Origin of the sequence: Kitasatospora sp. MAP12-44 (assembly GCF_029892095.1) — a bacterium.
GTDB lineage: Bacteria > Actinomycetota > Actinomycetes > Streptomycetales > Streptomycetaceae > Kitasatospora.
This window is the reverse complement of sequence record NZ_JARZAE010000004.1, coordinates 6,002,049-6,117,391: the sequence shown is the minus strand read 5'-3', so window position 1 is coordinate 6,117,391 and position 115,343 is coordinate 6,002,049. Positions and strand designations below refer to the sequence as shown.

The following is a 115,343-nucleotide window of genomic DNA, read 5'->3' as shown; positions in this document are numbered from 1 at the left end:
CGGCCGAGAACACGTGCACGTAGTCGGGCTTGATGTACTTCAGGATGCGGGTGTAGTGGGTCACCAGCAGGGTGCCGACCTCGCCGGTCGAGGCGACCCGGTTGATGCCCTCGGAGACCTGGCGCAGCGCGTCGACGTCCAGGCCCGAGTCGGTCTCGTCGAGGATCGCGATCTTCGGCTTGAGCAGCTCCAGCTGGAGGATCTCGTGGCGCTTCTTCTCGCCGCCGGAGAAGCCCTCGTTCACGTTGCGCTCGGCGAAGGCCGGGTCCATGTGCAGGGCGGCCATGGCCTCCTTGACCTCCTTGACCCAGAGCCGCAGCTTGGGGGCCTCGCCACGCACGGCCGTGGCCGCGGTGCGCAGGAAGTTGGAGACCGAGACGCCGGGGACCTCGACCGGGTACTGCATGGCCAGGAAGACGCCGGCGCGGGCCCGCTCGTCCACGGTCATCGCGAGCACGTCCTCGCCGTCCAGCAGCACCTGGCCGCCGGTGACGTTGTACTTCGGGTGGCCGGCCAGCGAGTAGGCCAGGGTCGACTTGCCGGAGCCGTTGGGGCCCATGATGGCGTGCGTCTCGCCCTGCTTGACGGTCAGGTCGACGCCGCGCAGGATCTCGCGGGGGCCGCCCTCGGCGTTGACGGAGACGTGCAGGTCACGGATTTCAAGCGTTGCCATGGGGACTCAGGACTCCTGGGTGACGGAGACGAGCACATCGTCCCCTTCGATCTTTACGGGGTAAACGGGGACCGGCCGGGTGGCGGGCAGTCCCGACGGCTTGCCGGTCCGCAGGTCGAAGCTGGAGCCGTGCAGCCAGCACTCGATCATGCAGTCCTCGACCTCGCCCTCGGAGAGCGAAACGTTCGCGTGCGAGCAGATGTCGTTGATCGCGAACACCTCCCCCTCGGTGCGGACGAGTGAGACCGGCACCCCGTCGAGCTCGACGCGCTTGGGGGTGTCCTCGGCAAGGTCGCTCAGCGAGCAGACGCGCAGGAATGCCATCAGACGTTGGCTTCCAGCTCGGCTTCGATCTTCTCCATCAGGTGGTCGACCAGCTCGGGGACACCGATCTGCTGGACCAGCTCGGCGAAGAAGCCGCGCACCACCAGGCGCCGCGCCTCGTCCTGCGGGATGCCGCGGGACTGCAGGTAGAAGAGCTGCTCGTCGTCGAAGCGGCCGGTCGCCGAGGCGTGGCCGGCGCCGACGATCTCGCCGGTCTCGATCTCCAGGTTCGGGATCGAGTCGACCCGGGCGCCGTCGGTGAGCACCAGGTTGCGGTTGTGCTCGTAGGTGTCGGTGCCCTCGGCGGCGGCGCGGATCAGCACGTCGCCGACCCAGACCGCGTGCGCGTCCTTGCCCTGCAGGGCGCCCTTGTAGACCACGTTGGACCGGCAGTGCGGCGTGTCGTGGTCGATCACCAGGCGGTGCTCCAGGTGCTGCCCGGCGTCCGCGAAGTAGAGGCCGAAGAGCTCGGCCTCGCCGCCGGGCGCCGCGTAGGTGACCCGCGGGTGGATCCGGACCAGGTCGCCGCCGAAGGTGACGACCACGGACTTGAGCGAGGCGTCCCGGCCGACCAGCGCGGTCTGCTGGACGGCGTGCACCGCGTCGCGCTCCCAGTCCTGGATCGAGACGAAGGTCAGCTTCGCGCCGTCGCCGACCAGCAGCTCGACGTTGGCGGCGCGGGCGCCGGTGCCGGTGTGGTTGATCACCACGACGGCCTCGGCGAACGGCTTCACGTCGATGACCACGTGCGCGAAGCGGGTGCCGCCCTCGCCGTGCACGTCCACCTTGACCGGCTCGGTGAGCACGGCGTCCTGCGGGACGGTCACGACCAGCGCCTGCTGGAAGGAGCTGTACGCCTGCGCGGCGACCCGGTCGACCGGCTTGCCGGCCTTGCCGAGCCGGGCGTCCTCGCGGCCCACGGTCTCGGCCGTGACGCCGTCGGGCAGGCTGAGCTCGACCTTGTCCTCGCCCGTGGCGTGCTCGGCGGCGCTGCCGTCGTGCAGGCCGGCGAGGCGGTGCAGCGGGGTGAACCGCCAGTCCTCCTCGCGGCCGGTGGGCACCGGGAAGTCGTTCACGTCGTACGAGGGCTTGACCGCGACGCGGGCGTCGATCGGCTGCGTGACGGCGGCGCGGCCGGTGCCGGGACCGGCCAGCTGGGCGCCCGCTCCGGCGGTGCCTACCTCGATCGAACCGGCGGTCGTGGAGCCGGTGGGGGTGTTGACGTCAGCCATGGCTGTCGTAGTGCTCTCTTCCTAAAGTTCTGGACTGGACTACGTGCGGCTGGGTCAGCCGACGGAGCCCTCCATCTGCAGCTCGATCAGCCGGTTGAGCTCCAGCGCGTACTCCATCGGCAGCTCGCGCGCGATCGGCTCGACGAAACCGCGGACGATCATCGCCATGGCCTCGAACTCGGTCATGCCGCGGCTCATCAGGTAGAAGAGCTGGTCCTCGCTGACCTTGGACACCGTCGCCTCGTGGCCCATCGACACGTCGTCCTCGCGGACGTCGACGTACGGGTAGGTGTCCGAGCGGGAGATGGTGTCGACCAGCAGCGCGTCGCAGAGCACGTTGGACTTGGCGCCCTTGGAGCCCTCGCCGATCTCGATCAGACCGCGGTAGGAGGTGCGGCCACCGCCTCGGGCCACCGACTTGGAGACGATGTTGGAGGAGGTGTTCGGCGCCATGTGCACCATCTTGGCGCCGGCGTCCTGGTGCTGGCCCTCGCCCGCGAAGGCGATCGACAGGGTCTCGCCCTTGGCGTGCTCGCCCATCAGGTAGACGGCCGGGTACTTCATGGTGACCTTGGAACCGATGTTGCCGTCGATCCACTCCATGGTCGCGCCCTCGTACGCCACGGCGCGCTTGGTGACCAGGTTGTAGACGTTGTTCGACCAGTTCTGGATCGTCGTGTAGCGGCAGCGGCCGCCCTTCTTGACGATGATCTCGACCACGGCGCTGTGCAGCGAGTCCGAGGAGTAGATCGGCGCGGTGCAGCCCTCGACGTAGTGGACGTAGGCGTCCTCGTCGACGATGATCAGCGTCCGCTCGAACTGGCCCATGTTCTCGGTGTTGATCCGGAAGTAGGCCTGCAGCGGGATCTCGACGTGCACGCCCTTCGGCACGTAGATGAACGACCCGCCCGACCACACGGCCGTGTTCAGCGAGGCGAACTTGTTGTCGCCGACCGGGATCACGGTGCCGAAGTACTCGTGGAAGATCTCCGGGTGCTCCCTTGAGCGCGGTGTCCGTGTCCATGAAGATCACGCCCTGAGCCTCGAGCTCGGCGTTGATCTGGTGGTAGACCACCTCGGACTCGTACTGCGCCGCGACACCGGCGACCAGCCGCTGCTTCTCGGCCTCCGGGATGCCCAGCTTGTCGTACGTCGCCTTGATGTCGGCGGGCAGGTCCTCCCAGGACTCGGCCTGCTTCTCGGTGGAGCGCACGAAGTACTTGATGTTGTCGAAGTCGATGCCGGAGAGGTCGGAACCCCAGGTCGGCATGGGCTTCTTGCCGAACAGCTTCAGGCCCTTGAGGCGCAGGTTGAGCATCCACTCCGACTCGGACTTCTTCGCCGAGATGTCGCGGACGACCTCCTCGCTGAGGCCTCGCTTGGCCACCGAGCCGGCCGCGTCAGGGTCGGACCAGCCGTACTCGTAGGTGCCCAGACCGTCGAGCTCCGGGTGGGAAACGGTGTCAGTCATGCGGGGTTCCTCCGCGCGGACGTAGTCGGTGGATCAATGGACGTCGTACCGGCAGTCGGCGCTGCATCGGAATCCGGCCGCGGGGCGGCGGACGACGATGCGGCACCGGATGCCGGCACATAGGTGGTACAGACCCCGTCGCCGTGGGCGATGGTGGCCAGCCGTTGCACATGGGTGCCCAGGATCTGGGAGAAGACCTCGGTCTCCGCCTCGCAGAGCTGCGGGAACTGCTCGGCGATGTGCGCGACCGGGCAGTGGTGCTGGCAGAGCTGGGCGCCGGCCGGTGCCTTGGCGGCGCCGGCGGACGGGACACGCCGCACAGTTGCAGCGTACCCGTCGGCACTCAGCGCCTCGGCAAGCGCCTCGGTACGCTGACCGGCCGCGGCCTGCTCCAGCGCACTCCGGTACCGCTGGCCCTGCTTGGCGAAACGGGCCCGCGCGAACGCGGCGACCGCCTCGTCACCCGCCTCGCCGCCACCGACCGCCTCGGCGATCCAGTGCAGCGCGTCGGCGGCGAGCTGGTCGTACGCCTGGTAGAAGGCGTCCCGGCCGGACTCGGTCAGGGCGAACACCTTGGCCGGGCGACCCCGGCCCCGGCTGCCGTAGACCCGCTGCTCACGGGAGTCGACCAGGCCGGCGGCCAGCAGGCCGTCCAGATGGCGACGGATCGCCGTGGCCGTCAGCCCGAGGCGGCTGGCCAGGTCGGCGGTGGAGGAGGGACCGTGGTCCAGGATGGAGCGGGCGACCCGGTCACGGGTGGCCCGATGGCCGTCCAGCATCACCTCTGCCGACGTCGCGGGCACCGGAAAGCCGGGGGCCGTCTCGGCCTCCAGCTCCTGCGGCTGCTCGCGCATGTTTTTCACAACACCATTGTTGCTTAATTCCTTCTACGGCGACAAGCCGTGATGCACGCCTCAACGGTGGCCTCAGTCACTCAGGCAAGCCTTACCTGAGCTGCGAAAACGATCAGCGGAGCCACGTCCGGGGCCACTGCGAGCGCCTCTTAGACTCGCCGGTATGCAGAGTGAACCCCCCGCCGTCGAAGTGGCCGGCCTGGTCAAGCGGTACGGCTCCAAGACGGCGGTGGACGGCCTCGACCTGTCCATCGCCCGCGGGACCGTCACCGCCGTGCTCGGCCCCAACGGCGCCGGCAAGACCACCACCATCGAGACCTGCGAGGGCTACCGCCGCCCGGACGCCGGCACGGTGCGGGTGCTCGGCCTCGACCCGGCCGCCGACTCCCGGCAGCTGCGGCCGCGGATCGGCGTGATGCTGCAGGCCGGTGGCGTGTACGCCGGAGCGCGCGCCGTCGAAATGCTCCAGCACACCGCCAAGCTGCACGCCGACCCGCTCGACGTGGACACCCTGGTCGAGCGCCTCGGCCTCGGCTCCTGCGGCCGCACCACCTACCGCCGGCTCTCCGGCGGCCAGCAGCAGCGCCTCGCGCTGGCGATGGCCGTGGTCGGCCGCCCCGAACTGGTCTTCCTGGACGAGCCGACGGCCGGCCTGGACCCGCAGGCCCGGCACGCCACCTGGGAGTTGGTCCGCGACCTGCGCCGGGACGGCGTCACCGTCGTGGTGACCACCCACTACATGGACGAGGCCGAGCAGCTCGCCGACGCCGTCGCCATCGTCAACCGCGGCAAGGTGATCGCCGCCGGCAGCCCCGAGCAGCTCTGCCGGGGCGGCGCCGAGAGCAGCCTGCACTTCGCCGGCCCGCCCGGCCTGGACCTCGGCTCGCTGACCAAGGTGCTCCCCGACGGCGCGGCGGCCGTCGAACTCGCCCCCGGCTCCTACCGGATCGAGGCGCCGATGGACCCGCGACTGGTCGCCACCGTCACCACCTGGTGCGCCGACGCCGGCGTGCTGCCCGAGAAGCTGACGGTGCAACGGCGCAGCCTCGAAGACGTCTTCCTCGAACTGACCGGACGGGAGCTGCGCTCGTGACCACCCCAGGCACCTACACCCCCGCCCCCGGGGGCGCCCCGATCGGGCGGATGCTGCTGGCGCAGACCGCCTTCGAGACGAAGATGCTGCTGCGCAACGGCGAGCAGCTGCTGCTGACCGTGGTCATCCCGACCGTGCTGCTGGTGCTCTTCAGCGCCGTCGACGTGGTGTCGGTGACCGGCCCCGGCAAGCGCGTCGACTTCCTGGCCCCCGGCCTGCTGGCGCTCGCGGTGATGTCCACCGCCTTCACCGGCCAGGCCATCGCCACCGGCTTCGAGCGCCGCTACGGCGTGCTCAAGCGGCTGGGCGCCAGCCCGCTGCCGCGCTGGGCGCTGCTCACCGCGAAGACCGGCTGCGTGCTGGTCACCGAAGCCCTCCAGGTGGCGCTGCTCTCGGTGATCGCGCTGGCGCTCGGCTGGTCGCCGCACGGCAACCCGCTGGCGGTGGCCGCGCTGCTGATCCTCGGCACCGCCGCGTTCTCCGGCCTCGGCCTGCTGATGGCCGGCACGCTGCGCGCCGAGGCCACGCTGGCCGGCGCCAACCTGGTCTTCATCCTGCTGCTGCTGGCCGGCGGCGTGATCGTGCCGTTGGAGAAGTTCCCCTCCGCCGTCCGCGGCGCGCTGGAGCTGCTGCCGATCAGCGCACTCTCCGACGGGCTGCGCTCGGTGCTGCAGAACGGCGCCGGGGTGCCCTGGTCCGACCTCGCCACCCTCGCCGTCTGGGCCGTCCTCGGCCTGGCCGCGGCAGCCCGTTTCTTCCGCTGGGAGTAACCCGCCCCCGCACAACGGCCGGTGGCCCGGTCCGACTGATCAGTGTGATCAGTCGGACCGGGCCACCGGCATTCTGTCGCGGCGTCAGTGGCGGCCGGCGCGGCGACGGCTCATGAAGACCAGCCCACCGCCGAGGACGACGACAGCGCCGCCGACCCCGGCGATCAGCCCGGCGTCGCTACCACCACCGGTGAAGGCGAGCGACGGCCCAGTGGCACTCGGCTTCGGCGCGGGGGTGGTGGGCTTCGGCGCCGGCGTGGTCGGCTTCGCCGACGTGGGCGCGGGGGTGGACGGCGTCGGAGTCGGGGTGGGGGTCGGCGTGGGAGTCGGCGTCGGCGTGGGAGTCGGCGTGACGCAGTTCGTGGGAGGAGTCGCAGGGAAGTGGCCACTCCACCCGTTCGTCCCCTTGGGGTCGTCCGTGGTGAGGACATCCAGAACCGCCGACGGCGGCGTCTGGTTCGCCGCCAGCGGGAAGACCTGGTGGAAGGTCGTCTTGAAGGACTGGTGGTCGACCAGAACCTTCCCGCCGATGGTCACAGTGACCGTATTCGTGGCGTCCGCGCTGTAGTCGGTGAGGTCGACCGTGACCGCGGTGCAGGTCTCATTGATCGTGGGGTGGTGCGCCGACGCGCTACCAGCCAAGGCACCCGTGGCGACCACAGCCAACGCCGCCGCCCCAACAAACGTGCGTGCCGATATCAGCCGCTGTCGCGCCATACTGAAGATCCTTCCGAACGAGACGGTGCAGCACGGCCGTTGGATGATCCGTAAGCGACCGGCTACAGCTGGTGGGGGGACTCTACCGGCAACCGCGCAGGCTTCCCCCCTGAATGAACGGCCTGATTACACCTGGCGGTTCAGCCCCCAGCGTGCTCGCAGCGCCCACCAGCCTCCCCACCTCCCATGACGTGCACTTTGCCCCCACACATCGCCCCCCTCACATCGCGCTGAACACTCGAGCCTCCCGACGATCACCAATGATCATCAGAGCTCCGAAGCGCCTCACTTGACAGGTAGCCAGGCCCCCACCCACGCACCGGCTGGTAGTCGCCCCACGATCGGCTCCCACGGCTCGTTGCAGACCGCTCACGACACACCCACTACAGACTGACCACGGGAGACGGTCCCAGCGGCGGGCGGTCGAAAAGCGGCCCCCACCCGTCCTTGTATGTGACGACGCCATTCTTGAAGCAGAATCGGTAGATCGTTCCATCAATAGTCGCCACATCATCCTCGTAGTAGACGCAACTATCCGACGGCACTGGGGGCACTGGCGGGTTGTTGATCTCAGGATCTGCGAGCGAGGCCCCGAACTGCGCAGTGAGCGCCTGCCGTGAGTCACCCCGCCTGACTGCCAGATACTGATTCTCGGAGATAACTCCCTCGCCTTTGGAATCATCCAAGTAGACGACTGAGCGAAGATCCAGCAGCCCTGCGCAAGACCTGCGCCAGTGTCGATCACCGTCTCCGACAGCGCAAGAGCTGCATCCCTACGGGTTGACCAGCAACCCCTACGGCGGGACGAAGACGCAGCATCCATTCGACTGACGCGACTGGATCCATCCGGCATTGAACAGACCGCCAGGGCAGCGTACGATGCGCCGAAGGCCGTGGAGAGATCGTTCGATATTCATCCAGGCCGGACACAGAAAAGGCGTCCATCGGTGAGCGGACCATCTACGTATTCCATTGTCACTATGCTGACATTCTCGCTCCCGATGACGCTGTTCATCGCCTGGATCGGACTGGTGGCACTCTTCGATTTCCGTGGAGCAAGAAAGCGATTCATCCACCCGGAAAAGACCTACGAAGAATTCGTAGACGAGCGCCCCTCCAGGAAGATCTTTCTGATGCTTTTCGGAACATTCTTCCTGGTGGGCGGGACGCTCGGGGGCTTCGGACTGATCCTTGTCCTCATTGAACAGGCCATCGGCTGGCTGAACTCCTGACGAGGAGCAGGGAGTCAGGGTGTCAGAGGCCCGCCCGGAGTCGGGTGCCGCGCGCCAGGTTGCCCCCGGCGCAAGATCGGGAAGGGGGCAACCTAGGATGAATCCGTGCGTACCCCCTTCTCCCTGCTCGCCGAACGCTGGCACCCATCCGCCGCTCTTGTGCGACGGGCCGCGCTGAGCGCGGTGGTGATGAGCGTCGTCATCGTGGTCACCGGCGGCGCGGTCCGGCTGACCGGCTCCGGGCTCGGCTGCGACACCTGGCCGACCTGTACGCCGCAGAGCCTCACGCCGACGCCGGCGATGGGCTTGCACGGCATCATCGAGTTCACCAACCGGATGCTGACCTACGTGCTGTGCGCGGCGGTCGGCTGGACGATCCTGGCGGCGCGCTGCGCGACGCCTTGGCGCCGGAGCCTGACCCGGATGGGCTGGGCGCAGTTCTGGGTGGTGATGAGCAACGCGGTGCTCGGTGGCATCACCGTGCTGACCGGGCTCAACCCGTACCTCGTGGCCGCGCACCTGATCGCGGCGATGGCCCTGGTCTGGATCGCGGTGGTGACCTGGGAGCGCGCCAAGGAGGGTGACGGACCGGTGCGCCCGGCGGTCGCCCGGCCGCTGACCCAACTCGCGTACGTGCTGGTCGGCGTGACCGGTCTGCTGGTGGCGGCGGGGACGCTGGTGACCGGCGCGGGCCACCACCCGGGCGACTCCAGCGACGTGCCGCGGATCGCGCTCAACTACGACCGACTGGCGCAGCTGCACGCCGACTTCGCGTTCATCACGATCGGCCTGTCGCTGGCGGTGATCTTCGTGCTGGCCGCGGTCAAGGCACCGGCGGCCGCGCGGGCCCGGTCGCACGAGCTGTTCGTCGTCCTGCTCGCGCAGGGCGTGCTCGGCTTCGTGCAGTACTTCACGGACGTCCCGGAGCTGCTGGTCGGCGTGCACATGCTGGGCGCCTCGCTGACCTGGATCGCCGCCGTGCGGATCCCGCTGGCCCTGCGCACCCGCGGCGACGGCCTGGATTCGGACGAGCCGCCGGCCGCCCTGCCCGCTCAGACCCCGCAGCAGGTCGCGGCGGTCTGAGCCACCCGTACCGGCATACCGGCAGACGAGAGCGGCCCTGTTCCGAGGAACAGGGCCGCTCTCGTACGTCCAGGTCCAGGGACGCTGTCAGCCGCCGAGCTGGATGCCCGCCATCCGCTTCCACTCGTACGGGCCGGTGCGCACCTTGAGGCCGAGCTCGCCCTCGAAGGAGTCGTGCAGGGTCAGGCCGGCCAGCTCGGCGGCCCGACGGCCGACGGCGTAGCTGGGCGCCACCTGGTCGCCCCAGGCGCCGTCCGCGCCGACCAGGACGATCCGGGTGGCCACCGCGCCGACGTACTCCACGACGCCGTCGGCGCTGCCGCCGTGCTGCTTGGCGAAGGAGGTCAGGTGCTTGGCGATGCGCTTGGCACGGCGCTCGGCGCGGGCGTCCGGCGCGGTGGGGGCGAGGGTCTCTGCGCTGCTCATGAACGGCATGCTACCCACGAGTAGCGGGGTCGGCGACGCCAGGGGCGTGTGCCCCGGACCACATCGCCGACCCCGCGCGAAAGAACGAAAGGACGAGAGGAGGAAAGGAGGAAAGGACGGGATGCCTACCGCAGGAAGGGATCCACCGCGATGACCACCATCAGCAGCGTCAGATAGGTGATCGACCAGTGGAACAGCCGCATCTCCTTGAGCGCCGCGCCCACCACACCACTCTTGGCGCGGGACAGCAGCCCGTGCGCCTCCCTGAGCCAGACCGCGCCGAGCAGCACCGCCGCGACGGGGTAGAGCCAGCTGGTGTGCGCCAGCGGCCACAGCGTCAGCGAGACCGCGACCATCACCCAGGAGTAGGCGACGATCTGACGGGCCACCGCGAGGTTGCCGGCGGTGACCGGCAGCATCGGGATGCCGGCCTTCGCATAGTCGTCGCGGACCTTCATCGACAGCGGCCAGTAGTGCGCCGGGGTCCAGAAGAAGATCACCAGGAAGAGCACGAACGGCGCCCGGCTCAGCGAGTCGGTGACCGCCGCCCAGCCGACCAGCACCGGCATGCAGCCGGCGATGCCGCCCCAGACGATGTTCTGCGCGGTCCGCCGCTTCAGGCCCAGCGTGTACACGAAGACATAGAAGAGGTAACCCGCCAGCGCCAGCCCGGCGGAGAGCCAGTTGACCAGCAGCCCCAGCCACAGCGTCGAGGCGACGCCCAGCGCGATGCCGAAGACCACCGCCTCGCGCGGCGCGACCATCCCGGTCACCAGCGGCCGGCGCTCGGTGCGCGACATGACGGCGTCGATGTCACGGTCGATGTACATGTTGAGGGCGTTGGCGCCACCCGCGGAGAGGTAGCCGCCGATCACCACGTAGAGCACCAGCAACAGGTTTGGGACGCCGCGCTGTGCCAGGAACATCACCGGAACAGTGCTCATCAGCAGCAGCTCGATGATCCGAGGCTTGGTCAGTGCGACAAATGCCCCGACACGGGCCCCGAACGGCCGGTGCGCGGGGGTCGTCCCGAGGACCCCGGCGGGGCGGGAATCAACGGCGGTCACGAACACCCCAACTGAAGATGAATCTTCGCAGCCGCCAACGGCTCGATTGCTCGTGAATCCGTTCACGCTGCGCGTACCACGCCACCTTAGACGGTGCATATCTCCCGATCCGCCCCGGGGTCCACTGACGGGGCCAGGCCGCACACCCGCGGGTGAACTCGCGGTGTACGCGGGGCAGGACGGAGCGTCAGGGCGCGGGACGGACCGTCACCGCCGGGGCGATCGGAACAACCTGCCGAAACTCCCGGTTGTCGCGGCACGGAAGGCGTGCCCCGGCACGGACGGTAGGCTCGCACAGAGAAGCGGGATCAACCCTCCGTGACCGGAACCGCAGAAGCGTCTGGTCCACAACGACGTGGCCGACCCGGTCCCCTTTCACTGGAGCAGACTCCAATACGGAAGGAGCCCTGAGAAGGGTGAGCACGAAGCCGACGAACGCAATCGAGTGGACCGAGCTGGATGAGCGGACGGTGGACACGGCACGAGTGCTGGCCATGGACGCCGTCCAGAAGGTCGGCAACGGTCACCCGGGGACGGCCATGTCGCTGGCCCCCGCGGCCTACCTGATCTTCCAGCGCTTTCTGCGCCACGACCCGTCCGACCCGACGTGGGTGGGGCGCGACCGCTTCGTCCTCTCCCCCGGGCACACCAGCCTGACGCTGTACACCCAGCTCTTCCTCTCCGGCTACGGCCTGGAGCTCGAGGACCTGAAGGCCTTCCGGGTCGCGGGCAGCCGCACCCCGGGCCACCCGGAGCACGGCCACACCGCGGGTGTGGAGACCACCACCGGACCGCTGGGCCAGGGCATCGGCAACGCGGTGGGCATGGCGATGGCCGCCCGCTACGAGCGCGGTCTCTTCGACCCGCAGGCCGCCCCCGGCGAGTCCCCGTTCGACCACACCATCTGGGCCATCGTCTCGGACGGCGACCTGGAGGAGGGCATCTCGGCCGAGGCGTCCTCGCTGGCGGGCCACCAGCAGCTGGGCAACCTGGTCGCGCTGTACGACGACAACCACATCTCGATCGAGGGCGACACCGCGACCGCCTTCTCCGAGAACGTGCTGGCCCGCTACGAGGCGTACGGCTGGCACGTCCAGCGCGTGGCGCCCAAGAGCAACGGCGACGTCGACGTGCACGCCATCGCCGAGGCACTCACCGCCGCCAAGGCCGAGACCTCGCGCCCGTCCATCATCGCGATGCGCACGATCATCGCCTGGCCGGCCCCGGACGCGCAGAACACCGGCAAGGCGCACGGCTCCGCGCTCGGCGACGCCGAGATCGCCGCGACCAAGAAGGTGCTGGGCTTCGACCCGGAGAAGACCTTCGAGGTCACCGACACGGTGCTGAACCACGCCCGGCTGGTCGCCAAGCGCGGCAAGGCCGCCCGGGCCGTGTGGGAGCAGGAGTTCGCCGCCTGGCGCACCGCTCAGCCGCAGCGCGCGGCCGAGTTCGACCGGATGCAGAACGGCGAGCTCCCGGAGGGCTGGAAGCGGCAGCTGCCCAGCTTCCCGGCCGGCAAGGACATCGCCACCCGCAAGGCCAGCGGCGAGGCGCTGAAGGCGCTCGGCGCGGTCATCCCGGAGCTGTGGGGCGGCTCGGCCGACCTCGCGGAGTCCAACCTGACCACGATCGACGAGGAGAGCTCCTTCCTCCCCGCCGACAACGCGCTGAAGTCGGCCGACCCGTACGGCCGGACGATCCACTTCGGCATCCGCGAGCACGCCATGGGCTCGACCATGAACGGCATCGCGCTGCACGGCAAGACCCGCGTGTACGGCGGCACCTTCCCTGGTCTTCGCCGACTACATGCGCCCGGCCGTGCGCCTGGCCGCGCTGATGAAGCTGCCGGTCACCTACGTGTGGACGCACGACTCGATCGGCCTGGGCGAGGACGGCCCGACCCACCAGCCGGTCGAGCACCTGGCCTCGCTGCGCGCCATCCCGGGCCTGTCGATGGTCCGCCCGGCCGACGCCAACGAGACGGCGGTCGCCTGGCGCACCGTCATCGAGCGCTACACCACCCACCCCGGCCCGGTCGGCCTGGCGCTGACCCGGCAGAACGTGCCGACCTGGGACCGCGAGGTCTTCGGCTCCGCCGACGGCACCGCCAAGGGCGGCTACGTGCTGGCCGAGGCGAGCAACGGCACCCCGCAGCTGATCCTGATCGGCACCGGCTCCGAGGTGCAGCTCGCGGTCAAGGCCCGCGAGGTGCTGGAGGCCGAGGGCATCGCCACCCGGGTGGTCTCGATGCCGTCCATCGAGTGGTTCAACGAGCAGGACCAGGCCTACCGCGACAGCGTGCTGCCGCCGGCCGTCCGGGCCCGGGTGTCGGTCGAGGCCGGCATCGCCCAGGGCTGGCGCGAGCTGGTCGGCGACCACGGCCAGATCGTCAGCCTGGAGCACTTCGGTGCCTCGGCCGACTACCAGGTGCTGTTCCAGGAGTTCGGCATCACCGCCGAGGCCGTGGTGCACGCCGCGCACAAGTCGCTCCGCTCGCTGTCCGACGCCAAGCGCTGACACCCCTCGGGCCGCGTACCCGGCCTTCCCCCGGGTACGCGGCCCGTTCCGACGTGACGAATCACTGAACAAGAGGACTGAGCAGCATGACTGACGCACTGAAGCGCCTCAGCGACGAGGGCGTTGCGATCTGGCTGGACGACCTCAGCCGTACGCGGCTGAACTCCGGCAACCTGGCCGAGCTGGTGCAGAGCAAGCACGTGGTCGGTGTCACCACCAACCCGACGATCTTCCAGAAGGCCATCGGCGGCAAGGACACCTCCTACGACGGCCAGCTGCGCGACCTGGCGGTCCGCAAGGTCACCACGGACGAGGCCGTCCGCATGATCACCACCTCGGACGTCCGCGACGCGGCCGACGTGCTGCGCGCGGTCTACGACGCCAGCAACGGCCGCGACGGCCGGGTCTCCATCGAGGTCGACCCCCGCCTGGCCCACCAGACCGCGCCCACCGTGGCCGAGGCCAAGCAGCTGTGGTGGCTGGTGGACCGCCCGAACGTGTTCATCAAGATCCCGGCGACCAAGGCCGGCCTGCCCGCGATCGCCGAGGTGATCGGCCGCGGGATCAGCGTCAACGTCACGCTGATCTTCTCGCTGGAGCGCTACAAGGCCGTCATCGACGCCTTCCTGACCGGTCTGGAGCACGCCAAGTCCAAGGGCCTGGACCTCTCCTCGATCGAGTCGGTGGCCTCGTTCTTCGTCTCCCGGGTGGACACCGAGATCGACAAGCGCCTGGACGCGATCGGCGGCGACGCCGTCAAGCTGCGCTCCAAGGCCGCGCTGGCCAACGCCCGCCTCGCCTACCAGGCGTACGAGGAGGTCTTCGGCTCGGTCGACGGCAAGCGCCCGGCCGGCGAGCGCTGGAAGGCCCTGGAGGCCGCCGGCGCCAAGCCGCAGCGCCCGCTGTGGGCCTCCACCGGCGTCAAGGACCCGGCCCTGCCGGACACCCTGTACGTGACCGAGCTGGTCGCCCCGGGCACCGTCAACACCATGCCCGAGGCCACCCTGGACGCCACCGGCGACCACGGCACGATCACCGGTGACACCATCACCGGCAACTACGCGGACGCCCAGGCCGTGATGGACGCCATCGCCGCGGCCGGCGTCGACTACGACGACGTGGTCCAGGTCCTGGAGGACGAGGGCGTCTCGAAGTTCGAGGTCTCCTGGGTCGAGCTGCTCGACACGGTGACCGCCTCGCTGGCCGCCTTCGCCGCCGAGAAGTGACCCCTGCTCACACGACGCACTGAGAGCGGAGCCCACCAGTGAGCAATGCACAGGCCTTTCCTGATCTGGAAGGGACGGACGGGCAGCAGGGCGGCACCAGCCCGCTGCCGCCCTCGAACCCGCTGCGCGACCCCGCCGACCGCCGGCTGCCCCGCATCGCGGGCCCGTCCGGTCTGGTGATCTTCGGGGTCACCGGCGACCTGTCCCGCAAGAAGCTGATGCCGGCCATCTACGACCTGGCCAACCGCGGTCTGCTGCCGCCGGGCTTCTCACTGGTGGGCTTCGCCCGCCGCGAGTGGGAGGACGAGGACTTCGCGCAGGAGGTGCACGACGCCGTCAAGGAGCACGCGCGCACGCCCTTCCGCGAGGAGGTCTGGCAGCAGCTCGCCAAGGGCATGCGCTTCGTCCAGGGCACCTTCGACGACGACACCGCCTTCGAGACGCTGCGCGAGACCATCGAGGACCTCGACAAGGCCCAGGGGACGAGCGGCAACTTCGCGTTCTACCTGTCGGTGCCGCCGAAGTTCTTCCCCAACGTGGTCCAGCAGCTGAAGAAGCACGGGCTGGCCGACCCGCCGCCCGGCTCCTGGCGCCGCGCGGTGATCGAGAAGCCGTTCGGCCACAACCTGGAGAGCGCCCAGGAGCTGAACAAGGTCGTCCACGAGGTCTTCCCGCGTGACGAGGTCTTCCGGATCGACCACTACCTCGGCAAGGAGACGGTCCAGAACATCCTGGCGCTGCGCTTCGCCAACTCGATGTTCGAGCCGATCTGGAACCGGTCCTACGTGGACCACGTGCAGATCACCATGGCCGAGGACATCGGCATCGGCGGCCGGGCCGGGTACTACGACGGCATCGGCTCGGCCCGTGACGTGATCCAGAACCACCTGCTCCAGCTGATGGCGCTGACCGCCATCGAGGAGCCGGCCTCGTTCCACCCCAAGGCCCTGGTCGCCGAGAAGCTCAAGGTGCTCAGCGCCGTGCAGCTGCCCAAGGACCTCGGCCTGCACACCGTGCGCGCCCAGTACGCGACCGGCTGGCAGGGCGGCGAGGAGGTGGTCGGGTACCTGGACGAGGACGGCATCGACCCCAACTCCAAGACCGACACCTATGCGGCCATCAAGCTGGAGATCAACAACCGCCGCTGGGCGGGCGTCCCGTTCTACCTGCGCACGGGCAAGCGCCTGGGCCGCCGGGTGACCGAGATCGCGGTGGTCTTCCAGCGCGCGCCGTACCTGCCGTTCGACTCCTACGCGACCGAGGAGCTGGGGCAGAACGCCCTGGTGATCCGGGTGCAGCCGGACGAGGGCGTGACCGTGCGGTTCGGCTCCAAGGTGCCGGGCACCTCGTTCGAGGTCCGGGACGTCACGATGGACTTCGCCTATGGCGAGTCCTTCACCGAGTCCAGCCCGGAGGCGTACGAGCGGCTCATCCTGGACGTGCTGCTGGGTGACGCCAACCTCTTCCCGCGCCACCAGGAGGTCGAGCTCTCCTGGGAGATCCTCGACCCGATCGAGAAGTACTGGGACGCCCACGGCAAGCCCGCGCAGTACCCCGCCGGGACCTGGGGGCCCGCGGAGGCCGACGAGATGCTCGCACGAGACGGCAGGAGCTGGCGCCGGCCATGAAGATCGACCTGACGGACACCACGTCCAGCAAGATCAACAACGCCCTGATGGACGCCCGGCGGGTCAGCGGTTCCACCGCGGCCGGCATGGTGCTCACCCTGGTCATCGTGGTCGACGAGGGCAGCGCCTACGACGCCCTCAAGGCCGCCAACGACGCCTCCCGCGAGCACCCCTCGCGGATACTGGCGGTCATCAAGCGGGCCGGCCGCTCCCCGCGGGCCCGGGCCGGCGCCCGACTGGACGCCGAGATCCTGGTCGGCGCCGACACCGGCTCGGGCGAGACGGCGATTCTGCGGATGCACGGCGAGCTGGTCTCGCACGCGCAGTCCGTCGTGCTGCCGCTGCTGCTCCCCGACGCTCCGGTGGTCGTCTGGTGGCCCGAGAACGCGCCCGCGCACCCCGGGCAGGACCCGCTCGGCGCCATCGCCCAGCGCCGGATCACCGACGCGGTCACGGCGGAGTCCCCGGTCGACCAGCTGGCCCTGCGGGCCGCCAGCTACACCCCGGGCGACACCGACCTCGCCTGGACCAGGATCACCGGCTGGCGCTCCATGCTGGCCGCCGCCCTGGACCAGCGGCCCACCACGGTCACCTCGGCCGTGGTGGAGGGCGAGTCCTACAACCCGAGCGTCGAGCTGCTCGGCCTCTGGCTCACCGACCGGCTTCGGGTGCCGGTCGAGCGGGTGGTCACCGACGGGCCGGGCATCACCGCGGTCCGGCTGCGCAGCACGGCCGGCGAGATCGTCCTCGACCGCCCGGACGGCCTGATGGGCAAGCTCTCCATCCCCGGTGCGCCGGACCGGATGGTGGCGCTCAAGCGGCGGGACACCGCCGAGCTGATCGCCGAGGAGCTGCGCCGGCTCGACCCGGACGACATCTACGCGGCGGCCGTGCGCACCGGCGTCGACCGGCTCAACGAGCCGACCGGCGTCGAGCGGCGGGCGGCCGAGGCGGCCGTCGAGGCGGCCGAGGCCGAGTCCGAGGCGAGCACCGCGGAGGCCGTCGAGGCCGCCGTGGAGGCCGCCGTCGAGGCCTCGGCGGCCCACCCCGGGGTGACCGCCACCGCCCAGCTGCCGACCGCCGAGAAGGCGCCCGCCGCGGCGAAGAAGGACGCCAAGAAGGCGGCCCCTCGCAAGCGGAGCGCCGGATGACCAACATCCCCCAGCTGGTCGTGCACCGCGACAAGGAGCTGATGGCCCAGGCGGCCGCCGCCCGACTGATCACCAAGATCGTCGACGCGCAGGCCGCCCGGGGCGCCGCCTCCGTAGTGCTCACCGGCGGCCGCAACGGCAACGCGCTGCTCGCCGCCATCGCCGCCTCCCCGGCCCGGGACGCGGTCGACTGGTCGCGGCTGGACCTGTGGTGGGGCGACGAGCGCTTCGTGCCCTCCGCGGACCCGGAGCGCAATGCCGTGCAGGCCGCCGACGAGCTGCTCTCCCGGGTCCCGCTGGACCCGGCCCGGGTGCACTGGATGCCCGCCTCGGACGGCGCGGACGGCACCGACGTGGAGGCCGCCGCCGCACGGTATGCCGAGGAGCTGGCCAAGGCCGCCGGTCCCAACGACCGCGGCCGGGTGCCGGCCTTCGACGTGCTGCTGCTCGGCGTCGGCCCGGACACCCACGTGGCCTCGCTCTTCCCCGAGCACCCGGGCGTGCGGGAGACCGCGCGCACGGTGGTCGGGGTGCGCGGCGCGCCCAAGCCCCCGCCGACCCGGATCTCGCTGACCCTGCCGGCCATCCGGACGGCCCGCGAGGTCTGGCTGCTGGCCGCGGGCGAGGACAAGGCCGACGCGGTCGCGCTGGCGCTGTCCGGACCGGGCGAGCTGCTGGCGCCGGCCTCCGGCGCGTACGGGACCGGCCGGACGCTCTGGCTGCTCGACCGGGCCGCGGCGTCGAAGATCCCGCCGCAGCTCTATCCGCCGGCCTCGGCCTGACGGAGTCCCGCGCACGGACGGGTGGGGGCGGCGAGCCTGGCTCGCCGCCCCCACCCGTGTCTCAACACCCGTGTCTCAGCACCCGGGTCTCAGCCCGACCGGCGGTCGGTCCAGCGCAGGGTGAAGACGACCAGGGCCGCCACCAGCACCAGGCAGATCCCCGACTCGACCAGCTGCAGCGGCCAGTAGTCAGCCGCGTGGTGCACGTCGGTGAACTCGCGCAGGCCGGCGCTGCCGCCCGAGGCGCACTCCGGGAAGCCGGTGTTGCCCGGCGAGCACATGTCGTAGGGCAACCGGGTGCCGTCCGCCCGCAGGAAGCCCTGGGCGATCCCCCAGGTGCTGTTGGGCAGCTCCGACATCGAGACCAGCTCGGTGTGCCACCCCCACAGATAGGGCCGCAGCACCGACAGCCCGTACTGCAGCGCCACCACCAGCACCAGCGTGGTGCCCATCGCCGGCACCACCTGGCGCAGCAGCGCGCCCACGGTCATCCCGACCGCCAGCGCCAGCAGCACGGTGGCGACCAGCACCGGGCCGCCGGAGACCACGAAGGTCATGCTGAACCAGGAGATGCCGGAGACCTCGTTGGCCGAGGGCAGCCAGAGCCAGTGGAAGAGCCCCATCAGCACGGCCGAGCCAAGACCGCAGAGCAGCGCGATGGTCAGCATCTTCGCCACCAGCCAGCGCCGCACCGTGACCTGCTGCGCCAGCACCAGCTTCCACGTCCCGCTCTCCCACTCGCGGGACAGCAGTGGAGCCCCCACCAGCACGCCGAGCAGCGCCGGCAGGAGCAGCAGCAGCGCGCCGATGCCCTTGAGCAACTCGCCGTACTGCGCCCGGAAGTACTCGACGGCCTGCTGCGTCGAGGGCTGCTGGCAGCTCGCGACGTCGCTGATCTCGGCGCAGCCCGCGATGTGGTGGCCGTCGATGAAGTCGACCATCGCGCTGCGCAGGAGCAGGAAGCCGACCAGTGCAGCGAGCACCGCGGCCAGCCAGAGCCAGGCCGCCAAGCGGTGCTGACGCCACATCAACCAGCCCAGCCCACGCGGCCGCAGCCCGGAGCGCTCACCCGAACCCAGGGCCTCCCCAGCGGTTTGAGGCCCGGTCATGAGATCCCCACCCATCAGCATCACCATTTCACTAAGCAGTTAGTGGAATGGTGATCCAAAAAAGTCCCGCCGTCAAACTCCGTCGACGGCAGGACCTGTTCGGGCTGGTACTGCTTAGATCTCGCCGCGCAGCTTGGCCAGCGCCTCGGCCAGGATCGCCTCGCCATCGGCGTCGGTGCGGCGCTCACGGACGTACGCGAGGTGCGTCTTGTAGGGCTCGTTGCGCGAGGGAGCCGGCGGGTTCTCCTCGTCCTGCCCGGCCGGGAAGCCACAGCGCGGGCAGTCCCAGGTGTCCGGGATGACGGCCTCGGCGGCGAAGCTGGGGCGCGTCTCGTGCTTGTTGGCGCACCAGAAGGAGATCCGGTTGCGGGGAGCGGACTCGCCGCGCTCCGCCTCACCCATCGGGCCTGCCCCGACCCTGCTGCCACGGATGGCGTTGCCACTTGCCACGGTCTGACTCCCTGCGTGCCGCTATCCGCCTGGGACTGCCCAGGTGTTGTCGGCCGTGCCCCGAGGGCCGGCCCCACATCCGCCCACCGACCGGCCGCCCGCTGCGGACCGTGTTGGCAAGTTGTCCTAGTGTACGGAGCAGATAAGGATCTGTCCGCACCCCCTCCGGCCCTGCGGAAGGCTCAGCTCTTGACCTTGATCAGCAGGCCGAGCACCACGATGCAGGCGAACCAGCACAGGCCCACCAGGATGGTGATGCGGTCGAGGTTGCGCTCCGCCACGGCCGAACCGCCACCGGCAGACATCGAGCCGCCACCGAACATGTCGGACAGGCCGCCGCCCTTCCCCTTGTGCAGCAGCACCAAGAGGATCATCAGCAGGCTGAAGATGATCAGGGCAATCGAGAACCCGAGGATCACGACGGGACCAACTCTCTCGTACATTGGCTCATTGGCGAGGGCCGGACCGCCGAAAGGCGGTCCGGCCCCAAAGACTACGTTGCTGCGGGGGCGTTAGCCTACTGCCTGCTCGCGGTAACGCACGATCTTGACGAACTCGTCGGCGTCAAGCGAGGCCCCGCCGATCAGTGCGCCGTCCACGTCGGGCTTGGCCATCAGGCCGGCCGCGCTCGAGGACTTGACCGAACCGCCGTACAGCACCCGGACCTTGTCGGCCAGCTCGGCGGAGTACAGCTCGGCCAACCGGGCCCGGATCGCCGCGCAGACCTCCTGCGCGTCCTCGGGGGTGGCCACCTCGCCGGTGCCGATCGCCCAGACCGGCTCGTACGCGACGACGATCCGCTCGGCGTCCGCGGCCGGGACACCGGCCAGCGCGCCGTCCAGCTGCGCCAGGGTGTGCGCGACGTGCGTGCCGGCCTTGCGGACCTCCAGCGGCTCGCCGACGCACAGGATCGGCACGATGCCGCTGCGGTAGGCGGCCTGCACCTTGGCGTTGACGAGCGGCTCGTCCTCGCCGTGGTACTGGCGGCGCTCGGAGTGGCCGATCACCGCGTAGCTGCACTTCAGCTTGGCGAGCATCGGGCCCGAGACCTCACCGGTGTAGGCGCCGGAGTCGTGGGCCGAGATGTCCTGCGAGCCGTACTTCACCTTGACCTTGTCGGCGTCGACCAGGGTCTGCACCGAGCGCAGGTCGGTGAACGGGACCAGGACGGCGACCTCGACCGCGTCGAAGTCCTTCTCGTTCAGGCTGAAAGCCAGCTTCTGGGTGTGCTGGATGGCCTCGAGGTGGTTGAGGTTCATCTTCCAGTTGCCCGCCATCAGCGGGGTACGGTCACTCATTGCTCAGCCTTCCAGGGCGGCGAGACCGGGGAGCGTCTTGCCCTCCAGGTACTCGAGGCTCGCGCCACCGCCGGTAGAGATGTGTCCGAACTTCGTCTCGTCGAAGCCCAGGATACGGACGGCCGCGGCGGAGTCGCCGCCACCCACCACGGTGAACGCGTCGCTCTCCAGCAGCCCCTGGGCGACGGCCTTGGTGCCCGCGGCGAAGGCCGGGTGCTCGAAGACACCCATCGGGCCGTTCCAGAACACCGTGGCGGCGTCGGCCAGCTTCGCGGCGAACAGCTCGCACGACTTCGGGCCGATGTCCAGGCCCAGCTTGCCGGCGGGGATGCCGTCCGCGCCGACGATCTCGAGATCCTCGACGGGTGCCTTGGTCTTGAGGTCGGGGAAGCCCGCCGAGACCGCGATGTCCACCGGCAGGACGAACTCCACGCCGTTCTTCTTCGCCCGCTCCAGGTACTCCAGAACGACCGGGATCTGGTCCTTCTGCAGCAGCGAGGTGCCCACCTCGTGGCCGAGCGCCGCGAGGAAGGTGAACACCATGCCGCCGCCGATCAGGATGCGGTCGGCCTTGCCCAGCAGGTTGTCGATCACGCCGACCTTGTCGGAGACCTTGGAGCCGCCGAGCACCACCACGTACGGGCGGGCCACCTCCTCGGTGAGCCGCTTGAGCACGGCCACCTCGGTGGCGATCAGGTCGCCGACGGCGTGCGGCAGGCGGGCCGGCAGGTCGAAGACCGAGGCGTGCTTGCGGTGCACCGCGCCGAAGCCGTCGCCCACGTAGAGGTCGGACAGTGCCGCCAACTCATCGGCGAACGCGCCGCGTTCGGCATCGTCCTTGCTCGTCTCGCCCGCGTTGAAGCGCAGGTTCTCCAGCAGCGTGACCTCGCCGTCGGCCAGAGCGGCGACGGTGGCCTTCGCGCTGTCGCCCACGGTGTCGGTCGCGAAGGCGACCGGCCGGCCGAGCACCTCACCGAGGCGGACGGCCACCGGCGCGAGCGAGAACTGCGGGTCCGGCGCACCCTTGGGACGGCCGAGGTGGGAGGCGACGATCACCTTGGCGCCGCGCTCCAGCAGCTTGGCGATCGTCGGGGCGACGGCGCGGATCCGGCCGTCGTCGGTGATGCTGGCGCCCGAGAGCGGCACGTTCAGGTCGGCGCGGACGAAAACCCGCTTGCCGGCCACGTCGCCGAGTTCATCGATGGTCTTCACGGTTTCGTTCTCCAGGAGTGGGGGTGGCACTGGCAGCGGCACAGCGCCGGGCCGCCGTTGGGAGAGGGTGGCAGGACCAGGGCCCGGCGGCTTGGTGCGCCGTCGGGCCCTGGTCCTCACATCACGTCAGCTCCCGCTGCGTCAGAGCTGGCCACCGACGAGGGTAGTCAGGTTGACGAGACGGTTCGAGTAGCCCCACTCGTTGTCGTACCAGCCGAAGACCTTGACCTGGTCGCCCTGGACCATGGTCATCAGCGAGTCGAAGATGGTGGAGAACGGCGAGTTCACGATGTCGGAGGAGACGATCGGGTCCTCGGTGTACTGCAGGATGCCCTGGAGGTTGCTCTGGGAGGCCTTCAGGAAGGCGGCGTTGACCTCCTCGACGGTGACCTCGCGCTCCAGGGTCACCACCAGGTCGGTGATCGAGCCGGTCGGCACCGGGACGCGCAGCGAGGTGCCGTCCAGCTTGCCCTTGAGCTCCGGCAGCACCAGCGCGGTGGCCTTGGCGGCACCCGTGGACGTCGGGATGATGTTCAGCGACGCGGCACGGGCGCGACGCAGGTCCTTGTGCGGGAAGTCCAGCGTGACCTGGTCGTTGGTGAACGCGTGCACCGTCGTCATGAAGCCCTTGACGATGCCGAAGTTCTCCAGCAGGACCTTGGCCAGCGGCGCGACGCAGTTGGTGGTGCAGGAGGCGTTGGAGATGATGGTGTGCTTCGCGGCGTCGTACTTGTCGTCGTTGACGCCCATCACGATCGTGATGTCCTCGCCGGAAGCGGGGGCCGAGATGATGACCTTCTTGGCGCCGGCCGTCACGTGCTTGCGCGCGGCGTCAGCGCTGGTGAAGATGCCGGTGGACTCGATCACGACGTCCGCGCCGAGCTCGGCCCAGGGGAGGTTGGCCGGGTCACGCTCGGCGATGACCTTGAAGGTCTTGCCGTCGACCGTGATGCTGTCAGCCGTGTGGCTGATCTCGCCCTGGAAGGTGCCCAGGATCGAGTCGTACTTGAGCAGGTGAGCCAGGGTCTTGGTGTCAGTCAGGTCGTTGACACCGACGATCTCGATGTCCGCGCCCTGCGCCTTGACCGCACGGAAGAAGTTGCGGCCGATGCGGCCGAATCCGTTGATGCCTACCCGGATCGTCACGAACCGATCTCCTCTGAGGTACGCCGGCAGAGCCGGCGGAGTGGAAATGGGAAGTCCCCGACCACCCATGACCCTACCTCTCCGGCGCTGACAGGGGCACATCCCGCCAAGCCTCGAGACAGGGCGTGGCGCCGCCGCTCAAGGCCCGCGCGAGCCGCCTGACCGCCCGCGTACGACCGTGCGTACCGGGGGTCGCGAGGGCGCAAAACGACCGCCCCCGGGTCCGTGGAACCGGGGGCGGTCGAGGGCGTCGGGCGACGGCTCAGCTGAGCGCCATCTCCTCGGTCAGATTGGCCTCGGTGCTCGGCAGGCCGAGCTCGGAGGCGCGCTTGTCGGCCATCGCCAGCAGCCGGCGGATCCGGCCGGCCACCGCGTCCTTGGTGAGCGGCGGGTCGGCGAGGGCGCCCAGCTCCTCCAGCGAGGCCTGCTTGTGCTGCATCCGCAGCTGGCCGGCCGCGGCGAGGTGCTCGGGGACCTCGTCGCCGAGGATCTCCAGCGCCCGCTGCACCCGGGCCCCGGCCGCGACGGCCGCGCGGGCCGAGCGCCGCAGGTTGGCGTCGTCGAAGTTGGCCAGCCGGTTGGCGGTGGCCCGCACCTCGCGGCGCAACCGGCGCTCCTCCCAGGCCAGCACCGACTCGTGCGCGCCGAGGCGGGTCAGCAGCGCGCCGATCGCGTCACCGTCCCGGATCACCACGCGGTCGGCTCCGCGCACCTCGCGGGCCTTGGCCGGGATGCCGAGCCGACGGGCCGCGCCGACCAGCGCGAGGGCCGCCTCGGAGCCGGGGCAGGTGATCTCCAGCGAGGAGGACCTGCCCGGCTCGGTGAGCGAGCCGTGCGCCAGGAAGGCACCGCGCCAGGCCGCCTCGGCGTCGCAGGTCGCGCCGGAGACCACCGCCGGGGGCAGCCCCCGGATCGGGCGTCCTCGCCCGTCCACCAGGCCCGTCTGCCGGGCCAGCAGTTCGCCGTCCTTCACCACGCGGACCACATACCGACTGCCGCGCCGAAGCCCGCTGGGGGCCATCACCACCAGATCCGAGGAGTGCCCGAAGATCTCCAGCAGGTCCTTGCGCAACCGCCGCGCCGCAACGCCGGTGTCCAGCTCCGCCTCGATCACGATGCGTCCACTCACAATGTGGAGTCCGCCCGCGAATCGCAGGATCGCCGATACCTCAGCCTTGCGGCAGCAGGCCCGGGTGACAGGGAGCCGGCTGATCTCGTCCTTCACCGCTGCCGTCATCGCCATGGGCCGATCCTTCCATGTGTCCGGAAAATCCGGTCGTACGCGGCCGCCAGAAGCTCAGGGTCGTGTCGCGGCGTGCCGTCGGCCGCCGCCACCCGGTCCAGCACCAGCGCCGCGCCCATCCGGCCGGCCGCCTTCTCCAGGCCGGCCAGGTCGGCCTGGCCGAAGGCGCCGCCGGTCACCGCCCGCTCGTCCACCAGGATCGCATCCACCGCGAGCCCGGGGGCGTGGTCGGCGAGCACCTCCAGGTGGCGCTGCGGGGTGAAGCCCTCGGTCTCGCCGGGCTGCGGCGCCAGGTTGAGGGTCAGCAGGCGCCGGGCCTTGGTCACGGTCAGCGCCTTGGCCAGCTCGGGCACCAGCAGGTGCGGCAGCACGCTGGTGAACCAGGAGCCGGGGCCGAGCACCACCCAGTCCGCGTCCAGCACCGCCTCGACGGCCTCCGGGACGGCCGGCGGCTCCTCGGGCAGCAGCCGCACGGACTGCACGGTGCCGGGGGTGACCGCCACGTCGGCCTGGCCGCGGACGGCGCTGAGCTCGCCCGGGCGGGCCGGGTCGTGGCCGCGTACCACGGCCTCGATGTCCAGCGGGACGGCCGACATCGGAAGCACCCGGCCCTGGACGTTGAGCAGTCGGCCGACCCACTCCAGGGCGGCCACCGGGTCGCCGAGCTTCTCCCAGAGCGCCACGATCAGCAGGTTGCCGACCGCGTGCCCGCCCAGCTCGCCGCTGCCGGTGAAGCGCTGCTGGATCACCTCGGACCAGGTGCGGCCCCAGTCGTCGTCGCCGCACAGGGCGGCCAGCGCCTTGCGCAGGTCGCCCGGGGGCAGCACGCCGAGCTCGGCGCGCAGCCGGCCGCTGGAGCCGCCGTCGTCGGCGACGGTGACCACCGCGGTCAGGTCGCTGGTGAGCCGGCGCAGGGCGGACAGCGAGGCCGAGAGGCCCTGGCCGCCGCCCAGCGCGGTGATCTTCGGCGCGGTACCACGTGACTTCGATGAGCCCGGGGAGCCCCGCTCGGCGGCCTTGTGCTGGAGCTGCCGCCCTGGCGAGTATCCCGTCACACCTACCCCACGTTTCTCTCCTGCCGGCGGTGCAGGGCCGCCGTCACTCCCGTCCCATGTCGCGGTGCACCAGCACCGTTTCCACGCCGTCGGCGATCAGACGCTTGGTCAACCGCTCCGACATGGCCACGCTGCGATGCTTGCCACCGGTGCAGCCTACGGCAAGCGTCATGTACCGCTTGCCCTCCCGCCGGTAACCCTCGGTAACGATCCGCAGCAGCTCCGCGTAACCGTCCAGGAACTCCTTGGCGCCCGGCTGCTCGAACACGTAGTCGGCGACGTCGCTGTCCGTCCCGGTACGGGCCCGCAGCTCGGGGACCCAGTGCGGGTTGGGCAGGAAGCGGCAGTCCACCACGAGGTCGGCGTCGACCGGCAGGCCGTACTTGAAGCCGAAGGACATCACGGTGGCCCGCAGTTCGGGCTCGTCGTGGTCGGCGAACTGGGCGTCCAGCTTGGCCCGCAGCTGGTGGACGTTGAGGTCGGAGGTGTCGATCACCAGGTCGGCCTCACCGCGCAGCTCGCGTAGCAGGTCGCGCTCCTGGGCGATGCCGTCGACGATCCGGCCGTCGCCCTGCAGCGGGTGCGGGCGCCGGACGCTCTCGAAGCGGCGCACCAGGGCGTCCTCGGAGGACTCCAGGTAGACCACCCGCAGCCGGATCCCGCGCTTCTCCAGCTCCTCGAGCGAGGCACGCAGGTCGTCGAAGAACTGCCGGCCCCGGACGTCGACCACCACGCCGATCCTGGCGACCGCCCCCTGCGAGCGGGCGCCCAGGTCGACCATCGTCGGGATGAGGGCCGGCGGCAGATTGTCGACGACGAACCAGCCGAGGTCCTCCAGGCACTTGGCCGCGGTGCTGCGGCCGGCTCCGGACATGCCGGAGATGATCACCAGCTCCGGGGCGGTCTCTCCCCCGGCCTGCGGCCGGGTGATGCCCCCTGCATCGGACACTGTCACTTTCGATTCCCCGCTCTCGGTGCTGAGACTCTGCTGTGGAGAACGCGCGCGGCGGCCAGCCGTCACGGTGTCCCCGGGTTCTGCCGGCCGTCCGTTGACGAGCCGTCGGTCTCTTCCATGATCTCGCCCGTCGCGGTGTTCACCGCGAATGCGGCGGATGGACGGGAGGCCAACGCCGCGACAACAGTCTCCGCAGTGCGCCGCCCGACGCCGGGGACCTCGCAGATCTCCTCGACCGTGGCGGCCCGCAGCTTCTTGACCGAGCCGAAGTGCTTGAGCAGCGCCGTGCGCCGGGTCTCGCCGAGGCCGGGCACCGCGTCCAGGCCGCCGGCGGTGAAGCGCTTGGCCCGCTTGCTGCGCTGGTAACCGATCGCGAAGCGGTGCGCCTCGTCGCGCACCCGCTGGAGCAGGTAGAGGCCCTCGCTGCTGCGCGGCAGCACCACGGGGTCGTCCTGACCGGGGAGCCAGACCTCCTCCAGCCGCTTGGCCAGCCCGCACAGCGCGACATCGTCGATGCCCAGCTCGTCCAGCGCGCGCCGGGCGGCGGCCACCTGCGGCTGGCCGCCGTCGACCACCAGCAGCTGCGGGGGGTAGGCGAAGCGGCGCGGACGGCCCGTCTCGGGATCCACGGGACCGCTCGGGGCTCCCGGGTCGTCCTCCTCGGGGACCGCCCACTCGCCGGTCTGCTCGCGCTCCTGGAGGTAGCGGCGGAACCGGCGGCTGATCACCTCGTGCATCGAGCGGACGTCGTCCTGGCCTTCGAAGCCCTTGATCTGGAAGCGCCGGTACTCGCTCTTGCGGGCCAGCCCGTCCTCGAAGACCACCATCGAGGCGACCACGTCGTCGCCCTGCAGGTGCGAGATGTCGAAGCACTCGATGCGCAGCGGGACGGAGTCCAGCTCCAGCGCGTCGGCGATCTCCTGCAGGGCCCGGCTGCGGGTGGTCAGGTCCGAGGCGCGCTTGGTCTTGTGCAGCGCCAGCGCCTGCTGGGCGTTGCGCTCGACGGTGGCCATCAGGTCCTTCTTGTCGCCGCGCTGGGGCACCCGCAGGTCCACCTGGGCGCCGCGCAGCCCGGTCAGCCACTCGCGGACCGGGGCGGCCGGCTCGGGCAGCGCGGGCACCAGCACCTCGCGCGGGACGGCCTCGGCGGTGCCGCCGCCGTAGAGCTGCTGCAGGGCGTGCTCGACCAGGGCGGCGGTGTCCACGTCCTCGACCTTGTCGGTGACCCAGCCGCGCTGGCCGCGCACCCGGCCGCCGCGGACGTGGAAGATCTGCACGGCGGCTTCCAGCTCGTCCTCGGCGAGCGCCAGCAGATCGGCATCGGTGCCGTCGGCCAGCACCACCGCGTTCTTCTCCATCGCGCGCTTGAGCGCCTCGATGTCGTCGCGCAGCCGGGCGGCCTTCTCGTACTCCAACTCGGCGGCCGCCTCGCGCATCCCGTCCTCCAGGCGGCGCAGGTAGTTGCCGGTGCGCCCGGCCATGAAGTCGCAGAACTCCTCGGCCAGCGCGACATGGTCGTCGGGCGAGATCCGGCCGACGCAGGGCGCGGCGCACTTGCCGATGTAGCCCAGCAGGCAGGGGCGGCCGACCTGTTGGGCGCGCTTGAAGACCCCGTTGGAGCAGGTGCGCACCGGGAAGACCCGCAGCAGCAGGTCGACCGTCTCGCGGATCGCCCAGGCGTGCCCGTACGGGCCGAAGTAGCGCACGCCCTTCTTGTGCGCCCCGCGCATCACCTGGACCCGCGGGAACTCGTCGTTCAGGGTGACCGCGAGCTCCGGGTAGCTCTTGTCGTCGCGGTACTTGACGTTGAAGCGCGGGTCGTACTCCTTGATCCAGGAGTACTCCAGCTGCAGCGCCTCCACCTCGGTGCCGACCACCGTCCACTCCACCGAGGCCGCGGTGGTGACCATGGTCGCGGTGCGCGGGTGCAGGTTGGCGATGTCCTGGAAGTACGAGGAGAGCCGCGGGCGCAGGCTCTTGGCCTTGCCGACGTAGATCACCCGGCCGTGGGCGTCCCGGAACCGGTAGACGCCGGGCGAGGTCGGAATCGCCCCCGGTGCCGGACGGTAGGTGGACGGGTCAGCCATTGGTCGGTCCCCCTCGTGCGGCTGTGACACCGCAAACCCTAGCGCCCCGCAGGGGCGCCCGGCGGGGACTCGATATCTGTCAGGTGGTGGCCACCACGAACGCGCCGTTCTGGACGGTGACCTGGTACTCCGGCAGCGGGCTCGGCGCCGGGCCGTCCGCGACGGAGCCGTCGGTGATGTTGAACCGGCTGCCGTGGCAGGGGCACTGGATCAGGCTGCTGGCGACCTGGTCCACGGTGCAGCCGGCGTGGGTGCAGACGGCACTGAAGCTCTTGTACTGACCGGCGGCCGGCTGGGTGACCACGAGCTTCTGCTCCCGGTAGACCTTGCCGCCGCCGACCGGGACGTCCGCGACCGCGCCGACGGTGACCGGCTCGGCCTTCGCCGTGGACTTGGCGTCGGTGGATCCACCGGACCCGGTGGATCCTGACCCGGAGCAGCCGGCCACCCCGAGCGTGGCACCGCCCGCGGCGAGCACGGCGACGCCGCAGAGAAGGGTGCGGCGGGTGGTGGCGGGACTGTCGGCAGCCTCGGACACGATGCGCTCCTGGAAATGCGAGACGACGGATGGTCGGCCCGAAGTCTAACCAGGCTGCATGAGCTCCGAGGCGGGACAGCGCCCGCCTCGGAGCTCATGGCGCGCTACTTCTTGACGGCCGCCTTGACGGCCGCGCGCTTGCGCGGCGTCCGGGGTGCCGGGACGGGTGCCTCGTCGGTCACCCGGTCGCCCAGGATGTCCCGCAGGAACTTGCCGGTGTGGCTGGCGGTGACCGCCGCGACCTCCTCCGGCGTGCCCTCGGCGACCACCATGCCACCGCCGTTGCCGCCCTCGGGGCCCATGTCCACGACCCAGTCGGCGGTCTTGATCACATCGAGGTTGTGCTCGATGACGATCACCGAGTTGCCCTTCTCGACCAGACCGGTCAGCACCTTGATCAGCTTGCTGATGTCCTCGAAGTGCAGGCCGGTGGTGGGCTCGTCGAGCACATAGACGGTCCGCCCGGTGGAGCGCTTCTGCAGCTCGGAGGCGAGCTTGACGCGCTGCGCCTCGCCGCCGGAGAGCGTCGGCGCGCTCTGGCCGAGCCGGACGTAGCCGAGCCCGACCTCGTTGAGCGTGCGCAGGTGGCGGGCGATGGCGGGGACGGCCTCGAAGAACTCCAGGCCCTCCTCGATCGGCATGTCGAGCACATCGGCGATCGACTTGCCCTTGAAGTGCACCTCCAGCGTCTCCCGGTTGTACCGCGCCCCGTGGCAGACCTCGCACGGGACGTAGACGTCGGGCAGGAAGTTCATCTCGATCTTGATGGTGCCGTCGCCCGCGCAGTTCTCGCAGCGGCCGCCCTTGACGTTGAAGGAGAAGCGGCCCGGCAGGTAGCCGCGCACCTTCGCCTCCACGGTCTCCGCGAAGAGCCGCCGCACATGGTCGAACACCCCGGTGTAGGTGGCCGGGTTGGAGCGCGGGGTGCGGCCGATCGGCGACTGGTCGACGTGCACCACCTTGTCCACCAAGTCCGTACCGGTGACCCGGGTGTGCCGGCCGGGCACGCTGCGCGCGCCGTTCAACTCGCGGGCCAGGTGGGTGTAGAGGATGTCGTTGACCAGGGTGGACTTGCCGGAGCCGGAGACGCCGGTGATCGCCGTGAAGAGGCCGAGCGGGAAGCCGACCGTGACGTCCTGCAGGTTGTGCTCGCGGGCGCCGTGCACCACGATCTGGCGCTTGGCGTCCCGCGGGCGGCGCACCTCGGGGATCGGGATCGAGCGCTTGCCGGAGAGGTACTGGCCGGTCAGCGACTCCTTGTTGGCCAGCAGCTCCTTGAGCGAGCCGGAGTGCACCACCTTGCCGCCGTGCTCGCCGGCGCCCGGGCCGATGTCGACCACCCAGTCGGCCATCTTGATGGTGTCCTCGTCGTGCTCCACGACGATCAGGGTGTTGCCGATGTCGCGCAGCCGGACCAGCGTCTCGATCAGGCGGTGGTTGTCGCGCTGGTGCAGGCCGATCGAGGGCTCGTCCAGCACGTAGAGCACGCCGACCAGGCCGGAGCCGATCTGGGTGGCGAGCCGGATCCGCTGGGCCTCACCGCCGGAGAGGGTGCCGGCCGCGCGGTTGAGCGAGAGGTAGTCAAGGCCGACGTCGACCAGGAAGCGCAGCCGCTCGTTGACCTCCTTGAGCACCCGCTCGGCGATCTGCTTGTCGCGGGCCTTGAGCTTCATCGCGCCCAGGAAGTCGGCGCAGTCGCTGATCGACATGGCCGCGACGTCCGCGATCGACCTGCCCTGCACGGTGACCGCGAGCACCACCGGCTTGAGCCGGGTGCCCTGGCAGGCCGGACACGGCACCTCGCGCATATAGCCCTCGAAGCGCTCGCGGCTGCTGTCCGTCTCCGCCTCGGTGTGCCGGCGCTGGACGAACGGGATCACGCCCTCGAAGCCCGTGACGTACGAACGCTCGCGCCCGTAGCGGTTGTTGTACCGCACCTCGACCTGCGCCTTGTGCCCGTACAGCAGCGCCTTCTTGGCGCGCGCGGGCAGCCCGGCCCACGGGATGTCGGTGCGGAAGCCCAACTCGGCCGAGAGCGCGTCGATCAGCCGGCCGAAGTACTCCTTCATATGGCCGCCGGACCAGGGGTGGATGGCGCCCTCGTCCAGCGACTTCTGGTCGTCGGGGACGACGAGCTCCGGGTCGACCTCCATCCGCGCGCCGAGACCGCTGCACTCGGGGCAGGCGCCGAACGGCGAGTTGAAGGAGAACGAGCGTGGCTCCAACTCCTCGAACGACACGTCGTCGTACGGGCAGTAGAGGTGCTCGGAGAACATCCGCTCGCGCTCGGGGTCGTCCTCGGGGAGGTCGACGAAGTCCAGCACCACCATGCCGCCGGCCAGCTTGAGCGCCGTCTCGACCGAGTCGGTCAGCCGGCGCTTGGCGCTCTCCTTGACGGTGAGGCGGTCGATGACCACCTCGATGGTGTGCTTCTCCTGCTTCTTGAGCTTGGGCGGCTCGGTCAGCTGGATCGTGGCGCCGTCCACCCGGGCGCGGGCGTAGCCCTTGGACTGGAGGTCGGCGAAGAGCTCGACGAACTCGCCCTTGCGCTCGCGCACCACCGGGCTGAGCACCTGGAAGCGGGTGCCCTCGGCGAGTTCGAGCACCCGGTCCACGATGGCCTGCGGCGACTGCCGGGCGATCGGGCGGGCGCAGTGCGGGCAGTGCGGCTCGCCGATCCGGGCGAAGAGCAGCCGGAGGTAGTCGTACACCTCGGTGATCGTGCCGACCGTGGAGCGCGGGTTGCGGTTGGTGGACTTCTGGTCGATCGAGACGGCCGGCGAGAGGCCCTCGATGAAGTCGACGTCGGGCTTGTCCATCTGGCCCAGGAACTGCCGGGCGTAGGAGGACAGCGACTCGACGTAGCGGCGCTGGCCCTCGGCGAAGATCGTGTCGAACGCCAGCGAGGACTTGCCGGACCCCGACAGCCCCGTGAAGACGATGAGGGAGTCCCGGGGCAGATCGAGCGAGACGTTCTTGAGGTTGTGCTCGCGAGCACCGCGGACGATGAGGCGGTCGGCCACTGCTACTGGCGCCTTTCTCCGGGATTGGGCTGCTGGGACGTTTAACGAGCGAGGAGGGCGGTTTTCTTCCGGCCAGCGTATAGCTCAGACGTTCGATTATCGAGCTTGTCCAGCCGGAACCACCTGAACGAGTGAAGCCTCACTCTGCGGCCCCGTCCGGTCTCCCGGGAAACCCCCTGTTCAGCGCCCCGATCAGCGATAGCCTCCCCCTGAAGTGTCCAACGAGCCCGAGCCGCCCAGGCAACGCTCCACTCCCCCGGAGGCCCTCCAGATGTCCGACCAGCGACCCGACCAGGCCGCCGTTGCCGCCATCGCCAGTGGCACGCTGCGCACCGTGGCCGAGAGCACCGAGCACCTGCTGCGCACCGTCGCCCTGCTCGCCCCCGAGGCGCTCGCCGAGCCCTCCGCCCTGCCCGGCTGGACCCGCGGCCACGTGCTGGCGCACATCGCCCGCAACGCCGACTCGCTGATCAACCTGCTGGAGACCGCGCGCACCGGCCGGGACATCCCGCAGTACGCGAGCGACGCCGCCCGCGAGGAGGGCATCCAGCAGGGTGCCGGGCGACCGCTCGCCGAGCAGCTGGCGGACCTGCGCGACTCGGCCGACCGCTTCGCCGCCGCGGCCGCCACGCTGCCCCCCGAGGCCTGGGCGGTCGAGCTCAAGCACCGTCACGGCTACCTCTTCCCCGCCACCGAGCTGCCCTGGAAGCGCCTGGCGGAGGTCGAGTACCACCACGTCGACCTGAACGCCGGCTACACCCCCGCGCACTGGCCCGCCGAGTTCGCCGCCGTCGAGTTCGGCAAGCTGACCGCCCGCTTCGCCGACCTCCCCGGGATCCCGGCCCTCCAGCTGGTCAGCGACGACAGCGCGGACCGGGCGGCCTTCGGCGCGGGCGCCCCCGCGCTGGTCGTCGAGGGCCCGATCCGCGGGCTGACCGCCTGGCTCTCCGGCCGCTCGGACGGCGACGGCCTCCAGGTGCACCGCGACGGCGTCCAGCTCACCGACCCGCGCACCGCCCTGCCGGAGCTCCCGCCGATGGCCTGAGCGAGCCACCATGGGGTGGGGGCAACACGGCACAGCAAGGAGTGAGCACTTGAGTTACCACGGAGCGGTCAAGGTCGGCGGGCCGCCGGACGTCCGCGAACTCGCGCACCTGATCGTCACCAAGGTCGCGGTCGGCCCGTCCGACAACAACGCCTATCTGCTGCGCTGCCGGGCCACCGACGAGCAGCTGCTGATCGACGCCGCCGCCGACGCCCCGGCCCTGCTGGAGACGGTCGGCGACCAGCTCGCCACCGTGGTCACCACGCACCGCCACCACGACCACTGGACCGCGCTGGCCGCGGTGGTGGCCGCCACCGGGGCCCGGACCGCGGCCGGGGTGATCGACGCACCGGCCATCGACGTCCCCACCGACCTGCTGCTCGCCGACGGCGACATCCTGCGGGTCGGCGCCGTCGAGCTGACCGTCCGCCACCTGGTCGGCCACACCCCGGGCGCGATCGTGCTGATCTACGACGACCCCGAGGGCCACCCGCACGTCTTCGCCGGGGACTGCCTCTTCCCCGGCGGCATCGGCGCCACCTTCGGGGTCGCGGAGGATTTCCGCACGCTGTACCGGGACGTCAAGGCGAAGCTCTTCGACGTGCTGCCGGACGAGTCCTGGATCTACCCCGGCCACGGGAACGACACCACGCTGGGCGCCGAGCGCCCGCAGTTGGGCGCGTGGCTGGCGCGCGGCTGGTAGCGGGCCGGCGCTGCGAACACACCAGGGCCCGGCCCCCGTACGGGGAGCCGGGCCCTGGTTCACACCTGGTTCATACCGACCCGAAGGTCAGATGACGGTGATGTTCTCCGCCTGCGGGCCCTTCTGGCCCTGCGTGACGTCGAACTGGACCTTCTGGCCCTCGATGAGCTCGCGGAAGCCCTGGGCGGCGATGTTCGAGTAGTGGGCGAAGACGTCAGCGCCGCCACCATCCTGCTCGATGAAGCCGAAGCCCTTCTCGGCGTTGAACCACTTCACGGTACCGGTAGCCATATTTTTCTCCTTCTCAGGGAAGTGCTCGGGTGTCGCACGGTGCGAAACCCGGAGGTGATCGCCTGGTCCGGAGAGGCGCTAGACAGCAAGAACGCCCGCGGCAATGTCACCGCGGACGAACAGACTTCGGAACCACGACTGCTTGATCACTACGCTACTCCTTGTGCGGCCCCCCGGCTAGGCAATAGCGCAGTCCGGTCGTCAGCGTTGCATCAGGAACAGCCTCCGGGGTCGCCAAATCGGCCGTAATCGGGATTGTTGTTGCGGGTGGCGACCAGGCTGCTGGCCGTGGTGACCGCGAGCACCAGCACGATGAAGCCCAGCGAGAACGGGATGCCGATCTCCGGGACGTGCGCCCCGCTCTCGTGCAGCGCGTGCAGCACCAGCTTGACGCCGATGAAGCCCAGGATCACCGAGAGCCCGTAGGAGAGGTGCACCAGCTTCTTCAGCAGCCCGCCGATCAGGAAGTACAGCTGGCGCAGCCCCATCAGGGCGAAGGCGTTGGCGGTGAAGACGATGTACGGCTCCTGGGTGAGCCCGAAGATCGCCGGGATCGAGTCCAGCGCGAAGAGCACGTCGGTGGTGCCGATGGCCAGCATCACGACCAGCATCGGCGTCATCAGACGCCGACCACCCGTACGGACGAACAGCTTGGTGCCGTGGTAGACGCCGGTCGACGGCACCCGCCGCTCGATGGCCCTGAGCAGCCGGTTCTCCTCGTACTCCTGCTCGTCGTCGTGCTCGGCGCGGGCCTCCTTGATCAGCTTCCAGGCGGTCCACACCAGGAACGCGCCGAAGAGGTAGAAGACCCAGGAGAAGGTGGTGACCAGGGCCGCGCCGCCGGCGATGAAGACCGCGCGCAGCACCAGGGCGATGATCACACCGACCATCAGCACCCGCTGCTGGTAGATCCGCGGCACCGCGAACTTGCCCATGATCAGGATGAAGACGAAGAGGTTGTCGACACTCAGCGACTTCTCGGTGATGTAGCCGGCGATGAACTCACCGGCCGGCTGCGCGCCGTGACTCCACCACAGGAAGCCGCCGAATATCAGCGCCAGCACTACCCAGACCACGGTCCAGGTGCCGGCCTCCTTGATCGAGACCTCGTGCGGCTTGCGGCCTCCGATGAAGAAGTCGGCGGCGATGAGTGCGGTCAGCACTCCGGCGGTGGTGATCCAAAGGGCGAGGGAAACGTCCACTTGCTGCTCCTCCGGCAGGTCGGCGGGACATACGTCGTCTGCCGGAGGTCTCTTCCGCCCTGGCCTGCACGAGGACCGGTGAACCCGGGTGGACCGAACGATCGGTCACCGTGATGACGGGATCACCGTAAAGGGAATACTCCCCTCCGATTCATGAAGAGTACCAGGTAACACCAAGAGAAGGTAAAGAAGTGATCTAGAGGAAGGGCTCGATCGCGGGCAGCAGATCCTGGAAGGTCCGGGCCCGGGCCGGCGCGCCGATCGCCCGCATGCCCCAGCCGCCGGCCTCGTCGCGGAAGACCTTGGCCATGATCTGGCCGGTGTGCGCGCCGCCGCCGGCCAGCTCGTAGCGGGCCAGCTCCTGGTCGGTCAGCTCGTCCACCAGGCGGCAGTGCGCGTTCTCCACCTCGGCGAAGGTCTGCCCGGTGTAGGAGCTGACGGTGAAGACCACCTGGGTGATCTGTGCCGGGATCCGGGAGAGGTCCACCACGATCGACTCGTCGTCCGATCCGGCACCGGCGCCGCCGACCAGGTTGTCCCCGGTGTGCCGGATCGAGCCGTCCTTGCTCACCAGCTGCTGGAAGAAGACCACGTCGGCCGGGGTGCGGTCGGCGTAGAGCAGCGCGGACGCGTCCAGGTCGATCTGCCGGGTGCGGCTGCCGAACAGGCCGCGCTTGGGGGCCGCCCGCCAGCCCAGGCCCATCCGGACCAGGCTCAGCGACTCCCCGGAGTCCTTGCGCAGGCTGACGTGCTGTCCCTTGGCCAGATTCACCGACACGGTGCTGTCCTCTCTCTTGTCCCGGTGCACGCGGATCAGCGCGCACCGGCCACGATTCGGATCACCCCGGTGCCGTCCCCCGGCTGAGGCCCCCTCTTGGTGCTGGTATACCTCGACGCCTGTCTCGTACCCGCAGGGCAACCCTAGGGCCTGCCAGGACCCCCGGGCCAGGCGATCCAGCGCGGGCAGGAGCGCTGCTCGAGCCCGGGCCTAGGCGATTCCGGCCTCGCGCATCTGCCGCAGCTCCTTCTTCAGCTCACTGACCTCGTCACGCAACCTGGCGGCCACCTCGAACTGCAGCGAGGTGGCGGCGGAGTGCATCCGCTCGGTCATCTGCTGGATGAGATCGGCGAGTTCGGCGGCCGGCAGGCTCTTGGCCGGCTTGCGGGAGGCACCCAGCGCGGGCACCGGGGCGCGGCCCTTGCCGCTGTCCCGGTAGCCCGTGGAGAGCAGCTCCTCGGTGTCGATCTCCTCCCGGGAGAGGGTGTCCAGGATGTCGCCGATCTTCTTGCGCAGCGGCTGCGGGTCGATGCCGTGCTTGGTGTTGTAGGCGCGCTGGACCTCGCGGCGGCGGTTGGTCTCCTCGATCGCCTTCTCCATCGCCGGGGTGATCCGGTCCGCGTACATGTGGACCTGGCCGGAGACGTTACGGGCGGCACGGCCGATGGTCTGGATCAGCGAGGTGCCCGAGCGCAGGAAGCCCTCCTTGTCCGCGTCCAGGATGGCCACCAGCGAGACCTCGGGCAGGTCGAGGCCCTCGCGGAGCAGGTTGATGCCGACCAGCACGTCGTACTTGCCGGCCCGCAGCTCGCGCAGCAGCTCCACCCGGCGCAGCGTGTCGACGTCGCTGTGCAGGTAGCGGACCCGGATGTCCAGGCCGAGCATGTAGTCGGTCAGGTCCTCGGCCATCTTCTTGGTGAGCGTGGTGACCAGGACGCGCTCGTCCTTCTCGATCCGGGTGCGCACCTCGTGCACCAGGTCGTCGATCTGGCCCTCGGTCGGCTTGACGATCACCTCGGGGTCGATCAGGCCGGTCGGTCGGATAATCTGCTCCACCGCGCCATCGCCGCGCGAGAGTTCGTACTTGCCGGGGGTCGCGGAGAGGTAGACGGTCTGGCCGATCCGCTCCAGGAACTCCTCCCACTTCAGCGGGCGGTTGTCCATCGCCGAGGGCAGCCGGAAGCCGTGCTCGACCAGGGTGCGCTTGCGCGAGGCGTCACCCTCGTACATCGCGCCGATCTGCGGGACCGTCACATGCGACTCGTCGATGACCAGGAGGAAGTCCTCCGGGAAGTAGTCGATCAGCGTGTTGGGGGCGGTGCCGGGCGCGCGGCCGTCGAAGTGCATCGAGTAGTTCTCGATGCCGGAGCAGGTGCCGATCTGGCGCAGCATCTCGATGTCGTAGGTGGTGCGCATCCGCAGCCGCTGGGCCTCCAGCAGCTTGCCCTGCTTCTCCATCCGGGCCAGCGTCTCGGTCAGCTCCGCCTCGATGTCGGTGATCGCCCGCTCCATCCGCTCGGGGCCGGCGATGTAGTGCGAGGCGGGGAAGACGTAGATCGAGTCGTCCTGGCTGATGATCTCGCCGGTGAGCGGGTGCAGGGTGTAGAGCGCCTCGATCTCGTCGCCGAACATCTCGATCCGGACCGCGAGTTCCTCGTAGACCGGGAAGATCTCGACGGTGTCGCCGCGGACCCGGAAGGTGCCGCGGGTGAAGGCGACGTCGTTGCGGGTGTACTGGATGTCGACGAAGCGGCGCAGCAGCGCGTCCCGGTCGATCTCCTCGCCGACCTTGAGCGGGACCATCCGGTCCACGTACTCCTGCGGGGTGCCGAGGCCGTAGATGCAGGAGACCGAGGCGACCACGATCACGTCGCGGCGGGTGAGCAGCGAGTTGGTGGCGGAGTGGCGCAGCCGCTCGACCTCCTCGTTGATCGAGGAGTCCTTCTCGATGTAGGTGTCCGTCTGCGGGACGTAGGCCTCGGGCTGGTAGTAGTCGTAGTACGAGACGAAGTACTCGACGGCGTTGTTGGGGAGCAGCTCGCGGAACTCGTTGGCCAGCTGGGCGGCCAGCGTCTTGTTCGGCGCCATCACCAGGGTGGGCCGCTGGAGCTTCTCGATCATCCAGGCGGTGGTCGCCGACTTGCCGGTGCCGGTGGCGCCGAGCAGGACGACGTCCTGCTCGCCCGCGCGGATCCGGCGCTCCAGCTCGGCGATGGCCGCGGGCTGGTCGCCGTTGGGCTGGTAGGGGCTGACGACCTCGAAGGGCGCCACGGTCCGCTCAATGCTCGTGATGGGTCGCACGGATCAACCGTACGACCCGGCACTGACAATCAACCGGTCTTCGCGGAGTCCCGGGCCAGCGCGACCAGCCGGGAGATCGCCCGCAGGTACTTCTTGCGGTAGCCGCCGCGCAGCATCTCCTCGGAGAAGACCTGGTCGAAGGGGATCCCGGAGGCGGTGATCGGCAGCTCGCGGTCGTACATCCGGTCCGCCAGCACGACCAGGCGCAGCGCCGTCGACTGGTCGGTGACCGGCTGGACGCCGCGCAGGAAGACCGCGTGCACGTCGTCGAGCAGCGCGCCGTAGCGGCTTGGGTGAACCACCGGGAGGTGCGCCAGCAGGTCGCCGAAGTCGTCGAACGAGGCACCGGGGGTGCGCGCCGCGGCCGTCTCGACGGCCTGGTCGCTGTAGGGCGGCGGGGCATCCGGCAGGCCGCGGTGGCGGTAGTCCTGGCCGTCGATCCGCAGCGGGTGGAAGTGCGCCGAGAGGCCCTGGATCTCGCGCAGGAAGTCGGTGGCGGCGAACCGGCCCTCGCCCAGCTTCTCCGGCAGGGTGTTGGAGGTCGCGGCCAGCTTGACCCCGGCGTCCACCAGGCGGCCGAGCAAGGTGGAGACCAGCACGGTGTCGCCCGGGTCGTCCAGCTCGAACTCGTCGATGCAGAGCAGCCGGTGGCCGGAGAGGGTCTGCACGGCCTGCTGGAAGCCGAGCGCGCCTACCAGGTTGGTCAGCTCGACGAAGGTGCCGAAGGCCTTGGGGCCGGGGGCGGCATGCCAGAGCGAGGCCAGCAGGTGGGTCTTGCCGACGCCGTAGCCGCCGTCCAGGTAGACGCCGGCCGGGCCGGCGGGCGCGGGCGCCCCGCGGCGGAACCAGCCGCGCTTGGCGCCGGCCGGGGCGTTCAGGCCCGCCGCGAACTCCTCCAGCACCCGGACCGCCTCGTACTGGCTCGGCTGCGTGCTGTCCGGCAGGTAGGAGCCGAAGCTGACACCCGCGAAGCGCGGCGGCGGGACCATCTCGGCCACCAGGCGCTCGACCGGCACCACCGGTCGGCGCTCGCTCAGCGCGACCGGCTCCCCGGTGCGGGTGGGCGCTGCGGGGGCTATGGCATCGATGTGGGAGGCTGCGGGCACGGTAATAAAGCCTACGCGCCGTGGAAGACTCATTGGCATGCGCCGCCTGATCCCTACGTCACACTCCGACGCCGCCGACCCGTCCTCGCTGGAGGCGCTGGCCGAGCTCTACGGCTACCCCGAGCAAGTGAACCTGGGCCGCCCGTGGCTGCGCGCCAACATGGTCTCCGGGCTGGACGGCGCGGCCCGTCTGGACGGGCTCTCCGAAGGCCTGTCGAGTGCGGCGGACAAGCGGATCTTCGGCGTCCTGCGGGCGCTCAGCGACGTGGTGCTGGTCGGCGCCGAGACCGTACGCGCCGAGGGCTACCGCCCGGCCCGGGCCCGGGCCGACTTCGCCGCCGCCCGCAGCGCGGCCGGCCAGGCACCCGCACCGGCCATCGCCGTGGTCACCCGCAGCCTGGATCTCGACCTGACCGCCCCGCTCTTCACCGAGCCGCTGGTGCGCACCGTGGTGATCACCACCGAGGACTCCCCCGCCGACGCCCGCCGCGCGGTCGCCGAGCGCGCCGACCTGATCGTGGCCGGCCGCGGCTCGGTCGACCTGCCGCAGGCGCTGGCCGCGCTCACCGCGCGCGGCTGGACCAGGCAGCTCACCGAGGGCGGCCCGCGGCTGCTCGGGCAGCTGACCGCGGACGGCCTGCTGGACGAGCTCTGCCTGTCGCTGGCCCCGCTGCTGACCGGCGGCGACGCGCCGCGCATCCTGCAGGGTGTCCGAATGGCAGACGCGCAGCGGATGGGGCTGGTCTCATTGCTTGAGCAGAAAGGTTTCCTCTTCGCCCGCTACTGCCGTACCCCCGAGTAGGCCGCGAAGGCGCCCCCGGCGTCAGCGGACCGTTCCCGTGATCACTCCCACGTGGCCCGTGTGCCGTGTGCGCCGCGTGAGGAAAGCTTCCTCCGGGCACTATGGGAGGGGACACCGGACCCCGGGGGCCTGCAACACGGAAGGGACTCTTGTGTTCAAGACCGTACTGATGATCGAAAAGGCACTCTCCGAGGCCGACGTGGAGCTGGTCACCACCCTGCACGGCGAGGAGAAGGTCTCCTTCGTCGTGCTGATGCAACCCCGCGGCAAGCAGGACGAGTTGCTGCGCGCCCTGGACGACGTGGCCCTCGGGCACCTCGACAAGGCGGTGCACGAGCACGACGAGGCCAACGGCCCCGCCGTCGCCGAGGAGTCACTCCAGCACAGCCTGCGCCACCTGCGCGAGAGCGGTGCCGAGGCGGTCGGCCAGGTCGTCCAGCGGGACCCGCTCGACACCCTGCGGGCGGTGGTCGAGGAGACCGGTGCCGACGAGGTGCTGGTCCTCACCGCGCCGCACTTCGTCGAGGAGCTCTTCCACCGCGACTGGGCCTCCAAGGCCCGACACAAGGTCGGGGTCCCGGTACTGAAGCTCTTCGCCAGCGAGGCCTGAGCGCGCAGCGTTCCCCCCGCCGAGTGGTGCAGAATCGTCCTTGCGGCCGGACCGGCCATCACCGGCCAGCACCGCCCGCGAGGACGATTCCCTCTTTCTTTACGGAGAGCTCCCTTGAACGACGCCGCCCACGACCTGCACGCCCCGCACTTCATCGGCATCGGCGGGGCCGGCATGTCCGGCCTGGCGAAGATCCTCGCGGTGCGCGGCGCGAAGGTCTCCGGGAGCGACTCCAAGGAGTCCCAGACCGTCCTGGCGCTGCGCGAGCTGGGCGCGGCCGTCCAGGTCGGCCACGCCGCCGAGAACGTGCCGGACGGCGCCAGCAGCATCGTCGTCTCCAGCGCCATCCGCGAGGACAACCCCGAGCTGGCCGCCGCCCGCGAGCGCGGCATCCCGGTGGTGCACCGCTCCGACGCGCTCGCCGCGCTGATGGGCGGCCGCCGCGCGCTGGCGGTGGCCGGCACGCACGGCAAGACCACCACCACCAGCATGCTCGCGGTCAGCCTCGCCGCACTGGGCCTCGACCCCTCGTACGCGATCGGCGGCGACCTCGACGCGCCGGGCAGCAACGCCCACCACGGCGTCGGCGAGATCTTCGTGGCGGAGGCGGACGAGAGCGACCGCAGCTTCCACAAGTACGCGCCCGAGGTCGCGATCATCCTCAATGTGGAGCTGGACCACCACGCGAACTACGCCTCGATGGACGAGATCCACGAGTCCTTCGAGACCTTCGTCGGCCGGATCCAGAGCGGCGGCACGCTGGTCGTCTCCGCCGACCACCCCGGCGCCCGCGAGCTGACCGCCAAGGTCACCGGGCGCCCGGACCTGCGCGTCGTCACCGTCGGCGCCGCCGAGGACGCCACCCTGCGGGTGCTCTCGGTCACCGCGCGCGGGATGACCAGCGAGGTCGTGGTCCTGCTGGACGGCGCCGAGCTGGCCTTCACCGTCTCCGTGCCCGGGCGGCACTACGCGCACAACGCGGTCTCCGCGCTGGCCGCCGGCATCGCCCTGGGCGTGCCGGCCGAGCAGCTGGCGAAGGCGCTGGGCAGCTACACCGGCGTGCGGCGCCGACTGCAGCTCAAGGGCGAGGCGGGCGGCGTCCAGGTGATCGACTCCTACGCCCACCACCCGACCGAGATGGCCGCCGACCTGGAGGCGATCCGGGAGGCGGCCGGCGGCAGCCGGGTGCTGGTGGTCTTCCAGCCGCACCTGTTCAGCCGGACCCAGCAGCTCGCCGAGGAGATGGGCCAGGCCCTGGCGCTGGCCGACGCCTCGGTGGTGCTCGACATCTACCCCGCCCGCGAGGACCCGATCCCCGGTGTGACCAGCGCGCTGATCGTCGACGCCGCGCAGCGCGCCGGGGCCGAGGTGGCCGCCGAGCACGACTTCGCCGCCGCCCCCGCCCGGCTGGCGGCACTGGCCCGGCCCGGCGACCTGGTGCTGACCATGGGCGCGGGGGACGTCACCGACCTCGGCCCGGAAATTCTGGGGCAGCTCGCGGGCGTTGCGGTCTGAGAGAGGGAGGACCGCAATGAGCTACGAGATCGAGAAGACCGACGCCGAGTGGCGCGCCCAGCTGAGCCCGCAGGAGTACAAGGTGCTCCGGCAGGCCGGCACGGAGGCCCCGTTCGTCGGCGAGTACACCGACACCAAGACGGTGGGGGTGTACAGCTGCCGGGCCTGCGGGAGCGAGCTGTTCAGCTCGGAGACCAAGTTCGACAGCCACTGCGGCTGGCCGTCCTACTACGCCCCGCTGGCCGAGGACCGGGTCGAGTACATCGAGGACAGCACGCTCGGCATGCGCCGGGTGGAGGTCCGCTGCGCCAACTGCGGCGGCCACCTGGGCCATGTCTTCGAGGGTGAGGGCTACGGCACCCCGACCGACCAGCGGTACTGCATCAACAGCATCTCACTGACCCTGCGCCCGGCCGAGACCGACTGAGACCGACTGAGCGGCACCCCTGCCGGGGTGCCGCTCCCGGCCATCGCCTGCGAGGCCGCGTCCGCGTCACGGCCATCATGATCTGGGCCCGCAGACGGCCAAGGAGACGGACCAGTCAGACTTGCTGGAGATGGCCGACTTCATGGGCCTCGCGCAGGAGACTGATGGTCTCCGTGCGGACATGCGAACGGAGGCCGTCGCCGGTCACGCGGTCTGACCGCCGGTCGCCAGTGAGCGGGTGGTGACGTACTCCAGCCGTTTGGCGAAGACCTGGCGGGCATCAGGAGTAACGGTCCGCAGCGCGACCGCTGCGGTGAACATGACGTCGCACAGCTCCGCTTGGACGTCCTCCCACGTGTGTGTGATCCCCTTGCGGGGGTTCTGGCCGAGGACACCGGTGAGGGCTTGCGCGGTCTCGCCGACTTCTTCCGAGAGCTTCATGATCCGCATGATCTTCTCGGTCTGCTCGGGTAGCGTGCGGGCGTCGTCGAGCCACGTGACGAGTCGCTCGATGGTGTCCCACAGTTGGTCGGTTTCCAGATCGGTCGTGGGGTCGGTCATGAGGGTTGCTCCGTTCCTCGGGAAGGGTGACTCGGACGCTACCGGTGCGTGGTGGCAACGAAGCCCGCGATCCGGTCAGCGGCATCCGATGGGGTGATCTGTGCGACGTCGAGCGCAAGGACGGGGACGCCCAGCTTGTCGAGCGTGGCGGACGCCTCGCGGTAGAGGGTGAGTTCGCGGGCGGGGATGTCGGGGTCGCGCTCGAAGCGGTGGTGTGCACCGCGCTTCGCGATGCGCGCGGTGATGGTCTCCGGCGGGGCGGTGAGGATCACTGCCAGGTCAGGCAGGTCGACGGCGGCGTGCAGGGCGAGGATGAAGTCGGCGGGGACACCGTCGAGCCGCTGGAGGACCAGCGAGGAGCCGAGGTAGCGGTCACACACCACGGTGGTCCCGGCGGCGAGAAGAGGGCGGATCTCGTGCTGGAGATGGTCGTAGCGGTCGGCGACGACCAGACAGGCGAGGGCGTAGCCGCTCACCTGGTCGGCGACGGACCGAGTGAAGGCCCCCACCGGGCGGCCGGACGGCTCGGCGGTGGCGTGGACCGGGCGGTCATCGGCGCTGAGGCGGTCGGCGAGGGCCTTGACGAGGGTGGACTTGCCGATGCCGCCGGGGCCGTCGATGGTGACGAACAGGCCGCTCATGCTGGCACCCCCGTGCGCTCGTGCTGCTGGCGGGCGAGCGCGGCGAGGTGGCGCCGGACCTCGGGCAGCGGGGTGCCGCCGAACTGGATGCCCACGGAAAAGTTGAACTCGTCGCGCTGGCGCATCGACTCGTTCGCGCCGTGCTCGGTCAGGTCCACGTCGCTGTAGTCCATCATCGCGGCCGGGTCGTGGCCGGCCTTCACGAGCTGGGCCCAGACGGGGCTGCCGGGGTAGGGACGAAACTCGAACACGGAGGCGCGGAAACCGCCGGGCAGGTGATCGTCCAGGTCCCACAGCCGGCGGATGTGCGCGAGGGTGGCTGCCAGATCGTCGGGCTGCTCGTCGGGATAGCCGAGGATGAAGTAGCCCTTCACACCGATCCCGCGCTCCATCAGGCGGCGGGTGACGCTCAGGGTCATGTCGGCGGTGATCCGCTTGTCCATCGCCTTCAGGATCCGGTCCGACCCCGACTCGATACCGAGGGCCACCTCCCGCAGGCCGTTGGCGGCAAGGGTGTCCAGCACGCCATCAGAAGCGTGGTCCAGGACGTTGATGCGGCCGGTGGCGTCCCACACGTAGCGCTCGCCGATCTTCTCGCGGGTGAACGCGGCCATGGCGGGTTGGATGATGCGGGCAGCTCCGAGGAACAGGTCATCCACAAACCGGAACGCGGTCGCGCCGTGGTCGTCGTGGAGTTCGTCCAGCTCACCGATGATGTTGTACGGATCACGGGTGCGGATCGAGATATCCGAGTTCTGTGAGACGGCCGCGCCACAGAAGCCGCAATCGTAGGGGCAGCCGCGGGAGCCTACGATGTTGGCCTCCACCCGGCCGTCGTCGGCATGGTGAGGGTCCTGAGGGAGGAACCGACGGTCCACGTACGGCAGGGCGTTGATGTCGGGGGCAGTCCACAGACCAGCCTGCTCACGGGGGCAGATGCCCACGCCGTGAGTACCCAAGAGGTGGTCTCGCCACATCACGTTCGGCAGCTCGCTGCGCCGCTTGTCGTCCTCCAGGAGCGCGGCGACGCGGGTCTCCCCCTCCCCGATGATCAGGGCGTGCAGCCTCCGGAAGCGCGGATCGTCCAGGACCTGACGGGGCATCGCCTTGGCGTGGTGGCCGCCGACCATCAACTTGACGGCGGGGGCGAGGCCGTCGGCGATCCGCGCGGAAAGCTGGTAGGTCGGGGCGAGGAGGTTCATGCCGACCCACCGCGGCTGGTGCAGGTTGATGGTGCGGATGGTCTCGGCGATTCCGAGCCCGTGCGCTTCGGCGTCCAGCACACCGACGTTGAAGCCCTCCTGGGCGGCGTAGGTGGCGATGTAGCCCATGCCGAGGACCGGCAGGGTGTAGTCGTTGACGCGGGGACGGAGGGTGTAGTCCCGCAGCGGGGCGTTGACGAACAGGGCGTCGAGTCGGCGGTTCGGGTCCGCTCCGACGATCCGATCAGTGCAGCTGTGCTGGTCCTCCGTGGCGCTGAGTGCTGGCATTGCTCCCCCAAGCGAGAGTCAGAAGAGTCAGGGCGTGAAGCTGTCGGCTGTTGTCAGCGCTCGCGGTCCAGGCGGCGGCGAACGCCTTGTCAGTAGCGGGCCACGTAGCACCAGGAGCGGCACGGTCGGCCCAGGTCCGGACGGCGAGGTCGCCGTGCGGGTAGATCGAGAAGTCCCCGGTGAAGTCGCTGGCGGCTGCGGCGGCGGTCCACGGGCCGATGCGCGGAACGGCGTCGAGGGCGTTGGCGAGGGCGGTCGGGTCCAGCGCTGACCAGGCGTCGGCGTGCTCGAGGTAGGCGGTCGCGGTGGCGAGGAGCGCGGTGCGGTGGAACAGCGCGCCGACCGTCTTGAACTCGGCCTCATCCAGGGTGAGTACGGTCTGCGGGTCGGGAGCGACGGTGAGCGTGCCGGCCTCGGTGACGTACGTGCGGCCGTATGTGGCGCACCAGCGGCGGTAGAGGATGCGGGCCTGGCCGGCGCGCACGACCTGTCGCAGGATCGCCGTGGTGACGGCGTCCCACAGGGAGGGGTTCGCCAGCCGCTGGACGATGCCGAGCTCGGCGAGCGCGGCGGTGAGTTCGGGGTTCGCCCGGGGCGGGAGCTGATCGGCGGTCACCTCCGTGACGTGGGGCTTGCTCTCCTCACTGCCGTCGATACACGACACGGCCAGGCCGTTGTCCGTCCACCGGGCGAGCCACACGCCGGACAGCGACGCCATCAGGCGGGTGTGCGAGCCGTCGGGCTGCTGCTGCCACGCCGGGTGGTCGGTGACGAGTGCGGTGGGTGCCATGGGTCTTCTCCTGCGTCTCGGGGTGTCCGGAGCAAGGATCGTACGGACGATGCGAGGTGCTGCAGTGGCGGTTCATGGAGTTCCGGCCAGCTGGTGGGCAGCACGAGCCTGGGTGGCGTGGGTGAGAACCGCGAGCCGGTTGCTGGTGGTCGCCTGGTCGCGTGCGATCTCGAACCAGGTCACTTTGCCGGCGCTGATTGGCCGCCATCCCCAGGCAACGGCCAGCTCCTGGACCAGTTGCAAGCCGCGCCCGGTGGTCATCGTGTCGCTGGGGGCCGTGAGTTCGGGCACCTTGAGACTGTTGTCCGTGACCTCGACGCGCACCCGCTCACCGGTCCACGACACGGCGACCCTGCAGCGCTGGCCGCTGTGCTTGATCGCGTTGCCGATCACCTCGGAGGCGCACAGTTCCAGGTCGTCCACGGCGTCCGCCGACAGCGGCAGCCCCCATTCGGCGACGATGCCCGCGAGGAGGTGACGCGCGGCGCGCACGTGCTCAGGTTCGGGGTCGACAGCCCACTCGTATGGGACCGGGAAGGACGCGGTCATCATGCCTCCCCCATGGCAGCGTCGGCGTACAGGCGGGAGGGCGGGGCGAGGAGGTCGGCATCCGTCAGATCCGAGGTGTCGATGCAGAGGGCGACCGGGATACGGCCGTTGCGGAGACGATGGTCGTTCGACATACAGACAACTGTCACCAATTGATCACGGTTGGTGAATACACGGGGCGTCGTAGTTGCCGAAGTCGCCGAGCCTCGGATACCGCGCACGGTGGTACGCCAGGGATAGCGGCACCCCCGGCTACTACGCTCCGTGATAGCCGCCGACGGCTCCCGCCAGAACCACCATGTCTCGTGGTACCAGCAGCGACTCAGCCGATGACAAGCGGGACACCCGCCAGCGCCGCGACGCTGCGAGCCTTCGAGAGTGAAACGTCCGCCAGCCGGTTGACGATCACCCCCGGCAACGCCTGATGCCGAACCCATGCCGGTGCGATCTCGCAGGCGGCTCTCAACTCGTCGGCGGCGGTGTCCCACTGCCGGGTCTCGGTACGGGTGATCGCGATGTCCAGGCGGAACCGGGCCCGAGTGGACAGCGGAAGCGCCGGGTCGAGGTACGTCGTGTCGATCAGCTTCATGGCCGACCCGGTGTCACCCAGTGCGACTGCAACCGACATGGCCTGCGTGGCGGCGTAGGACGGCCCGAACGGCTGGGCCTGCTGACCGCGAGCGTGCTCTCGCCCTATCCGCGCGGCCACAGCGTGCGCCTGGCTCAGGTAGTCGTGCGCCGTGTCCGCGTCGGCACCGCCCCGGGAGGCGGCGACCGCGGCGTTCGTCACCAGTTGCCCGTAGACGCTGAGGCGGTCCGGGTCGCTGTCCGACATCCGCGGTTCGATCGCGGCCGCAGCCCGCTCGGCGACCTGAACGCCCTTGGCAGTGTGGCCGTCCCGCAGGTAGATCCACGACAGCGACGCAGTGAGGTGCGCGACCCGCAGGTCATCCCCCGCGTGTTCGGCAGTCTGCCGACCGGCGGTGATGGCCGCGTATCCGAGGTCCCGTGCCCCGAGGAGGTTGGCCATGACCGCGGCGGTCTGGAAGGCGTCGGCGAGCACGCCGGCGACGGCCTCGCGCCGGTCGTGCGCGGTGGCGTCGTACAACGCGCGGGCCTCGGGCAGCAGCACGGAAAGCATCGCCCCGAGTTCCACGTACCGCCCTTGCCAGAATGCCCGGTCCGCGCGGCGGACAGCGTCCTGGAGATCCTCGAGCGCCGGAGGCTCTCCGTCCGTGACAATTCCCATGGCGGTGTCATGGACGACCGCAGACACAGCCAGCAGAGCTGACCGCTCGTCAAGTTCCATTCCGCGACGAGGCGACTGCTGACCCAGCAGGACTGACACGTCCGTGCCGAGGGCCGAGGCCAACCGCATGAGGGAAGGGAGCGACAGGTTCCCGCCCTGTTCCGCTTTGCGAATCGTCCCAACCGAAAGGCCCGATGCCGTCGCCAGCTGCTCCTGGGTCACGGCCCTTCCGCGGAGCATCTTGATTCGGTCGGCAGTGGTGCGCTCCGCCTATAGGGTCATGGCTGACTCCGTCCCGGATGAGTGGCCTCGTCCGGGACGGTACCCCCATAAGGGAGCGACAGGCAGCGGAACGGGACGACTTCGTTCGCAAGTTGACGATGCAGCGGTCTCCGTCTCAACGGTCCGTCAGACCGTCACAACGGCGATCCCCAGCAGCGCCGCGATCCGGTCGACGGTCTCCGGCTGCCCGTCGGCGAGCACTGTGGTGATGCCGAGCGCTTCGGCGGGCGGCAGGTTCGCCGGGTGGTCGTCAACGAACACGCATGCTTCCCCCGGCAAGCCCATGCGGTCCAGCACCAACTGGTAGATCGCCGGGTCGGGTTTGGCGATCCCCTCACATTCGGAGACCACCGTGACATCGAACAACGGCCATACCCCACAAGCCTCGTAGGGGTCGTACGGATCCAGGCCGAAGGAGTTGGAGAGCATCGCGACGGCGTACCCGGCAGCGCGGGCGGCCTTCGCCAGCTCCACCATGCCCTCGGCCGGCCGGACCCCGGCCCAGGCACGGCCCATCAGGTTCTCGTGGTCGGCAACACCGAGGATCGGGGCGGTCCGCCGGTTCCACTCGGCTTGGCTCATAACCCCGCGCTCCAGGTCCGCGTACCAGCGTCGCACTACGGGGTGAGTATTGAGGGTCCGCCGCCATGCCTCGGCGTCCAGGCCCTGACTGACACACCACTCGCGGTGCACGGCCAGGGCGTCCGTTGTCAGCACGCCCGCGAAGTCGAGGATCAGTCCGCGGTAGGTGCTCGGAGGAGTGCCGTTGTTGGAAGTGCCGGCCATCATGGGTTCCTTCCCGCTCTCTCGCTGTATCGAGAAGGTACTCGCCCATCGGGGGCGGTTGCGCTCGTCCGACGGGACCGTGCGAGAGGAGGTGTCGCTGGAGTCGCTGACCTCCGCGTTCAGCGCTTGCGGGTGCGGCCGGGGTGGGCGCGGAGCTGGGCGTCGAGGTCCTCGCGCGCGATGCGTTCGGCGTACAGGGTGGGTCGCAGCCCGTCGACGGTGAAGGAGAGGAAGAGCCCGGGGGCCAGGAAGGCCACGCAGAAGAGGTAGAGCGGCAGCGGCAGGCCGAACAGGTTGGCGATCAGCTTGCGCGGGTGGCGCCGCAGGCGGGCGAACGGGAGTCCGCCGCCGAAGAGGGCCATCCGCAGGCCCCCGGCGGTGGCGAGCACGCCGAAGACGGCGACGCCCCACCAGATCGCCCCGAAGTGCGTGGTGTTGGGGTCGTCCACGAGGATCAGCTTGTACATGAGCAGCTGCACCGCGACGATCGCCACCGCCACGGCCAGGTAGAGCGTGCGAGCCGTCCAGTAGCCCCAGCGGCGCTCGTACCAGGTGGTCCCGAAGACGGGGATCGAGAACGCCGTGACTCCGGCGGGGAGTTGGGGCAGCTGGACGCGTGCCCAGTCCGGCGGGTTGTTCCGGTCGCGCTTGAACATGTGGGGTGGTCCTTGCGTGGAGGCGTCAGAAGATGCTGTGCCAGAGCTTCTTGCCCAGGCCCGCGATGTCCGATCCGGTCTTGGTGACACTGTGGCCGATGCCGTCGCCGATGCCGCCCAGGACGCCGTCCTTGTGGATGTCCTCGTCCCAGTGCTCGTGGAAGAGGTTCGAGGTCAGGTCGCCGACGCCGACGCAGATCACGCCGCCGGCCACCGCACCGACCGCCACGCCGGCGACGGTGGCGCCGGCGAAGCTGCCCGCCGCCACCAGGCCGCCGATGGCGGTGCCGGCCACCGCGCCGACCGCGAGGCTGCCGACGTTGGACAGGGCGTTCTCCGGAACGGCCTCGTACCAGGGCATGCCCTTCTGCATGTCGTCCTCGGCCCCCAGGTAGGTGCCGGCGCCGGCGGCCAGCGCGTCCAGGACGGGGATGTCGCCCACGAACTTGACGCTCTTCTGGACGAAGTCGAGTTCGGCCGAGGAGCGGGCCTCGACGCCCAGCAGGGACATCGCCGACGACAGCCGGACGTCCAGCGCCTTCGAGAGCGGGCTGTGGCTCTCCAGCTTCTCGGCCGCCGTCAGGTCGGTCTGCGCACTCGCCAGCTTCAGACGCGCGTCGTGCAGCGCGTCCTTGGCGTCCTGGGGCATCGCGACGTTCGGGTTGGGGCGGGCGTTCTTCGCCTTGGTCCAGGCGTCCTTGGCGGCGGCCGCGTCCTTCTTCAGCTTCTCGGACTGCTCGTTGACCGTCTTGCTGTAGGCGGACGGGACGCCCCACAGGCCGCGCAGGTAGTCGCCGACAGTGACCTTGTCGCCGGTGCCCATCGGGTCGCCGGCCGTGCCGGGCGGCGCGATCTGCTGGTAGATCTGCTGCAGTTGGGTGGCCGCGTCGACCCGGGCGTCCTCGGCGAGCTGCAGGCTCTGGGTCCAGGTGGTCGCGTACTCGGTCGCGACGGCGGAGCCGGCCGAGGCCGGCGGCCTGCCGTCGGCGCCGATGGCCACGCCGGCCTTGCGGGCGAGGCCAGCGGCCTCCTCCAGGGCCGACTCGATCGAGGCGAGGTTGACGGCCAGCGCGTCGATCACGTCGCCGGCCGAGGAGATCACGCCCTCCAGCGCCTTGATCGCCAACGAGTCGGTGCCCCAGGCCGTTTGGAACGCTGACGCCGCGTCGCCCGACCACCCGGCGTCATGGACGATCTTGTTCACGCTGCTGTCCAGGAAGGTGACGGCCTCGTCCATCGCCGGCAGGTAGCCGTAGAGCGTCCCCGCGAGAGCGGAGAGGCCGTGGATGTCGCCCCCCACCCAGGTGTCGGCGAATCCCGCCAGCGCCGACGGCGTCTTGCCAGCCATACCCCGTCCCCGCCTACTTGCTTTTGGTGATCTTGCTCGGGTCGATCAGGTCGTCATAGAGCTCCCGCATCGACACCTCGCACTTCTGGTAGTTGTCGTGCGCCGTCTGGAGCTGGTCACCGTAGTTGCCGACGGCGCCCGCGACGGCGAGGTGCAGACCGCCGAGCGCCTCCAGCACGCAACCCATCATGTCGTTGACGGCCTCGCTCCCCCCGTCGGGGCGGGGCGGACCGTCGGTCGGGACGATCGCGGCGAATGCCTTCGCCTCCCGGTGGAAGGTGTCGGCCGCGCCCTTCAAGTCGTCCAGGATCACGGTGTACTGGCCGCTCATCGCAGCTCCTCCTGATACCGGGCCAGCTCCGCCGCGCTCCAGCGCCAGGCGTCCTCGGCTATCGTCGGGTCGAGCTGCAGCTGGGTCACGCCCGCCGCGCACATCACCGCGCGCGCCGCCCGCAGCGGGACCTGTGCCCACGGCTGGGCAGGCCCGAACGCGTCCACCAGCCGCTCCAGCGTGCTGAAGACCGGCAGCGCCTGGGACCCGTCGGGGTTGCGCCGGATCTCGTAGAGGAGTTCGCGGCGCCCGTCGCGCACGATCGGACGGGCCGGCGCGTACACGAGACCGGGCAGCACCGGACCAAGCACCGGATCGGGATTCATCGTCCAAAGAGTAGTCACGCATCCTGGGAGTCCGGTTTCGAGAGCATCACGGCGATGTCGCCGTCCTGTACCAGGAGCCCCGAACCCCGAACCGCCGCTGAGGAAATCTCGCTCCGAGGTGTCACCGGATCCTTGGGCCGAACCGTCTTGGAGGGCAGAACCCCGCATCACCGCGGGTCCGCCGGCCGGCGCTCGATTCCACACCACCGAGGAATGAGTCAGCAATGAATGACTTCCGCACAGACCTGGGCGACGAGCTGTCGATGCTCAGCGCGCCGCCGCTGGGCGACATCGTCGGGGCTGCCGCTCGCGACGGACGCCGGACCCGTCGGGTCCGCGGGTTCGGCGCGGCCGTCGGGTCGGCGCTCGCGCTGACCGCAGTGGTCGCGCTGGCCGGCGGCGCGCTGGGCAGCACCGGCCAGCACACGGCGGAGCTGAGCGCGGCGGCCGGACCGGCCGCCCCGGTCTCTGCTCCGGGCTCTGCCCCGGTGCCCGCTCCGGCCTCCCCCAGCACGACGCCGGTTACCTCCCCGGCGCCCGCCGCCGGCCTGGTGCCCACCAACGGCAAGGTGGTGCTCGCCGCCGTGCTGAAGGCCCTCCCCGCAGGCGTCAAGACCAGCAACTACGCGGTCGACAACGCCGGCAAGATCGGCCGGACGGTCCACCAGGACATGGCGCAGACCTACGTCACCACCGCTGCCGGCACCGGGATGGTCCGGGTCTTCCTCAGCCCCGCCGTGCCGGGCGAGAAGGCCTCGCCGTGCAAGGCGCCGGACCAGTGCTTCAAGGACGCCAAGGGCGAGCAGGTCTACGTCAGCCACGTCGCGGACAACCCGGTCCAGAACACCCTGGTGACGGTCGCGCACGCCGACGGCAGCAGCGTCATGGTCCAGCTGAGCTCCGTGCTGGCCTGGAACGGCACCACGAACCCCGCGGGCATCGTGGCGCTGACGGTCGACCAGGCCGCTGCGGTGGCCAGTGACCCGGCGCTGAGCACGAACGTGGACCCGGCAGCCGTCGCGGCCGCGGCCGCCCAGTTCCCGTCCGTGCCCTTGCTCGGAAACTGACCCACCAGTAGCACCACGACTGCGGCCCCGATCCCGGGGCCGCAGTTTCAGCCGTTGTCCAACAGCACCACACCGCCGGATCGGGGAGCCACTCGTGCGCCATGAAGCAGAATTCACCGCCTTCGCCGAGGGAGGCGCGACACGCCTGCGGCAGATCGCCTATCTGATGTGCCGGGACTGGCACTTGGCGCAGGACCTCACGCAGACCACGCTCACCAAGATGTACGTCGCCTGGCCGCGGATAACCCGCCGGGACAGCGACCCGTTCGTCTACGCCCGCAAGGTGCTGCTCAACACCCTGCTCGACCACAAGCGTCTGCGCAGCACCGGCGAGGTGGCGACGGACCAGCTGCCGGAGCGCCCCGACACCCCGGACGCCACCGCGGTCCGGCTGACCCTGCTGGAGGCGCTGGCCACCCTCCCGAACCGGGACCGGGCGATCCTGCTGCTGCGCCACTGGGAGGACCACAGCGTGGAGACCACCGCTGAGATCCTCGGGATCAGCACCTCGGTGGTGAAGACCCAGAGCATGCGGGCGCTCGCCGTGCTCCGCGCCCACCTGGGCGAGGACCGCGCGCTGCTGTTCAGCTGACGGTCACGATTCGGTATCGCGGCACCGGTTTACGCTCCGAGCCCGGCCCGGCGGTCTACAACAAGCCCATGTGGCTCGTCTTTCTCGTCCCGGCCTGTGTCGTCGCCGTCTTCTCCTGCCTCCGCCTGATCCGTGCCGCCGCAACGGCCGACGCGCTGGCCGGGCTGGAGCCGGAGGAACCCGCCGAGGCCGTCGGGATCGGGCTCTACGAGACGGCGTACCTGGCCGGCGGACCCGAGCGGGTGGTGGACCTGGCGCTGGTCCTGATGAGCGGCCGCGGCAGGCTGCACCTGGCGCACACCGGCTGGACGACCGTGGTGGACCCGCAGGGCCGCAGCCGGCTGGAGCGGGCGCTGATCAGCGAGGTCGGCCCCGAGGGGCAGTGCCTGACGGCCGAGCTGCGGGCGAACCTGGCCGAGCACCGCACGGTGCAGGAGATCGGCAACCGGCTGGCTCTGGCAGGACTGGCCACCCCGGCCGCGATCCGCGAGAACACCGTGCTGGCACTGCGCCAGGTCCGCCAGGCGCTGCTGCTCTCGCTGGTGCTGATGGCCGCGGCGATGTCGCTGGCCACGCCCGTCGGTGGCGACGCGACGGCGTCCGCGCTGGCCTGGTTCTCGCTGCCGCTGGTGCTCACCACGGGGACGCTGCTGATGGCCCGGGTGGACATCCAGCCGTACACCCGCTGGGCGGCGCCGGCCGGGCAGGAGGTGCTGGAGGCGGTCCGGCTCCCGCACCGCCTGAGCGGCCCGGGGGCCACCGCGCAGGACGAGAAGCGGCTGCTCACGGCGGTGGCGATGGGCGGCCCCGACGCCGTGCCGGACGCCCGGCTGCGGGCGGCACTGCGCCCGCTGCGGCGCTGAGGACGCAGCGGGCGCGGTGGGTCAGACCAGGCCGTTCAGCAGCTCGGCGACCGGCTTGCGGCGCCCGGTGAAGAAGGGCACCTCCTCGCGCACGTGCAGGCGCGCCCGGGAGGGCCGCAGGTCGCGCATCAGGTCGACGATCCGGTGCAGCTCGTCCGCCTCGAAGGCGAGCAGCCACTCGTAGTCGCCCAGCGCGAAGGAGGCGACGGTGTTGGCCCGGACGTCCGGGTAGCCGCGCGCCATCTTGCCGTGCTCGGCGAGCATGCCCCGGCGCTCCTCGTCGGGCAGCAGGTACCACTCGTAGGACCGGACGAACGGGTACACGCAGACGTACTCGCGGGCCTGCTCGTCGGCCAGGAAGGCCGGGATGTGCGACTTGTTGAACTCGGCCGGGCGGTGCAGCGCCATGTTCGACCAGACCGGCTCCAGCAGGCGGCCGAGGCCGGTGCGGCGGAAGCGGTTGTACGCCTCCTGCAGGTCGTCGGAGCTCTCGGCGTGCCACCAGACCATCAGGTCCGCGTCGGCCCGCAGCGCCGAGACGTCGTAGGTGCCGCGCACCGTGACGTCCTTGGCGTCCAGCTGCGCGAACAGCTCGTCGACCTCGGCGGCGAGCGCGGTGCGGTCCTCGGGCAGCTCGCCCTTGAGCTTGAACACCGACCACATGGTGTAGCGGATGACCTGGTTGAGGTCCCGGGCCTTCTTCTTCGTCGCCTGCTCAGCGGTCTCAGTCATGCGCTCATTCTTCCTTCCGGGTCGGCTGCCCCGGCCAGCGGGGTCAACAGGTCGTTGACAGCGCGGCGGGCACTGGCGACGCAGGCCGCGATGCCCACGCCGTCGTAGGCGGCGCCGGCCAGTGCGAGGCCGCCGACCCGGGCCGCCTGCGCGCGGATCCGGGCCACCTTGGCCGGGTGGCCCACCGGGTACTGCGGCAGGCCGTCGGTCCAGCGGGTGACGGCGCTGTCGTACGGCGTGGCGCGCAGCCCGACGGCCTCCCGCAGGTCGGCCAGCGAGCGGGCCACCAGCTCCTCGTCCGGCAGTTGCAGGGCCTGCTCCTCGCGGAAGCGGCCGAGCGAGGTGCGCAGCAGGAAGCTGTCCGGTGCCGAACGCTCCAGCCAGCCCCATTTGTTGGAGGAGAAGGTGGCGGCCTTGATCGCCCGGCCGTCCACCGGCGGGACCAGGAAGCCGCTGCCGCTGGGCGGCTCGGGCAGGTCGGCGCGGCGGAAGGCGAGCGTGACCAGGGCCATGCTCGCGTAGTCGACGCCGGCCAGTTCGGCGGCGGCGCCCGGCGCGCTGTCGGCCAGCAGCCGGGCCGCGACGGGCGCGGGGACGGCGAGCAGCACCGCGTCGGGGGTGAGGGTCCCGGTCGCGGTGACGACCTGCCAGCCCTCGGGGGTGCGGCGCAGCTCCTGGACGGCCGCGCGGGTGCGCAGCTCGGCGCCGGCCCGCGCGCAGGCGGCGGCGAGCGCGGGCGGCAGGGTGCCGATGCCGCCGCGCAGGCCCTGGAAGACCGGCCCGGTCGCGGTGGAGCGGCTGACCAGCTCGCGCACCCCGTCGACCAGCGAACCGCCGCGCTGGGCGATCGGCAGCAGGGCCGGGATGGCGGCGCGCAGCGAGAGCTGGTCCGCGTGGCCGGCGTAGACGCCGCCGAGCAGCGGCTCGACCAGGCGGTCCAGCACCTCGCGGCCGAGCCGGGCCTCGATGTAGGCGCCGATCGCGATGTCCTCGCCGACCTCGATCGGCTCCTCGTGACCGGCCCGCCGCAGGCCCGCCGCGGAGATCACCCCGGAGGCGGCGAGCGCCTCCAGGTCCCCGGGCACGCCCATCAGCTGTCCGGCGGGCAGCGGACGCAGCGCGTCGCGGCTCCAGACGGCGGCCTTGGCGGTGGTCGGCGGCTCCAGGACGTCGGCCAGGCCGACGTCCCGCGCGAGGTCGACGGCCTCGGGGCGGCGGGCCAGCACCGACTCGGCGCCGAGGTCCACCCGCACCCCGCCCACCTCGCCGGACAGCAGCTTGCCGCCGAGGCGGTCCCCCGCCTCCAGCAGGGTGACGGCGGCCCGGGCCGGGCCGCCGGCCGCGCCACTGAGGAAGGCGGCGGCGGCCAGGCCCGCGATGCCGCCGCCGATCACGACGATCTGCGGTAGTGGCTGCGTCATGTCAGCGGGCGCTGGCCTCGTGCACGAAGGCGACCAGGCGGCTGAGCGCGTCCGGGTCCATGCTCGGCAGCACGCCGTGGCCGAGGTTGAAGATATGGCCGCTGGGACCGATCGCGGAGGCCGCGTGCAGCACCTCGCGGGCCTTGGTCTCCACCACCGAGGTCGGCGCGAAGAGCACGGCGGGGTCGAGGTTGCCCTGCAGGGCCTTGTCCGGGCCGACCCGGCGGGCGGCCTCGTTCAGCGGCACCCGCCAGTCGACGCCGACCACGTCGGCCCCGGCCTGGCCCATCAGCCCGAGCAACTCGCCCGTCCCGACGCCGAAGTGGATGCGCGGCACGCCGTAGCCGGCGACCGCGTCGAAGACCTTGGTGCTGGCCGGCATCACCGAGCGGCGGTAGTCGTCGGGCGCCAGCGAGCCGACCCAGGAGTCGAAGAGCTGGACGGCCGAGACGCCGGCCTCGATCTGCACCTTGAGGAACCCGGCGGTGATGTCCGCGAGCCGGTCGACCAGCTCGGCCCACAGCTCGGGCTCGCCGTACATCATGGCCTTGGTGCGCTCGTGGTTCTTGGACGGGCCGCCCTCGACCAGGTAGCTGGCCAGCGTGTACGGCGCACCGGCGAAGCCGATCAGCGGGGTGCTGCCGAGCTCCGCCACCAGCAGGCCGATCGCCTCGGTGACATAGGGGACGTCGTCGGGCTCCAGCGGGCGCAGCCGCTGCAGGTCGGCGCGGGTGCGGATCGGGTCGGCGATCACCGGGCCGATGCCCGGCTTGATGTCGACGTCGATGCCGACGGCCTTGAGCGGCACGACGATGTCGCTGAAGAAGATCGCGGCGTCCACCTTGTGCCGGCGCACCGGCTGCAGGGTGATCTCCTTGACCAGCTCGGGCCGCATGCACGACTCGAGCATCGGGATGCCCTCACGGATCTTCAGGTACTCGGGCAGCGAGCGGCCGGCCTGGCGCATGAACCACACAGGGGTGTGCGGCACCGGCTCGCGCCGGCAGGCGCGCAGGAAGGCGGAGTCGTACGCGGCACCGCGCCGCGCGGGGGGCTGCTGACCGGTCTGGGCTGCGGTTGTCTCACTCACGCCGCCATCCTCCCACGGGAGTCGGGCCGCACCCGCCCCGGCCGGTCGTCGAATCCTCCAAGCCCGGTCGAGCCGCGAGAGGGGGCCGTATCGGCACAGAACGGCACAGGTCGCCGTGGGCGGGCCAAGACACAGCGCCACGCGGGCAGCAGTTCCGCGCATCGGGGCCGCCCGCCGCCTAGTCTTCGGGTCATGGCAGCGGTCGGCGGGAACCCCGCACAGAGTGGCGGGACGAGCAAGGAGTCGGCGCCGCTCGAGTTCCGCAGCGCGGTCGAGGCGCTGGCGGGAGCGCGAGTGCGCCCCGAGGTGCAGCTCTCCCCTGCCCCGGCACCGCGCCGGTTGGCCCCGTACAGCTGGGCGGTGACCGCCTCGGTGGAGATCGACGGCGAGGAGCTGGCCGACGGCCGGCTCGTCCTGCTGCACGACCCGGCCGGGCAGGAGGCCTGGAACGGCGAGTTCCGGCTGGTCACCATGGTCCGGGCCGAGCTGGAGCCGGAGATCGCCGACGACCCGATGCTCTCCGAGGTCGGCTGGGCCTGGCTGATGGACTCGCTGCAGACGCACGGCGCGGTCGCCGGGGAGCCGAGCGGCACGGTGTCGCGGTCCTCCTCGCAGTACTTCGGCGGGCTGGCCGACCGGGCCTCCTCCACCGAAATCGAACTCCGCGCCTCCTGGACGCCCTCCGACGGCCGGTTCGAGCGGCACCTGGCCGCCTGGGCGGACCTGCTCTGCCTCTGCGGCGGGCTGCCTCCGTCCGCACCCGCACCCCTGTCGCTGCCTGACGCGCCGTCACTCGGCGGAGTGGTCCCGATGCCGGCCCGCCGCCGGCCGCGCTCACACTGAAGGCTGACGGACCCGCACCTCCCGCCACCCCGGCCCGACCGGGCCGCCCCATGCGTCGCAGGCACCACACGGCGTCAACTCGCCGCCCACCGGCGATCGTTTATGCCCATTCCATGACCGACTTTGCGCGAATCGCAGGGATGTCGCATCAGTCACCTGCTCGATTTGTCCGTATTGTGACTCACTAGATAGTGATCTTTCGCTAAAGCCGGGCACGGATGTTGCCGAAGCAGTCTGTGACCCTTTCCACACGCGGAACACTCCGGCTCCTTCCCCCATCGGGGGTTCCGTCCGCCACTCCCCACAGGAGACCTGGTGTCGGTCCTTCTCGAACACCCCGCAAGCGTGGTCGCCTACCGTCCGACGAAGCCCACCGCGATGGTGGTGATCGCTGACCCGCGGGTCCGCAACACCGTCACGCGGCACCTGTGGGCCCTCGGCGTGCGCGACGTCATCGAGGTGTCCTCCATCGCCGAGGCCCGTCCTCGGGTCAGCACGCCACGCGACATCTGCGTGGCCGACGTCCACCTCCCGGACGGTTCCGGGCTCACCATCCTCGCCGAGACCCGGGCGGCGGGCTGGCCCAACGGGCTGGCGCTGTCGGCCGCCGACGACATCGGCGCGGTGCGCAGCGCGCTGGCCGGCGGCGTCAAGGGCTACGTGGTCACCGGCACCCGCACCAATGTCGCGATGCCCGGCCGCCCCGGCCTGCCGATCGGCGCGGGCGGGCTGGCCGGCCGGATGCGCCGCCCGGGGATGCCCGGCACCCCCGGCCACAGCGGCGCCCCCGGGGCCCCGGGCGCGCCCGGCACCCAGCCGACCACCTACCGGGAGCTCTCCGGGCGCGAGGTCGAGGTCCTGCGGCTGGTCGCGGAGGGCCAGTCGAACAAGGCCATCGGCGTCGCGATGGGGCTGTCCGCCCTGACCGTCAAGAGCCACCTGGCCCGGATCGCCCGCAAGCTGGGCACCGGCGACCGGGCGGGCATGGTCGCCGTCGCGCTCCGGACGGGCATCATCCACTGAGCGGCCGCGCGGCGGTCCGGAGGAACGTTTCCTCCGGACCGCCGTTGGCATTCAGGCAGGTCCACGGCTGACGATCAGGCTCCCGCCCACGAGGCTCGTCGTACCCTTGGTGAGTGACCGAAGCCATCGATGCCATCGCCGTAGAGACACAGCCGGTCCCGCTCCTCGAACCCCGGGAGGGCCTCCCTCCCGTGGTGGCGGACGAAGCGGCGCTCGCCGCCGTCGTCGCAGCCTTCGCGGCAGGCACCGGACCGGTGGCCGTCGACGCCGAGCGGGCCTCCGGGTACCGCTACGGCCAGCGCGCCTATCTGATCCAGCTGCGCCGCGCGGGGGCCGGCACCGCGCTGATCGACCCGGCCGCCTGCCCCGACCTCAGCGCGCTCGGCGAGGCCCTCGCGGACGCCGAGTGGGTGGTGCACGCCGCGTCCCAGGACCTGCCGTGCCTGGCCGAGGTCGGCATGAAGCCGCGTCAGCTCTTCGATACCGAGCTGGCCGGCCGGATCGCCGGCTTCCCCCGGGTGGGCCTGGGCCCGATGACCGAGAGCGTGCTGGGCTACACCCTGGCCAAGGAGCACTCGGCGGTGGACTGGTCCACCCGCCCGCTGCCCGAGCCCTGGCTGCGCTACGCCGCCCTGGACGTCGAGGTGCTGGTCGAGCTGCGTGACGCACTCGAACAGGAGCTGGACGGCCAGGGCAAGCTCGGCTGGGCGCTGGAGGAGTTCGCGGCGATCGCGGCCGCACCCCGACCGGCTCCCCGGGTGGACCCGTGGCGTCGCACCTCCGGCCTGCACAAGGTGCGCCGGCGCCGCCAGCTGGCCGCCGTCCGGGACCTCTGGCAGACCCGCGACAAGATCGCCCAGGAACGTGACGTCTCGCCGGGCCGGGTGCTCTCGGACGCCGCGATCGTCAGCGCCGCCCTGGCGATGCCGCTGAACGTGCCGGCCCTGCAGGCCGTCCAGGGCTTCGGCCCGCGGGTGCACCGCCGCCAGTTGGAGCAGTGGATGGCCTCGCTGGAGCGCGCCCGGGCGATCCCGGAGGCGCAGCTGCCGCCGGCCACCGCGCCGCACGAGGGCCCGCCGCCGCCGCGCGCCTGGGCCGAGAAGGACCCGGTGGCCGCCGCCCGGCTGTCCGCGGCGCGTGCCGCGGTCTCCGAGCTGGCCGAGCAGCACCACCTGCCGGCCGAGAACCTGATCACGCCCGAGCTGGTCCGCCGGGTCTCCTGGGAGCCGCCGGCCGAGGCCACCGCCGCCACCGTCGCCGGTGCGCTGCGGGCGCTGGGCGCGCGGCGCTGGCAGGTCGAGCTGGTCGCCCCCGCGATGGCCGCGGCCTTCGAGAACGCCGCGGTCGCACCGCCCGCGGCGCCGTAGCCGCCCCAGGGCCGGGACGTGGCGCGGGACACAACGCCGCGCGACCCCCGGCCCTGGGCAAGTTGGTTACCGACCAGTAGCATGGCGGTGAAGCAGTGCTGCTCGGGCTTTTCGTCGACCCGGTCGCGGCCTGCGTACCCCGTTCTGTTGGTCCCTGGGAGGAGAGCCCCCGTGCCTCGTACCGCGAGGGACGTCGTCTTCGTCGATGGCGTCCGCACCCCGTTCGGCAAGGCCGGCCCGAAGGGCATCTACCACGAGACCCGGGCGGACGACATGGTCGTCAAGTGCATCCGGGAACTCGTGCGCCGCAACCCGAACCTGCCCGTCGAGCGGATCGACGAGATCGCCATCGCGGCCACCACCCAGATCGGCGACCAGGGCCTGACCATCGGCCGTAGCGTCGGCCTGCTGGCCGGGCTGCCGAAGTCCGTTCCGGGCTACGCGATCGACCGCATGTGTGCCGGCGCGATGACCGCCGTCACCGCCACCGCCGGTGGTATCGCCTTCGGCGCGTACGACATCGTCCTCGCCGGTGGCGTCGAGCACATGGGCCGCCACCCCATGGGTGAGGGCGTCGACCCGAACCCGCGCTTCATCTCCGAGAAGATCGTCGACGAGTCGGCGCTGTTCATGGGCATGACCGCGGAGAACCTGCACGACCGGCTCCCGCACATCACCAAGGAGCGTTGCGACGCTTACGCGGTGCGCTCGCAGGAGAAGGCCGCCAAGGCGTACGCCAACGGCGACATCCAGCCCGACCTGGTGCCGATCTCGGTGCGGAACACCAACCCCGACGCCGGCGAGACCGGCTGGGGCCTGGCCACCACCGACGAGCCGATGCGCCCGGGCACCACGATGGAGAACCTGGCGGGTCTCAAGACCCCGTTCCGCGTGCACGGCAACATCACCGCCGGTAACGCGGCCGGTCTGAACGACGGCGCCACCGCCTCACTGCTCGCGGCCGAGGACGTGGCCCTGGAGCTCGGCCTGCCGATCAAGATGCGCATGGTCTCGTTCGCCTACGCGGGCGTCGAGCCCGAGGTCATGGGCATCGGCCCGGTGCCGGCGACCGAGAAGGCCCTGGCCAAGGCCGGTCTGACGATCGACGACATCCAGGCCTTCGAGATCAACGAGGCCTTCGCCGTCCAGGTGCTCTCGCTCCTGGACCACTACGGCATCGCCGACGACGACGAGCGCGTCAACCCGTACGGCGGCGCGATCGCCTACGGCCACCCGCTGGCGTCGACGGGCGTGCGCCTGATGAACCAGCTGGCCCGCCGCTTCGAGCAGCGCCCGGACATCCGGTACGGCCTGACCACCATGTGCATCGGCATGGGCATGGGCGGGACCGTCATCTGGGAGAACCCCCACTTCGAGGGTGGTAAGTGAAGATGAGCACCACTGAGCTGCTGAAGCGCGCCGCCGAGCTGTTCCCCGGCGAGGTCGTCACCACGGCCCACGTCCGCCACCTGGACCTGCCGCTGCAGGCCGGCAAGCTGGCGCTGATCACCCTGGACAACGGCTTCGACCACACCAAGCCGACCACCTTCGGCCCGGGTTCGCTGGCCAAGCTGTCCGAGGCGCTGGACCAGGTCGAGGCCGAGGCCGCCGACGGCAAGGTGGTCGCCGTGGCGATCACCGGCAAGCCGTTCATCTTCGCGGTCGGCGCCGACCTCAAGGGTGTCGAGGTGCTCAAGGAGCACAGCGACGCGCTGGCCATCGGCAAGGGCGGGCACGACGTCTTCAAGCGGATCGCCGCGCTGCCGGTGCCGACCTTCACCTTCTACAACGGCGCCGCGATGGGCGGCGGTGTCGAGGTCGGTCTGCACTGCACCTACCGCACCGTCAGCTCGGGCGTCCCGGCCTTCTCGCTGCCCGAGGTCTTCCTCGGCCTGGTTCCCGGCTGGGGCGGCTGCACCATCCTGCCGAACCTGGTCGGCCCGGCCAACGCGGTCAAGGTCATCATCGAGAACTCGATGAGCCAGAACAAGCAGCTCAAGGGCAAGGAGGTCTTCGAGCTCGGCATCGCCGACGCGATCTTCGAGCCGGCCGACTTCCTGGAGCAGTCGATCCTGTGGGCTGCCAAGGTCCTCAAGGGCGAGACCGTGGTCGAGCGCCCCGAGATCGACCGCGGCGAGAACTGGGACCAGTGCATCGCCTGGGGTCGCGCGGTCGCCGACTCCAAGGTGCACGGCGCCGCCCCGGCCGCCTACCGGGCGCTGGACATCATGGCCGCGGCGAAGGATGGAGACCTGCAGAAGGGCTTCGACGCCGAGGACGTGGCGCTGGCCGACCTGATCATGGGTGGCGAGCTGCGCGCCGGTCTGTACGCGTTCAACCTGGTGCAGCGTCGGGCCAAGAAGCCCTTCGGCGCGCCGGACAAGTCGCTGGCCCGTCCGGTCACCAAGGTCGGCGTCGTCGGCGCCGGTCTGATGGCCTCCCAGCTGGCGCTGCTCTTCGCCCGCCGTCTGGAGGTGCCGGTGGTGCTCACCGACATCGACCAGGAGCGGATCGACAAGGGCGTGGGCTACGTGCACGCCGAGATCGACAAGCTGCTCGGCAAGGGCCGGATCAACCAGGACAAGGCGAACCGCCTCAAGGGCCTGGTCAGCGGCTCGCTGGACAAGGCCGCCGGCTTCGGCGACGCGGACTTCGTGATCGAGGCCGTCTTCGAGGAGATGGGCGTCAAGCAGCAGGTCTTCGCGGACCTGGAGGCGGTCGTCTCGCCCACCTGCGTGCTCGCCACCAACACCTCCTCGCTGTCGGTCACCGAGATGGCCTCCAAGCTGGAGCACCCGGAGCGGGTCGTCGGCTTCCACTTCTTCAACCCGGTGGCGATCCTGCCGCTGCTGGAGATCGTCCGCGGCGAGCAGACCGACGACGCGTCGCTGGCCACCGCCTTCGGCGTCTCGAAGAAGCTGAAGAAGACGGCCGTGCTGGTCAAGGACGCCCCGGCGTTCGTGGTGAACCGGATCCTGACCCGCTTCATGGGTGAGATCCAGGCCATCATCGACGAGGGCACCCCGATCGAGACGGTCGAGAAGGGCGTCCTGCCGCTCGGCCTGCCGATGTCCCCGATCGTGCTGCTCGAGCTGGTCGGCCCGGCCATCGCGCAGCACGTCTCGGAGACCCTGCACCGCGCCTTCCCCGAGCGCTTCTCGGTCTCCGAGAACCTCGGCCGGGTGGTCAAGGCCGGCAAGCGCGGCTTCTACATCTGGGTCGACGGCCAGCAGGTGCTCGACCCCGAGGTGCTGGCGCTGCTGACCTTCGGCGACAGCGTGCTGACCGAGGAGCAGGTGCTGACCCGCGCGCTGGAGGCGGTGGCGCAGGAGATCGGTCTGATGCTCGACGAGGGCGTCGTCGGCGAGGCGCAGGACATCGACCTGTGCATGATCACCGGCGCCGGCTGGCCCTTCCACCTGGGCGGGATCACCCCGTACCTGGACCGGTCGGGCGTTGCCGAGCGGGTGAACGGCAAGAAGTTCCTCGCCCCCGGCCTGGCCAGCATCCCGGCCTAGTCGCGGCACTGCCGAAGGGCGGTCCTGCTCCCACCGGTGCGGGGCCGCCCTTCGGCATTTCTGGTCATCTCCTGCTATGTACAGCAAATTGGGACAAAGCGCATAATTACCGTTAGGCCAAGCACATCGGACTTGTACACCGAAGGAGGCGAGTCGTATGGCCGACGTCTCACAACATCCCGGTGACCTCTCGACGCATCCGGACATCTCCGAGATGCGGACCCGGTACGCACGCGTGATGGACGGACCGCAGGGCGTCGCAGTCGACGGGCTGGTCGTCCTCGCGGGTCTGTACCTGGCCATCTCGCCCTACGTGGTGCACTTCAGCGCCGCCAGCCATGAGCTGACGATCGTCAACCTCATCATGGGGCTCTCGATCGCCGCGCTGGGGCTCGGCCTCACCCTCGCCCCGGCCCGGATGTTCGGGCTGACCTGGGCGATGACGGCCGCAGGCGTGTTCCTGATCATCTCGCCCTGGGTCGTGACGCTGGGACACACCGCCACGCGGGGCATGATCTGGAACCAGGTCATCATCGGAGGCCTCACCTGCCTCCTCGGATTCACCGCCGCCGGAATGGTGATGGGCAACCGTCGCAAGGCCTGACCGGCAGCTTGGCCGTGGTCTACCGGCTCATTTGCGGAGCCGGTAGACCATGGTGTCTCCGTAGGCGCCGACCACCTCGTAGTGGGAGTCCAGCAGGTTCTCGATCTTCGGTACCAGGGTCGGCTGGTAGGGCGCGTTGCCGGAGTCGTCGACGACGATCTCCGGCAGTCCCTTGTCGAGCTCCTGGTCGAAGATCTGCCAGGCGTCCGTCACGCTGTACTGCTCGCCGACGTCCGCGCTGCCCTTGCCGCCGCTGAAGTTGGTCAGGAAGCCGGCCGTCAGGTAGCGGCTGGCCGGGCGGCGGTCGGAGAGCCAGTACAGCTCCGGGTGCATGCCCCAGACCAGCACGGTGTCCTTGGGGGTGCTGCGCGCGGCGACCGCGGTGGCGACCTGGGTGGTCTGGCTCATCTGCTCGCCGGGCCAGGCCACCGCCAGCACCCAGAAGGCGGCGGAGGCGACGGCGCTGTAGGCCAGCACCGGCCGCCAGCTGATCGCCGAGACCGAGACGGCGCCGACCCCGAGCAGCACCAGCGGCGGCATCAGCTGCAGGTAGTAGTGGCCGAAGAAGTGGAAGCCGACGGCGACCGCGACCACCGAGGAGAACAGCCAGATCCACAGGTCGCTGGTGGAGCCGCGGGCCTTGCCGGCCTTCGGCAGCTCACGGCCGACCCGGTAGCGCAGCCAGATCCGGCGGCCCAGCGGCAGCAGGAAGCCCAGCCCCGCGGCGGCCAGGATCGCCGAGTTGCCGAGCGCCCGGCCGATCATCTGCCACCAGGCGCCGCCGCCCAGCGAGGCGTAGTCGCCGCTGCCGGTGACCACCCAGAACAGGAAGCCCTTGGGCTTGGTGAGGATCACCGCGACGAGGGCTATCGGCACCGCGAAGCCGAACCAGATCTTGAGCAGCGCGGGACCCCAGCGCACACCGCGCAGGCGGGCGTCCTGGAACAGCATCCAGAGCACCGGCAGCATCACCGCGCCGCCGGTCTGCTTGGTCAGCGAGCAGATCGCGACCGCGATCCCGGCGGCCAGCCAGCGCCGCCGCTCGGCGTAGCGGAAGGCGGCCACCATGGCGGGCAGCATGAAGACCTCGAAGGTCGCCGCCTGGGTGTCCTCCGGGGAGAGCCCGATCGAGAGCAGCAGGTAGAGGCCGCCCGCTGCGGCGCCGGCCCGGTTGCCCCAGCGGCCGCGGGCGATCGAGGCCAGCAGGATCGCGGTCACCAGGTGGGCGACGATGGCCAGTGTGCGCAGCGGCCAGAGCGAGAGCGAGCCGAAGACCGAGAAGCAGGCCTCGTAGAGCCAGGGCAGCAGCGGCGGCTTGCGGTCCACGACGGTGTCGTAGAGCACCCCGCCGTCGGCCAGCATCCGGGCCTCACTGGCCAGGTAGCCCTCGTCCGGGCTCCAGACCGGGCGCAGGAACGAGGGGATGTGGGTGGCGACGGCCAGCATGGCCAGCACCGGGACGACTCGGGTCCAGTACCCCGTTCGGACGGCTTCGGGCAGCCTCGCGTAGAGGGCGGCCAGGCGCGTGGGGGTCGTGGAGTCGGTCGGCACGAGGGACAACCTACCCGGCGGAACCGACGCGAGTGTCGCCGGTCCCGCCTTTGGTAAGGAGTCTCACGATGAAATGTTTATTTCATCAAGCCTGGACGGTGGCCATGTCAAGGCGGGAGACCAGGGCGGTCACCTGACGGGCGATGTCCGGGGCGGTCAGACCGATCTCGGCCAGGATCTCCTCGCGCTTGGCGTGGTCGAGGAACTCCTGCGGGATGCCGAAGTCGCGCAGCGGCAGGTCGACCTCGGCGTCGCGCAGTGCCTGGGCGACCGCGGAGCCGACGCCGCCGGCCCGGCCGTTGTCCTCGACGGTGACGACCACCCGGTGCTCGGCGGCCAGGCCCGGCAGGGCGGCGTCCACCGGCTTGACCCAGCGCGGGTCGACGACGGTGGCGCTGATGCCCTGGGCGTCCAGCAGCGCGGCCAGCTCCAGGCAGAGCGGCGCCAGCGCGCCCACCGAGACCACCAGGACGTCCGCCCGGCGCTCGCCCTCGGGCGCCGGCTCGACGGAGCCGTGCAGCACGTCCATACCGCCGATCCGGCCGAGCGAGGGCACCGCGGGGCCCACCGTGCCCTTGGAGTAGCGGACCACGGTCGGGGCGTCGTCCACCTCGACGGCCTCGCGCAGCTGGGCGCGCAGCTGGTCGGCGTCGCGCGGGGCAGCGAGGCGCAGCCCCGGGACGACCTGGAGGATCGACATGTCCCACATGCCGTTGTGCGAGGCGCCGTCGGTGCCGGTGACGCCCGCGCGGTCCAGCACGAAGGTGACGCCGAGCTTGTGCAGCGCCACGTCCATCAGGACCTGGTCGAAGGCCCGGTTGAGGAAGGTCGCGTAGACCGCGACCACCGGGTGCAGCCCGGCGGTGGCCAGGCCCGCCGCCGAGACGGCCGCGTGCTGCTCGGCGATGCCGACGTCGAAGGTGCGCTGCGGGAAGGCCTTGGCGAACGGCGCCAGGCCCACCGGGTGCAGCATCGCGGCGGTGATCGCCACGATGTCCTTGCGCTCGCCGCCGAGGGCGACCATCTCGTCGCCGAAGACCGAGGTCCAGTCCTTGCCCGAGCTTTTCACCGGCAGGCCGGTGTCGGGGTGGATGACGCCGACCGCGTGGAAGCGGTCCTCCTCGTTCTGCAGGGCGGCCTGGTAGCCGCGGCCCTTCTCGGTGATGCAGTGCACGATGACCGGGCCGCCGAAGCCGCGGGCCTTGCGCAGCGCGGACTCCAGCGCGGTGATGTCGTGGCCGTCGATCGGGCCGAGGTACTTCAGGCCGAGGTCCTCGAACATGCCCTGCGGGGCGATGAAGTCCTTGAGGCCCTTCTTGGCGCCGTGCAGCGCGCCGGCCAGCGGCTGGCCGACCACCGGGGTGCGCTGCAGGGTGTCCCGGCCCCAGGTGAGGAAGCGCTCGTAGCCCTGGGTGGTGCGCAGCGTGGTCAGGTGGTTGGCCAGACCGCCGATGGTCGGCGAGTAGGAGCGCTCGTTGTCGTTGACCACGATGATCACCGGACGGTCCCGGCCGTCGGCGATGTTGTTCAGCGCCTCCCAGGCCATGCCGCCGGTCAGCGCGCCGTCACCGGTCACCGCGACCACCGGGCAGTCCTTGAGGCCCTGCAGCTGGGTGGCCTTGGCGATGCCGTCGGCGTAGCCGAGCACGGTGGAGGCGTGCGAGTTCTCGATCACGTCGTGCTCGGACTCGGCCCGGGAGGGGTAGCCGGACAGGCCGCCCTTCATCTTCAACCGGGTGAAGTCCTGGCGGCCGGTGAGCAGCTTGTGCACATAGCTCTGGTGGCCGGTGTCGAAGAGGATCCGCTCGCGCGGGGAGTCGAAGACCCGGTGCAGCGCGATGGTGAGCTCCACCACGCCGAGGTTGGGGCCGAGGTGCCCGCCGGTCTTGGCGACCTCCTCGATCAGGAAGTCCCGGATCTCCTGTGCCAGGTCAGCCAGCTGTCCCGGGGTGAGCCGGTCGAGATCGCGCGGTCCCCGAATGCGGGTCAGCAGGGCCACCCGTTCCTCCTCTGTCAGTACGTGTCCGGGGCACACCCGGTCCCGGGAGCCCCTTCGGACCCGTCCGGCTGGTCGAGTCTAATGTCCACCCGTCGGACACCGTGCGGCGAGGGGCGGCTGGTGCAGGGGCGCGCAGGGGGCGCGCCGAGGCCCGGGACGCGCCCCCGCACGGAGGCGTCCCGGGCCTGGTGCCTGCCGGATCAGCCGCGACCGGCGGACTTCTGGGTGCGGCGGGAGACCGAGTCGAGCACGACGGCGGCCAGCAGCACGCCACCGGTGATCATGTACTGGAGGGACTGGCTGATGCCCTCCAGGTTGAGTCCGGTGATGATCGACTGGATCACCAGCGCGCCGAGCAGCGCCGACCAGGTCTTGCCGCGGCCGCCGAAGAGGCTGGTGCCGCCGATCACGGCGGCGGCGATCGCGTTCATCAGCGTGAAGCCGCCACCGAGCTGCTTGTCGGCGAAGCCGGACTGCGAGGCGATGAAGAGACCGCCGACGGCGGCCAGGCCGGCCGAGATCATGTAGACCGAGATCCGCACCCAGGCCACGTTGATACCGGCCCGGCGGGCCGCCTCGATGCCGCCGCCGACCGCGAAGACCTTGCGGCCGTAGGAGGTGCGGCGCAGCACGAAGTCGCTGATCACGACCACGCCGAGGAAGAACACCAGGGCCAGCGGCAGGCCGCGGTCCTGGTTGAGCTCGTACGCGGCGCCGAAGGCGAGCACGGCGAGCAAGCCGGCGCGCAGCACGATCTCGCTGACCGGGCGGAACGGCAGCCCGCCCTCGCGGCGGCTCTTGGCGCCGAGCAGGGCGGCGATCAGGTAAGCGGCCACGCTGACCGCGGCCAGGCCGTAGGCGGCGGCCACCGAGTCGAAGAAGTAGTTGTCCAGGTTGGCGATGACGCCGTTCGGGATGTTGTTGAGCGTGCCGGTGTTGCCCATCACCGCGCCCTGCAGACCGGACCAGGTGAGCATGCCGGCCAGCGTCACGACGAAGGCGGGCACGCCGATCTTCGCGAAGAAGAAGCCGTGCAGCGCGCCGATCGCCAGCGCCGCCACGATCGCGATGACGATCGCCAGGTACTCGTTGACACCGTGCTGGATCGAGAGCACGGCGGAGATCGCGGCCGAGACGCCGGCCACCGAGCCGAGCGAGAGATCGATCTCACCCAGCAGCAGCACGAAGACGACGCCCACCGATATCAGGCCGGGGCCCGCGATGTAGAGGGTGATGTCGGAGAGGTTGCCGGCCTCCAGGAAGTGGCCGTTGAGGCTCTGGAAGATGACCGCGATCAGGATCAGGCCGAGCACCACCGGGACCGAACCGAGGTCGCCGCTGCGCAGCTTGCTCTTGAACTCGGCCAGGTAGCCGGCCAGGCCGCGCTCGCGCACCAGCAGCCGGGGGTCCACGGCAGGGACGGTCGTCGCTGAGTTCTCGGTCACTGTGCTGCCGTTCGTCCGGGAGGCGTTCTGGGTACTGGAGTGCTTGCTCACTGGGCTGCTCCCGCCACGCGGGCCTGGCGGCGGGTCACCGCGTTGTCGGTGGCGCCGGTGATCGCGGAGATGATCGTCTCGTGGGTGGTGGTGGCCACCGGGAAGACGCCGTTGTTGCGGCCCAGGCGCAGCACCGCGACCTCGTCCGCGACGGCCCGGACGTCCGCCATGTTGTGGCTGATCAGGATCACGCCGAGGCCGCGCTCGCGCAGCCGCTCGACCAGGTCGAGGACCTGGGCGGTCTGCTCGACGCCGAGCGCCGCGGTCGGCTCGTCCAGGATGACGATCTTCGGGTCGCCGACCAGGGCGCGGGCGATCGCCACCACCTGGCGCTGACCGCCGGAGAGCGCGGCGACCGGGATGCGGACGCTGGGGATGCGGATGGAGAGGGTGTCAAGGAGCTCCTTGGCCCGCTTCTCCATCGCGACCTCGTCCAGCCGGCCGCCGCGGATCAGCTCGCGGCCGAGGAAGAGGTTGGCGACCACGTCGAGGTTGTCGCAGAGGGCGAGGTCCTGGTAGACCGTCGCGACGCCGAGCGCCTGGGCGTCCTGAGGGCGGGTCAGGTGGACCGGGCGGCCCTCCCACTCGATGGTGCCCTCGTCGATCGGGTGGACCCCGGCGATCGTCTTGACCAGGGTGGACTTGCCGGCGCCGTTGTCGCCGACCAGCGCGACCACCTGTCCGGCGCGCACCTCCAGGTCGACGCCGGTCAGGACCTGGACGGCACCGAATCGCTTGGAGACCGAGCGCAACGCCAGGATGGGTGCGTCTGTGTGAACCATGGTGTCTGGGCTCCTTCGTGCCCGGGTCCTGGGGGATTGCCACCGGACCGGGTCAGCCACGCGCCGCCCCGGGCGCGAAGAGGTAGTGCGAGGGACGAGGGGGGCGCGGCCGAGGCACGCGCGGAACAGCGAGGGCCGGCCGGACCCGTCAGGGGGGTCCGGCCGGCCGGGCCGCTTACTGGATGCCGGCCGCCTTGCAGGCGTCGGCGTACTGGGCGGTGCAGATGTCGCTGGCCTTGTAGAGGCCGTCGGCGATCACGGTGGCCTCGACGTTGGCCTTGGTCACCACGACCGGGGCCAGCAGCAGCGACGGGACGTTGGTGCCACCGCTGTTGGTCTCCGAGGAGGCGATGGCGGTGACGTCCAGGCCGTGCAGCAGGTTGACCGCGATGTCGGCGGCACCCTCGGCCTCCGGCTTGTACGCCTTGTAGATGGTGTACGCCTGGTCGCCCGTCAGGATGCGCTGGATGGCGTCCGGGGCGGCGTCCTGGCCGCCGACCGGGACGTTGATGCCGGCCGTCTTGAGGGCGGTGATGATGGCGGCGGCCATGCCGTCGTTGGCCGAGTAGACGCCCTGGAAGCCGTTCTTGCCCAGCGCGGTGATCGCGGCGCCGATCTTCTGGCTGGCCACGGTGGGCTGCCACATACCGGACTGCTCGTAGGCGATCTTGCCCACGCCGGTGTCGAGCACCTTGTGCGCGCCGGCCTTGAACTGACCGGCGTTCGGGTCGGCGTCGTCACCGTTGATCATGACGATGCTGTCGCTCTTGGCGTTCGGGCCGAGCGCGCTGATCAGCGCCTGGCCCTGCAGCTCGCCGACCTTCTCGTTGTCGAAGGAGATGTAGGCGGCGACCGGGCCGGCGGCCAGGCGGTCGTACGCGATGACCTTGACGCCCTTCTTGGCCGCGTCGGTGACCCAGGACTCGGTGCCCTTGGCGTTGACGGCGTCCAGCAGGATCACCTTGACGCCCTGTGAGACCAGGGTGTCGAACTGCTGCTTCTGCGTCGCCGCGTCGTTGTTGGCGTTGTTGTACTTGACGGTGCAGTCCGGGCAGAGCGCCTTGACCTTGGCCTCGATCAGCGGCTTGTCGAAGGACTCGTAGCGGATCGAGGAGGAGTTCTCCGGCAGGAGGAGGCCAACGGTCTTGGTGTCCCCGCTGCTTGCGCTGGAGCCACCGCCCGCCTTGCCACAGGCGGCCATGGTGAGGGCCATCGAGACCGCGGCGGTGCCGATGACGACGCGACGCATCATTGCGTTCATGGTGGGGGGTGCCTCCCTGACGGAGCCGCAACGTCGCGGCAAGGTGGAAGGGAGTCAACCCGTCCCCCCACCTTGTCGTCAACAAGTAAACCCAGTGCTCCGGGGATCCAAATGGTTTCGTTATCTTCTCGAAGGCTGAGTTGAGACAAACGGCGCAGATCCTGCGTCAGCCGCGGCTGGCTGAAGCATGGGTGGAATGCCCGAGTGTGCCCGTTTCGCCCATCTCGCTCATCACCAGCGCGAGCGCGCCCAACACCTCCGCGCGGCCGCCCAGCGTGCCCGGGACGATGGAGAGCTGACGGGCCGCGGAGGGGATGGCGTAGCGCGCCACGGAGTCCCTAATCGGAGAAAGTACCAGCTCACCGGCCTCGGCGAGGTCGCCACCGAGGATCACCCGGCGGGGATTGAGCAGGTTGCAGAGCATCGCGACACCACTGCCGATCTGCCGGCCGGCGTCGGCGATCACCCGACGGCACCCCAGATCGCCGTCCCTGGCCAGCTGGACGACCGTGGACAGGGTCAGCTCGCGCTCATGGCTAGCGTTCAAGAGGTTGAGCAGGTAGCGGGAGCCGACGAAGGTCTCCAGGCACCCGCGGTTGCCGCAGCGGCAGACCGGCCCGGCCTCGTCCAGGGTGATGTGCCCGATCTCGCCGGCCGTGCCGCCCGGGCCGCGGTAGATCTGACCGTTGATCACCAGACCCGAGCCGACGCCGCTGGCCACCTTGATATAGGCCAGGTCGCTCAGGCCGCGCCCGGCGCCCCAGACCAGCTCGCCCAGCGCGCCGAGGTTGGCGTCGTTGTCGACGTACACCTGCATGCCGAGCCGGGAGGAGAGCTCGCGGCCGGGCGCGATGCCCGTCCAGCCGGGCAGGATCGCGGTGGAGCCGAGCGCCCCGGTCTCCACGTCGATCGGCCCCGGCACGCCGAGCCCGACCCCGATCACCTTGTCCGGGCGGAAGCCGGCCTGCTCGAGCAGGCGTTCCACCAGGGCCTCGGCCCGGTCGAAACCCTGAGCCGCCGAGACGTCCACGTTCATCGGCTCGCTCTCCTCGGCGAGCACCCGGTGCGCCAGGTTGCCGACCGCCACCCGCAGGTGGGAGTGGCCGAAGTCGACGCCGACCACGATTCCGGCGTCCCCGCTGAGCGAGACCGAGCGCGCCCGGCGCCCGCCCGAGGAGGTGTCGGCGACCACGACGGTGCCGCTCTCCTTCAGCTCCCGGACGATGTTGGAGACCGTCGCCGCCGACAGCCCGGTCCCCCGCGCGATCTCGGCCTGGGTCAGCGACCCCGCCATCCGCACGGCACGCAGCACCCGCTCCAGGTTGGCCCGGTGCAGCGACGACTGCGAACCCGGCGTGTCCATCGACATGATTTACCCTCCCAGGGGCCCGGGGACCCGACCGTCCCCGCCCCAGGCCGCGCCATTGCGGCGGAGCTAGCGAATGAGGGGCTGCGGCGCCGCGTGCCGCCGGAGTCGCAACCAGTGTTCACCTTCAACTTGTGAACTCTATGCTGCGCCGGGCCGACAATGCCGCGTCAAGGCCGACCGACACCTGCTCCAGCCCCCTCGGCGGGCCCGTCGGGAGGCCTCGCGACATCGAGCCGGACCTGCCAGGGCGGCCGAATGGAGCACCCTTACGATGTCCTTATCTCAGCCGCCCCACCGGCACCAGAACCGGTCGCCGCGGCGGCACACAAACCGAAAATGACGGGGCAACATATGTCAGGGGATCAATCGAACCCGGGCGCCGGTGGCGTGCCGGGCGTCGAGCCGCAGGACTCCGCACCGGCAGGTCAGCAGGGCACGGGGGCCGCACGGCGGCCGGCCGTCGACCCGGCGGCGGTCGCGGACCAGTTGACGCAGCTCGACGGAGCACCGATCCCCGCCCAGGCCGCAGGCCCGGCGCCGGCGCAGCCGTCCGCGGCGCCCGCCGCGCCCGCGGACATCAGCTACCAGCCGACCGCGCCCGCCTTCCCGGCGCAGGCGCAGGCCCCGGCAGCGCAGGCCCCGGCCGCCCCCGCACCGGCTCCGGCTGCGCCGAGCGGACCGCCGCCGTCGTCGTACGGCGCCCCGATCGGCCCGTACGACCCGCAGGCCGCGCCCTCCTACGGCTACCCGCAGGCCCCGCCGCCGGTCTACGCCCCGCAGCAGGGCTTCGGCCAGGGCGGCCCGACGCCCGACCAGGGTGGTTACGGCGCCCCGCAGTACAACCAGCAGGCCGGCTACGGCTACCCCGGCCCGGTGATGGCGCCCCCGCCGGTGGCCAAGCAGCGCAACCCGGTGCTGATCTTCGGCGCCGTCGCCGGCAGCGTGCTGGCGATCGCCATCGTGATCGGCCTGATCGTCCTGATGTCCCCGAACACGCCGGCCAAGCCGAGCGCCAGCGGCGGCGTCACGGGCGGCGCCACCAGCGGCGGCAGCACCGGCGGCGGCGGCACCACGGCCGGCCAGCTCAACGCCGCCTGGACCGTGCCGAAGTCCACCGCCAGCGGCTCCGACTCGCACACCCTGGGCGAGTGGACCACCGACAAGCTGTTCGTGCGTGGCGACGCCACCGGCCTGACCGGCTACAACATGAGCAACGGCCAGGTCGCCTGGACGCTGACGCCGCCGGCCGGCACCAAGGCGATCTGCTCGATGTCCGAGAACGCCAACTCCAAGTACATCGGCGGCATCAGCTTCAACCTGGGCGACGACGACTGCTCCGCCGTCGGCGCGGTCGACGCCACCACCGGCAAGCTGCTGTTCAAGGTCGGCGGCACGCTGCCGCAGAAGAGCTTCGACACCCAGCTCACCGTCACCGACACCACGGTGGCCGCCGCCAGCAGCGGGGTGCTGGGGGGCTTCAGCCTGACCGACGGCCACGCGCTGTGGACGTACAAGGACCGCGGCGAGTTCTGCAACGACAGCTCGGACACCGCCGACAGCGTCGTCGTGGTCAGCGACTTCTGCCCGGACGCCACCCCCAAGCAGCAGGTCAGCGTGCTCAACGCGGACACCGGCCAGATCACCTCGTCGTTCCCGCTGACCACCGACAACGACCGGCTGACCAACATCGTGTCGACCAAGCCGCTGGTGCTGCAGATCTCCTCGGGCTACGACAACGACTACCTGCTGGGCTTCGACGCCACCGGCAAGCCGATGGCGAAGATCCCGCTGAAGGTCGCCGGTGAGGACCGGCTGCAGCTCAGCTCCGCCTCCGCCGCGCTGAGCAAGGACATGGTGCTGGGCAACACCCTGTACGTCGAGGTCAGTCAGAGCGACAAGACCGCGATCCGGGCCATCGACCTGGTCTCCGGCACCACGCTGTGGACCGTCGACGGCGGCGCCGAGCAGGGTCTGCGGCTGGCCAGCGGCAGCAAGGACGGCAAGCCGCTGGTGATCGCCATGGACGGCTTCGGCAAGGGCGCACGCCTGGTCACGCTGGCGCCGGCCGACGGCTCGCTCACCAATGTCTACGGCATCGCCCTCAAGAGCGACAGCTTCATGCCGTTCCAGGACGCGCAGGTGCTGGTGTCGACGGACGACACCGAGGTGCTGACCGTCCCGCAGCTGCCGATCGAGGCCAGCGCGACGCTCTACAGCAAGAGCTGACCGGGCGTCCGGGTGCGGCGGCGCGATCAGCCGCCGCACCCGGACCCCGAGCGGGGCCGCGTGGGAGGATGCCAGGGATAAGGCCGGTCGGTCTAAGCCTGACGAAGGAGTCCTGCGAGTGCCTGGCACCAACTTGACCCGTGAGGAGGCCCGTACCAGGGCCCAGCTCCTCCATGTGGACGCTTACGACATCGAGCTCGATCTGAGCTCGGCCCGTGACGGCGGCACCTTCCGCTCCACCACCGTGGTCCGCTTCACCGCCGCCCAGCCCGGCGCCGCCAGCTTCATCGACCTGGTCGCCCCGACCGTGCACGAGATCGTGCTGAACGGCACGCAGGTCGACACCTCGGCCTTCGCCGACAGCCGGATCGCGCTGACCGGCCTGGCCGCCGAGAACGAGCTGCGCGTGGTCGCCGACTGCGCGTACACCAACACCGGCGAAGGCCTGCACCGCTTCGTCGACCCGGTGGACGGCGAGACCTACCTGTACAGCCAGTTCGAGGTGCCGGACGCCCGCCGGGTGTTCGCCTCCTTCGAGCAGCCCGACCTCAAGGCGGCCTTCACCTTCACGGTGACCGCCCCGCGCGGCTGGGTCGTGGTCTCCAACTCGCCCACCCCGCAGCCGGTCGGCGAGGGTGACACGCAGGTCTGGAACTTCACCCCGACCGGTCGGATCTCCACGTACATCACCGCGCTGATCGCGGGCCCGTACGTCGGCGTCTTCGACGAGTACACCGAGGGCACCCAGACCGTCCCGCTGGGCGTCTACTGCCGCCCGTCGCTCAAGGAGTTCCTGGACGCGGAGGCGATCTTCGACGTCACCAAGCAGGGCTTCAAGTACTTCCAGAACGTGTTCGACTGCCCGTACCCGTTCGAGAAGTACGACCAGCTCTTCGTCCCGGAGTTCAACGCGGGCGCGATGGAGAACGCCGGCGCGGTGACCCTGCGCGACCAGTACGTGTTCCGGTCCAAGGTGACCGACGCCGCGTACGAGGGCCGCGCGACCACCATCCTGCACGAGCTGGCCCACATGTGGTTCGGCGACCTGGTCACCATGGAGTGGTGGAACGACCTCTGGCTGAACGAGTCGTTCGCCACCTACGCCGAGATGGTCGCCCTGGTCGAGCCCGAGGGCACCCGCTGGCCCAACGGCTGGACCACCTTCGCCAACCAGATGAAGACCTGGGCCTACCGGCAGGACCAACTGCCGTCCACCCACCCGATCATGGCCGAGATCAACGATCTCGACGACGTCATGGTCAACTTCGACGGCATCACCTACGCCAAGGGCGCCTCGGTGCTCAAGCAGCTGGTCGCCTACGTCGGCCAGGACGCCTTCTTCAAGGGCCTGCAGGCGTACTTCAAGCAGCACGCCTGGGGCAACACCACGCTGGCCGACCTGCTCGGCGCGCTGGAGAAGACCAGCGGGCGCGACCTCAGGTCCTGGTCGAAGGCGTGGCTGGAGACGGCCGGCATCAACGTGCTGCGCCCGGAGATCGAGGTGGACGCCGACGGCGTCATCACCTCCTTCACCGTGGTCCAGGAGGCCCCCGCACTGCCCGCCGGCGCCAAGGGCGAGGCCGCCCTGCGCCCGCACCGGATCGCCATCGGCAGCTACCAGCTGACGGACGGCAAGCTGGTGCGCGCCGACCGGATCGAGCTGGACGTGGACGGCGAGCGCACCGCCGTCCCCGAGCTGGTCGGCCGTCAGCGCCCGTCCGTGGTGCTGCTCAACGACGACGACCTGTCGTACGCCAAGCTGCGGCTGGACGCGGACTCACTCGCCGTGGTCACCGAGCACCTGGGCGCCTTCGCCGACACGCTGCCGCGCGCCCTGGTCTGGGCCGCCGCCTGGGACATGACCCGGGACGGCGAGATGGCCGCCCGCGACTACCTGGCGCTGGCCACCTCCGGCCTGCCCCGCGAGTCGGACATCGGCGTGGTCCAGTCGGTGCAGCGCCAGGTCAAGAGCGCGCTCGACATCTACGCCGACCCGGCCTGGCGCGAGCAGGGCCTGGAGCAGTGGGCCGCCACCGCCGAGGAGCGGCTGCACGCCGCCGCCCCCGGCAGCGACCACCAGCTCGCCTGGGCCCGGGCGCTGGCCTCCGCCGCCCACTCGGAGCAGCAACTCACCCTGCTGGCCGGGCTGCTGGATGGCACGGTGGAGATCGAGGGCCTGGCCGTCGACACCGAGCTGCGCTGGGAGCTGCTGCTCAGCCTGGTCGCCACCGGTCGCGCCGACGACCAGGCGATCGAGGCGGAGCTGGCCCGCGACAGCACCGCCGCCGGCAACGAGCACGCGGCCAGCTGCCGCGCGGCCCGGCCGACGGCCGCCGCCAAGGCCGAGGCCTGGGCATCCGTGGTGGAGTCGGACGAGCTGACCAACTACGTGCAGGACGCGATCATCAAGGGCTTCGTCCAGGCGGACCAGCGCGAGCTGCTGGCCCCGTTCACGGCGAAGTACTTCGCGGCGCTGCAGTCCGTCTGGGACTCGCGCAGCCACGAGATCGCGCAGCAGATCATCGGTGGGCTCTACCCGGTCTACCAGGTCGAGCAGGCCACCCTGGACGCCACCGACGCCTGGCTGGCCGAGGCGGAGCCCGTCCCGGCCCTGCGCCGTATGGTCATCGAGTCCCGCGCCGGCATCGAGCGCGCCCTGAAGGCACAGGCCGCCGACCGCGCGGCCGGCTCGCGCTAGCCGCTGATTCGAGACCGCTGACAGGCCGTCGGCCACGCAGCTCCCGCTGCGTGGCCGACGGCCTGTCGCGTACCGGAGCCGAAGCGGCACTACGCTGGGCTCGGGCCAGTCCGGACCGACCCTTGGTGGAGGCACCAGATGGATTACGCAAGGATGCGCGCCGTCGCGGACGAGCTCGCCGCCCTCGCACCGGAGGACGTCTGGGCCACCGAGATCAGCGGGGACGAGATCATCATGATGATGAGCCCGGCCAACCTCCATGAACTCATCGTCTACCGCCTCGCCAAACAGCTGGACCGCCAACTGGAGAAGTCGGCCCTGGAGCTGATCGCGCACGGTGGAGCCGATGTCGAGGACTCCGCGTCGGGCATCAAACGCCGACCGGACATCATGGTCTTCCCCGAGAGTGCTCTGGAGTCGGGCGACGCCGTCCACCCGCGTGACGTGGTGGCCGTGGTGGAGGTCGTGTCCAAGTCCAACCCGGAGAACGACTACCAGGGGAAGATGCGCGACTACCCCGTCATGGGCATCCCGTACTACCTGATCGTGGACCCCCGCAACGGCACCGGCATCGTCCTCTCCGCGCCGCACACCACCCCCGAGGGCCCCCGCTACAGCACCCGCCGGGAGTTCCGGTTCGGCGAGAGCGTCCTGCTCGGCGCATTGGAAGTCGACACGGCCGACTTCTCGACCTACTAAGAGGCCGCGCCGGCATCGAGCGCGCCCTGAAGGCGCAGGCCGCCGACCGCGCGGCCGGCTCGCGCTAGCCGCTGATTCGAGACCGCTGACAGGCCGTCGGCATGTCCGGGTCGCAGGGGAGAGCGACAGGTGTTGCTGGTGGGGTGGGTGGGGAGACTGGGGGCGTGGACGAAGAGATGGCGCAGGCGGATGCGGGGGCCGGGGGGCTCGGGGTTCGGTTGAACTGGCTGCGGGCGGGGGTGCTGGGGGCCAACGACGGGGTGGTGTCCACCGCGGGGCTGGTGGTCGGGGTGGCGGGGGCGACCGCCTCCTCGACGGTGCTGCTGGCCTCGGGGCTGGCCGGGCTGCTGGCGGGGGCGCTGTCGATGGCGTCCGGCGAGTATGTGTCCGTCAGCACCCAGCGGGACGCCGAGCAGGCGGCGCTGGAGCTGGAGCGCCGCGAGCTGGCCGAGCAACCGGTCGCTGAACTCGCCGAGCTGACGGGCCTGTTGGAGGACCGGGGGCTGACGCCTGAGCTGGCGCGGGAGGTGGCCGAGCAGCTGACCGAGCGGGACGCGCTCAGCGCGCACGCCCGGGTGGAGCTGGGGATCGATCCCGAGCAGATCGTCAATCCGTGGCACGCGGCGGCCGCCAGCTGCGCGTCCTTCACGGTCGGGGCGCTGCTGCCGCTGCTGGCCATCGTGCTGCCACCGACCGGGCTGCGGGTGCCGGTGACGGTGTGCGCGGTGCTCTGCGCGCTCGTCCTGACGGGCTGGCTGGGCGCCCGTCTCGGCGAGGCGCCGGTGCGGCGCTCGATCGCGCGCAACCTCGTCGGCGGCGGGCTGGCGATGGGCGTGACCTACGCGGCGGGGTACCTGATCGGGTCCTGAACCGGCAGCGCGCGGGGACACGGGCGAACCCCGCCGCCCGGACGGGCGGCGGGGTGGGTGCCCGCGGTGGCTACTTCTTCTTGTTCTTGGTGACCGTCGACTTGGAGCCGACCATGACCAGGCCCGCGATGACCGCGAAGGCCACCAGCGGGATCGCGACGTACAGACCGAGGGTCTGCGCGACCGACAGGCCCTTGTAGGAGCCGTCGGCGACCTCCTGGGCGAAGGCGGGCGACGACATCAGCATCATCAGCGTGGCCGCTGCGGTGACCGCACCAGCGCGCAAAGCGTTCCTCTTGTCCACGTTTCCTAAGGTAGCGGCCCCTTATCGGGCCCCGCGCGCCGGGGTCCGCCTTCCGGGCAGCAGCGCCGCCAGGGCCAGCGCGCCCGGGGCCGCGGCCAGCTGCTCCAGGGTGACCGGGGTGCCGGCGGCGTCGGCGACCGGCAGGCGCCAGTTGGGGTACTGGTCCCAGGTGCCGGGGAGGTTCTGCGGCCTGGGGTCGCCGACGGTGTCGGGCAGCCAGACGCCGAGCAGCTGGGCGGGGGTGGCGAGCAGGAAGCCGTAGAGGGCGGCCGGGTCGATCGGGGCGTCCGGGTCCAGCAGGCCGAGCCGGGTCAGCTCCGCGTGCCAGTCGGCCAGTTCGGCGGCGGCCTCGGCCTCCTCGGTGGCCAGCGGCCGGGCCAGCAGGCCGAGTTGGTGGCGCAGCTCGACGTGCTCGCCGGACAGCCGGGCCGCGGTGCTGGGCAGGTCGTGGGTGGTGAGGGTGGCCAGGCAGGCGGCGCGCCAGCGCTCGGGGGGCAGCGGGCTGCCCTTGTCGCCGGTGTCGCCGGCCCAGTCGCGTTCGAACCAGAGCACCGAGGTGCCCAGGATGCCGCGCGCCGTCAGTTCCTCGCGCACGCCGGGCTCGACCGTGCCGAGATCCTCGCCGATCACGGCGGTGCCGGCCCGGTACGCCTCCAGGGCGAGCACGCCGAGCATCGCCTCGGCGTCGTAGCGGACATAGGTGCCCTCGGTGGGCGGGTGGCCGGCCGGGACCCACCAGAGCCGGAAGAGGCCCATCACATGGTCGATCCGGATCGCGCCCGCGTGCCGGGCGGCGGAGCGCAGCAGCTCCGCGTACGGGGCGTAGCCGGCCGCGGCGAGGGCGTCGGGGCGCCAGGGCGGCAGTCCCCAGTCCTGGCCGTGGGCGTTGAAGGCGTCGGGCGGGGCGCCGACCGAGATGCCGGCCGCCAGGACGTCCTGGAGCACCCAGGCGTCGGCGCCGTCCGGGTGCGCGCCGACCGCGAGGTCGTGGATCAGGCCGATCGGCATGCCGGCCTGCTCGGCGGCGCGCTGGGCGGCGCCGAGCTGCTCGTCCAGCTGCCAGGCGAGCCAGCGGTGGAACTCGACGGCGTCGGCCGACTCGGCGCGGGCGGCGGCGACCTGCGGGGAGTCGGGGCGGCGCAGGCCCTTGGGCCACTGGTGCCAGTCGCCGCCGTGCTGCTCGGCGAGGGCGCACCAGGTGGCGTACTGCTCCAGCCAGTCGCCCTCGCGCCGCACGTACGCCTGGTAGGCAGCCTCGCGCCCGGGGCCGCGCGGGACGGCGTGCAGCAGCTGCAGGGCCTCGCGCTTGAGGGCCCAGACGGCGTCCCGGTCGATCAGGCCGTCGTGCTGCAGCACCTCCTGGCGCAGCCGGTCGGCCTGCCGGCCGAGTACGGCCAGCCGCTCGGCGGCCTCGGGGCCGGCGTAGGCGTACTCGGGGACGGCCTCGACCCGCAGGTGCACCGGGTCGGCGAAGCGGCGCGAGGACGGGCGGTAAGGCGAGGGGTCGGACGGGGTGCCGGGCAGCGCCGCGTGCAGCGGGTTGAGTTGGAGGAAGCCCGCGCCGAGCGCTCCCGCCGACCACTGGGCCAGTTCCGCGAGGTCCGCCAAATCGCCCATGCCCCAGGAGCGTTCGGAGAGCACGGAGTAGAGCTGGGCCAGGAAGCCCCAGCTGCGGCCCGGCAGGGCGGGCAGCCGGTCGGGGGCGACGATCAGCGGCGTGGACTCGGCGCGGTCGGCGAGGCGCAGCCGCAGGGTGTGCCGGCCGAGCGGGAGGTCGGCGGGCAGCCAGTGCGAACGGCCGGGCGGCAGCTGCCAGTCGGCGCCGTCCTCCAGGGTGATGGTCAGCCTGGCCTCGGCGGGGACGTCCAGGGCGGTGCGCCGGCCGGAGCGGGCCACCAGGCAGGGCGGCAGCAGCCGGGCGGCGGCGCCGGCGCGGTGCTCGGCCAGCGCGTGCTCGACGGCCTGCGGGGTGCTCGCGTCCACGCCGAGTGCGGCGAGCACGGCGATCAGGGTGTGCGCGGAGACCGGGACGGGACCGGCGCCGGGGTCGTAACTGGTGTCCACGCCATGGGCATGCGCGAGGGCGGCCAGTGGGGCGGGCGGCGGCGGGGCGTCCTCGGCGGGGGGCGCGGCGAGGGGCGCGGCGGCGGACTCGGCTGCGGCGGGGTCGGATCCGGACGTGGCGGCGTCGTCGGGGCGGTTGAGGTATGCGGCCAACACGGGCTCCTGCAAGGCTCGGCGGGGCGGGGCAACGGCACGGCAACGCGGCACGGCAACGCGGCACGGTGACACGGTTGGTGACGCTGTGGGCGACGCTGTGGGCGACACGCTTGGTGACAGCCCAACTCCTACCCGTGCGCACCCGCCGCGACCCGCACCGGCACGCCGGGAGGGCGTGGCGGTGACCCAATCCAGGGCGGCTCGACAGCGGGTCGAGTCTCACTGGGTGATCGTCCGGCGAACGCGGATCGTGACCGAACTGCCAGGCAAGCCGGGGCAAATGGGACAGATGAGTGCACCGCGTTGACACTGCGGCGCCCACCTGGTGGGCTGGTGCGGCGGCTACCTGTCCCGCTCGGCGGAGTTCGTGGACCGGGTTCGTCGCGCGCCCGTCGATCACCCCGTTCGGCCGAACTGCCCCTCGGCCGCGAGGAGGCCCCTGTGCAGACCCGTGTGTCCGCAGCCGCCGGAAGGCGGTTGCGGCAGCAGCTCGAAGACAGCCCGGCTCTGCGCGAAGTCCTCCACCACCCAGCCGTCCTGGTCACCCGGCGCGCCACCGCCAGGACCGCCCGCCTGGTCGCCCCGCGCACCGCCGACCTGCTGATCGCCGACCTCAAGGGCACCGAGCCGCTGCTGCCGGAGGTCCGCGTCCTGATGGGCCGGACCACCTCGGGCACCGGCGTCCTGACCCAGCGTCGGACTACCCTGCGGATCGCCGCCACGCTCTCCGTCGCCGCCGTGATCGGCACCCTGCTGGCCACCGCACCGGCCTCGGCCGCGCCCGGCCAGGGCTCAGCGATCTCGGTCAGCGCCCCGGCACCGGTCCGCACCCCGCTGGGCAACCTGGCGAACCCGCAGGTCTTCCCGCAGCCGCAGGAGCAGCACCTGGCCGGCAAGCCGGTGGCGGTGCCGGCCTCGGTCGTCCTGGCGCTCGCCCCGCAGGCGGACCCGGGCGCGCTGGACGCCGTCCGCGAGGTGCTGGGCGACGCGGGCGCGACCGGCTTCACCACCCCCGCCCCGACCCCCGCGCCCGGCTCGCTGGTGGTGTACGTCGGCGGCCCGGGCGAGGAGTCGGACGGCGGCGCGCAGCAGGCGCTGCACGCCCTCGGCGCACCCTCCCCGGCCGGCCTCGCGCCCGGCGGCTATGTGCTGGCGGCCGGTCAGCTGCCCGTCCCCGGCGCCGCCGGGACGTACGGCGTCGTGGTGCTCGCCGGGGTGGACGCCGAGGGCACGTTCCACGCGGCGCAGAGCCTGCGCCAGTTGCTCACCGGCATCCCGGCGGGCCAGGGGCAGAGCGCCGGTGCCTTCGGGTTCCCCGGCATCGTGCTGCGCGACTGGCCGACCGGCGCGCCGGTGCGCGGCATCGCCGAGTCCTTCTTCGGCACCCCGTGGACCACCGCCCAACGGCTGGACCAGATCGACTTCCTGGGCCGCACCAAGCAGAACTTCTACCTCTACGCCCCCGGCGACGACCCCTACCGCCAGGCGCAGTGGCGCGACCCGTACCCGGCCGACCAGCAGGCCGACCTGCGCGCGCTGGCCGACCGCGCGCGGCTGAACCACGTCACGCTCGGCTACGCCGTCGCCCCCAACCAGAGCTTCTGCTACAGCTCCGGCAAGGACGTCGACGCGCTGATCGCCAAGCTGGCGGCGATGCGCGAGCTCGGCTTCGAGGCCTTCCAACTGCAGTTCCAGGACGTCGCCTACAACTACAACGAGTGGCACTGCTCGCAGGACAGTCGGACGTACGGCACCGGGGCGGCCGCCGCCGCCAAGGCGCAGTCCGAGCTGGCCGCCAAGGTGCAGAGCCGGCTGATCGCCGCCAACCCCGACCTGGCGCCGCTCTCCATCGTCCCCACCGAGTACTACCAGGCGGGCCCGAGCATCTACCGCACCGCGCTGGCGGCCGGCCTGCCCTCGGCGGTCCAGATCGCCTGGACCGGCGTCGGGGTGATCCCGGGGACGATCACCACCGGTCAGACCACCGACACCGCGGCGCTGCTGCAGCACCCGCTGGTCACCATGGACAACTACCCGGTCAACGACTCCACGCCGGACCGGCTCTACCTGGGCCCCTACGTCGGCCGCGACCCGGGGGTGGCCACCGACTCGGCGATGCTGCTGACCTCGGGCATGCAGCAGCCGACCGCCTCCCGGATCGCGTTCTCCACCGCCGCCGACTTCGGCTGGAACCCGACCGGCTACCAGTCGGACGCGTCCTGGCAGTACGCGCTGCGCGCGGTGGCCGCCGGCGCCGTCCCCGGCTCCCCCACCGACGCGGGCAGCGGCCCGGCGCTCGCCGCACTGACCGCGCTGGCCGGCAACAGCGCCTCCTCGCCGCTGGCCGGCCAGGAGTCCGGCTACCTGACCCCGCTGCTGGCCGCCTTCTGGGCCGCGCTGCAGCCCGCCGGCGGCGGCACGGTGGACCTCGGCAAGCTCCAGCAGGCCGCCGACCCGCTGCGAGCCGCCTTCAGCACGATGGCGGGCGCCCCGGCGGCGCTCGGCGCGGGCCCCGACGCCGCCGACGGCAGCCTGGCCGCCGAGACCGCGCCGTGGCTCAGCCGGCTGGGCACGTACGGGCAGGCCGGGCAGGCCGCCGTGGACATGCTGCTCGCCCAGCACCACGGCGACGGTGCCGGCGCCTGGCAGGCCCGGGTCACCCTGCGGCAGCTGCGCACCCAGCTCGCGCAGGGCGCGGTGACGGTCGGCGCCGGCGTGCTCGACCCGTTCCTCGACCAGGCGCTGCAGGCCTCCGACAGCTGGTCGGGGGTGAGCGCCGGATCGCTCAGCCCGACCACCACCATGGGCGCCGCCAACGACCACGGCCCGGAGCTGATGACCGACTCCTCGCCGGACACCTTCTACTGGACCTCGGACCCGCCGCAGCACGGCGACGCCTTCGGGATCGACCTCGGGGACGGCCGCCCGGTGGACACCGTCACCGTGCGGATGGGCTCCACCGACGGCCAGGCCGACCCGGGCAGCGACGCGGCCGCCGCGGCCGACGACTACCTGCACGACGGCGTGCTGGAGTACACCACCGGCGACGGCGGCTGGAAGCAGCTGGTGAAGGTGCACAACCAGAAGACGGTGGCCGCCAAGCTGCCGGACGGCGTGCTGGTCAAGGCGATCCGGCTGCGGGCCACCGCCACCCAGCAGACCGCCGTGGCCGTACGGGACTTCAGCGTCAGCGCGCCCGGCGCCGACCAGGTCACCGTCTCCGGCGGCCCGGCCCCGGCGGCCGGCTCCTCGATCAGCTCGGTGCTGGACGGCGACCCGGACACCGCCTACCGGGCGGCCGCCCCGCCGACCGCCGCCGACACCCCGCTCACCGTCGACCTGGGCCAGACCCGTCCGCTGGACCGGATCACCGTGCTGACCGATCCGACGGTGAAGGCCACCGCGACCGTCGACGTCCGCAAGGCGGACGGCAGCTGGGCGCGGGTCGGCACCCTGCAGCCCGGCTACAACGAGATCCCGACGGGCGGCCAGCCCGCCGACGCGCTGCGGCTGACCTGGGCGCCGGGCGGCGACGCGCCGGTGGTCAACCAGATCGTCCCTTGGTACGCCGATCTGCCGATCGCCCGGCTGACGCTGGCCGATCCGGAGCTGGACGTGATCGCCGGCGCGGCCACGCCCGCCGGCACCCAGGCCGCGGTGGACGCCGTCCGTCCGGAGGGCGCGAGCGGCGAGGTCCACGCCGAGCCGCCGGCCGGCGTGCCGGGGCTGACCGTCACCCCGGCGCCCGCCCCGGGCACGCCCGGCGCCCCGGTCAGCGTGCCGCGCGGCGGTCGGGCCGACACAGCGGTGCAGGTCAGCGCCGCCGCCGGGACGCCGTCGGGGACGTACGCCGTGCCGGTCGACTTCACCAGCAACGGGGTGACCATCCGCCAGACGCTCCAGGTGCACGTGGTGCCGCCGACCGCCGGGCCCGACCTGGCGCTGACCGCCACGGCAAGCTCCTCGGGCGACCTGTCCGCCAAGTACCCGGCCTCCGCGGTGACCGACGGCAACGCCGCCACCCGGTGGGCCTCGCCCCCGGTGGACAACGCCTGGGTGCAGCTCCAGCTGGCGCAGCCCACCCGGCTGGGCTCGGTGGTACTGCACTGGCAGGGCGCGTACGCCTCGTCGTACCTGGTGCAGACCTCGCCGGACGGCGTGACCTGGACGACGGTGGCGACGGTGGCGACGGTGGCCAACGGCCACGGGGGCACCGAGACGGTGCGCTTCGACGCGCCGGGGACGCAGTTCGTGCGGATGCAGGGTGTCAACCGGGCCACCAGGTACGGCTACTCGCTCTTCGGCATCGAGGCGTACGCGGTGGCCGGAGCCCCGACGGCGCCCAGCACGCCGGTCACCCCGCCGACGGCCCCCACCGGCCCGGGTGCACCCACCACGGCGCCCACCACGACGCCCAGCGGGGTACCGTCGGCGCCCGCCGGCTCGCCGCCGCCGACCGCTCCGCCGACGCCCGTGCCGTCGCCCACGTCAGCGGTGCCGGCCGGCGGGGTGCCGATGCCCCCCATGCCGTCGCCGTCCATGCCCGCGATGCCGGTCCAGCACTGAGCCCGGCCCCCGAAACGCCGGCGGGCCGGCCGCGCGCTCACCGGGAGCGCGCCGCCGGCCCATGAGGCGTACCGTACGGCCAGGCCTTGGGGTCAGGCGGTGAGCGATTCGGGCTGCTCACCGCGGTGGACGGGACGGGACCGGCCCAGCGGGACCGGTGTGACTCCCCCGTGGTCGGTATGGTCGTGGTGCTCGAAGTCGCGGAACTGGTCCGTGGCTCCGTAGGGCTCCAGGTAGGGCCGCCAGCGCGGGTCCTTGATCCCGGTTCCGATGATGCGCCAGGCGAGGCCGCTGGGCGGGGCCGGTGGTCGTTTCATCCGCCAGCCCAGTTCGGTCAGGTGGCGGTCGGCCTTGACGTGGTTGCAGCGGCGGCAGGCCGCCACCACGTTGTCCCAGCGGTGCTGGCCGCCGCGACTGCGCGGGATGACGTGGTCGACGCTGGTCGCGGCGGCCCCGCAGTAGACGCAGCGCCCGTGGTCACGGGCGAAGAGTGCGCGGCGGGTGAGCGGTACAGGCCCGCAGAAAGGGACCCGGACGAACCGGGTCAGTCGGACGACGGACGGCGCCGTAACGGCGCTGGTGGCGCTGTGCATGGTGAATTCCGAGTCCTCCAGGCTGATCGCCTTGTGATTGAGGACGAGGATGAGTGCGCGGCGCATCGATACGACGCCGAGTGGCTCGTAGGACGCGTTGAGGACCAGGACATGCGGCACGGATGCCTCCTTGGACGCCTGCGGCGCGTGGCTCGCGCCGGGACGAGCGGATGACCGCACATCGCTGCGCGATCACCCCCAGTGTCGCCTTACGACTTTGTACGGCGCCACCATTACCGGATAACGGACCGGAGTGGCTTCTGTCATAGCCCGCCGTGCTAGCTCTATGCCCAGAGCCGGACTCCGCTGCACTCGAACGGCCGGCGGACGCTGCGGGCCGGGTCGGCCGGATCACCTGTTCGTACGACCCGCCGACCGGTCGACGGCTCGGGGAGACCGCCGCCGGGCGATAGGCTCAGGCGATCGGCCCGCGCGAGCGGCGGTGTTCTGCACGACGGGGCGATTGCTACCCCGTCCCCTGCAGGAAGGTCCCCCGACGTGAGCCGGACCGGATTCCCGGCCCTCCTCCCGCTGGCCGCCGACGGTCACCCCGCGAGCGGGCTGGATCTGCCCACCAGTGCCGAACAGGTCTCCACCAGTACCCGGCAGGCGGCCAGCTGGCTCGACACCAACTGGCAGACCTGGGTCGAGGTGGCGGTGCGGATCGTCTTCATCCTCGTGCTGGCCCTGGTGCTGCGGGCCGTGGTGCGCAAGCTGATCACGCAGTTGATAGCGCGGATGTCCAAGGAGAGCGAGCACGAGTCGCCCGAGAGCAGCCGGCTGGGCGGGCTGCTGGTCAACTCCGAGCGCCGCCATCAGCGCTCGGCGGCGATCGGCTCGGTGCTGCTGAGCGTGGCCTCGTTCAGCATCATGGGCACCGCGGCGCTGATGGTGCTGGCCGACCTCGGGGTGGACCTGGCTCCGCTGCTGGCCAGCGCCGGGGTCGCGGGGGTGGCGATCGGCTTCGGCGCGCGCAACCTGGTGACCGACTTCCTCTCCGGGGTCTTCATGATCATGGAGGACCAGTACGGCGTGGGCGACGAGATCGACACCGGCGTCGCCAGCGGCACGGTGCTGGAGGTCGGGCTGCGGGTGACCAAGCTGCGCGGCGCGACCGGCGAGATCTGGTACATCCGCAACGGCGAGGTCAAGCGGATCGCCAACATGAGCCAGGGCTGGTCGACCGCGACGGTGGACGTCCAGGTCGGCTACCGGGAGGACCTGGCGATGGTCGAGGAGCTGATCCTGGACAGCGCCGAGGCGATGGCCAAGGAAGCGCCGTGGGACGAGCTGCTCTGGGACCCGGTGCGGGTGCTCGGGGTGGAGTCGGTGGCCGCCGAGACGGTGGTGCTGCGAGTGGAGGCCAGGACCATGCCGGGCAAGGCCTCGCTGGTCACCCGCGGGCTGCGCCAGCGGCTGAAGCACGCGTTCGACCAGGCCGGGATCAAGCTCAAGGAGGAGCCGAGCCCGGCCGCGCCCGGGCCGGCGCCGGTGGACACCCTGCCGCCCTCGGCGCTCTCCGACCCGGCCTCGGCACGCTCGCTGGCGACCCGGCCGATACCGATGCCGGTGCAGCACACCGCCGAGGACCCGACGAGCCCGCCCAAGGTGCCGTAGCCACGCCGCTCCCGAAGCCCCGTCCCCGCTGTTCAGGGACGGGGCTTCGGCGTGTCCGGCCCGGCTGCGGCGGTAACGGATCGGCAACCAGTCGTGAAGCGGTCATTGACACCCTCCCGAGCCGCGCCCTACCTTCCTCTCAGCGATTGGAAACTTTACTAACAATTACCTGCGTGGCAACCGCCCCGGTCGACGGAGGAGGATCAGCTTGTGACCGACACCACCCGCCCCACCGCCTCCGCCACTCCCACCCCGCGCCCCGGCACCCCCAGCCGGCTGCGGGCGATCAACGACCGGGCCGCGCTCGATCTGCTGCTCGAGCACGGCCCGCTCTCCCGGACCAGGATCGGCACCCTGACCGGGCTCTCCAAGCCCACCGCCTCCCAGCTGCTGGCCCGGCTCTCGGCGGCCGGTCTGGTGGTCCCGGTCGGCACCACGGCCGGCGGCCCCGGGCCCAACGCGCAGCTGTACCAGGTGAATCCGGCGGCCGGCTATGTGGCCGGGCTGGACGTGAAGCCCACCCACACGCTGTTCGCGGTGGCCGACATCACCGGCCGCACGCTCGCCGAGCACCTGCTGGCGACCCCGCCCCGGCAGGCCGCCGGCACCGTCCAGCGGCTCGCCGACGGGCTGGCCGAGACGGTTCGGCTGGCCGGGCTGGAGGCGGGGAGCATCGGCGAGATCGTGATCGGCACCCCCGGCGCGCTCGACCCGGCCACCGGCAAGCTGCGCTACGCCGCGCACCTGCCCGGCTGGCACTCACCCCGGCTGCCCGCCGAGTTGCAGGCCGCCCTGGGCGCCCCCGTCTCGATCGAGAACGACGTCAACCTCGCCGCCGTCGCCGAGCGGGTGCTCGGCTGCGCGCAGGGCTACGACGACTTCGTGCTGCTCTGGGCGGAGGAGGGCATCGGCGCGGCGATCATGATCGCCGGGCAGCTGCACCGGGGCTTCACCGGCGGCGCCGGTGAGGTCGGCTACATGCCGGTGCCCGGCGCCCCGCTGATCCGCAACGTCCGCCGGGAGAACTCCGGCGGGTTCCAGAAGCTCGCCGGGGCCGACGCCGTGCTGGCGCTCGCCAAGGAGCACCGGCTGGCCGGCGGGACGGCCGAGGAGGCGATCGCGACCGCGCTGGCGACCCCGGGCGCGGGCGACGAGTTCCTCGCCGTGCTGGCGAACCGGCTGGCCACCGGGCTGGCCGCGATCGTCGCGGTGATCGACCCCGAGCTGGTGGTGCTCTCCGGCGGCATCCCGACCGCCGGGGGCGAGCGGCTGCGCGACCTCGTCCACGAGGAGCTGACGGGGCTGGCCGTGCCGCGCCCCGAGCTGCGCAGCAGCACCGTCCCGGGCTCCCCCGTACTGCACGGCGCCCTGCAGCGCGCCCTGACCGCCGCCCGGGAGACGGCCTTCACCACCGCCTGACCCAACCGCTTGATCCGATCTTCCTTCCCCCATCCACACCCGGGCCGGCAGGCGATGACGCCTGCCCCGGTGTACCCCCAGGAGGACCATCCGTGCCCAGCAACCGCACCCCCGGAAGATCCCGCCGACTGGCCGCCGCCCTGAGCCTGAGCGCCACCGTCGCCCTGCTCGCCGGCGCCTGCACCGGAACCAACTCGACCGGCGGCGCCGACGACTCGGCCAGCGGCAAGGACGTCACCATCACCTTCTGGCACGGCTGGAGCCAGGACAACGAGACCGGCGCGATCAACGCCAACATCGCCGACTTCGAGAAGCTGCACCCGAACATCCACGTCAAGGTCGTCGCCAACATCTCCGACGACAAGAGCGAGCAGGCGCTGCGGGCCGGCGGCCCCGACGCGCCGGACGTGGTCTCCTCCTTCACCACCGACAACGTCGGCAAGTTCTGCTCCTCCAAGGTCTGGGCCGACCTCACGCCCTTCCTCAAGAAGGACAACATCGACCCGGCCGCCACCTTCCCCGCCCCGATGCTCCAGTACAGCCAGTTCCAGGGCGACCAGTGCTCGCTGCCGCTGGAGGCCGACGCGTACGGGCTGTACTACAACAAGACGGAGTTCGCGGCGGCCGGCATCACCGCGCCGCCCAAGACGCTCAGCGAGTTCGACGCCGACGCCGTCAAGCTGACCATCGCCAAGGGCGACGGCTACCAGCAGCTCGGCTTCATGCCGGACTACCACGGCTACGAGTCCTCCCCCGCGCACTACCTCGGCCAGTGGGGCGCCACCTACTTCGGCCCGGACGGCACGTCGAACCTCGCCACCGACCCGTCGGTGACGGCCATGCTGACCTGGCAGAAGAACCTGATCGGCCAACTGGGCGGCTTCGACAAGCTGGAGAAGTTCCGCACCACCTTCGGCGACGAGTTCAGCGCCAAGAACCCCTTCGAGACCGGCCAGGTGGCGATGGCCATCGACGGCGAGTGGCGGACCGCCTCGATCGCCGACGACAAGGCCTCGATCGACTGGGCCACCGCGCCGTTCCCGGTGCCGGACGCACTCGCCTCCACGTACGGCCGCGGCTACCAGACCGGCACCATCGTCGGGATCGCCCAGGGCAGCAAGAAGCAGGCCGCCGCCTGGGAGTTGGTGAAGTACCTGACCACCGACACGGACGCGGTGGTGAGCTTCGCCAACGCCATCCACAATGTGCCGAGCACCGTCGCGGCGCTCAACTCGCCGAAGCTGGTGGACGATCCGAACTTCAAGACCTTCCTGGACATCGCCCGCAACCCCAACTCCAGCACCACGCCCGCCAGTATCAACGGCGGCGCGTACCAGGTGAGCCTGCAGAACCTCGGCTACGACGTCGAGAGCGGCAAGCAGACCGATCTGGCGGCCGGCCTCGCGGCCACCGCCAAGGAGATCGACGCCGCCGTGAACCAGGCCAAGTGACGGCGGGTGACACGCACTCATGGCACTGACACTCGGCTCCCGCAGGGCAGTTGACCGCAAGGCGGTTGACCGCCCGCCCGTCCCGCCGGCGCTTCGCCGCAAGTACCGGCGGGAGGCGGCCCGCACGCTGGCCTTCCTGTCGCCCTGGCTGATCGGCTTCGGCGTCTTCTTCCTCTACCCGCTGGTCTCCACCGTCTACTTCTCCTTCATGAAGTACGACGGGTTCGCGGCGCCGGTCTTCACCGGGCTGAAGAACTGGAGCTATGTCTTCACCGACTACCCGTTCTTCTGGGTGGGTCTGCGCAACACGCTCTGGCTGGTCGTGGTGATGGTCGCGCTGCGGGTCGTCTTCGGGCTGGGGATCGGGCTGCTGGTCACCAAGATCAAGAGCGGCCTGGGCTTCTTCCGCACCGCGTTCTACCTGCCCTACCTGGCGCCGCCGGTGGCCGCCACGATCGCCTTCGCCTTCCTGCTCAACCCCGGCACCGGACCGGTGGACCACTACCTCGGCAAGCTGGGTCTGCCGCAGCCGGGTTGGTTCAACGACCCGACCTGGTCGAAGCCGGCCCTGACGATGCTCGCGGTCTGGGGCGTCGGCGACCTGATGGTGATCTTCATGGCCGCGCTGCTCGACGTGCCCACCGAGCAGTACGAGGCGGCCGAGCTGGACGGCGCGGGACCCTGGCAGCGGTTCCGCTACGTCACCTTCCCCAACATCACCCCGATCGTGATGTTCGCGGTGGTCACCGGCGTGATCCAGACCATGCAGTACTACACCCAGGCCATCGTGGCCGGCCAGGTCGCCAGCGGCATCATCGGCGGCTCGGGCGAGCAGTTCGAGCCCGGCTATCCGCACGGCTCCACCTGGACCCTGCCGCAGATGGTCTACAACCTGGGCTTCCAGCGCTTCGACACCGGCTCCGCCTGCGTGGTCGCGCTGATCCTCTTCGCCATCTCGATGGCCTTCACCTCGATCCTGCTCCGGCGCAAGTCGGGCTTCATGACGGCTGAGGACTGACCCATGACCGATGCCCTCAGCTCACCCGTCCGCCTCCCCGCGCCGGCCGGCGCCCGTACGGCCGCCGCGCGGGTGGCCCGGCGCCGCGCGGCGCTGCAGTGGGTCGCCGTGCACTCGGTGGCCCTGGTCGCCGCGCTGTTCTTCCTGCTGCCGTTCGTCTTCGTCTTCCTCACCTCGGTGATGACCGACCAGCAGGCGCTCACCTCGAACTTCTGGCCGCAGCACTGGGAGTGGGGAAACTACGCCAAGGCCTGGGAGACCCCTGGCTTCCTCACCTGGTGGCGCAACACCCTGGTCTACGCGGGCGCGGGCACCGTGCTGACCGTCGTCTCCAGCGTTCCGGTCGCCTACGCACTCGCCCGGTTCCGCTTTCGCGGGCGCAATCTGGCACTGATGGCGGTCATTTCGATGATGATGCTGCCGCCGCAGGTGACGGTCATTCCGATGTACCTCTTCTGGGCGAAGCAACTGCATCTCACCGGCACGCTCTGGCCGTTGATCATCCCGATGGCCTTCGGAGACGCTTTCACCATCTTCCTGCTGCGGCAGTTCCTGCTGACGATTCCGAAGGAGTATGTGGAGGCGGCCAGGATCGACGGCTGCGGGGAAGTGCGGACCTTGCTGCGCGTGATCCTGCCGATGGCCAAGCCGGCCGTCGCGGCGGTCGCGCTCTTCCAGTTCTTCTACTGCTGGAACGACTACTTCGGGCCGCAGATCTACTCCAGTGAGAACCCCGGCGCCTGGACCCTCTCCTACGGTCTGGAATCCTTCAAAAGCGCCCACCACACCAACTGGAACCTCACCATGGCAGCAACCCTCCTCGTCATGGCACCCGTCATCGTTCTGTTCTTCTTCGCACAAAAGGCCTTCATCGAAGGCGTGACACTGACAGGGGTCAAGGGCTGATGTCTCTCAAACTCTCGATTGTGGGCGGCGGTTCGACGTACACGCCCGAACTCATCGACGGATTCGCGCGGTTGCGCGACACCCTGCCGATCGGCGAGCTGGTGCTGATCGACCCGGCAGCCGAACGGCTGGAGCTGATCGGCGCGTTGGCCCGGCGGATCTTCGCCAAGCAGGGGCACCCGGCGAAGGTGACCACCACCACCGACCTGGACGCCGGCATCCAGGGCGCGCACGCCGTGCTGCTGCAGCTGCGGGTCGGCGGGCAAGCGGCACGAGGCGAGGACGAGAGCTGGCCGCTGGAGTGCGGCTGCGTGGGCCAGGAGACCACCGGGGCAGGCGGGTTGGCCAAGGCGCTGCGTACCGTCCCGGTGGTGCTCGACATCGCCGAGCGGGTCCGCCGGGCCAACCCCGACGCCTGGATCGTGGACTTCACCAACCCGGTCGGCATCGTCACCCGGGCCCTGCAGAGTGCCGGCCACCAGGCCGTCGGGCTGTGCAACGTGGCCATCGGATTCCAGCGGAAGTTCGCCCAGCACCTGGGCGTCGCACCGGAGTTGATCCGCCTGGAGCACGTCGGCCTGAACCACCTGAGCTGGGAGCGCGGGGTCACCCTGCTGGACGCCCCCGGCGCGAGCGGCGGCCGCGAGGTGCTGCCGGAGCTGCTGAGCGGCTTCGGGCCGCAGATCGCCGAGGACCTGCTGCTGCCGCTGCCGGTGATCCGCCGGCTCGGCGTGGTGCCGTCCTACTACCTGCGCTACTTCTACCAGCACGACCTGGTGGTCGAGGAGTTGAAGGTCAAGGGCTCGCGCGCGGCCGCGGTCAGCGCGATCGAGAAGGAGCTCCTGGAGCTGTACGCGGACCCGACTCTGGACACCAAGCCGGAGCTGCTCGCCAAGCGCGGCGGCGCCTTCTACTCGGAGGCCGCGGTCAACCTGATCGCCTCGCTGCTGGGCACCGACGGCGGCACCAGCGTGCAGGTGGTCAACACCCGCAACGACGGCGTCCTGCCGTTCCTCCCCGACGACGCGGTGATCGAGGTGCCGGCCGAGGTGGACCCGCAGGGTGTGCGGCCGCTGCCGCAGCGCCCGGTCGAACCGCTGTACGCGGGCCTGATCGCAAGCGTCACGGCGTACGAGCAACTCGCCCTGGAGGCAGCCCTCAAGGGCGGCCGCGACCGGGTCTTCGACGCCCTGCTGGCCCACCCGCTGGTCGGCCAGTTCGACCTCGCCGACCAGTTGACGGACCGTCTGCTCGCCCACAACCGGCAGCACCTGAGCTGGGCCTGAGCGGCACGCTCTCCCGGACAGGCCCTAGAAGAGGACTGATGGACCACCAGCCCGAACCACTCCTGCCCGGCGTCCTCGCCATCGACGCCGGCAACAGCAAGACGGACGTCGCCCTGGTCGGCGCCGACGGCAGCCTGCTCGGCACCGCGCGCGGCGGCGGCTTCGCACCGCAGCTGCTCGGGCCGCAGGCCGCCGTCGCCCTGCTGGCCCCGCTGGTCGAGGCGGCGGCCGCGGCGGCGCAGGCGCGGCTGCCGGTCGGCGGCGTGCTGGTCAGCCACGTCAGCGCATGCCTGGCCAACGCCGATCTCCCGGTGGAGGAGCGGCTGCTGCAGGACGCCATCGCGGCCCAGCGCTGGGGGCGCAGCACCGCGGTGGCCAACGACACCTTCGGCCTGCTGCGGGCCGGTACCGACACGCCGCGCGGGGTGGCGGTGGTCTGCGGAGCCGGGATCAACTGCGCCGGGCTGCTGCCGGACGGGCGGACCGCCCGGTTCCCGGCGCTCGGCCAGCTGACCGGTGACTGGGGTGGCGGCGGCGGGCTGGCCGCCGAGGCGATGTTCCACGCGGTCCGCGCGGAGGACGGGCGGGGGTCCGGCACGACGCTGGCCCCCGCCATCGCCGCGCACTTCGAGCTGCCCTCGGCCGGCGCGGTCGCCGAGGCCGTCCATCTCGGGCAGCTCCCGGCGGGCCGGCTGCACGAGATCGTGCCGGTGCTCTTCCGCTGCGCGCAGGACGGCGACCCGGCGGCGCTGGAGCTGATCGACCGGCAGGCGGACGAGATCGCCCGGCTGGCGCGGGTCGCGCTGACCCGCCTGGGGCTGCTGGCGGAGCCTGCGCCGCTGGTGCTCGGCGGCGGGGTGCTGGCCGCCCGGCACCCGCTGCTGCTGGACAACCTGACGGCCCGGCTGCGGGCGGTCGCCCCGCACGCCGAGCCGCGGATCGTCACCGCGCCGCCGGTGCTGGGCGCCGCCCTGCTGGGTCTGGACCGGCTGGCCAGGACCGGGCAGGGCGGCGGGCCCGACGCGCAGCGGCGGCTGCGCGAGGCGTACGCGGCGCCGGCGGCGGCAGCGTTCGCGGCCTGAGCGATCGCCGGCCGGCCGCCGGCCGTCAGCCGTCTGCCGCGATCAGGTCAACGGGGATCAGCGGCGCCGGGCCGGCCTCGGCCGCTCGTGCTCGCGATGCCGGCCGTTCACCGGGCGGCGGGAGCCGACCTGCTGGGAGCCGCCCTGCTGGCGGTGGCGTCCGGGCGCCGGGTGACGCTTGGCGACCACCACCAGGCGCGGCTGCCCGGTCGTCTCGTCGCCCGTCTCGTCGGCCTGCGTGCCGCCCGGCCCGGACGGACCGACCGGCCAGGCGGCCACCGGATTGCCCGCCCACCGCGAGTCGGCCGGCATCTGCTCGCCGCGCATGACCAGCGAGGACGCGCCCACCGAGGTGCCCGCCCCGAGCTCGGAACCCGGCAGCACGATCGAGTGCGGGCCCAGCGTGGACCCCGCGCCGAGCCGGACCTCGTCCAGGCGCATCAGCCGGTCGTGGAAGAGGTGGGTCTGCAGCACGCAGCCGCGGTTGACGCTCGCACCGTCCTCGATCCGCACCAGGTCGGTCTCCGGCAGCCAGTGCGTCTCGCACCACACACCGCGCCCGATCCGGGCGCCCAGCGAGCGCAGCCAGAGGTTGAGGAACGGCGTGCCGATCAGCGTGCGGCCCATCCACGGCATGGCGAGCTCCTCGACGAAGGTGTCGTGCAGCTCGTTGCGCCAGACGAAGCCGGACCAGAGCGGGTGCTCCCCGGCCCGGAACCGTCCGACCAGCACCCACTTCGCCAGCGTCGAGACCAGGCAGGCGGCGATACCCGCGCCGATCAGGATCAGCCCGCTGACCGCGGCGCCGGCGGCCAGCCCGTCCGAGTCGATCACCTGCTGCAGCGCGACCGCGACCAGGTCACCGAGGATCACGGCGAGGACCACCGGCAGCAGCCGGCACAGCTCCACCGCGGCCCGGGCCACCATCAGCCGGCGCGGCGGAGCGTAGGTGCGGCTGAGGTCGCCGGCCTCGGCGACCCGGGGCAGCGACAGGCCCGGTCGGCCCAGCCAGGACGAGCCCGGCTCGGCGTGCGCGGGAGCGTCCGAGAGCACCCCGACCAGTGCGTCGTCCGGCAGCTCACGGCCAGGACCGACGATGCCGGAGTTGCCCACGAAGGCCCGCTTGCCCACCCGCGAGGCGCCCAGCCGCAGCCAGCCGCCGCGCATCTCGAACGGTGCGATCAGCGTGTCGTCGGCGAGGAAGGCGCCGTCGTCCACGGTCATCAGCCCGGGCAGGGCGAGCACCGTGGAGGACTCCACCCGGCGGCCCACCCTGGCCCCCAGCAGGCGCAGCCAGACCGGCGTGAAGAGGCTCGCGTAGAGCGGGAAGAACGAGCCGCGCGCCGTGTTCATCAGCCGGCTGACCACCCAGGTGCACCAGGCCGTCCGGCCGTGCGCGGGGTGGAAGCCGGGCCGGATCGGGCCGCTCAGAGCCCGGACCAGCAGCACCGTCAGCCCGGCGTAGCAGGCCAGCGTCAGCACGGCGAGCAGCGGGGAGACCACCAGCAGCTGGGTCAGCACGGCGCCCAGCGTCCGGTCCTGGTCCACCAGCGAGAAGACGATCGCGAACGAGGGCAGCGCGGCGACCACCGGCAGCAGGCTCAGCAGCGGCAGCGACACCGCGTACGCGAGGCTCCAGCGCTTGGAGCGGTGCTGCGCGGGCGCCGGCCAGTCGTCGACGGCGCCGGCGGCCCGGCGGGCCGGGGAGCCGTGCCAGTGCTCGCCGGCCGGCACCGGCACCTCGCCGAGCACGCAGCTGCCGGCCGCCACATCGGCACGATCGCCGACCCGGGCGCCGGGCATCAGCATCGCGCGGGTGCCGATCCGCGCGCCCGCGCCGACCTTGACGCTGCCCAGGTGCAGCACGTCGCCGTCCAGCCACCAGCCCGCCAGGTCCGCCTCGGGCTCGATCGAGCAGCCCGCGCCGAAGCTGCCGAGGCCGGTGACCGGGGGCATCGCGTGCAGCTCGGCGTCGCGGCCGACCCGGCAGCCGAGCGCCCGTGCGTAGTGCCGGGCCCAGGGGGTGCCGACCAGCGCCGCGACGTTTGAAGAGGGCGACGGCGCGCTCGGCCGACCAGAGCCGCAGATGCACCGCGCCACCGCGCGGATAGGCGCCGGGTTTCAGGCCCAGGGTCAGCAGCCGGGCGGCGGCGGAGCCGAGGACGAGCCGGCCGGCCGCGCTGGAGAGCAGCAGCCAGCCGGTGATGATGATCCACCACGGAGCGTGCGGGGCCCAGGAGAGCCGGCCGGTGAGGTTGTCCAGCGCGGCCAGCGCGAGCACCCAGCGCAGGCCGCTGATGGCGAAGCTCGCGGTGATCACCAGCAGTTGGACCAGCCCGGCGCGGCGGGGCGTCGGGCGCACGGCGCGGACGGCCGCCACGGGCGACGCCGCGGCTGCGGGCTTCGCCGGGTTCAACTCGTCCAGGCGGGCGGCGAGTTGCAGCAGGCCGGGGCGGCCGTAGATATCGGTGACCGAGACCCCGGGGTGGCGCTCGCGCAGGACGGAGACCAGCTTGGCGGCGGCCAGGCTGGTGCCGCCGAGTGCGAAGAAGTCGCTGTGCGCCGTCACCGGCATGCCGAGCAGCTCGCGCCAGCGCGCGGCCAGCCAGCCGGCCGTGCCGGTCAGGGTGCTGTCGTCCTCGTCGGAGTCCCCCGGGTTCGCGCCCAGGTTCGCGAGCGGCCAGGGCAGGGCGCCGCGGTCGACCTTGCCGGAGGTCTTGGTCGCCAGCGCATCGACCAGTGCCAGCACCGGGACCAGCGACTGCGGCAGCCGGTCGAGCAGCAGCGCCCGGGCGGCGGCGGTGTCGAACTGCCGGTCGGCGACCAGGTAGCCGACCAGCAGCTCGCCGCCGGCGGCGGTCCTGCGGACGGCCGCGGCGGCCGCCCGGACCCCGGGCAGCGCCTGCAGCGCGGCGTCGATCTCGCCCAGCTCGACCCGGCGGCCGGCCAGCTTGACCTGCTCGTCGGCGCGGCCGACGAAGACCAGGCCGGCCGGATCGGCCTGCACCAGGTCGCCACTGCGGTAGACCCGGGGGCCGCGCAGCCAGGGGTGCGGGCTGAACTTCTCGGCGTCCTTGGCCGGGTCCAGGTAGCGCGCGGCGCCGACGCCGCCGATCAACAGCTCGCCGGTCTCGTACCAGGCGACCGGCTTGCCCTCGCCGTCGACGACGGCGATCTCCCAGCCGGCCAGCGGCGCGCCGATCCGCACCGGCTGCCCGGGCGTCAGCAGGGACGCGCAGGCCACCACGGTGGTCTCGGTGGGGCCGTAGGTGTTCCAGAACTCGCGGTGCGGTGCGGCCAGCCGGTCGACCAGCTCGGGCGGGCAGGCCTCGCCGCCGACGATCAGCAGCCGGACCCGCTCCAGGCACTCGATCGGCCAGAGCGCCAGCAGGGTCGGCACGGTGGAGACCACGGTGATCCCGCGCTCCACCAGCCAGGGCCCGAGGTCGGTGCCGGCCTTGACCAGCGAGCGCGGCGCCGGGACCAGGCAGGCGGCGTGCCGCCAGGCGAGCCAGATCTCCTCGCAGGAGGCGTCGAAGGCCACCGAGAGGCCGGCCAGCACCCGGTCGCCGGGGCCGAGCGGGTTCGCCCGCAGGAAGAGCCCGGCTTCGGCGTCGACGAAGGCGGCCGCCGAGCGGTGGCTGACCGCGACGCCCTTGGGGCGGCCGGTGGTGCCGGAGGTGAAGATGATCCAGGCGTCGTCGTCGGGCGTCGGACGGGCCGGGTGGCCGCCGGGGCGCACGGCGGCGCTGGGCGCAACCGCCTGGTCGGCGCCGATCACGGCGCAGACGCGCGCGTCGGACCAGATCAGCTCGGCCCGCTCGTCGGGGTCGTCCGCGTCCACCGGGACGTACGCGGCGCCGGTGCGCAGCACGGCGAGGATGGCGATATAGAGGTCGGCGGTCCCGGACGGGACCCGGACGCCGACCCGGTCGCCCCGGCCGATCCCGGCGGCGGCCAGCCGGCCGGCCAGCCGGTCGGCGGCGGCCAGCAGCGAGCGGTAGTCCAGGACGACCCCGCCGGCGTCGAGCGCCGGGGCCAGCGGGCAGGCACCGGCGGCCGCCTCCAGGACGTCGACCAGGGTTCTGACCGGCGGTGCGTGCTCGACCGGCCATACCGCACCGGCCCTCGATCCGACGCTCTCCCCGGTCGCTACGCCCTGCAGGGTCGCCTGGTTCTCCACTGCTTCGCTGCACCTTTGCTCTCGACGGATGGGTCGAGGCACGGCGGCAAAGCGCCCGTAACAGGCCGGCTCCACCCTTGTGCCCCAAACGGAGCGTAGGGCGCAAGGGGATGGAACCACGACGAAACGGACATTTGCTTAGGAAAGACTCATACATTACTCATGTTCTGTTCGAGACAGCTGAGCAGCGGGCGTGCTGTTCGGATCAGCTGTTCTCACCGGTCCGTCAACTCCGCCGCGAAGACCGTCCCCAACGGCTCCGGCCCGATGTACTGCTGACAGTTGCACGGGCGCGGCTCGTACTGCAGCGGCTTGCGCTCGGCATCCCAGGCCGTCGGGGCCTCCACCACCTCGTGGCACTTCCCCTGCCGGTCGTGCTTGGCCAGGTGGTGCGTACAGCCGCACACCGGCTCCGGCGGGCGACTCGCCGCCTCCACCGCGAGCCGCTGCTGCTCATCGGCCTGCCGCAGCTCCAACTTCCGTTCATGGCGTGTCTTCAGGGCCCGCCGCCCGGTCCCGACGACCCAGTTCCCCGCGACGATCAGCGGAATCACCACCGACCAGACCCAGTCCGCCACGCCGAACCCCTCCCCCATAGCCACTCGACGACAGCCACTTGACGCTCCCAGGGTACTGACGGCAAATGCCCCGGTGCCCCGCCTTCGGCCGTGCTGCGGCCGAGCTGACGGGACACCGGGGCAACTTCCCTCACCCTGTGGTCAGTTGACGCAGGGGATGCCACCCATCTTGACCGGCGGGCCCTGCATCGGAAGGGCGGCAGCCGGGTCGGCGGTGCTGCTGGAACCGGCGGCGGCCGGTGCGGGTGCGGCGGCGCCGGGGGCGGTGTAGCCGGTGCCGAGGGTCACCTCGATATGGCCGGCGGGGACCCGCGAGGACGCCTCGGCGGTGACCCCGTACCTGGCGGCGACGCCCTGGGCGCCGTCCTTCGCGCCGACGCCGTAGGTGACCGTCGTCGAGGTCGGGTGGGTGCTCGCCGGTCCGGTGCGGCCTGCCTTGTAGCCCATGTCCACCAGGGCTTGCGACTCATTGGCGGCGGCGTGCGAGACCGTCGAGGCGTTGTACACGTCCACCGTGCCCGAGCCGGTCTTGGCGGCAGGGGCGGCGGGCGCGGGGGCGGCCGGGGCCGGGGCGGCCGGGGCCGGGGCGGACGGGGCCGGGGCGGACGAGGCGGGGGCGGCCGAGGCGGGCGCCGGGGCCGGGTCGTGCCCGAAGAGCTGCTGGACCTCCCGCTTGATCAGCGCGGGGTCGACCGTGTTGACGTCCTCGCCGCCGATGGTCTTGAAGCCCGAGATCGGCAGCGTGTTGAACTCGACGTTCCCGCCGGTGAGGTTGGTCGCCTGCTGGGCGAAGTCCAGGATGTTCAACTGGTCGTCGATCACCACGTCCTTCTTCACCACGTTGAACAGGTCCTGCATCTTGCCGAGGTCGTTGAAGATGCCCTCGTTCTTGAGCTTGTACTCGACCGAGGAGATGAAGGCCTGCTGGCGGTGGGTGCGGTCGAGGTCGCCGTTCGGCAGGTTGTGGCGCTGGCGGACGAAGGCGAGCGACTGGGTGGCGTTGAGCGTGTTGATGCCGGCGGTGCCCTTGAAGCCGGAGCCCTGGCCGGTCTCGTTCGGGTCGCTGGTGGCGTGGTTCAGGCAGACCTGGACCGGGCCGACGGCCTGCGCGATGTCGTAGAAGCCGAGCAGGTTGACCTCGGCGAAGTGGTCGATCGGGATGCCGAGGAAGTTCTGCACGGTCGCCAGCGTCGCCGCACGGCCCACGTCGCGGCTCTGCTGCTCCAGCTGGGCCTTGGACAGGCCCTTCCCCGCGAGCTTGCTCTCGGCGGCGGACTTGGCGATGCCGTACGCCTCCTTGATCTTGTGCATCTTGCCGTCGGCGCCGGCGGTCTGGACGTAGTCGTCGCGCGGGATGGACAGCGCGGTGACCTTCCCGCCGTTGGCCGGTATGTGCAGCACGATCAGGGTGTTGGTGTTGTAACCGCCGATGTCGCTGCTGCCGCCGGCCTGCAGATCGTCCTGGACGAACTGCGGCGGGAGGTCGTTGCCGTTCATGTCCTTGCGGCTGTCCAGGCCGATCAGCAGCAGGTTGACCGAGTTGTCCAGGTGCGGCGGTGCGCCCTTCTGGACCTGGGCCAGGGCGTTGGACGTGGTCAGGCCCGTGGTCAGCGACTTGTACGTGTACCAGGTGACACCGCTGGTGCCGATCACCGCGAGGGAGACCCCGACGGCGATGGTGCGCCCGGCGATCAGCAGCGGCGAGGTGCGGCGCTTCTGCGGCGCGCTGCCGCGCTGCCGCGGGACGGCGCCCTGCCGACGGGCGGCCCGCCCGGTGTTGCTCGGGTTGTGCTCACCCACGGCGGTTCCTCTTGTCTCGTGCGATCCGTACCAGGACGACGACCAGGGCGGCCCCCACCGCCGCCGCCATCACCGGGAAGCCGCTGATGGCCCAGCGGGCGGCTCCGGTGGCCAGCGCCTTGGATCCCTGGTACTTGGCGGAGTTCCCGAACAGCTCGGCGACGGCCGTCGAGGCCAGCACCACCGGGCCGGGCGCCGTCAGCACCCACCACCAGCCGGCCCGGCTGCTCAGCGCCGCGGCGGCGACCGGACCGAGCACGGCACAGGCGGCGAAGACCACCCCAAGACCCGGGCTGATCGCCTCGTCGACGAAGGCGCCCACCAGCGGCAGCCCGAGCGACAGCAGGGCGACGGTGCCGCCGTGCCGCCCGCGAGTGCTGGACGAGCGGCGCGCGCGAGCGCCGGCGCCGGCGCCGGGATGCCCGCCGCCCTGCTGCCGTCTCGGCTCCCCCTCCCGCTGCCGCGGAGGAGACGCGTTCGCGCGCCGCCCCCGATCCGCGTCATGCTCGGGTATGTCCACCCACTGGTCTGTCATGCACTCCGCCCTTGTCCGGTCGGCCGGCGGTCCCCTTCGGCCTCGGTCCGCCCGAGGATTCCGGGCATGTCGTTCCGGTCATTGGACGCCGGATGAGGCACTGATGGTTGCTCGCTTGCGCAATTGATTGCTCGCTTGCGCAATGTAGCAAGTGTTTGTGGGGCACCGGCAGGGGGCCACCGCCTGCGGCGGCGCCAGGGGGGTCAGGGGGGCATCAGGGGGCTGAGTCGGGGATCTGCGGGTTGAGCGCGTAGGCGGCGATGGGCGAACCGAACGGGGTGGTGTCCTGGGTGCCCACCGCCACGCAGCCGGGGGCCGCCGCCGCGTTGAGCGTCCGCGCGGGCGGTGTCTGCGCCGCCAGCGCCATCGGAGCCGCCGGAGCTGCCGGAGCCATCAGCCGCATCAGCAGCTGAGCGCCGCTCGGCGGGGCACCACCGGCGTCCGCGGTGGGCGACATCGCCGCCGCCTGCGGGGTGGCGGACGCGGTGTCGTCCGGCAAGGCCTGGTCGGCGGCGATGGCCCGGAACACGGCCTGCGCGGCGGGCGTGGGCACCAGCCAGTCGGCGTTGCCCGGATCGACGAGCGTGGGCATCGTGGTGAAGGTGATCCCGGCGGTCAGCACATCGTTGAGCTGCGACGCCAGGGCCACCAGGTTGGTGATGCCGCCCAGCCCGTCGTCGACCGTCAGCGCCTTGGTGGCAGCGTCCGCGAGGTCGTACAGGTCGATCGGGTTGGTCAGGGTGTTCGCGCTCTTCAGCTTCTGGACGAGCGAGGAGAGGAACACATGCTGCGCCGCCTCCCGACCGAGGTCCCCGCCGTCACCGAAACCGTGCCGGGTGCGCAGGAACTCCAGCGCCGCGAGGCCCTTGAGGGAGTGCGTGCCCTTGGCCAACTTCAGCTGGGAGTAAGGGTCGTAGATGTTGTTGTCGACACAGACGCTGACCCCGCCGATGGTGTCCGACATGCTCACCACCCCGGAGAAGTCGACCAGCGCGAAGTGGTCGACGGGGATGCCGGTGAGGGCGTGGACCGCCGCGACCGTGCAGCCGGGGCCGCCGTTCTGCAGGCTGCTGGTGATCAGCGCCCGGCTCACCGCGGGGTAGACATGGCCGGTCTTCGGGTCGGTGCACTGGGGGATGTCGACGACGGTGTCGCGCGGGATGCTCATGACCGTCGCACTGGTGCGGCCCGCCGACAGGTGGACCAGCATCTCCACGTCCGCGTTGGCGCCCGGCCCGCAGTCGCCGCCGATCGCGCAGTCGGCCGCCGTCGCCCGGGTGTCCGAGCCGATCACCAGGATGTTCAGCGGGCTCTGGCCCGCGCCGTTCTTCGTCTCGGTGCCCGGCGAGCCACTGCCGAGGTACAGCGGCGAATGGCGGACATTGCCGTCGAGGTGGAGGTAGACCCACCCGCCCCCGGCCGCCAGCAGGACCAGCAGCAGACCCAGTGAGAGCACCAGCCATCTGAGCGCACGGTGGCGCCGCTTCCCGCCCCCGGCCGCAGGCGGCTCCGGCCGTTCGTCCGTCATCCCAACCAGCCCCATCCCGAAATCCAGCGAGGCGCACGGAAGCGCGGAAGGTCACGCATCGGGGAAACGCTACGACGACCGGCCAGGATGCGCCTGTCCAGCAGCGGCAGGCGGGCCGCACCGGGTCCGGGCGGCCGTCACTCGGCGTCGGTGGGGTCCTCGGCCCGGCGGGCCCGGGCGGCGGCTTCGGCCTCCGCCTCCACTTCGGCGCGGGACTGGCGGCGGTTGACCAGCCAGACGACGAGGGCGGCCAGGGCGAAGAGGCCGACCAGGATGGTGGCCACGGTGCCGATCACGTTCTCCACCCGGCTGTAGGCCGAGCCGAGGCCGTAGCCGAGGAGGCAGTAGGCGGTGCCCCAGAGGGTGGCGCCGGCGATGTTGTAGACCGAGAAGCGGCCGTACGGCATGCGGGAGATACCGGCGAGGGTGGGCACCAGGGCGCGGAACACCGTGAAGAAGCGGCCGAAGAAGACCGCCGCCGCGCCCTTGTCGCGGATGAGCCTGCGGGCCCGATCGACCTGCGTCCGGTGCCGGACGGCGCTGCGGGTGCGCAGCACCCAGGGGCCGAAGTGCCGGCCCAGCCAGTAGCCGACCGCGTCGCCCAGGATCGCGGTGAGGACGACGACCGTGACCAGCACCGCCAGGTCCACGCCGCGGTGCGCGGCGGCGATGGTCCCGGCGACCAGCAGCAGGGTCTCGCCCGGCAGCAGGAAGCCGAGGAAGAGCGCGTCCTCGGCGAAGATCAGCAGGCCCACCACGGCGTACACCACGGCTCCGGAGAGGCCGAGGATCCAGTCGGTGACCGACGACACGAGCAGTCACCCCCTTCCGAAGCCGGAGACGCACAGACGAGCCCGTCCACACCAACCTAGACGAGCGTGCCCGTTATGCCCGGTTCAGCCGGTGATGGGTACGGCGACTCCTGCGGGAGCAGCGCCGCCGCGCCCGCCCGGTCCCCCGCGCGGACCAGGTCACGGATCCGGTGGGCCAGCGGGGTGACGTCGCGGACGCCGAGCAGCCAGCGATCGGCGTAGTTCCTGGTGGCGTCCCCACTGAGGCCGAGCTGGAGGGAGCGGTAGGGCAGCTGCTGGAGGTCGAGGTCGCGCTCCGGGTCCCACTGCACCCGCACCACCGAGGCGCGCAGCTCGGCCTTCCACTGCTCGCGGTCGGCGTGCACCGCGCGGTCGTAGTGCGAGAGGCAGGCCTGCGCGAGCGCCTCGTCGAAGCCGGCGCGGCTGATCTCCAGGGCGAGCACGCGCTCCTGGCCCGGCTTGGTGCCCCAGCCGCTGCGGTACATCATCCAGCAGAAGCTGGGCTTGATCCAGGTCATCCGGGAGCGGCTCCAGCTCTCCGGGAAGCCTCCGTGCTGGGCGGCGTAGTCCCCGATCTCGGGCCGGTAGGCCTGGTAGACGGTGACGCTGGTCGCGGTGTGGGCCGCGCGGATCTGCCGTAGCGGCACCGCCTGCGGGTTGATCATCTGCATGGCGGCCAGTGTGCGCGACGGACACCGACTGCGCCCGCGAATTACGCCCGGGTCAGCCCCCGATGGAGACGCCGCGTTCTCCTTGAAGTGCTATCCCGGCCGAAGCCGGGAGATTCCTGCCTACCTTGCGGCAGCGGGCTTGACGCGCTTCGCGCGCCTGCCGACTGTCGATCCCGGACGGGCCCGCGCCGGCTGACCTACTTCGGGTAGACCATAGATTCGGAGTACGGCACGGTCATCACGGTTGAGTGAGCTACGCCGTGCCCGCTGTACCCGTCTTCTCCGAACGCTTCGCCGTGGTCGGCGCACAGCACGACCAGCCAGCGGCCGTAGTGGGGCAAGGCTTCGAAGAGCGGGCCGAGCTGGGTGTCGGCGTAGGCAAGTGCTGCCCCTTGGGATTCCCAGGTGTCCGCTTCTGCCGCGCCCTCAAGGTAGAACGCGGTCGGTGTGTGGGTGGCCGTGACGTTCATGAACAGAAACGCCTTCTGCCCCATCTCCAGCCGTTCGAGCGACGACAGCGCGGAGACCACCTGATTCCGCGTCGAATGAGGCTCTTCTGACGCCATGTCGGGGGACCAGTGGCTTTCTTGGAACATCGCCGGGAACACACGGCCCAGCGGAGTCTGCTGCGAGAAGAACCCGACTCCGCCCACGCACACCGTGCGGTAGCCCAGCCCGGCGAAGCCTTCCACGATGTTCGGGGCGTCGAACACGTAGGTTCGATCCGCGACGGTCTTGCCCTGAATGGCGCGGCAGGCCAGCAGGCGGGGTGGGCGAGCTGGGCCGGACGGCACGGGGAGGAACCCGGCGAAGAATGCCGCGTGCGCGGGGTAGGTGAAGGTCCCCGGTGTACGGCGCTCCTCCCAGAGCCCCCCGGCGACGACGTTCTCCAGGTTGGGCGTGCGGCCCGCGTGCATCATCGCGCGGGCCACGTCGTAACGGAGCGAGTCGAACGTCATGAAGAGGACGTTTGTGGAACCGATCAGTTCACGCGCGTTGATCATCCTTGGCCAACTCCTGAGATGCGGTCATCACGTCCTTCACGGTGATCGGCGAGCTTGCGCCCTTCATCTTCCCCGTGCACCTGCTGACGCTCCCCGACCGGTCCCTCGTCGGCTACAGCGAGACCCACGCGCGCGGGTACCTGGAGCGGAGCGCGACCGTCTGTGCCGCTTGGGAGAGAGACTACGATCAGCTCCAAGTGGAGGCGCTGTCTACGGTGGCTTCACTTGCCATGATCAGCACCCTTCGAAAGGGACTTGAAGAATGAGCATCGACCTTACCGGCGACGGGTGGGTGAAGTCGTCTTACAGCCAGAGCGGCGGCGCTTGCATCGAGTGGGCGCCGAGCAAGATCGGCCGCCTGGGCGCCGTCCCCGTGCGTGACTCCAAGGACCCGTCCGGCCCGGCCCTGGCCTTCCCTACCAGCGCGTTCGCTGCGTTCATCGCGGGCGTCAAGGCGGGCGACTTCGGCACCGTCTGACCGCTCCCCCCACTGATACCCCTGTGAAGCCCTGTCGGCCGCGCGGGGGTATCAGTGCATGCAACTCCGGACGGTCGTGGGGCTCAGAGGTGGTCGTGGACCCAGGTGGCGAGGAGTTTGGCGCAGTCGTCGACCGACTCGCGCCAGGCGCGGGCGGCGCCCTCGCCGGCCTCGTCGCTGACGTGCTTGACCAGGCGGACGGGCAGGCCGGCGCGCTGGGCGACGGTGGCCAGCGCGTAGCCCTCCATGTCGACCAGGTGGGCCAGCTCGGCGAGCCGGTCGCGGGCGGCGGGGTCGGTGACGAAGAGGTCGCCGGTGGCCAGGATGACGCCGGCCGAGTCGTCGAGGGTGATCGGGTCGCCGTAGCTGTGGCCGGTGAGGCTGCGCAGCACGGCGGTGTCCAGGTCGTGCTGCAGTACGGCGGCGATCTCGTGGGTGCGCCCCTCCAGGCCCGGGCGCAGCGCGCCGGCCGTGCCGAGGTTGACCACCGCGGACGGACGCGGGCCCTGCGCGAGGACGGTCGCCAGTGCCGCGGTCGCGTTGACCTTGCCCATGCCCGTGAGCAGCACCGGGAGGTCGGTGCGCAGGTGGGCGGCCTCCTCGACGACGGCCAGGACGAGGAGCGGGCGGTCAGGGGCGACGGTTCCGATCAGCTGCATGGCCGCCATCGTAGAGCGGTCAGCTCTCGGCGCCGTAGCGGTGGCGCAGGTTGGGGTCGTCCAGCCACCACGGCCGCATGCCCTGCTCGTCCTCCGGCGCCGCGCCGCCGACCGCTGCGGCCTCGGCGGCGGCCTCGAAGCGGGCGTCGAGTTCGGCGTCCACCGCGGCGGTCTCCTCCTTGCCCTGCGCGATCATGCGCCGGACCAGCGCCCAGATGAACGGCAGCCCGACCAGGTCGCCGAGCACCCAGAGCGCGTTGCCGCCCCAGGTCTGGTCCTGGGCGATGCTCGGGCCCCAGGGGCGGGCCAGCTCGGCGTAGTAGTGTCCGCCGACCAGGTGGCCGCCGTAGATCAGCACGATGCCCAGGCCGGCGTCGAAGATCACCTCGGCGAAGGTGATGAAGAGGCCCAGCAGGTGCGGGTACTCGTGGCCGACCGGGTCGATCTGCAGGCGCGGCCAGAAGTACGCCAGCCCGAGCGCGACCAGCGACAGGTGCAGGCCGATGTTCCACAGGCCGCTGGTGAGGGTCTTCTCGTACCAGGGGGTGAAGTAGAGCAGCCACGGCGGTGCCATCAGCAGCGCGGTCGAGACGGCGGGGAACATCAGCAGCTTGGACGGGCCGCTGCGCAGCGCCCGCAGGATGCGCTCGCGGCGGGCCGGCGGCGCGGTCTGCACCAGCAGGGAGACGGGTGCGCCGAGCGCGAGCAGCAGCGGGACGACCATCAGCAGCAGCACGACCTGCACGGCGCGGTCGGTGAACAGGATCCGCTCGTACACGCCGAGCCCGGAGCAGGTGACCCAGATCCAGAGCAGCAGCCCGCCGAGGAAGGCAGCGGTACGGGTGGGCAGCCAGCGCTCGCCGGCCCGGGCCAGCGTCCGGACGCCGAGCAGGTAGCCGCCGCCGAGCAGCACGGCGAGGGCGAGCACGACCGGTTCGGCCGTCCAGGAGGTGGCCAGGTCGGCCCACTGCCAGGGCGGCGGCCCGTGGTAGCCGGTGGCCAGGGCTTCGGCGGCCAGGACTGAGGTCTGCATTGTTCGCGCTCCATGCTCCGCCCGGGCGCGGCGGTCTCCCGGGCACAAGCCATGATGGCCGATCCGGGGACGATCACGGTGAGCGGGGCACCCGCGCGGCGGGCCAGGACCGGCACGGCATAGGGTGCCCCTCGCGCGAGCGAGGGAAGCGCCGGACGCGTCGAAGCTCAAGTCCGGCACAAGTGACGTGTGACCGTCGGATCCGATGGCCATACTGCTGGCAGTGGGCCGGTACCCGATCGTCGGGCGGCCCAGGGGGAGGGTGGGGCTGGTGGCAACACCACAGTTGACGGAGGCGCGACCTCCGGCGCGGACAGCAGTGACGGCCGCCGTGGCCCGGCGCGGCGGACAACTGACCGATCGGCTGCGCCAGGCGTCCGCGACCGCCCCGGGGCGGCTGCGGCTCAGCGCGGTGGCGCTGGTCGTCCTGGTGCTGGCCTTCGGTGCGCTGACGGGCTGGCAGGTGACCTCCCGTACGCAGGCGGCGGACCGGGTGGTGTCCAGCAGCCAGCCGCTCAGCGAGAACGCCGCCGAGATCTACCGCTCGCTGGCCGATGCGGACACCACCGCGGCAGCCGGCTTCCTGCTGGCGGGCAATGAGCCGCCCACGGTGCGCCAGCGCTACCAGGCGGACCTGGCCACCGCCTCCCAGCTGCTCACCCAGGCCGCCACGCACAGCGCCGGGTCCGCCGCCGCGGTGTCCTGGATCAGCCAGCTCAACCAGCAACTCCCGGTCTACTCGGGGCTGGTGGAGACGGCCCGGGCCATCGACCGGCAGGGCCTGCCGCTCGGCGCGGCCTATCTGCGGTACGCCTCCGGCCAGATGCAGAACCAGCTGCTGCCCACCGCGCAGAAACTCTCCGACTACGAGCGGGGCCGGGTCGACCAGGACTACGCCGACGCGCAGGCGACGCCGTGGGCGGTCTACGTCCTCGGCCTGCTGGTGGCGGTGGCGCTGGTCTGGTTCCAGCTCGTCCTGTTCCGGCGCACCAACCGGGTGTTCAACCTCGGCGTGCTGAGCGCCACCGCTGCCGTGCTGGCGACGCTGGTGTGGCTGACGGCCGGGGTGGCGGCGGCCGACGCCGGGCTCTCGCGCAGCCGCAGCACCGGCGCCGGCCCGTTGCAGGCGCTGAACAGCGCGCGGATCGACGCGCTGCAGGCCCGCACCGCGGAGAATCTCAACCTGGTCGCGCGCGGCTCGACCACCACCTACGCCGACCAGTGGACCAAGTCCACCGACCTGCTGGCCACCACGACCTCCGGCGGCCAGTTGGGCAGCGCGCAGCAGCTGGCCCCCGCGGGCGCCGGCCAGGACGTCGCCGACGCCCGCAGCGAGTTCTTCACCTGGAAGCAGCGCCACGACGCGGCCTCGGCGAAGAACGACGGCGGCGACTACCAGGCCGCCCTGGACGCCACCGTGGGCTCCGGCGCGGACGGTGCGCAGCAGGCGTACCAGGCGCTGGACGCCAAGTTGGCGCAGGCGGCGGACGTCGAGAAGGCCGACTTCCTGAGCGCGGCGAAGGACGGGCGCGACGCGACCGGCACGGTCGTCTTCGCCGCGGGCGTGCTGGCGCTGCTGGCGGCGGCCGGGGTGCTGCTCGGGATCGGCCGCCGCCTGGCGGAGTACCGGTGAGGCCGATGAGGGGAGTTGGAGCAGTGCGAAGCAAGAGCTGGCTGGTCCTGGTGGCGGCCCTGGTGGTGCCGTTCAGCCTGGGCGTGAACGCCGACGCGGCCCCGCGCGAAGCCGCGGCGCCGCTGCTCGCGCCCGCGCTCGCCCCGGCGGCGACGGCGGCGACGGCGGCGACGGCGAGTTGCGACCCGACCAAGAGCGTGCGGCCGAGCCTGGACGAGAGCGGCCCGGCGGTCAGCGCCATCAAGCGGCGCGGCGTGCTGATCGCGGGCGTCGACCAGAACAGCTACCGCTGGGGCTTCCGCGACCCGCAGACCGGTGAGTTGCAGGGCTTCGACATCGACCTGGTGCACGCCGTGGCCAAGGCGATCCTGGGCGATCCCAACAAGGTCGAGTTCAAGACCGTGCCGACGGATCAGCGTATTAATGCCATTAAGAGCGGCGAGGTCGATCTGATCGCGCGTACGATGTCGATCACTTGTGATCGCCTCAATGACGTCGCCTTCTCGTCGGCGTACTTCGAGGCGGGGCAGCAGGTGGTGGTTCCGCGGTCGGCCAAGGCGACCACCATCGACCAGGCGTTGAAGGGGAAGACCGTCTGCGTGGCGGACTCCTCCACCGCCCAGACCGAACTGAAGAGCAATCAGCACGGCGCCGCGACCGTCAAGGTGGTGGGCAACCAGCTGGACTGCCTGGTGCTGATGCAGCTGGGTCAGGTGGACGCGACCATGACCGACAACGCGCTCGCCGTCGGCCAGGCGGCGCAGGACCCGACCGTCCAGGTGATCGGCCCCTCGCTGACCGCGGAGCCGTACGGCATCGCCATGGCGAAGGGCGCCACCGACCTGGTGGCCCGGGTCAACCAGGTGCTGGAGGACTACCGCGGCAACGGGTGGCAGGCCAGCTACGACAAGTGGCTCGGCCCGTACCTCGGGCCGTCCAACGGTCCGCCGCCGGCCGACTACCTGCCGTAGGACACACCACGTTATGAGCAAAGGAAGGGCGTCGCGTTGACAGGATCCGCAGGCCCGGTGATGAGCCGGGAGGAGGTGGACCGCGAGCTGGCCAGGCTGAGCGCCGAGCGCGAGGCCGTCGAGGCCGCACTGCTCGCCCTCCAGGACCACCCCGGCCGGCGGCTGCTGGAGGGCGCGGCCCTGTCCGGACGCACCGAGGAGGGCTGGGCCGTCGCCGCGCAGGGCCTGACGCTGCTCTGGACGCTCTTCGACCGCTATGTCGAAGCACTCGCCTCGGCGCGCGCCGTCCGTTCCCGCCGGGTGCGCCCCAGCGCGCCCGAGCTGGCCGAGCTCAGCGAGCTGCTGCGCGGCCGGGCGGTCACCGTCTCGGGCGGCCAGCTGCCCGACCCGGTCCGCCAACTGGCAGGCCCCACACGGTTGGTGGAGCAGGTCAGCCTGGCCGAGCTGATGGACCGGATGAACACCTGGTACGCGACCGTACTGGACCTGGTGAGCGCCGCCGACGCGGTCTGGTCGGCGCTGCCCGCCAGGATCGATCTGCTGCTCGCCGAGCTGCGCCGGGTCCGCACGCTGGCCGGATCGGTCGGCGTGCAGAGCGGCTCGCACCCGCTGGCCGACGATCTCGACGCGCTGGAGCGCGAGCTGGCGGCGCTTCGCACCGAGGTGCTGACCGACCCGCTGGCCCTGTGGCGGCCCACCCGGGTGCCCGCGCAGCGCGGCAGCGGCCCGAGCGGCGCGCAGGCCGGCGGCGGCCAGGGCGTGGTGGACACCGAACGCTTCGACAAGGCCGGGCGCGCGCTGGACGGCGTCCGGGTCGAGCTCGAGCAGCTGATGCGGCTGCGCGACGAGGCCGACGAGCGGCTGCAGCAGGTCGCCGACCTGCTGCAGCGCGCCGACGCCACCCTCGTCGAGGCCCGCCGGGCGCGCGGCGAGGTGCTGGCGAAGATCGCCGCCACCGAGGTGCCGGCCGTGCCGGGCCCGCTCTCCGCGCTGCGCGAGCGGATCCACCAGGCGGCCGAGCTGCAGCTGAGCGGGCAGTGGCACCGCTTGGCGCCGCTGCTCGACACCCTGGAGGAGCAGGCCGCCAAGGAGCTCACCCGGGCCCGGCAGTCGCTGACCGAGGTGACCCAGCCGCTGGCCGTCCGGGCGGAACTGCGCGGCCGGCTGGACGCGTACAAAGCGATGGCGGCACGGCTCGGGGTGGTCGAGGACCCCGAGGTGATCGAGCGCTACGAGAAGGCCCGCTGGCTGCTGTGGAGCGCTCCGTGCGACCTGCGGGCGGCAGCGGCGGCGGTCGCCCGGTTCCAGCAGGCGCTGCGCCCCGCGAGCGGGGCGGGCGGATCGGCCGGGACCGGCGGATCACCGGGCGGCCCGGGGCCGCAGGACGGTCAGCCGGGCTATGGGCAGCAGTACTACGGACAGCAGAACGGTCAGGGGGTCTGAGAGTCATGGGCGAAGCGTGTGTGCAGCCGGGTTGCTCCGGCGGGGTCATCGACGCGGACGGATACTGCGGCGAGTGCGGGCTCACACCCGCGGTGGCGACCGGCCCGAGCAGGCCGGCGGTCGCCACCGGCGGCCCGGTGGCCGGCTCCGGCTGCGGACAGCCCGGTTGCAGCGGCAGCATCGACGCGGACGGCTACTGCGACGAGTGCGGGATCTCCCGCGAGCGCGACGACCGGCACCCCGGCCCCGTCCGCCGCCGTGTCCCTGCCCTCGGCCCGCTCCGCCGCCCCCGACTCCGCCGTCTCGGCCGCCTCGGCCGGCTCCTCGCGGACCGGCTCGGCCCGCTCGATGTCGGGCCGCTCCCGCTCGCACCGCTCCTCGCGAACCGGCACCCGTGGCTCGGTCTCGGTGAAGAGCAGCAAGGGCACCGCCGGCAGCACCACCCGCTCCCGGCTCGGCGCAGGACTGGTGACGGTCCCGCCGGTGCCCAAGCTCGACCCCGCCTCGGCCGTGCTGGCCAACCCCGAGGTGCCCGAGCGCAAGCGCTTCTGCAGCAAGTGCGAGGCGCCGGTGGGCCGGGAGAAGAACGGCGTGCCCGGCCGCCCCGACGGCTTCTGCACCAAGTGCGGCACCGCGTACTCCTTCACCCCCAAGCTGCGCCACGGCGACCTGGTCGGCGGCCAGTACGACGTGCTCGGCTGCCTGGCCTACGGCGGCCTCGGCTGGATCTACCTCGCGGTGGACCGCCGGGTCAGCGACCGCTGGGTGGTGCTGAAGGGCCTGCTGGACACCGGCGACGAGGACGCGCTGGCGGTGGCGATCGCCGAGCGCCGGTTCCTGGCCGAGGTCGACCACCCGAACATCGTGCGCATCATCAACTTCGTCGAGCACCCCGACCCGGCCAACGGCTCGGTCGACGGCTACATCGTGATGGAGTACGTCGGCGGCAAGTCCCTCAAGGACATCGCCAACGAGCGCCGCACGCCGGACGGCCGGCGCGAGCCGCTGCCCGTCGAGCAGGCCATCGCGTACGCGCTGGAGGCCCTGCCGGCGCTCGGCTACCTGCACAGCCGGGGTCTGATCTACTGCGACTTCAAGATCGACAACGTGATCCAGAGCGAGGACTCGCTCAAGGTCATCGACATGGGCGCGGTGCGCGGCTTCAACGACGACGGCCCGATCTACGGCACGGTCGGCTACCAGGCGCCGGAGATCGCGACGGACGGCCCGTCGCCGGCCTCCGACCTCTACACGGTCGCCCGCACGCTGGCCGTGCTCACCTTCGACTTCCAGGGCTACAGCACCCAGTACCGCGACGAGCTGCCCGGCCCC

At 71.4% G+C, this 115,343-nt stretch carries 99 protein-coding genes and 3 pseudogenes (2 of these 102 cut by a window edge); 42 read left to right on the top strand and 60 right to left on the bottom strand.

Translation table 11 applies throughout. From position 1 onward, the window contains the following. The 5 genes and pseudogenes from sufC to P3T34_RS28005 form a co-directional block, all read right to left on the bottom strand. Window positions 1–673, bottom strand: the 5' portion of a protein-coding gene (gene sufC / locus P3T34_RS28025; RefSeq protein ID WP_280668803.1) for a Fe-S cluster assembly ATPase SufC. 92 nt of this gene lie to the left of the window's left edge; the window shows 673 of its 765 coding nt (coding positions 1–673); it begins with the start codon at window positions 671–673; its stop codon lies off the left edge, out of view. Between the two features lie 6 nt (window positions 674–679). Next, window positions 680–997, bottom strand: a complete 318-nt coding sequence (locus P3T34_RS28020) for a bifunctional 3-phenylpropionate/cinnamic acid dioxygenase ferredoxin subunit (RefSeq protein ID WP_280668802.1) — start codon at window positions 995–997, stop codon at window positions 680–682. Beyond that, window positions 997–2,229: a Fe-S cluster assembly protein SufD gene (gene sufD, locus P3T34_RS28015; protein WP_280668801.1), complete on the bottom strand. Its 1,233-nt coding sequence runs from the start codon at window positions 2,227–2,229 to the stop codon at window positions 997–999. Before sufD ends, P3T34_RS28020 begins: the two co-directional genes overlap by 1 nt. Window positions 2,230–2,283: 54 nt before the next feature. Further along, window positions 2,284–3,700, bottom strand: a pseudogene (gene sufB, locus P3T34_RS28010) (Fe-S cluster assembly protein SufB). Continuing rightward, window positions 3,697–4,479: an ArsR family transcriptional regulator gene (locus P3T34_RS28005; RefSeq protein WP_280672450.1), complete on the bottom strand. Its 783-nt coding sequence runs from the start codon at window positions 4,477–4,479 to the stop codon at window positions 3,697–3,699. The pseudogene sufB and the gene P3T34_RS28005 overlap by 4 nt, the downstream one beginning before the upstream one ends. A 238-nt stretch (window positions 4,480–4,717) precedes the next feature. On the opposite strand from P3T34_RS28005, the gene P3T34_RS28000 reads away from it, so the two are divergent. Both P3T34_RS28000 and P3T34_RS27995 read left to right on the top strand, forming a co-directional pair. Beyond that, the gene (locus tag P3T34_RS28000; RefSeq protein ID WP_280668800.1) at window positions 4,718–5,647 is read left to right on the top strand and encodes an ABC transporter ATP-binding protein; all 930 of its coding nucleotides are present in this window, start codon (window positions 4,718–4,720) and stop codon (window positions 5,645–5,647) included. Further along, the gene (locus P3T34_RS27995; protein WP_280668799.1) at window positions 5,644–6,417 is read left to right on the top strand and encodes an ABC transporter permease; all 774 of its coding nucleotides are present in this window, start codon (window positions 5,644–5,646) and stop codon (window positions 6,415–6,417) included. Before P3T34_RS28000 ends, P3T34_RS27995 begins: the two co-directional genes overlap by 4 nt. An 84-nt stretch (window positions 6,418–6,501) precedes the next feature. On the opposite strand, the gene P3T34_RS27990 is transcribed toward P3T34_RS27995, so the two are convergent. Then, on the bottom strand, window positions 6,502–7,059 hold the full coding sequence (locus P3T34_RS27990; protein ID WP_280668798.1) for a sortase-dependent protein: 558 nt from the start codon (window positions 7,057–7,059) through the stop codon (window positions 6,502–6,504). Window positions 7,060–8,135: 1,076 nt separating this feature from the next. Here P3T34_RS27990 and P3T34_RS27985 point away from each other — a divergent pair. Together P3T34_RS27985 and P3T34_RS27980 are read left to right on the top strand one after the other, a co-directional pair. Continuing rightward, window positions 8,136–8,366 carry a hypothetical protein gene (locus P3T34_RS27985; protein WP_280668797.1) on the top strand — a complete coding sequence of 77 codons (231 nt, stop codon included), beginning with the start codon at window positions 8,136–8,138 and terminating at the stop codon, window positions 8,364–8,366. A gap of 105 nt (window positions 8,367–8,471) precedes the next feature. Further along, on the top strand, window positions 8,472–9,449 hold the full coding sequence (locus P3T34_RS27980; RefSeq protein WP_280668796.1) for a COX15/CtaA family protein: 978 nt from the start codon (window positions 8,472–8,474) through the stop codon (window positions 9,447–9,449). A gap of 87 nt (window positions 9,450–9,536) precedes the next feature. On the opposite strand, the gene P3T34_RS27975 is transcribed toward P3T34_RS27980, so the two are convergent. Both P3T34_RS27975 and P3T34_RS27970 read right to left on the bottom strand, forming a co-directional pair. After that, window positions 9,537–9,875, bottom strand: coding sequence for a hypothetical protein (locus P3T34_RS27975; protein WP_280668795.1), 339 nt, complete (start codon window positions 9,873–9,875; stop codon window positions 9,537–9,539). 125 nt (window positions 9,876–10,000) lie between these two features. Beyond that, the gene (locus P3T34_RS27970) at window positions 10,001–10,942 is read right to left on the bottom strand and encodes a heme o synthase (RefSeq protein WP_280668794.1); all 942 of its coding nucleotides are present in this window, start codon (window positions 10,940–10,942) and stop codon (window positions 10,001–10,003) included. Window positions 10,943–11,358: 416 nt separating this feature from the next. On the opposite strand from P3T34_RS27970, the pseudogene tkt reads away from it, so the two are divergent. From tkt to pgl, 5 genes and pseudogenes are all read left to right on the top strand, one after another. Continuing rightward, window positions 11,359–13,459, top strand: a pseudogene (tkt, locus tag P3T34_RS27965) (transketolase). Between the two features lie 86 nt (window positions 13,460–13,545). Further along, window positions 13,546–14,685, top strand: coding sequence for a transaldolase (gene tal / locus P3T34_RS27960; protein ID WP_280668793.1), 1,140 nt, complete (start codon window positions 13,546–13,548; stop codon window positions 14,683–14,685). Window positions 14,686–14,789: 104 nt separating this feature from the next. Continuing rightward, complete coding sequence (zwf, locus tag P3T34_RS27955; protein ID WP_280672448.1) at window positions 14,790–16,313, top strand: glucose-6-phosphate dehydrogenase; 1,524 nt, start codon at window positions 14,790–14,792, stop codon at window positions 16,311–16,313. Further along, on the top strand, window positions 16,310–17,464 hold the full coding sequence (opcA, locus tag P3T34_RS27950; protein WP_280668792.1) for a glucose-6-phosphate dehydrogenase assembly protein OpcA: 1,155 nt from the start codon (window positions 16,310–16,312) through the stop codon (window positions 17,462–17,464). Before zwf ends, opcA begins: the two co-directional genes overlap by 4 nt. Continuing rightward, entirely contained in the window at window positions 17,461–18,246 is a 786-nt protein-coding gene (gene pgl, locus P3T34_RS27945; RefSeq protein ID WP_280668791.1) for a 6-phosphogluconolactonase, read from the top strand. The genes opcA and pgl overlap by 4 nt, the downstream gene beginning before the upstream one ends. Before the next feature lie 89 nt (window positions 18,247–18,335). Here pgl and P3T34_RS27940 read toward each other — a convergent pair whose 3' ends face one another. From P3T34_RS27940 to uvrA, 12 genes are all read right to left on the bottom strand, one after another. Continuing rightward, the gene (locus P3T34_RS27940; protein WP_280668790.1) at window positions 18,336–19,355 is read right to left on the bottom strand and encodes an ABC transporter permease subunit; all 1,020 of its coding nucleotides are present in this window, start codon (window positions 19,353–19,355) and stop codon (window positions 18,336–18,338) included. Between the two features lie 114 nt (window positions 19,356–19,469). Next, complete coding sequence (locus P3T34_RS27935; RefSeq protein WP_280668789.1) at window positions 19,470–19,805, bottom strand: RNA polymerase-binding protein RbpA; 336 nt, start codon at window positions 19,803–19,805, stop codon at window positions 19,470–19,472. Window positions 19,806–19,987: 182 nt separating this feature from the next. Then, window positions 19,988–20,224, bottom strand: coding sequence for a preprotein translocase subunit SecG (gene secG / locus P3T34_RS27930; protein WP_280668788.1), 237 nt, complete (start codon window positions 20,222–20,224; stop codon window positions 19,988–19,990). A 93-nt stretch (window positions 20,225–20,317) separates the two neighbouring features. After that, window positions 20,318–21,103, bottom strand: coding sequence for a triose-phosphate isomerase (gene tpiA, locus P3T34_RS27925; protein WP_280668787.1), 786 nt, complete (start codon window positions 21,101–21,103; stop codon window positions 20,318–20,320). 3 nt (window positions 21,104–21,106) lie between these two features. Next, the gene (locus tag P3T34_RS27920; RefSeq protein WP_280668786.1) at window positions 21,107–22,315 is read right to left on the bottom strand and encodes a phosphoglycerate kinase; all 1,209 of its coding nucleotides are present in this window, start codon (window positions 22,313–22,315) and stop codon (window positions 21,107–21,109) included. A 141-nt stretch (window positions 22,316–22,456) separates the two neighbouring features. Then, entirely contained in the window at window positions 22,457–23,461 is a 1,005-nt protein-coding gene (gap, locus tag P3T34_RS27915; protein WP_280668785.1) for a type I glyceraldehyde-3-phosphate dehydrogenase, read from the bottom strand. A gap of 262 nt (window positions 23,462–23,723) precedes the next feature. Beyond that, window positions 23,724–24,704, bottom strand: a complete 981-nt coding sequence (gene whiA, locus P3T34_RS27910; protein WP_280668784.1) for a DNA-binding protein WhiA — start codon at window positions 24,702–24,704, stop codon at window positions 23,724–23,726. After that, a complete protein-coding gene (gene yvcK, locus P3T34_RS27905; protein WP_280672446.1) occupies window positions 24,695–25,666 on the bottom strand; it encodes a uridine diphosphate-N-acetylglucosamine-binding protein YvcK in 972 nt (323 codons plus the stop codon). Before yvcK ends, whiA begins: the two co-directional genes overlap by 10 nt. A gap of 136 nt (window positions 25,667–25,802) precedes the next feature. Next, window positions 25,803–26,708 carry an RNase adapter RapZ gene (rapZ, locus tag P3T34_RS27900; protein ID WP_280668783.1) on the bottom strand — a complete coding sequence of 302 codons (906 nt, stop codon included), beginning with the start codon at window positions 26,706–26,708 and terminating at the stop codon, window positions 25,803–25,805. A gap of 68 nt (window positions 26,709–26,776) precedes the next feature. Next, on the bottom strand, window positions 26,777–28,801 hold the full coding sequence (gene uvrC, locus P3T34_RS27895; RefSeq protein WP_280668782.1) for an excinuclease ABC subunit UvrC: 2,025 nt from the start codon (window positions 28,799–28,801) through the stop codon (window positions 26,777–26,779). A gap of 79 nt (window positions 28,802–28,880) precedes the next feature. Beyond that, window positions 28,881–29,339 (bottom strand): Rieske (2Fe-2S) protein, encoded by a 459-nt coding sequence (locus tag P3T34_RS27890; protein ID WP_280668781.1) that lies wholly within the window; start codon window positions 29,337–29,339, stop codon window positions 28,881–28,883. Between the two features lie 104 nt (window positions 29,340–29,443). Then, the gene (gene uvrA / locus P3T34_RS27885; protein ID WP_280668780.1) at window positions 29,444–32,362 is read right to left on the bottom strand and encodes an excinuclease ABC subunit UvrA; all 2,919 of its coding nucleotides are present in this window, start codon (window positions 32,360–32,362) and stop codon (window positions 29,444–29,446) included. 271 nt (window positions 32,363–32,633) lie between these two features. Between uvrA and P3T34_RS27880 the strand changes: the two genes are divergently transcribed. Continuing rightward, the gene (locus P3T34_RS27880) at window positions 32,634–33,407 is read left to right on the top strand and encodes a maleylpyruvate isomerase family mycothiol-dependent enzyme (protein ID WP_280668779.1); all 774 of its coding nucleotides are present in this window, start codon (window positions 32,634–32,636) and stop codon (window positions 33,405–33,407) included. Window positions 33,408–33,456: 49 nt separating this feature from the next. Next, on the top strand, window positions 33,457–34,110 hold the full coding sequence (locus P3T34_RS27875) for an MBL fold metallo-hydrolase (RefSeq protein WP_280668778.1): 654 nt from the start codon (window positions 33,457–33,459) through the stop codon (window positions 34,108–34,110). Between the two features lie 87 nt (window positions 34,111–34,197). Here the strand turns inward: P3T34_RS27875 and P3T34_RS27870 are convergent, their stop codons facing one another. The 5 genes from P3T34_RS27870 to zapE all read right to left on the bottom strand — a co-directional run bounded on the left by P3T34_RS27870 (window position 34,198) and on the right by zapE (window position 39,827). After that, window positions 34,198–34,401 carry a cold-shock protein gene (locus tag P3T34_RS27870; RefSeq protein ID WP_280668777.1) on the bottom strand — a complete coding sequence of 68 codons (204 nt, stop codon included), beginning with the start codon at window positions 34,399–34,401 and terminating at the stop codon, window positions 34,198–34,200. A gap of 212 nt (window positions 34,402–34,613) precedes the next feature. Further along, complete coding sequence (locus P3T34_RS27865) at window positions 34,614–35,603, bottom strand: TerC family protein (RefSeq protein WP_280668776.1); 990 nt, start codon at window positions 35,601–35,603, stop codon at window positions 34,614–34,616. A gap of 196 nt (window positions 35,604–35,799) precedes the next feature. Then, complete coding sequence (locus P3T34_RS27860; RefSeq protein ID WP_280668775.1) at window positions 35,800–36,381, bottom strand: TerD family protein; 582 nt, start codon at window positions 36,379–36,381, stop codon at window positions 35,800–35,802. Window positions 36,382–36,591: 210 nt separating this feature from the next. Continuing rightward, window positions 36,592–38,682: an excinuclease ABC subunit UvrB gene (uvrB, locus tag P3T34_RS27855; protein ID WP_280668774.1), complete on the bottom strand. Its 2,091-nt coding sequence runs from the start codon at window positions 38,680–38,682 to the stop codon at window positions 36,592–36,594. Window positions 38,683–38,711: 29 nt separating this feature from the next. Further along, window positions 38,712–39,827: a cell division protein ZapE gene (gene zapE, locus P3T34_RS27850; protein WP_280668773.1), complete on the bottom strand. Its 1,116-nt coding sequence runs from the start codon at window positions 39,825–39,827 to the stop codon at window positions 38,712–38,714. Here zapE and P3T34_RS27845 point away from each other — a divergent pair. The 4 genes from P3T34_RS27845 to msrB all read left to right on the top strand — a co-directional run bounded on the left by P3T34_RS27845 (window position 39,826) and on the right by msrB (window position 43,142). After that, a complete protein-coding gene (locus tag P3T34_RS27845; RefSeq protein WP_280668772.1) occupies window positions 39,826–40,590 on the top strand; it encodes a pyrimidine reductase family protein in 765 nt (254 codons plus the stop codon). The genes zapE and P3T34_RS27845 overlap by 2 nt on opposite strands. Before the next feature lie 151 nt (window positions 40,591–40,741). After that, on the top strand, window positions 40,742–41,200 hold the full coding sequence (locus tag P3T34_RS27840; RefSeq protein ID WP_280668771.1) for an indole-3-glycerol phosphate synthase: 459 nt from the start codon (window positions 40,742–40,744) through the stop codon (window positions 41,198–41,200). Between the two features lie 114 nt (window positions 41,201–41,314). Next, window positions 41,315–42,715, top strand: coding sequence for a UDP-N-acetylmuramate--L-alanine ligase (gene murC / locus P3T34_RS27835; RefSeq protein WP_280668770.1), 1,401 nt, complete (start codon window positions 41,315–41,317; stop codon window positions 42,713–42,715). Window positions 42,716–42,731: 16 nt separating this feature from the next. Then, window positions 42,732–43,142, top strand: a complete 411-nt coding sequence (gene msrB, locus P3T34_RS27830) for a peptide-methionine (R)-S-oxide reductase MsrB (RefSeq protein ID WP_280668769.1) — start codon at window positions 42,732–42,734, stop codon at window positions 43,140–43,142. A 204-nt stretch (window positions 43,143–43,346) separates the two neighbouring features. Here msrB and P3T34_RS27825 read toward each other — a convergent pair whose 3' ends face one another. The 12 genes from P3T34_RS27825 to P3T34_RS27770 form a co-directional block, all read right to left on the bottom strand. After that, window positions 43,347–43,703: a MazG-like family protein gene (locus tag P3T34_RS27825; RefSeq protein ID WP_280668768.1), complete on the bottom strand. Its 357-nt coding sequence runs from the start codon at window positions 43,701–43,703 to the stop codon at window positions 43,347–43,349. 38 nt (window positions 43,704–43,741) lie between these two features. Next, a complete protein-coding gene (gene tmk / locus P3T34_RS27820) occupies window positions 43,742–44,344 on the bottom strand; it encodes a dTMP kinase (RefSeq protein WP_280668767.1) in 603 nt (200 codons plus the stop codon). Continuing rightward, a complete protein-coding gene (locus tag P3T34_RS27815; RefSeq protein WP_280668766.1) occupies window positions 44,341–45,834 on the bottom strand; it encodes a radical SAM protein in 1,494 nt (497 codons plus the stop codon). Before P3T34_RS27815 ends, tmk begins: the two co-directional genes overlap by 4 nt. Next, a complete protein-coding gene (locus tag P3T34_RS27810) occupies window positions 45,791–46,624 on the bottom strand; it encodes a hypothetical protein (RefSeq protein WP_280668765.1) in 834 nt (277 codons plus the stop codon). Before P3T34_RS27810 ends, P3T34_RS27815 begins: the two co-directional genes overlap by 44 nt. A 72-nt stretch (window positions 46,625–46,696) precedes the next feature. Beyond that, on the bottom strand, window positions 46,697–47,173 hold the full coding sequence (locus P3T34_RS27805; RefSeq protein ID WP_280668764.1) for an ATP-binding protein: 477 nt from the start codon (window positions 47,171–47,173) through the stop codon (window positions 46,697–46,699). Then, complete coding sequence (locus P3T34_RS27800; protein WP_280668763.1) at window positions 47,173–47,307, bottom strand: hypothetical protein; 135 nt, start codon at window positions 47,305–47,307, stop codon at window positions 47,173–47,175. Before P3T34_RS27800 ends, P3T34_RS27805 begins: the two co-directional genes overlap by 1 nt. A 188-nt stretch (window positions 47,308–47,495) precedes the next feature. Continuing rightward, window positions 47,496–48,662, bottom strand: a complete 1,167-nt coding sequence (locus P3T34_RS27795) for a helix-turn-helix transcriptional regulator (protein ID WP_348534701.1) — start codon at window positions 48,660–48,662, stop codon at window positions 47,496–47,498. 168 nt (window positions 48,663–48,830) lie between these two features. After that, window positions 48,831–49,490: an HAD-IA family hydrolase gene (locus tag P3T34_RS27790; protein ID WP_280668762.1), complete on the bottom strand. Its 660-nt coding sequence runs from the start codon at window positions 49,488–49,490 to the stop codon at window positions 48,831–48,833. 119 nt (window positions 49,491–49,609) lie between these two features. Then, window positions 49,610–50,146 carry a hypothetical protein gene (locus P3T34_RS27785; protein WP_280668761.1) on the bottom strand — a complete coding sequence of 179 codons (537 nt, stop codon included), beginning with the start codon at window positions 50,144–50,146 and terminating at the stop codon, window positions 49,610–49,612. A gap of 25 nt (window positions 50,147–50,171) precedes the next feature. Then, on the bottom strand, window positions 50,172–51,494 hold the full coding sequence (locus P3T34_RS27780) for a hypothetical protein (protein WP_280668760.1): 1,323 nt from the start codon (window positions 51,492–51,494) through the stop codon (window positions 50,172–50,174). A 13-nt stretch (window positions 51,495–51,507) separates the two neighbouring features. Beyond that, window positions 51,508–51,825 (bottom strand): DUF6317 family protein, encoded by a 318-nt coding sequence (locus P3T34_RS27775; protein ID WP_280668759.1) that lies wholly within the window; start codon window positions 51,823–51,825, stop codon window positions 51,508–51,510. After that, on the bottom strand, window positions 51,822–52,151 hold the full coding sequence (locus P3T34_RS27770; protein WP_280668758.1) for an SAV_915 family protein: 330 nt from the start codon (window positions 52,149–52,151) through the stop codon (window positions 51,822–51,824). Before P3T34_RS27770 ends, P3T34_RS27775 begins: the two co-directional genes overlap by 4 nt. 224 nt (window positions 52,152–52,375) lie before the next feature. Here P3T34_RS27770 and P3T34_RS27765 point away from each other — a divergent pair, with 224 nt between their 5' ends. The 3 genes from P3T34_RS27765 to P3T34_RS27755 all read left to right on the top strand — a co-directional run bounded on the left by P3T34_RS27765 (window position 52,376) and on the right by P3T34_RS27755 (window position 54,673). After that, window positions 52,376–53,218, top strand: coding sequence for a hypothetical protein (locus P3T34_RS27765; protein WP_280668757.1), 843 nt, complete (start codon window positions 52,376–52,378; stop codon window positions 53,216–53,218). Window positions 53,219–53,312: 94 nt separating this feature from the next. Continuing rightward, on the top strand, window positions 53,313–53,810 hold the full coding sequence (locus P3T34_RS27760; protein WP_280668756.1) for a SigE family RNA polymerase sigma factor: 498 nt from the start codon (window positions 53,313–53,315) through the stop codon (window positions 53,808–53,810). Between the two features lie 68 nt (window positions 53,811–53,878). Then, complete coding sequence (locus tag P3T34_RS27755) at window positions 53,879–54,673, top strand: TIGR04222 domain-containing membrane protein (RefSeq protein WP_280668755.1); 795 nt, start codon at window positions 53,879–53,881, stop codon at window positions 54,671–54,673. Between the two features lie 21 nt (window positions 54,674–54,694). Here the strand turns inward: P3T34_RS27755 and hemQ are convergent, their stop codons facing one another. The 3 genes from hemQ to hemE are packed head-to-tail and all read right to left on the bottom strand — an operon-like array spanning window position 54,695 to window position 57,916. Then, a complete protein-coding gene (hemQ, locus tag P3T34_RS27750) occupies window positions 54,695–55,405 on the bottom strand; it encodes a hydrogen peroxide-dependent heme synthase (RefSeq protein ID WP_280668754.1) in 711 nt (236 codons plus the stop codon). Next, window positions 55,402–56,826: a protoporphyrinogen oxidase gene (gene hemG, locus P3T34_RS27745; RefSeq protein ID WP_280668753.1), complete on the bottom strand. Its 1,425-nt coding sequence runs from the start codon at window positions 56,824–56,826 to the stop codon at window positions 55,402–55,404. Before hemG ends, hemQ begins: the two co-directional genes overlap by 4 nt. Window position 56,827: 1 nt before the next feature. Next, a complete protein-coding gene (gene hemE, locus P3T34_RS27740) occupies window positions 56,828–57,916 on the bottom strand; it encodes a uroporphyrinogen decarboxylase (protein WP_280668752.1) in 1,089 nt (362 codons plus the stop codon). A gap of 192 nt (window positions 57,917–58,108) precedes the next feature. On the opposite strand from hemE, the gene P3T34_RS27735 reads away from it, so the two are divergent. From P3T34_RS27735 to P3T34_RS27710, 6 genes are all read left to right on the top strand, one after another. Continuing rightward, window positions 58,109–58,759, top strand: a complete 651-nt coding sequence (locus P3T34_RS27735) for a DUF3000 domain-containing protein (RefSeq protein ID WP_280668751.1) — start codon at window positions 58,109–58,111, stop codon at window positions 58,757–58,759. Between the two features lie 315 nt (window positions 58,760–59,074). Continuing rightward, on the top strand, window positions 59,075–59,782 hold the full coding sequence (locus P3T34_RS27730) for a response regulator transcription factor (protein ID WP_280668750.1): 708 nt from the start codon (window positions 59,075–59,077) through the stop codon (window positions 59,780–59,782). Between the two features lie 113 nt (window positions 59,783–59,895). Continuing rightward, a complete protein-coding gene (locus tag P3T34_RS27725) occupies window positions 59,896–61,149 on the top strand; it encodes an HRDC domain-containing protein (RefSeq protein ID WP_280668749.1) in 1,254 nt (417 codons plus the stop codon). 171 nt (window positions 61,150–61,320) lie between these two features. Beyond that, entirely contained in the window at window positions 61,321–62,538 is a 1,218-nt protein-coding gene (locus P3T34_RS27720) for an acetyl-CoA C-acyltransferase (protein WP_280668748.1), read from the top strand. Between the two features lie 2 nt (window positions 62,539–62,540). After that, window positions 62,541–64,667: a 3-hydroxyacyl-CoA dehydrogenase NAD-binding domain-containing protein gene (locus tag P3T34_RS27715; protein WP_280668747.1), complete on the top strand. Its 2,127-nt coding sequence runs from the start codon at window positions 62,541–62,543 to the stop codon at window positions 64,665–64,667. Between the two features lie 157 nt (window positions 64,668–64,824). Further along, window positions 64,825–65,271 (top strand): SPW repeat protein, encoded by a 447-nt coding sequence (locus P3T34_RS27710; protein WP_280668746.1) that lies wholly within the window; start codon window positions 64,825–64,827, stop codon window positions 65,269–65,271. A 27-nt stretch (window positions 65,272–65,298) separates the two neighbouring features. Here P3T34_RS27710 and P3T34_RS27705 read toward each other — a convergent pair whose 3' ends face one another. The 6 genes from P3T34_RS27705 to P3T34_RS27680 all read right to left on the bottom strand — a co-directional run bounded on the left by P3T34_RS27705 (window position 65,299) and on the right by P3T34_RS27680 (window position 73,723). After that, window positions 65,299–66,822: a glycosyltransferase family 39 protein gene (locus tag P3T34_RS27705; RefSeq protein WP_280668745.1), complete on the bottom strand. Its 1,524-nt coding sequence runs from the start codon at window positions 66,820–66,822 to the stop codon at window positions 65,299–65,301. 85 nt (window positions 66,823–66,907) lie between these two features. Next, on the bottom strand, window positions 66,908–68,821 hold the full coding sequence (gene dxs / locus P3T34_RS27700) for a 1-deoxy-D-xylulose-5-phosphate synthase (RefSeq protein WP_280668744.1): 1,914 nt from the start codon (window positions 68,819–68,821) through the stop codon (window positions 66,908–66,910). Between the two features lie 200 nt (window positions 68,822–69,021). Next, window positions 69,022–70,266, bottom strand: a complete 1,245-nt coding sequence (locus tag P3T34_RS27695) for a sugar ABC transporter permease (RefSeq protein ID WP_280672442.1) — start codon at window positions 70,264–70,266, stop codon at window positions 69,022–69,024. 47 nt (window positions 70,267–70,313) lie between these two features. After that, complete coding sequence (locus tag P3T34_RS27690) at window positions 70,314–71,099, bottom strand: ATP-binding cassette domain-containing protein (RefSeq protein ID WP_280668743.1); 786 nt, start codon at window positions 71,097–71,099, stop codon at window positions 70,314–70,316. Between the two features lie 175 nt (window positions 71,100–71,274). Beyond that, on the bottom strand, window positions 71,275–72,360 hold the full coding sequence (locus P3T34_RS27685) for a substrate-binding domain-containing protein (RefSeq protein WP_280668742.1): 1,086 nt from the start codon (window positions 72,358–72,360) through the stop codon (window positions 71,275–71,277). Window positions 72,361–72,526: 166 nt separating this feature from the next. Then, window positions 72,527–73,723 carry an ROK family transcriptional regulator gene (locus tag P3T34_RS27680; RefSeq protein WP_280672440.1) on the bottom strand — a complete coding sequence of 399 codons (1,197 nt, stop codon included), beginning with the start codon at window positions 73,721–73,723 and terminating at the stop codon, window positions 72,527–72,529. A gap of 357 nt (window positions 73,724–74,080) precedes the next feature. Here P3T34_RS27680 and P3T34_RS27675 point away from each other — a divergent pair, with 357 nt between their 5' ends. From P3T34_RS27675 to P3T34_RS27660, 4 genes are all read left to right on the top strand, one after another. After that, entirely contained in the window at window positions 74,081–75,955 is a 1,875-nt protein-coding gene (locus tag P3T34_RS27675; protein WP_280668741.1) for a PQQ-binding-like beta-propeller repeat protein, read from the top strand. A gap of 118 nt (window positions 75,956–76,073) precedes the next feature. Beyond that, window positions 76,074–78,653, top strand: coding sequence for an aminopeptidase N (pepN, locus tag P3T34_RS27670; RefSeq protein WP_280668740.1), 2,580 nt, complete (start codon window positions 76,074–76,076; stop codon window positions 78,651–78,653). 138 nt (window positions 78,654–78,791) lie between these two features. Further along, window positions 78,792–79,352 carry a Uma2 family endonuclease gene (locus tag P3T34_RS27665; RefSeq protein ID WP_280668739.1) on the top strand — a complete coding sequence of 187 codons (561 nt, stop codon included), beginning with the start codon at window positions 78,792–78,794 and terminating at the stop codon, window positions 79,350–79,352. A gap of 176 nt (window positions 79,353–79,528) precedes the next feature. Next, window positions 79,529–80,221, top strand: a complete 693-nt coding sequence (locus P3T34_RS27660) for a VIT family protein (RefSeq protein ID WP_280672438.1) — start codon at window positions 79,529–79,531, stop codon at window positions 80,219–80,221. 70 nt (window positions 80,222–80,291) lie between these two features. Here the strand turns inward: P3T34_RS27660 and P3T34_RS27655 are convergent, their stop codons facing one another. Further along, the gene (locus tag P3T34_RS27655) at window positions 80,292–80,525 is read right to left on the bottom strand and encodes a hypothetical protein (RefSeq protein WP_280668738.1); all 234 of its coding nucleotides are present in this window, start codon (window positions 80,523–80,525) and stop codon (window positions 80,292–80,294) included. A gap of 21 nt (window positions 80,526–80,546) precedes the next feature. Continuing rightward, on the bottom strand, window positions 80,547–82,616 hold the full coding sequence (gene malQ, locus P3T34_RS27650) for a 4-alpha-glucanotransferase (protein WP_280672436.1): 2,070 nt from the start codon (window positions 82,614–82,616) through the stop codon (window positions 80,547–80,549). Window positions 82,617–83,186: 570 nt separating this feature from the next. Here malQ and P3T34_RS27645 point away from each other — a divergent pair. Beyond that, the gene (locus tag P3T34_RS27645) at window positions 83,187–87,311 is read left to right on the top strand and encodes a beta-N-acetylglucosaminidase domain-containing protein (protein ID WP_280668737.1); all 4,125 of its coding nucleotides are present in this window, start codon (window positions 83,187–83,189) and stop codon (window positions 87,309–87,311) included. A gap of 92 nt (window positions 87,312–87,403) precedes the next feature. Here P3T34_RS27645 and P3T34_RS27640 read toward each other — a convergent pair whose 3' ends face one another. Beyond that, the gene (locus P3T34_RS27640; protein ID WP_280668736.1) at window positions 87,404–88,024 is read right to left on the bottom strand and encodes an HNH endonuclease; all 621 of its coding nucleotides are present in this window, start codon (window positions 88,022–88,024) and stop codon (window positions 87,404–87,406) included. Between the two features lie 441 nt (window positions 88,025–88,465). Between P3T34_RS27640 and P3T34_RS27635 the strand changes: the two genes are divergently transcribed. From P3T34_RS27635 to P3T34_RS27605, 7 genes are all read left to right on the top strand, one after another. Further along, the gene (locus P3T34_RS27635; RefSeq protein ID WP_280672435.1) at window positions 88,466–89,521 is read left to right on the top strand and encodes a mechanosensitive ion channel family protein; all 1,056 of its coding nucleotides are present in this window, start codon (window positions 88,466–88,468) and stop codon (window positions 89,519–89,521) included. A gap of 210 nt (window positions 89,522–89,731) precedes the next feature. Beyond that, window positions 89,732–90,940, top strand: coding sequence for an ROK family transcriptional regulator (locus P3T34_RS27630; RefSeq protein WP_280668734.1), 1,209 nt, complete (start codon window positions 89,732–89,734; stop codon window positions 90,938–90,940). A gap of 92 nt (window positions 90,941–91,032) precedes the next feature. Continuing rightward, a complete protein-coding gene (locus tag P3T34_RS27625; RefSeq protein WP_280668733.1) occupies window positions 91,033–92,391 on the top strand; it encodes an ABC transporter substrate-binding protein in 1,359 nt (452 codons plus the stop codon). 19 nt (window positions 92,392–92,410) lie between these two features. Next, window positions 92,411–93,409, top strand: a complete 999-nt coding sequence (locus P3T34_RS27620; protein ID WP_280668732.1) for a sugar ABC transporter permease — start codon at window positions 92,411–92,413, stop codon at window positions 93,407–93,409. 3 nt (window positions 93,410–93,412) lie between these two features. Next, window positions 93,413–94,315, top strand: coding sequence for a carbohydrate ABC transporter permease (locus P3T34_RS27615; RefSeq protein ID WP_280668731.1), 903 nt, complete (start codon window positions 93,413–93,415; stop codon window positions 94,313–94,315). After that, entirely contained in the window at window positions 94,315–95,601 is a 1,287-nt protein-coding gene (locus P3T34_RS27610; protein ID WP_280668730.1) for a 6-phospho-beta-glucosidase, read from the top strand. The genes P3T34_RS27615 and P3T34_RS27610 overlap by 1 nt, the downstream gene beginning before the upstream one ends. Window positions 95,602–95,639: 38 nt before the next feature. Continuing rightward, window positions 95,640–96,683 carry a BadF/BadG/BcrA/BcrD ATPase family protein gene (locus P3T34_RS27605; RefSeq protein WP_280668729.1) on the top strand — a complete coding sequence of 348 codons (1,044 nt, stop codon included), beginning with the start codon at window positions 95,640–95,642 and terminating at the stop codon, window positions 96,681–96,683. Window positions 96,684–96,740: 57 nt separating this feature from the next. On the opposite strand, the gene P3T34_RS39975 is transcribed toward P3T34_RS27605, so the two are convergent. The 9 genes and pseudogenes from P3T34_RS39975 to P3T34_RS27565 all read right to left on the bottom strand — a co-directional run bounded on the left by P3T34_RS39975 (window position 96,741) and on the right by P3T34_RS27565 (window position 107,794). After that, the gene (locus P3T34_RS39975) at window positions 96,741–98,783 is read right to left on the bottom strand and encodes a Pls/PosA family non-ribosomal peptide synthetase (protein ID WP_348534760.1); all 2,043 of its coding nucleotides are present in this window, start codon (window positions 98,781–98,783) and stop codon (window positions 96,741–96,743) included. A 382-nt stretch (window positions 98,784–99,165) separates the two neighbouring features. Continuing rightward, window positions 99,166–100,866 (bottom strand): annotated as a pseudogene (locus P3T34_RS39970) (non-ribosomal peptide synthetase); the annotation flags it as partial. Window positions 100,867–101,081: 215 nt separating this feature from the next. Then, the gene (locus P3T34_RS27595; protein ID WP_280668728.1) at window positions 101,082–101,444 is read right to left on the bottom strand and encodes a hypothetical protein; all 363 of its coding nucleotides are present in this window, start codon (window positions 101,442–101,444) and stop codon (window positions 101,082–101,084) included. Window positions 101,445–101,585: 141 nt separating this feature from the next. Then, entirely contained in the window at window positions 101,586–103,244 is a 1,659-nt protein-coding gene (locus tag P3T34_RS27590; protein WP_280668727.1) for an LCP family protein, read from the bottom strand. Next, window positions 103,237–103,779, bottom strand: a complete 543-nt coding sequence (locus P3T34_RS27585; protein ID WP_280668726.1) for a DUF6542 domain-containing protein — start codon at window positions 103,777–103,779, stop codon at window positions 103,237–103,239. The genes P3T34_RS27590 and P3T34_RS27585 overlap by 8 nt, the downstream gene beginning before the upstream one ends. A 214-nt stretch (window positions 103,780–103,993) precedes the next feature. After that, a complete protein-coding gene (locus tag P3T34_RS27580) occupies window positions 103,994–105,307 on the bottom strand; it encodes an LCP family protein (RefSeq protein ID WP_280668725.1) in 1,314 nt (437 codons plus the stop codon). 137 nt (window positions 105,308–105,444) lie between these two features. Next, window positions 105,445–106,119 carry a DedA family protein gene (locus P3T34_RS27575; protein ID WP_280668724.1) on the bottom strand — a complete coding sequence of 225 codons (675 nt, stop codon included), beginning with the start codon at window positions 106,117–106,119 and terminating at the stop codon, window positions 105,445–105,447. A 56-nt stretch (window positions 106,120–106,175) separates the two neighbouring features. Next, a complete protein-coding gene (locus tag P3T34_RS27570) occupies window positions 106,176–106,784 on the bottom strand; it encodes a DUF4291 domain-containing protein (protein ID WP_280672433.1) in 609 nt (202 codons plus the stop codon). Between the two features lie 203 nt (window positions 106,785–106,987). Beyond that, window positions 106,988–107,794, bottom strand: coding sequence for an STM4013/SEN3800 family hydrolase (locus P3T34_RS27565; RefSeq protein ID WP_280668723.1), 807 nt, complete (start codon window positions 107,792–107,794; stop codon window positions 106,988–106,990). Between the two features lie 41 nt (window positions 107,795–107,835). On the opposite strand from P3T34_RS27565, the gene P3T34_RS27560 reads away from it, so the two are divergent. Further along, on the top strand, window positions 107,836–108,060 hold the full coding sequence (locus P3T34_RS27560) for a hypothetical protein (protein ID WP_280668722.1): 225 nt from the start codon (window positions 107,836–107,838) through the stop codon (window positions 108,058–108,060). Then, window positions 108,057–108,272 carry a DUF397 domain-containing protein gene (locus P3T34_RS27555; protein WP_280668721.1) on the top strand — a complete coding sequence of 72 codons (216 nt, stop codon included), beginning with the start codon at window positions 108,057–108,059 and terminating at the stop codon, window positions 108,270–108,272. Before P3T34_RS27560 ends, P3T34_RS27555 begins: the two co-directional genes overlap by 4 nt. A gap of 83 nt (window positions 108,273–108,355) precedes the next feature. Here the strand turns inward: P3T34_RS27555 and P3T34_RS27550 are convergent, their stop codons facing one another. Together P3T34_RS27550 and P3T34_RS27545 are read right to left on the bottom strand one after the other, a co-directional pair. Next, window positions 108,356–108,931, bottom strand: coding sequence for a nucleosidase (locus P3T34_RS27550; protein ID WP_280668720.1), 576 nt, complete (start codon window positions 108,929–108,931; stop codon window positions 108,356–108,358). Between the two features lie 19 nt (window positions 108,932–108,950). Next, complete coding sequence (locus P3T34_RS27545) at window positions 108,951–109,964, bottom strand: cytochrome c oxidase assembly protein (protein WP_280668719.1); 1,014 nt, start codon at window positions 109,962–109,964, stop codon at window positions 108,951–108,953. A gap of 319 nt (window positions 109,965–110,283) precedes the next feature. Here P3T34_RS27545 and P3T34_RS27540 point away from each other — a divergent pair, with 319 nt between their 5' ends. From P3T34_RS27540 to P3T34_RS27525, 4 genes are all read left to right on the top strand, one after another. Then, window positions 110,284–111,597: a hypothetical protein gene (locus P3T34_RS27540; RefSeq protein ID WP_280668718.1), complete on the top strand. Its 1,314-nt coding sequence runs from the start codon at window positions 110,284–110,286 to the stop codon at window positions 111,595–111,597. Between the two features lie 23 nt (window positions 111,598–111,620). Beyond that, window positions 111,621–112,568: a glutamate ABC transporter substrate-binding protein gene (locus P3T34_RS27535; RefSeq protein ID WP_280668717.1), complete on the top strand. Its 948-nt coding sequence runs from the start codon at window positions 111,621–111,623 to the stop codon at window positions 112,566–112,568. Between the two features lie 60 nt (window positions 112,569–112,628). Continuing rightward, on the top strand, window positions 112,629–114,011 hold the full coding sequence (locus P3T34_RS27530) for a hypothetical protein (RefSeq protein ID WP_280672431.1): 1,383 nt from the start codon (window positions 112,629–112,631) through the stop codon (window positions 114,009–114,011). A 258-nt stretch (window positions 114,012–114,269) separates the two neighbouring features. Further along, window positions 114,270–115,343, top strand: partial view of a serine/threonine-protein kinase gene (locus tag P3T34_RS27525; RefSeq protein ID WP_280668716.1) — the 5' end (the start) only. The gene runs 1,206 nt beyond the window's last position; only the first 1,074 of its 2,280 coding nucleotides appear in the window; the start codon lies at window positions 114,270–114,272; its stop codon lies off the right edge, out of view.

Coding starts and splice junctions, on each gene's coding strand:
- P3T34_RS28020 (WP_280668802.1), bottom strand. CDS start 997: ATGGCATTCCTGCGCGTCTGCTCGCTGAGCGACCTTGCCGAGGACACC.
- sufD (WP_280668801.1), bottom strand. CDS start 2,229: ATGGCTGACGTCAACACCCCCACCGGCTCCACGACCGCCGGTTCGATC.
- P3T34_RS28005 (WP_280672450.1), bottom strand. CDS start 4,479: ATGCTGGACGGCCATCGGGCCACCCGTGACCGGGTCGCCCGCTCCATC.
- P3T34_RS28000 (WP_280668800.1), top strand. CDS start 4,718: ATGCAGAGTGAACCCCCCGCCGTCGAAGTGGCCGGCCTGGTCAAGCGG.
- P3T34_RS27985 (WP_280668797.1), top strand. CDS start 8,136: ATGACGCTGTTCATCGCCTGGATCGGACTGGTGGCACTCTTCGATTTC.
- P3T34_RS27975 (WP_280668795.1), bottom strand. CDS start 9,875: ATGAGCAGCGCAGAGACCCTCGCCCCCACCGCGCCGGACGCCCGCGCC.
- tal (WP_280668793.1), top strand. CDS start 13,546: ATGACTGACGCACTGAAGCGCCTCAGCGACGAGGGCGTTGCGATCTGG.
- opcA (WP_280668792.1), top strand. CDS start 16,310: ATGAAGATCGACCTGACGGACACCACGTCCAGCAAGATCAACAACGCC.
- pgl (WP_280668791.1), top strand. CDS start 17,461: ATGACCAACATCCCCCAGCTGGTCGTGCACCGCGACAAGGAGCTGATG.
- P3T34_RS27940 (WP_280668790.1), bottom strand. CDS start 19,355: ATGACCGGGCCTCAAACCGCTGGGGAGGCCCTGGGTTCGGGTGAGCGC.
- tpiA (WP_280668787.1), bottom strand. CDS start 21,103: ATGAGTGACCGTACCCCGCTGATGGCGGGCAACTGGAAGATGAACCTC.
- whiA (WP_280668784.1), bottom strand. CDS start 24,704: ATGGCGATGACGGCAGCGGTGAAGGACGAGATCAGCCGGCTCCCTGTC.
- uvrC (WP_280668782.1), bottom strand. CDS start 28,801: ATGGCTGACCCGTCCACCTACCGTCCGGCACCGGGGGCGATTCCGACC.
- P3T34_RS27880 (WP_280668779.1), top strand. CDS start 32,634: ATGTCCGACCAGCGACCCGACCAGGCCGCCGTTGCCGCCATCGCCAGT.
- P3T34_RS27870 (WP_280668777.1), bottom strand. CDS start 34,401: ATGGCTACCGGTACCGTGAAGTGGTTCAACGCCGAGAAGGGCTTCGGC.
- P3T34_RS27845 (WP_280668772.1), top strand. CDS start 39,826: ATGCGCCGCCTGATCCCTACGTCACACTCCGACGCCGCCGACCCGTCC.
- zapE (WP_280668773.1), bottom strand. CDS start 39,827: ATGCCAATGAGTCTTCCACGGCGCGTAGGCTTTATTACCGTGCCCGCA.
- msrB (WP_280668769.1), top strand. CDS start 42,732: ATGAGCTACGAGATCGAGAAGACCGACGCCGAGTGGCGCGCCCAGCTG.
- P3T34_RS27825 (WP_280668768.1), bottom strand. CDS start 43,703: ATGACCGACCCCACGACCGATCTGGAAACCGACCAACTGTGGGACACC.
- tmk (WP_280668767.1), bottom strand. CDS start 44,344: ATGAGCGGCCTGTTCGTCACCATCGACGGCCCCGGCGGCATCGGCAAG.
- P3T34_RS27815 (WP_280668766.1), bottom strand. CDS start 45,834: ATGCCAGCACTCAGCGCCACGGAGGACCAGCACAGCTGCACTGATCGG.
- P3T34_RS27810 (WP_280668765.1), bottom strand. CDS start 46,624: ATGGCACCCACCGCACTCGTCACCGACCACCCGGCGTGGCAGCAGCAG.
- P3T34_RS27805 (WP_280668764.1), bottom strand. CDS start 47,173: ATGACCGCGTCCTTCCCGGTCCCATACGAGTGGGCTGTCGACCCCGAA.
- P3T34_RS27800 (WP_280668763.1), bottom strand. CDS start 47,307: ATGTCGAACGACCATCGTCTCCGCAACGGCCGTATCCCGGTCGCCCTC.
- P3T34_RS27795 (WP_348534701.1), bottom strand. CDS start 48,662: ATGCTCCGCGGAAGGGCCGTGACCCAGGAGCAGCTGGCGACGGCATCG.
- P3T34_RS27790 (WP_280668762.1), bottom strand. CDS start 49,490: ATGGCCGGCACTTCCAACAACGGCACTCCTCCGAGCACCTACCGCGGA.
- P3T34_RS27785 (WP_280668761.1), bottom strand. CDS start 50,146: ATGTTCAAGCGCGACCGGAACAACCCGCCGGACTGGGCACGCGTCCAG.
- P3T34_RS27780 (WP_280668760.1), bottom strand. CDS start 51,494: ATGGCTGGCAAGACGCCGTCGGCGCTGGCGGGATTCGCCGACACCTGG.
- P3T34_RS27775 (WP_280668759.1), bottom strand. CDS start 51,825: ATGAGCGGCCAGTACACCGTGATCCTGGACGACTTGAAGGGCGCGGCC.
- P3T34_RS27770 (WP_280668758.1), bottom strand. CDS start 52,151: ATGAATCCCGATCCGGTGCTTGGTCCGGTGCTGCCCGGTCTCGTGTAC.
- P3T34_RS27765 (WP_280668757.1), top strand. CDS start 52,376: ATGAATGACTTCCGCACAGACCTGGGCGACGAGCTGTCGATGCTCAGC.
- P3T34_RS27755 (WP_280668755.1), top strand. CDS start 53,879: ATGTGGCTCGTCTTTCTCGTCCCGGCCTGTGTCGTCGCCGTCTTCTCC.
- hemQ (WP_280668754.1), bottom strand. CDS start 55,405: ATGACTGAGACCGCTGAGCAGGCGACGAAGAAGAAGGCCCGGGACCTC.
- hemG (WP_280668753.1), bottom strand. CDS start 56,826: ATGACGCAGCCACTACCGCAGATCGTCGTGATCGGCGGCGGCATCGCG.
- P3T34_RS27735 (WP_280668751.1), top strand. CDS start 58,109: ATGGCAGCGGTCGGCGGGAACCCCGCACAGAGTGGCGGGACGAGCAAG.
- P3T34_RS27715 (WP_280668747.1), top strand. CDS start 62,541: ATGAGCACCACTGAGCTGCTGAAGCGCGCCGCCGAGCTGTTCCCCGGC.
- P3T34_RS27710 (WP_280668746.1), top strand. CDS start 64,825: ATGGCCGACGTCTCACAACATCCCGGTGACCTCTCGACGCATCCGGAC.
- P3T34_RS27690 (WP_280668743.1), bottom strand. CDS start 71,099: ATGGTTCACACAGACGCACCCATCCTGGCGTTGCGCTCGGTCTCCAAG.
- P3T34_RS27685 (WP_280668742.1), bottom strand. CDS start 72,360: ATGAACGCAATGATGCGTCGCGTCGTCATCGGCACCGCCGCGGTCTCG.
- P3T34_RS27680 (WP_280672440.1), bottom strand. CDS start 73,723: ATGGACACGCCGGGTTCGCAGTCGTCGCTGCACCGGGCCAACCTGGAG.
- P3T34_RS27675 (WP_280668741.1), top strand. CDS start 74,081: ATGTCAGGGGATCAATCGAACCCGGGCGCCGGTGGCGTGCCGGGCGTC.
- P3T34_RS27665 (WP_280668739.1), top strand. CDS start 78,792: ATGGATTACGCAAGGATGCGCGCCGTCGCGGACGAGCTCGCCGCCCTC.
- P3T34_RS27660 (WP_280672438.1), top strand. CDS start 79,529: ATGGCGCAGGCGGATGCGGGGGCCGGGGGGCTCGGGGTTCGGTTGAAC.
- P3T34_RS27620 (WP_280668732.1), top strand. CDS start 92,411: ATGGCACTGACACTCGGCTCCCGCAGGGCAGTTGACCGCAAGGCGGTT.
- P3T34_RS27615 (WP_280668731.1), top strand. CDS start 93,413: ATGACCGATGCCCTCAGCTCACCCGTCCGCCTCCCCGCGCCGGCCGGC.
- P3T34_RS27610 (WP_280668730.1), top strand. CDS start 94,315: ATGTCTCTCAAACTCTCGATTGTGGGCGGCGGTTCGACGTACACGCCC.
- P3T34_RS27605 (WP_280668729.1), top strand. CDS start 95,640: ATGGACCACCAGCCCGAACCACTCCTGCCCGGCGTCCTCGCCATCGAC.
- P3T34_RS27585 (WP_280668726.1), bottom strand. CDS start 103,779: ATGACAGACCAGTGGGTGGACATACCCGAGCATGACGCGGATCGGGGG.
- P3T34_RS27580 (WP_280668725.1), bottom strand. CDS start 105,307: ATGACGGACGAACGGCCGGAGCCGCCTGCGGCCGGGGGCGGGAAGCGG.
- P3T34_RS27570 (WP_280672433.1), bottom strand. CDS start 106,784: ATGATCAACCCGCAGGCGGTGCCGCTACGGCAGATCCGCGCGGCCCAC.
- P3T34_RS27565 (WP_280668723.1), bottom strand. CDS start 107,794: ATGATCAACGCGCGTGAACTGATCGGTTCCACAAACGTCCTCTTCATG.
- P3T34_RS27555 (WP_280668721.1), top strand. CDS start 108,057: ATGAGCATCGACCTTACCGGCGACGGGTGGGTGAAGTCGTCTTACAGC.
- P3T34_RS27550 (WP_280668720.1), bottom strand. CDS start 108,931: ATGCAGCTGATCGGAACCGTCGCCCCTGACCGCCCGCTCCTCGTCCTG.
- P3T34_RS27545 (WP_280668719.1), bottom strand. CDS start 109,964: ATGCAGACCTCAGTCCTGGCCGCCGAAGCCCTGGCCACCGGCTACCAC.
- P3T34_RS27530 (WP_280672431.1), top strand. CDS start 112,629: ATGAGCCGGGAGGAGGTGGACCGCGAGCTGGCCAGGCTGAGCGCCGAG.